Below are 113,137 nucleotides of genomic sequence, written 5' to 3'. Positions count from 1 at the left end.
GCGGTTGCGCCGTTGGTTTCCTGGGTGGAAAGTACGACGGCGGCAGCACCGTCCGAGACCGGCGAACAGTCAGTGCGTCGCAAGGGCTCGGCGACCATGGGGTTCTTGTCCGAAATGGTCCGGCAGAACTCTTCGCCGAAATCGCGGTGCATCTGGGCATAGGGGTTGTCCATGCCGTTGCGGTGGTTCTTGGCGGCAATGGAGCCGAGGACGTCACCCAGGCCTGCTTCGAAACCCGGGCCTGCGATGCTGCCGCCGTAGCGCTTTTCGTAATGCTTGGCTACTTCTGCGAAGAGACCCGTGAAGCCTGTGGTCGAGGGTTTCCCGGCCATCTCGTAGGAAGCGCCAAGGAGGGCTGCGCCCACAACGTCCGCACCGGCGTCGGTCATTTTCTCGGCACCGATCACCAGGACATTCCGCGCTGTTCCGGCAAGGACCGCCTTGACGCCCTGCTGGAAGGCTGCCGAACCGGAGGCGCACGCGTTCTCCGTACGCGTGGCTGGCACGTTGCCGAGGTCTGCGGACAGCTGCAATGCCAGCGAAGACGTGAAGCCCAGGGGCTGCATGCCGGAGTTGAACTGGCCCAGGTAGATTTCGTCAATGTCCTTCGGCTCGAGGCCGGAGTTCCGGATCGCTTCACCGGCAACCTGGACAATCAAGGTTTCCAAAGTTTCGTCGGTGAGCTTGCCGAACTTGCTGTGACCCCAGCCCGTGAGCAGGATGTCTTTGCCGAACTGGTCCTTGAGGCTCATGCGTTGGCTCCTTCGAGGGTCTCTTCGACAGATATGTGCGTCAGCGCGACCGTGAACTCCGCGTCGGTCTTGTCGCGCAGCTCTTCGACCGTGACGCCCGGGGCGAGCCGGGTCAGCAGCAGGCGAGTGCCGCCGTCGTGCGTTTCACCGGTTTCCGGGTCGGGCACTATGTCGAAAACGGCCAGGTCCGTGATGATCCGGTCCACGCACTTGAGCCCGGTGAGGGGGAGCGTGCACTCGGTGACGATCTTGGCGGAAGCGTCCTTGGCGTTGTGCTCGGTCAGGACCACCACGCGCGGAGTGCCGGCAACGAGATCCATGGCACCGCCCATGCCCTTGACCATCTTGCCGGGGATGGTCCAGTTGGCGAGGTCGCCGCTGCCGGATACCTGCATGGCACCGAGGATGGCGACCTTCACGTGGCCGCCGCGGATCATGCCGAAGGAGGTGGCGGAGTCGAAGATGCTGCCGCCGGGATTGATGGTGACGGTTTGCTTGCCTGCGTTGATGAGGTCGGCGTCTTCCTCGCCTTCGTACGGGATCGGGCCCATGCCGAGGAGGCCGTTTTCGCTCTGCAGGACCACCCGCACGCCGTCGGGCAGGTCGTTGGCAACCAGCGTGGGGATGCCGATGCCCAGGTTGACGTAGTCGCCGTCGTTGAGTTCTTCGGCCGCGATGGCGGCCATCTGGTCACGTGTCCATGCCATGGTGTGTGCTCCTTTGCTTAGGCCGGGACGGGTTCGGGGCGCTGCCGGACAGTGCGCTGTTCGATGTCCTTGACCCGGTCGCTTGCCTGGACCAGCCGCTGGACGTAGACACCCGGGCTGACAATATGGTTCGGATCCAGCTCGCCGAGTGGCACGATCACCTCCGCCTCCGCGATGGTCACCTTGCCGGCAGTGGCGACGACGGGGTTGAAGTTCCGCGCAGTGTAGCGGTACACGAGGTTGCCGTCGGTATCCGCCGTGTGGGCGTGGACCAAGGCGATATCCGCGGTGATGGCGCGCTCGCGGACGTACGTGACGCCGTCGAACTCTTCATGCGGCTTGCCCTCGGCCACCAAGGTGCCCACCCCCGTCCGCGTGTAGAACGCGGGAATGCCCGCGCCTCCGGCACGGAGCCGCTCGGCCAGGGTGCCCTGCGGGGTGAACTCGACTTCGAGTTTGCCAGCAAGGTACTGCTCGGCGAACAGCTTGTTCTCGCCGACGTACGACGCGATGACCTTCCGGACCTGCCCGGCCTCGATCAGGACGCCCAGGCCCTTGCCGTCCACGCCCATGTTGTTGGACACGATGGTGAGGTCCTTGGCGCCCGACTCGCGGACGGCGTCGATCAGGTCGGCGGGGATGCCGCTGAGGCCAAAGCCCCCGACGGCGATCGTCTGGCCGTCTGCCAAAAGGTCACGTAGCGCTTGGCCCGCGTTGGGATGCAGCTTCGACATGGGGCGGCTCCTCATTGAGTATCCACTTTGTGGACTTGGTGTTCTTGGGTACTGAGCCTAGGAGTGGTCGCTCTACTGGGCAAGGCCAGCCGGGCTTCCTGACTCATGCTGTGGACGATAGAGTGACAGGTGTCCATATTGTGGATGAATCTTCGGGAGTAACTATGGCTGACCAGAAAACAGGGCGCGCCAAAGCGGTGGCGCCCTCGGGAGCGGCGGCGCCCCCAAAGGCGGTGCCGTCGTCGAACCCGGTCCAGGGCGCCCAAGTGGTGGGCCGTGTCGCGGCGCTGCTTCGTTTGGTAGGGCGCAAGCCCGCCGGGATGTCCCTCGCTGGGGTTGTGCGGGAGTCCGGACTGACGCGGCCCACGGCCTATCGACTGCTCACGTCACTGGCGGCGGAGGGCTTGGTGGAACACGAGGAAGCCACGGGAAAGTGGGTCCTGGGGCCGGAGGTCTTCCTGCTCGGTTCAGTTGCGGCGGCCCGTTTCCCCATGGAGGACCTTGCCCGGCCTTCCCTGCGTCGACTGGCCGCTGAGACCGGGGAGAGCGCGTTCTTTTCCATCCGCCGCGGCAATGAAACAGTCTGCGTTTTGCGTGAAGAAGGGTCGTTCCCGGTCCGGTCCTTTGTGCTGCATGAGGGCGTTCGTTTCCCGTTGGGCGTGGCTTCGGCCGGAACCGCGATCATGGCTTTCATGCCTCCAGATGAGCAGGAGAGTCTTTTGGAGGACTGGGCCGCGCACGCCGGGGAATTCGCCGTCGGGCATCCCGCGGACGTGGTCCGGGACAACCTCGAACGGACCCGGTTGGCCGGCTATTCAGTGAATCCCGGGCTGGTCCTTGAAGGAAGCTGGGGGATGGGCGCCGCTGTCTTCGACCGGCACGGCCAACCGGCGTGGGCTTTGTCCTTGACGGGGATCGAGCCGCGTTTCCGTGGGGAACGGCAGGAGTTCCTGGGCAAGTTGCTCATGGCCGAAGCACACCGGATGACGGCGCGTTTGCAAGCGTCGTGACATCGGCACCGGTGAGCGCTGGGAGTTCGTTTTCGCTGGACCAGCCTGCGTAAGGTTGTCTGATACCAGTTATAGATGTCACTGTGCCGGCGACTCGGTGAGGAGCAGCGAGCTTGGATCTCTTCGAAGGACCTTTGTGGGTGCATTACGGGCAGGCGACCGTGGAGAGCGCCGGGGCGCAGCCCCGCGACTACGGCGACGCGTTCAGACAACAACACAATGGCATCTGTGGGGCGGCCAGCAGCGGGGTACTGGAATTGGTAACGGGTCTCCACACAGGGGACGTTGGTTTCACAGTTGAACTGTTCGAGAGCGAGCCGGACTACGAGGATTCCTGGGAGGAAATCGTTGAAGTGTCGTTCTTGGCGGAAGGAGCGGTCCGACTCATCGAGTGGGGCGATGCCGCGTCGTACCAATTGGAGTTACTGCCCGGTCCCTACCGTGTGAGGTACTGCGCTGCCGGCATGGATGCCGGACGTGAGGCGGACACGACCATGGATACGGACGGGATTTTAGACACCTACAAGCTGATCTTCTGGCCGAGCACGGCTCCCTCGGCTGACGTCGTGGTAAAGCAGACGAGCGGTAGTGCGCGGCAGGGCCACGAATGGGCCAGGTCTCTTCATTGAGCCAGTGACTGTTGATGCCAGTTGACCTCTGCCCCTGACTACAGCGCGATTTCTCAGGTGAGGTCCAGGCGCATCAGGACCCTCGGGAAGCCGTTGAGGACGGACGTGGTCTCGGCGACCTTCTTGAACCCGGCTTTTTCGAAGAGCCTGCGCGTGCCCACGTAGGCCATGGTGAGATCCACTTTGCCGCCCTTGTTGTCCACGGGGTATCCCTCGAGGACCGGTGCGCCGTGCGCCTTCGCGAAGTCGATGGCCCCCTGCAGGAGGTGGTGCGAGATCCCTTTGCCGCGGTGCCCTGGTTTCACGCGGATGCACCACACGGACCAGACCTCCGAGTCATCCACGTGGGGGATCTTCCGGTTCGTTGCGAAACTGGTGTCCGCACGCGGGTGGACGGCCGCCCACCCAACTACCTCGTCGCCGTCGTACGCCAAAACGCCGGGCGGCGGATCCTCGGCCACCAGCCCCTCGACGTACTTGCCGCGTTCCTGTTTCTGGAGGCTCTGGTTGAGCTTGGACGGGATGCGGTAGCTGAGGCACCAGCACACATTGGAGTCGGGTTTCTTGGGGCCCACCATGGTCTTGACGTCGTCGAACACCGTGGCGGGACGAACTTCGATAGCCATCCGCCCATCCTGACATCGTCGTGAGGGGTGGGCAACGCTCGCCGGGGAGCGTTGCCCGGGCGGCTACTCGCGGTTGCTGCCTGGTCCCGACAACGCCAGGGTCTCTTCGCAGGCCTGCCTGACCTTGGCCACAAGCGGTGACTCCACCATGTCGCTGCTGTAAATCAAGCTCACACGGGAGACTGCCGAGGTGCCCTGGATGTCCAGGTAGGCAAGGCCCGGAATGGCATACGCGCGCAGGGATTCCGGGACCACCGCGATGCCCAGATGGGCCGCCACCAAGCCAAGGATGGTGGGGAATTGGACGGCTTGCTGGGCAAGGTCGAACTCGACGTCGGCGGCGTGCAGCAGCGCGGCTATGTGATCGAAAAGCCTTGAGATGCGGTCCCGCGGGAACGCAATAAACCTCTCACCTTTCAACTCCTCAAGTCGGACTGAATTTCGTGTGGCCAATGGGTGGCCAGTCGGGACTGCCAGCACGAGGCGCTCGTTCTGCAAAAGCGTGGAGCTGATGCCTGGCACCGTCCTGACCTCCCGGGCGATTCCCGCGTCGAGGGCCCCGGAGGCGATGAGCTCAATCTGCGTGTCGGTGGTTTCCTCACGTAGTTCAAGGTCTATGCCCGGCCATTTCGCACGGAGATCCCGGACCACCGGTGGAAGGGTGGAGATAGCGGCGGATGAGACGAATCCGAGCCGCAGCCTGCCGACTTCACCGTCGCGTGCCTGTCTGAGGGCTGCGTTCAGGGTTCCGTACTGCGTGAGAAGCTTCCGGGCGTGCTTGAGGAGAACTTCACCATCCGCGGTGAGCTGTACGTTGCGCGAGTTGCGCACGAACAATTGGGTCTTGCATTCCTCCTCAAGCTTGCGAATCTGCTGGCTCAGGGGCGGCTGGGCCATGTGAAGCCTCTCGGCGGCCCGGTTGAAGTGAAGTTCTTCGGCGACAGCAACGAAAAGCTCCAAGCGACGAAGGTTCATGCAATCAAGACTAAACGCATATTGGTTAGAGCTAAATAGATACTTCATTGGTTGATGCTGCGGGTCTACCGTTGATCGTGAGAACAGTCACAGATCAACAATCAGAGGTTCGAGAATGCCCGTCACGACCAAGCCAGCCAGCAGCTTCATCAACGGAAGTTGGGTTGAGGGAGCCGGCGAAACCACAACCCGCTTCAACCCGGCAGCACCCGGAGAAGCGGTCACCACCTATCACCAAGCCGGCTCCCGGGAACTTGCCGAAGCCGTACAAGCGGCCGTCACGGCTTATCCGGCCTGGGACCGTCTGGGAATCCTGGCAAGGGGTCGGATCCTGGCGCTCGCAGCCTCCTTGATACGGGACCGGCGTGAGGAAATAGCGTCAGTGATGACCGCAGAACACGGTAAGACACTGGCGGAATCCCGGATGGAAGTTGACGCATCCGCAGACACCTTTGACTACCACGCTGCCTCGGCCAGAAACCCCGTGGGCACCGAGTACCCTTCAAGCCACCCTGATGAGCGGATCCTGACCGTACGGCGTCCGTTGGGCGTAGTAGGTGTCATCACGCCGTGGAACTTCCCGCTGCAAATCCCTGCCTGGAAAATCGCGCCGGCGCTGCTCCATGGCAATGCCGTGGTCTGGAAATCCGCAAGCCACACTCCCGGCGTCTCGGTTCTTTTGATGGAGATCCTGACAGCGGCGGGTGTGCCGGCCGGCGTCGCAAATTTGCTGCTCGGTCCGGGCCCACTGGGTTCCGAACTCGTCTCCCACCCCTCCGTCGCGGGCGTGACGTTTACGGGCTCGGTTGCTGTGGGGCACCACATCCGCGGGATCGTTTGCGGTCGCGGAGCGAAACTGCAGATGGAACTGGGTGGGCACAACGCCACACTTGTCCTCCCCGACGCCGACATCGAGCTGGCTGCATCCAGCGCTGTTAACGCGGCCATGGGCTCAACAGGCCAAAAATGCACAGCCACCCGGCGGATCATTCTTGCAGGTGACGGGCACGAGGCCTTCCTGGATGCGGTAAAAGAGAAAGTTTCCGCCTTGATCCTGGGCCCAGGCAACGACCCTGCCGTGCAAGTGGGACCCGTCGTTTCTGCATCAGCCCGGGACGAAATCAACGCCGCGATCGAGAAAGCTCTGAGCGAGGGTGGTCAAATCATGGCGCAGGCCCCTGCTCCGGCGGCCGAGGGATACTACGTTCGGCCAACTGTCTTGACCGGCCCACCGTCAATGACTATCTGCCACGAAGAAGTGTTCGGACCCGTGGTGACCGTCCTCCGGGTGGACACTCTTGACCAGGCCATTGCGTTGGCAAACGGCACTGACTTTGGCCTCACCGCCGCTGTGTTCACCAGCGATGAGAGGGCTGCGCGGCGTTGCGTGGACTCCCTGGACGCCGGCCTCGTGAAGGTCAATGCTCCCTCCACAGGGTCCGAACTTCACGTTCCCTTCGGCGGGATGAAGGATTCGACCTTCGCCGGTCCGCGGGAGCAGAACAGTACCGCCGCTGCGGCTTTCTTCACACACGAAAAGACCGCGTACCTGCGTCTGGCTCCCGAGAAGGCATGACAATGACACTCCAAGACGAAAGAGCGGCCGCCAAATTGCGGGCACCGAACGTAGTGCTTTCCGGCGCCGACATGAACGGTGCTTGGGCCACGCGGCACAGCTTTGCCCGCACCATGCTTCGCCGCGCCGCTGCCCGGCAATGGTCCGTAGCCCGGACGCGCGTCGAACTGGACGCGGACGCCAGGGGAACGGTTGTATACACCGTGGAGGCGGAAGGACAGACGCTGACGTTTATTGCCTTCTGCCGCACCCTGGAGGAAAACGAACGCACTGACAGGGTCATCGCCGAAGCATGGGACGTGACCGCAGCCCTCATTGAAGGCGGGCTCACGGCCGAGCGGGAAGACGAACTTCGGATCAACGTCCCCGTGCAGGAGCGTGGACGAGTCGATCCGGAGACCATCATCCTGACCAGGGCGAACCGGAGCGCGCGCTTCTTCGACTACGTGAGCGATTGCTTGGCCGCAGGGTCCCAGCCGGATGTGGACATCGTCGGCCCGAGCCCATACCTGATCCGCAGCACGGCGTTCTACGGCAACGGAAAGTTCGGCCTCAAGGAATTCACGGACATTCCCGCCGGCCACCCTTTGGCCGTTCCATACCGGTCCCAGATGTTGGCTGCCTGGCTGCTGCGTGAACTGAGCATGGACATGGTGGAGCACGTAGCCCGCGCCAAGGCGGCAGCTTCCGGCGGTTCGGCGGTTCCTTTAAATGCCGAATGGGGCCGATACCTTGGGTTGGGCAATGCCACTGGCCTGGGAATGGTGCCTTTCGTGATCAACCACCCGGACTACCTGGACGCATGGTGCCGGTTGCGCGAGATTCCGCTGGCTGCCGGACTCGTCCGTGACTATGAACCGGACCATCCGGACCTGTTCCGCGTGGCGGAGTTGCTGGCAAGGGCCGACCGGCACCTCGAGGAAAAACACGCACTCCAGACCTCGCCCTTCCTGGCCACGGATGCGATCCGGCCACAGCTCCAGCAACTCCTTGCTGCTTTGCGGTTTCACATTGACTCCGCAACGGCTCCGGCACCGGTCCTGGCGAACCTTCACGAGCTGGCGGCCAGCCTGAGCCCGGAGGCCAGGGGGATCTTCGGCTCGATCGTGATCGAACTCCGTGCCGATTTCGATGAAGACGCGGAGGCTTTGCTCAAAATCGGTCCCGCCGCTTCTTTCGAGCCGGCCATGTCCTGTGGTGAACTCAAACAGATCGTGGAGACAAACTACGCCTGGGTCCGCAGCTACGATTTCACGGACCCGGACAGGGCCCGGTACTTCTGGTTCTCGTCGGCCGCCAACGAAGAACCACGACGTGCCCTTCGCTCGAATCGTCCCGAGGGCGCTGCCGAACACTGCACGGACATTGCCCGTCGCGTCAACGCCCTCGTCGACGAATTGCAGAACTTTCCGCCCCAGAGCAGTGTTACTGCTTTCCTGATGGCCCACCCTCAGCAACGTTTCGCTGTCGCGAGGGTCCAGCAGACACGGGTCCTTCCCTACGGCGAGTTGCAGGACAGCCTGATCGACGCGGGATTTCTGCCTTTGAGCACACAGCGCTTCCAGCTGGCAACGTACGGGATGAACAATTTCAGCCCCCAGTCCACTGACTGGTTGCGAGTGACGTTGTTCAGCGGCGCGCCACGTGCCTTGGACATCAACAACGGAGCGGACGACGACGATTGGCTGTTCCCCACGGCGCCAAGGGAGGTCGAACAGTGAGCCTGCACCAGAACCTGACGGTCGTGGACGGACTACAGATAAGTAACTGGAGCCGGCCCGTCCTGGAAGAACTCCGGACCGGTGGCGTCAGCGCAGTGAACGCAACCTGCGCTGTCTGGGAAAACGCGGCAGATACGCTCCGTTCCATTGGCCAATGGCTGGAGCTCGTCAACCGAAACGAGGACCTGGTGTTCCTCGCTTCTTCCGGCAATGACATTGAGGCCGCCAAGGCACAGAACAGGATCGCGGTATTTCTTGGGTTCCAGAACGCCAGCCCCTTCGAAGACGACTACCGCTACGTTGAGGTCTTCCACCGGCTCGGCGTACGGATAGCCCAGCTGACCTACAACAACCAAAACCTCATTGGCAGCGGTTGCTTCGAAGCAGAAGATGCCGGGCTGAGCCGGTACGGGCGCGTGATCGTGGAAGAGATGAATCGCGTGGGCATGCTGATCGACCTTTCCCACGTCGGATACCGGACCAGCCGTGATGCCATTGAGGCCTCTTCGGTGCCGGTTGCCATCACCCACTCCAACCCGCTGTGGTTCTTCGACACGCCGCGCAACAAGCCCCATGACGTGATTCAACCGCTGGTGGACCGCGGCGGTGTCATCGGGTGCTGCCTTTATCCCACCGTCAGCGGTGGTGAACACGTGTCCATCGAGGATTTCTGCGCCATGGTTGCGCGGATGGTGGACCACTACGGACCTATGAGTGTCGGAATCGGGAGCGATTGCACTCGTGGCTGGGATCAGGAGTTTGTTGGCTGGCTTCGCAACGGGCGCTGGCAGCCGACCGATCCGGAGCATGCACCGACCTGGCCGCTGTGGCCGGCCTGGTTCGAGGGGCCCCTGGATTTTCCCCGGCTCACGGATGGCTTGGAGGCTACAGGTCTGGACGAGCACTCTATCGCGGCGGTCATGGGAGGCAACTGGGCCCGGCTGTTCACGGAAGCCATGGACACAACAAAGGAACACGCGCATGTCTGAAACCAGCACCCGGCCAGGCCGCCTTCTGGCCGTCCAACCCCGGGAAATCAAGGAAGCGGCCTTTCGGGCCCTTTGTGCGGCGGGAGCCGACCCCGTCGAGGCGCAGGAAGGAGCCCTGGCGGTCCTGCGTGCCCAAACCGAGTCACACGACGGACTGTCACTCCTGGAGGAATTGCTGGATGCAGACTGGTCAACGTCGGCACGTCCCGCTGCAGTCAGCCCCGCACTTTGGGCTGCTGGTTATCTGCACGAGTTCGACGGCGGTGGTCAGCCTGCCCTAAGGACCGCACTCCAGATCATGGACGTCGTTCAGGACGTTCCATATGGAAGCGTTTCGGTTGTCCGCACCGTGGACAGCCACATCCCGCTGCGTCTGTGGAACGACCTTGTCCGACGCAGGTCGGCCGCATGGGGCCGTCGAATCATCATGGCTGCCTCGGATGACCCGGGCCTGCCGCCACAGGTCCGCGCAGCCCTGCGGCCGACCGAAAAGGAGCCTTGCATGGTGGTAGTTGCCTTCCCGGAACCGGTTCATCGCGAACCTGAAAAGGCTGTGGGCGCCAGTACCGCACTGGAGATGCATGAAAAGGAATGGCAGATTATGTATGGGATTTCGCGGAATTACCTTGTGGACGCATGAACTTAGTAGCGCGAACCGACTTCACTGACGGCAAACCCCGTCCCTACACCGCATCAGCCGCGAGCGGTGGAATCCTCTTCTTGTGCGGGCAGGTTCCTGTTGGTGAAGACGGCGCCGTGGACGCCGATATCGCCGGACAGGTCAGGCAGGTCTTCGACAACATGGAAGCCGTCCTCAAGAATGCGGGATCCAGCCTCTCCCATTTGCTCAAACTCACGGTCTTCCTGGCCGACCTCGATGAATTTGATGCATACAACGCCGCCTACCTCACGAGGCTCAGCGGCCATCCATTGCCTCCGCGGACCACTGTGCAAGTGGCACGGTTCAGGGGCGAAAAGCGCATCGAGATCGATGCGGTCGCAGCCGTAGCAGCCTGACCTCACCCCTGGCCACGGATCTGTTGGGTTACCAACGTCGTTTTCCCTCTTCCCAGATCGGATTCACCATGCTCTCCCAAGCTCCAGCACCTGCAACACAAATGACCATAGATTCGGCTCCGCTGAACTCTTTCCATAAGAGGCTCACGCTCTTCAGCTCAGGGGGTCCGTTCCTAGACGGGTACATCCTTGCCATCATCGGAATTGCGCTGGTCCAGATCATCCCGGCCTGGCAAATGAATGACTGGTGGAACGGCCTCATCGGCGCATCCGCCTTGGTGGGTGTGTTCCTGGGCGGTCTGATTTTCGGCAACGTCACGGACAAGATTGGCCGCAAGCTCATGTACACGATCGACCTCGTGGCCATCATCGTGTTCTCCGTCGCGCAGTTCTTCGTGCAGGAACCATGGCAACTGTTCGTCCTGCGGCTTCTCATTGGAATCGCGGTGGGGGCCGATTACCCGATTGCGACGTCCCTGGTGGCCGAGTTCGTCCCAAAAAACTGGCGGGCAAGGCTCCTTGGAGGCCTGAACGCCATGTGGTTCGTCGGTGCCACAGTTGCCGCGTTCGTGGGCTATTGGCTGCTTTCGCTGGAAGACGGATGGCGTTGGATGTTGCTGTCCTCGGCTGTTCCGGCGGTACTGATCCTTATTGCCCGTGCCACGATTCCCGAATCCCCGCACTGGCTCGTTGGCAAGGGCCGCCATCAAGAGGCCTTGGAGATCTTGAAGAAGACCATCGGTGAATCCGCCACCCTGGACGGCATCACCGCGCATGACCCGAAGGCAGCCAAGCTCAGCACTGCGAGCGCCTTCAAACTGGTCCTTACCGGCGGGTATTTGAACCGCGTTGTCTTCATCTCCGTCTTCTGGACCTGCACGATCGTTACGCTGTTCTCCATCTATGCTTTTGGGCCGCAGATTCTGGCGTTGTTCAACCTTCAGTCCGGTGACGAAGCCAATATTGGCTACGGCTTGATCAACCTCTTCTTCCTTGTGGGGAATGTGGTGGCTCTCCTTGTGGTTGACAGGCTTGGCCGCAGGCCAGTCCTGATCTGGGGCTTTGTCCTCTCTGGCGTGGGCTTGATGTTCCTGGCGGTGTTCCCCAACGCACCACTGGCGCTGATCGCTCTGGCCTTCGCCTTCTACGCAATCTTCAACGGCGGCCCGTCAATCCTTGAGTGGATATACCCCAACGAACTCTTCCCCACCAAGGTCCGGGCCACCGCAGTCGGACTCTGCACCGGGACCAGCCGCATCGGTGCGGCTATCGGTACCTTCGCCACCCCGCTGGCCCTGACCCATCTGGGGCTCTCCGGCACCATGTGGATCGCAGCCGGTATCGCGCTGTTCGGAGCGGCCATCAGCTTCCTCATGGCGCCTGAGACCAAGGGCAAGGACCTGGAAAAGGCCGCCGCCCTCCACGGCTGATCAGCCAGCCAAGAAAAACAGCGCAGTTCGCCCTCGGGGTCCCGGGGGCGAACTGCGCCGTTCTTATCCAAACGTGAACGAGTACGCCTGGATTCCCTGCGGGACCCTCACCTCCAGTGACCCCTCACGGATCTCGGAATCATCCACGATCTTGTAAAGGGTGGGCGTCCCGGACACGGCCACGGTGCTGGCTTTGCCGTCCCGGATCACATCCAGCGAACCCTCGCCGCTGACCACGATGTACACCTGCTTGGCGTGGTAGTTCAGCGAGATGGACGAGCCCGCCGCGGTGGGCGCAATGGACTGGGTCCCCAGGTTCCAGGAACCGGTCAAGGCGAAGCTGTCCGCAGGCTGAGCCGAAGGGGCCGAATACACGCCGTCCCCCGCCCTGTATGGTTCCGTGCCCCCATAATTGACCTTCTTGGTGACGCCCAAGTACGTCTCGGGAGTGGTGGCACCTGCAATCGGGCCGTCGTCGGAGGCTTCGACAGGTGCCGGGAGTTGGACGGAGGGTTTGGCCTGTTGAAGCAGTTCACGGATCAGCTTTTCCGTGGTCTGGTAGCCGCCCTCGCCGAACTTGATGTGGCGGACGGTCCCGTCGGCGTCAATGAGGTAGTGCGCAGGCCAGTAGCGGTTGCGGTAGTTGGTCCACGTGGAGAGGTTGTTGTCGATGGCCACGGGGTACGTGATGCCGAGGTTCTGCGCGCCGGACATGACGTTCCGCGTTTCCTTTTCGAACGCGTACTCGGGGGAGTGCACGCCGATGATTTCCAGCCCGGAGTCCTTGTACTTGCTGTACCACTGGGTGAGGTGCGGCACTGAACGCTGGCAGTTGATGCAGGAGTAGGCCCAGAAGTCCACCAGCACCACCTTGCCCTTGAGGTCCTTCAGGTTCACGGCCTGGTTGCCGGGCGTGTTGAACCATTCTTGGATGCCCTTGATATCCGGCGCTGTCCCGCACGATTCCAGCGAGGTGCCGCCGTTGCTGCACTTGTCCAGGTCCTTATTCTGATCGTTCACCAGGCCGCCGAGGTCCAGGGCCTTCTTCACGGCGTCGTTGTCCTGGACCTGCTCCTGGAGTGAGGAGGTGTAGTCGGGGACGAGTTTCTGCAGCAGTTGCGGGAGGTTGAACACGAGTCCGATGGCCAGCGCAATCATCATGATCCCGCCCGCAATGCGGATCTTGCGCTGGTTCTTCCGGAACGCTTTGACCCGCTCGGCCACGCGGCGGCCCGCCAGGGCAAACACGAGCAACGGAATGGCGGCACCCAGCGCGAAAGTCAGCGTGAGCACGATGGTTTCCGGCCCCACCTGTCCGGTGGCACCCGCGACGGCGATCGCGGCCAGCACTGGTCCTGCACAGGGGACATAGACGACGCCGAGGGCCAGTCCCAGCACCAGCCCACCATTTTCGGTACCGACCCTGCGCTGCGGGATCCAGGAGAAGGGCTTTTCGAGGATGTGTTGGAAGCGGTCGAAAATCAGGCCAAGCCCGATCAGCACCAGGACCACCAGCCCGATCCAGCGCAGCAGGTCCTGCGGCAGGTTGACCAGCGTGAGCAGGAACGAGCCAACCAAGGTGAAGGTGCTGAAGCTGATCACCAGCCCGAGGATCACCAGGTAGGGACGCCATCCCGCCCGCCGCTTTGCTTTGGCTTCGGATTCACGCTCGACGGCGGTAGCGAGGTTTCCGCTGGCGGCGACCTCGCCGCCTGAGGTGCTGCCGCCGTCGGACGTTTTGTCCCTCGGGGCTCCACCGGACGCGGCCGATCCGGGCCGGGCACCCTGGACGCCGCCGGACAAGAAGATGACCGGGAGGACCGGAAGGATGCAGGGCGAGATCCCCGTAATGAGCCCACCGAGCAGGCCTATGAGTGCCAATTGCAGCATTTCTTTCTCCCTAACTTCGCCGGGCCGGCGGCTGGTGGTGCCCGCTCCGGATATCTGCGGGGAGTTCGGAGCCGGGACGGCGATGGCTTGGTGCGAGCTTGGAAAACGGGCCTATTCCCGTTTCCATAAAACTTTTTCAATCCGCACCCATCCGCGCGGCCACACCCTCCGAATAGCTGGTGAGACACAAACCGCAGGTGAGGCAAAAGCGTCGCAGGCAGGCCGTGTCCCACACCCACTGGATCCAACGCCCTGGTTCCACAAACAAGGAGAATGAGATGTTGTCCACAAAGCGCCCCGCCCTCGCCTTCGTTGGCCTCACTGCCGCCGCCCTTCTCGGACTCACGGCCTGTGGTGGTTCAGGTAGCTCCAGCTCTTCCGCGTCTTCGTCCGCCGCACCGTCGGCCTCGTCCATGGCGCCGTCGCCATCGGCTTCGTCCAGCTCGGCCATGGCCTCCAGCGCCGCCATGGATCCGGCCCGTGACCTGGTTGGCCCGGGTTGCGCCGGCTATGCTTCACAGGTTCCGGACGGCGCCGGTTCGGTTGTAGGCATGGCGCAGGATCCGGTAGCTGTTGCCGCTTCCAACAACCCGTTGCTCAAGACCCTCACCGCGGCTGTCTCGGGCAAGCTGAACCCGAAGGTGGACCTCGTCTCCACCCTGAACGGCAGCGAATTCACGGTCTTCGCTCCGGTTGACGACGCCTTCGCAAAGATCGACCCCGCCACGATCGAGGCGCTCAAGACGGACGACGCCACGTTGAGCAAGATCCTCACCTACCACGTAGTCCCCGGCCAGCTGACCCCGGACCAGATCGTTGGAACGCACAAGACGGTCCAGGGTGGCGAAGTGACCGTTGCCGGCTCCAAGGATGCCCTGACGGTTAACGGTGCCAACGTGATCTGCGGGGGCGTCCACACCGCCAACGCCACGGTCTACCTGATCGACACCGTGCTGATGCCCAAGTAGGCCTCTGGTCCATCAGTCCCAACACAACGCAGCAGGCGCCGGGATCCCGGCGCCTGCTTTGTTGTTTGTAAGGGTTCTTCAGAGGGTCAGGCCTGGCTTTGGAGGGCGGACGCCTCGCGGGCCAGTTCCGATATGGCGGTCCAATCCCCGGCTTCAACCAGGGAGCGCGGGGTGAGCCAACTGCCGCCTACACACGCCACGTTGGGCAGCTTGAGGTAGTCCGGTGCGGACGCCAGGCTGATGCCGCCGGTGGGACAGAACTGGACTTGCGGGATGGGTGCGCCGATCGCCGACAGGTAGGGAGGTCCTCCGGCCGGTCCCGCGGGGAAGAACTTCATGACCTTCAAGCCATGTTCCAGGACGGCCATGACTTCCCCAACCGTCGCGACGCCCGGAAGCAGCGGAACATCCAGCGTCAGCATGTGGCGCAACAAGCCGGGAGTGACGCCGGGGCTGACCAGGAAGCTTGCGCCTGCGGATACCGCGGTCTCGGCTTGGGCCGGGGTGAGGATGGTCCCTGCGCCCACCAGGATGTCCGGGACTTCGTCAGCGATCATACGCAGGGAATCCAGCGCTGTGCCGGTCCTCAGGGTCAGCTCGATGATGCGGATTCCACCGTCCACCAACGCGCGGGCCAGAGGTACAGCGTGTGACGGGTCTTCGATGGTCACCACCGGAATGACGGGGGAGACAGCCAGGATGGAGGCGGCGTCAGCCATGGGGGATCTCGTTTCCCAGGCCCGGAAGCCCGTGTTCGTCGATGACGGAGTACCAGTGTTCAAGCAGGGCGGCGAAACCGGCGTCAGTTGCCGTGGCTTCATCGAAAATGCTCCGCACGCCCAGCAGTGCGTTGACCACTGCCCGCGCGGACAACTCCCGCGGCAGCGCGTCCTTCAGTTCAGCCGCCAGGGGATCATTCAGGGCCTCAGCAGGCGTGACCGCGACGTGACGCATCCACGCTGCCACGGCGAGCGCCGCCCAGCGTGGTGGGCGGCCGGCGTCGAGGTTTGCCCGGACGGTACTGAGCAGCCGCAGCCCGATTTTCTGTGAACCGTCGCTGCCCACCTTCGCCGTGGTATGGCCCAGCGCCGGATTCGCAAAGCGGCCAAGCACCTGCTTGCAGTACGTTTCGCCGTCCAGGCCGTCCGGCAGGTGGAGGGTTGGCAGGACGTCGTCGAACATCATGCGTTCGCATGCGGCGCGGAAGGCGGGCACGGACACGGCCTCTGCAATGGTTGCGTTGCCGGCGGCCAGGCCGAGGTAGGCAAGCAGGGAGTGGCTCGCGTTCAGCAACCGGAGCTTCGCGGCTTCCCACCCGGGAACGTCGGTGCTGAAGACCGCGCCTGCGTCTTCCCACCGCGGGCGGGTACCGGCGAAGTTGTCTTCGATGACCCACTGCATGAAGGGTTCGGCGACTACGGCGGCTTCATCGCGAAGGCCCAGTTCATGCTCGACGGCGTCAAGGTCGCGTGCCGTCGTGGCGGGGACCATGCGGTCCACCATGGTGCTGGGGAAGCTGACGTTGGTGGCGATCCACGCCAGGAGGGGTGCACCTTCGGCAGCGGGGAGTGCTGCGACGAATGCCTGGACCAGCTGGCGCGTGAGTTCGCCGTTGCCGGGAAGGTTGTCGCAGGAAACCACGGTGATCGGCCCTGAGCCCAGCCGGGACCGTTCCTGCAGTCCGCGCGTGAGCTGTCCGATGGCCGTCTGTGGTGGATGTCCGGCGAGGTCGGCCTGGACCTGAGCATCGCCGAGGTTCAGCGAGCCGGTCTGGGGGTCCATCCGGTACCCCTTTTCCGTAATGGTCAGGGTGATCACCGAGACCGAGGGCAAGGCGATGCGCTCGACCACTGCGGCCGGGTTGTCCCGCCCGGAAATGGCCTCGATGACGCTGGATACCAGACGGGCGGGTGCAGCCCCATCTCCGCGCTCGGCCACGGTGAAGAGCCCGTCCTGGGGTGCGAGTTGCTGCACCACAGTGTCCGAACGCTGCGTCACGCCGATGATTCCCCACCCCGGTTCGCCGGAGGACCGCATCGCTCCCTCGGTGAAGACAGCCGTGTGGGCGCGGGCGAAGGCACCGAGGCCCAAGTGGACGATGCCGGGCGTGAGGGCCGTGAGGGCCGTGCGGTCGAGGCCAAGCGGCGTCTCGCCCAGGGAAGCGAGGCTCAGGCGCATACCGGTTGCCCTTCAGCGTGTGCGGTGGTCTGCTCAAAGGTGGGAATGAAGCCCGTGCCACCCTTGCCGCCGACCACCAGTGAGGCCGCAGCAGCACCGTAGCGCGTCGCTTGCGGAAGGGGGTCGCCCAATACCAAGCGGGCGGCCAGGGTGCCAACGAAGGCATCGCCGGCCCCGGTCTGGTCCACAACCGCAGGGGCCGGAACGGAGGGCACCCACTCGGAGAGTTCGGGGCTTTCAAGGTGGACACCCTCAGCGCCGCAGGTAACTGCAACACCGGCAGCACCCATGGCAAGGAGCTTTGCGGCAGCGGCCTCTGCTGATGACACTCCAAGCAGCGCGCTGGTTTCGCCGGGAAACGACGGCGTCACGAGGTAAGCCTGCGGGGCCAGCTCAGCCAAGGCTCCTGCGGCGGCGGATGCGGTGGTCAACCTTGGCCGGTAGTTGGGGTCGTAGATGAAGCGCTGGGCCAAGGACGCTGCCTTGAAGACAGCGGTCCGTGAGGACTCGGAGATGGCGCAGGCAATTCCACCGGCCAGCACGGCACCCGCGGAAGCGAAGACGGACTCGTCGATGTCCGACGGGCCCAGCGTGGATCCGACGCTCCCGGAACGGGCGTAGGAGAATTCACGCTGGCCCAGCGGATCGGAATGCACCAAGTACACGCCTTGCTGGCCCGGACGGAACGTCAGGAGATCCGTCGCGATGCCGAGTTCCGCGATCCTGGCCGCGATCGCTTTGCCGAGATCGTCGTCGGGCAGGATGGCGAGCAGCCCCGTGCGTGCCCCGGCGGCTGCGGCCGCAGCAGCGACATTGAGGGCGTCACCGGAGATGCCCAGTTGGGCCGGGACGCCGTGGCCGAACGGAATGTCGGTGGCGACTTCCACCAGGATTTCGCCCATGACGACGACGTCGAACGGCTTGCGCTGCAGGTCTTGGGTCACAGGATTCACCAATCGTGGATCGAACCGTCGAGGCGGCGGTTGATGGGCAGGTACTTGGGGTCGAACGGGAAGCGCGCTGCGGCGTCTTCGTTGAATTCGACGCCGATACCGGGAGCGTCGCCGGGGTGCATGTAGCCGTCGGTGAAGGTGTAAGTGGTCTTGAAGACTTCCCCGGCGGGATCGCGGTGGCCCATGTACTCCTGCACCCCAAAGTTGGGGATGCTGAGGTCCACGTGCAAGGCCGCCGCAAAGGAAACGGGTGAGAGATCGCCCGCACCATGGGACCCCGAGCGCACGCCGTAGAGGTCGGCGAGGGAGAAGATCCGGCGCAGGTGGGTGATGCCACCCGCATGCGAAACGGAGGTCCGGATGTAGTCGATCAGCCGTTCGGTGATCAGTTGCTGGCAATCCCAGATCGAGTTGAAGACCTCGCCCACGGCAATAGGCGTGGTGGTGTGCTGGCGGATCAGGCGGAAGGCCGACTGGTCCTCCGCCGGGGTGGGATCCTCGATCCAGAACGGCCGGTACTGCTCCAGCGACGCGCCCAGGCGCCCGGCCTCAATCGGGGTGAGCCGGTGATGGACGTCGTGCAGGACATGCACTCCGTAGCCGAACTGATCGCGGACGTGGGCCATCATTTTCGGTGCGAAGTCCAGGTACGCAGAGGTTTCCCACGTATCCTCCTGCGGCACGTTGCTGCTGGCGGGTTCGTACAATTTCCCGTCCACCGGCGCAATCCCGTAGGTCTTGTCCAGTCCGGGAACCGCGGCCTGCGCACGGATTGCCCTATAGCCCAGGTCCAGGTGGTGCTGGAAGTCGGCGCTGAGGTCATCCAGGGTGCTGCCGCTTGCGTGCCCGTAGACCATGACACCGTCGCGGGCTGCGCCGCCCAGGAGTTCGTAGACCGGCATGCCGGCGGCCTTGCCTTTGATGTCCCAGAGTGCGACGTCGATCGCGGCGATCGCTGTCATGGTCACCGGGCCCCGGCGCCAGTAGGCGCCCTTGTAGAAGTACTGCCAGGCATCTTCGATCCGGCGCGCGTCGCGTCCGATCAGCAGCGGGCACAGGTGCTCCGCAAGATAGGACGCGACGGCGAGTTCCCGCCCGTTGAGGGTGGCGTCACCGATGCCGGTGATTCCGTCCTCTGTTTCAATAACGAGCGTCACGTAGTTCCGTCCCGGGGACGACACCACTACCCGTGCATCGGTGATCTTCACTGGTTGTTCCTCTTGCTTCGTGGCTATTTGAGCGAGCTCGTGCTCGGGTTGGCGGCGGTGCCTGCTACGGGTTCCTGGGGGACAGCCCACTCGGCGTACTCCTTGCCGCCACGTTGGCTGGGGGCGGTTTCGGGAAGGAACGACAGGCAGACGACACTGACCAGGATCAGGGCTGAGACGTAGATGGCCACGCCTCCGATCGAACCGCCTCCGGCGACCAGCAACGCAGTCGCAATGACAGTGAACGGTCCGCTGGCGATCATGGCGCCAAACTGCCAGACGATGGAGACACCGGTGTAACGGCCACGGACAGGGAAGAGCTCGGGGTAGTACGAGGCCTGCGGTGCGTAGGTTCCTGCGTGTCCCAGGGCCAGGCCGGCGACGAGGATGGCAACGATCGGCAGGGTGTCGCCGCTCGCGATGGCGCCGAAGGCCGGCCAGATCAGCACCAGGTTGAGGATTGCTGCGCCGAGGAACACCTTCTTGCGGCCGATCTTGTCCGTGATCCAGCCCCACACCGGAATCATGATGAGTTCCACGACGATCGCGATGATGATGGCCTCCAGCACGAAAGCAGAATCGTTGCCAAGGTTCTTCGAGTAGGCCACCAGGAACACGGTGTAGAAGGGGAACACTGCGGCTTCAACGAACTTCGATCCCATGCCGAGGAAGACTTCCTTGCGGCTCTGTTGGAACACGAGCTTCATGGGGGCTTGCTGCTGCTTGGCGTTTTCCTTCGCGGCCTTGAAGGTTGCCGACTCATTCACCCGAAGCCGGATGTAGAGGCCGATGGCCACTACCACGATGCTGAGGAGGAACGGGACGCGCCAGCCCCAGGCGAGGAAGTCCTTCTCCGAGAGTTGGGTGGTGAGGAAGGCGAAGAGGGCGGACGGGACGAGGTAAGCGGCCGGGGACCCCATCTGGACCAGGCTGGCATAGAAGCCGCGCCGCTTCTGGGGTGCTGCTTCTGCGGTGAGGAGCACCGCGCCGCCCTGCTCGCCGCCCACGCCAAAGCCCTGGAGCAGGCGCACGAAGACCAGGATGACGGCAGCCCAGAGTCCGATGGTCTCGTAAGTGGGCATGAGGCCGATGGCGAAGGTGCCGAGTCCCGTGATGAGCAGGGTCCAGACGAGTACCTTCTTTCGCCCGATCCTGTCGCCGATGTGGCCCCAGACGATCCCACCGAGCGGGCGGGCGAAAAAGCCCACCGCCTAGGTGGAAAAGGCGGCCAGCGTGCCTACCAGCGGGTCGATGTCCGGGAAGAAGATCTTGTTGAAGACCAGCGCAGAAGCTGTTCCGTAGATAAAGAAGTCGTAGTACTCGGCCATGGTTCCGATGAAGGAGGCGCCCGCGGTTTTGCGGGCCTGCTTGGCATCGTGAACCGGCGGCGCAACGCTCTCGGTCATCATTTGCTCCTTTGCAGGCGATGAAGTCAGGGAGATTTTGTAAGGGGGAAAGAGTGGCGGGTTGACGGAGGAATCAGAGGCTTCCGAACCCGCAGTGATAACTACCATACAAGCACTACCATTCTAGTTTGTCAACGATGGCTTAGACTGGTGCTGTGGCTACCAAGAAACCGGAACCGGACCCCTCCGCCCCCCGACTTTCCGTGCGGGACCGGACCCTGGATGTGCTGCGCCGCCGGATTATCTCCCTGGAACTGCCACCTGGTTCGCCGCTGTCGGAAAACGAGTTGGCGCAGGAGCTGGGGGTCAGCCGCACGCCTGTCCGCGAAAGCCTGATCCTCCTTCGGGAAGAGGGGCTTGTTGAGGTCTTTCCGCAGATTGGTTCATTCGTTTCCTTGGTGGACCTGGCCCGGGTTGGGCAGGCGCAGTTCATCCGCGAAGCGATCGAATGCGCATCGTTGGCCGATGTTGTCGCCGAGCCTTCGGGGATCGCCGGCCTCCGCGAGATCCTGCAGGCCCAATGGGATGCCGAAGCAGCCGGCGACATCGACCGGTTCTTCCGCCTGGATGAGGACTTCCATCGGGAGTTGCTGCAGTTGGCAGGCCACGAAGCCGCCTGGAACGCGGTCAATTCGGCCAAAGCGCACCTCGACCGTGCCCGTCGCCTGAGCCTCATCGACGCCGGACATGTCGCCACGCTCATCAAGCAGCACACCGCCGTCGTGGACGGACTGGAGAACAGCGACCAAGCCGCCGCCGATGCCTCGCTCCGCCTCCACCTACGCGGTGTTTTCAAGGATATTGAACGAATCCAGGGGGCCACGCCTGAGCTGTTTTCCGATGGCTCCAAGCCGCGGGCATCCCGCAGGAGCGTCGCACGGCTTTCCTGAACTCCGGAAACAACAAAGCAGGCGCCGGATAAAACCGGCGCCTGTTTTGTGTGTTCTAGGGGTTCTTCAGAGGGTCAGCGGCCCAGGTCGCTGTCCACGTAGGAGCCCGTCTTCGTGTGCTCGGAGCCGCACGGGCAGCCGCCGATCAGTTCAATCCGGACGGTCACGGGGTTGGTGCCATCCACGGTGACGGACATCCGGTCCTTTGAATCGTTGATCACGCGGACGGCTGCCTCTACGGGGGTTTGGGTCATGGCGGTTCTACCTAACTGCTGGGTGGCTGGGGATCAGTTGTTGTCTGCCCGTGGGCTGTCGACTGTCGGAAGGCTGCCCGTGGGCGTGCCGCCGGGACAATCGGCGTCGGGGCATTTTTCGGCGCAGTCGTGCTTGGTCACGAGATCGAACTGGACTCCGCGGTGTTGTTCCACGCCGGTGCGGATGGCCCGTTCCACCACGGAAGTGGCAAGCCGCCGGCGCAGGGAGAGCGGATCGCGCCGCAGGTCCTTGGCCAGGGCGAAGCAGAGCAGCAGCATCACGATGATGAACGGCAGTGCCGCCACAATGGTGACCCGTTGCAGCCCGGACAGGGCCTCGGAAGGTTCGTCACCACCGGCCAGGAGCATGACGGCGGCAACGGCACCTGTGAGGCAACCCCAGAAGATGACCACTCCGCGGCGGGGATGTTCCGCACCATTGGAGCTCAGGGAGCCCATGACGATCGAGGCCGCGTCTGCGCCCGTGATGAAGAAGATGGCTACGAGCACCATGGCCAGGACAATGACGGCCCCAGTGAGCCAGTCCGGCATGTGGAGATTCTTGACGAGGTCGAAGAGGGCGCCGTCGAAGTTGATGGACGGTGCTCCGTCCACCATGGTCACGAGTCCCGGGGTTCCGGCCTTGTCTGCCTCTTGCTGGACGTTGAACGCGGCGCCGCCAAAGATGCAGAACCAGACCACGCTGACGATGCTCGGGACCAGCAGCACGCCGGTGACGAACTGGCGGATGGTGCGGCCGCGGCTGATGCGGGCAATGAACAGTCCGACGAAGGGCGTCCAGGAGATCCACCAAGCCCAGTAGAAGATGGTCCAGCTGGTCAGCCAGCTGCGCAGCGCGTCGTCGCCTACGGCTTCGGTCCGCGAGGACATTTCTGCGAGGTCGCGGGCGTAGTCGCCGATCGAGGACGGGATGAGGTTGAGGATGAACAACGTGGGTCCGGCGACGAACACGATGACGGCCAGCACCACTGCCAGGACCATATTGATGTTGGAGAGCCACTGGATGCCGCGGCTGATGCCGGACACGGCCGAGGCCACGAAGCAGAATGTCAGGACAGCGACGATGACCACCAGGATCGGCGTCCCCACTTCACCCATCCAGCCGTTGGACGTCATGCCGCTGCCGATTTGCAGGGCGCCGAGGCCCAACGACGCAGCGGTACCGAACAGGGTGGCGAAGATGGCCAGGATGTTGATGAACTTCCCTACCGGACCCTCCACCATGCGGATGCCGAACAGCGACGTGAAGGCCGCGGAGACCAGCTGCCGGCGTCCCAGCCGGTAGGTGCCGTAGGCCATGGCGATGCCCACCACGGCGTACATGGCCCACGGATGGAGTGTCCAGTGGAAGATCGAGGTGGCCATGGCTGTCTGGACGGCTGCCGGAGTACGGCCATCCACCGTTCCCGGCGGCGGGGAGATGTAGTGGTAGAGCGGTTCGGCCACGCCGTAGAACATGAGGCCGATGCCCATGCCGGCGGCGAACATCATGGCCACCCAGGACACGGTCTTGTACTCGGGCTTTTCGCCGTCCTTGCCCAGCGGGATGTTGCCGAACTTGCCCAGGGCAAGCCACAGCACGAAGATCACGAACAGCGAGGCGAGCACCATGAACAGCCAGCCGGTGTACTCCATGACCCAGCTGAGGGCTCCCTTGGAGGTATCGGACAGGCTGTCACGGCCAACGAAGCCCCAAACCACGAAGGCGACGGCGATGGCGCCCGTGATCCCGAAGGTGACTTTGTCGAGGGTAAGTTTGCGGTTCCGGCGGGCAGAGACGGCCTGCTCGGTTTTGGCGTGGCGCAGTTCTTCCAGGATCTGCTCGTACTCTTCCGAGTCGGGCAGGGGCTCCGCGCCTCCGTCCTCAACGTCGAGGACTGCGGGGTTGGTTTCGTTGGGGGAGACGCTAAGGGTGTCCTTGGGCGTTTCCGTGGTGCGGGTTTCGGTAGAGGGAGCGTCGGCCGGCTGGTCGCCGGCCGGTAACTCCTCTGGACTTAAGGGTTTGGTGCCACTGTTTATAGCCATGAGCGGGTCCTTTGCTCGGAATCATGGGCTTGCGTGTATGTGTGGATGCTTGCGCCTGGTTGGGGATCCGGGGCGTTCCGCAGTAATCAACAACATTCGCGGTAAGCAACAGAGTGCGCTGCCTCACACTCAAAGTCAAGAGGTAGCGGCTCTTTAACAGCACATTGATATATCAATTGGCTGCAAAGCGTATCGTTGCGTATGGTGAAGGACGTTGCGCCTTGGCCTGCCAGTGGGGCTGGCGGGCGAGTGCAGTTGGCGGCGGCCTTTAGCGGTGCCGATAGCCCATCTTGGCGCTGATGCTCAGGCCTGCTTCGCGGAGGCCGTCAATGAGGCCTGGCTGGTCCTCGGGCGTAAAGCGGAACGCCGGACCGGAAATGCTGACGGCCGCGATGACATTTCCCAAGTGGTTGAAAATGGGCACGGCAACGGCAGTGAGGCCGATCTCGAACTCTTCATGCACCACCGCGTACCCGTTCCGCGCGACGTCGTGCAATTGCTTTTCGAGCACCCCGCGGTTGGTGATGGTCCTCGGCGTTCGCGCGGGGAGCCCGACGGCCTTGAAGACCTGGCTCCGTTCGTCCGCAGTCAGGGCAGCCAGGAGCACCTTGCCGCTGGAAGTGGCATGCAGCGGCGTCAGGCTGCCCACCCAGTCGTACGTGGCCAAGGTGGAAGGACCCATGGCCTGGTCCACGTTGACTGCGTAATTGGAGCGCAGCACAGCCAGGTTGACGGTTTCCTTGTATTCGGAGGCCAGTGCTTCCAGGACTTCCCTGGCCTCGTGCACCACGCTCAGCCTGCCAGGGATGGAGGAAGCCAGGCGCAGGATTCCGAAGCCGAGCTGGTACTTGCCCCGCTCGCTGTTCTGCCGGACCAGTTCGCGCGTGACCAGGGAACCCACCAGCCGGGACACCGTGGACTTGTGCACGCCCATTTCCTCGGCGATCTCGCTGACGCCGGCGTCTCCCTCGCGGGCAAGGATTTCCAGAATCTGGAGGGCGCGGTCCACTGACTGGACGCCTCCGCCCTGGGCGTCTGCGTCCTTGTCGATGTCCGGGTTGCTGGGTACGGCCATGATTCTCATCCTAGACCGGCCCGGACCGCCCCTCGGGACGCTCAGCGGCTCATGCGGGCCTCCCGGCTCATGCGTGCCTCCTGCTGGGCGCAGTCCACGGCAGGGGCATGACGGGAACTCCCTGGCCGGCCTCGACGCCTTCGGGTGGAACAGCCATGAACCCATCCGCCCAAGCCAGTCCCCGCATCATTCCCGGGCCGGTGTGCGGTACGGGCAAGGCGAGTCCGTGCTCGATGGTGCAGGGAACCAGCCGTGTCCTGCCGGGGTCGGCGTCGATGTCCGCGCCGGAGGTCAAGTCCACGGCGGCGGGCAGGTCCCGGTTTCCGAGGGCGGCCAGCAGCGGTCCGCCAAGGGTGATGAGGGCGATCATGGCGGCCAGCGGATTTCCTGGGAGCCCGATCACGAACCGTCCGTCCGGAAGTTCCGCCAGGACCGCGGGGTGGCCTGGGCGCATGGCTATGCCGTCGAGCAGCAACCGTCCGCCCATCGCGGCAATTGCAGCGCGGAAGTGGTCGGTCCCGGATTTACCCGTGCCTCCGGTAGTGATGGTGACATCCGCCCACGGGCCGTCCGGGCCGGACAGGGCCCACAGCCATTCCTGGTAGGAGTCGCCAATCCTCAGCTGACCCCCGGGCAGGCCACCCAGTTGGGAAATGACAGTTCCGAGCTGCGGCCCGAAGGTATCGCGGACCTGCCCGGGGCCGGGTTCACCGGAGGTGACCACTTCCAATCCGGTCAGTACGACGGCGACCATCGGCTTGCGCCGAACCTCCACCTCGTCGTGGCCTGCTACGGCGGCGAGGGCAACGTGTGCCGGATTCAGGAGGGTCCCTGCGGGAATGAGGACATCGCCGGCGGCGGCTTCCTCTCCGGCAGGCCTGATGTGGCGGCCCGGGAGGGTTTCTCCGGGCTTCGCGTCGGGTTTGAGCCGAAGGTGTCCTGGCGCGTTGGCGGTCACGAGGCCGCTTTCCTTGCGGAGGATGCCTGAGGCTCCTGCGGGTACCAAGCCACCTGTGGCGATGATGCTTGCCTGGTGCGGTTCCAACGGCGTTCCCGGCGTGGTGAGCGTCCATGGCCCGCTGCCGCTGATGGCCCAGCCGTCCATGGCTGAGGAGGCATAGTGCGGGATGTCCCGGGTTGCTGCCACGGCGGAGGTCAGCTCGCGTCCTATCCCGTCCTGGAGTGGTACCAGAAGCGAGCCAAGGGGTGCGGCGCAGTCAAAGGCAAGCTGTCGCGCCTCGGCCCAACTGGGCGCGTGTTGATGACCGCAGGGCGGGCTGGCGGTGGGAGGGTCGGCGACGACCTGTGCGAGCATGGCGGCCCACTTCCTGGTGCGGGGGTGCTGTTAAGTGCAGATGCCGGGGGCGGCAGGGCCTTCCCATGGTGCTTACCCTGCCACTCCCGGTATCTGTGGTTCCGTACTAAGCCTTCACGTATCCGTTGGGGTTCAGTACGAACTTTGTTGCCGCTCCGGCGTCGAACTCCGCGTAGCCGCGGGGTGCGTCTTCGAGCGGGATGGCCTTGGCGTTCACGGCCTTGGCGATCTGGACCTTGTCATGGAGGATCGCCATCATGAGCTGGCGGTTGTACTTCATCACCGGGCACTGCCCGGTGGTGAAGGACAGGGATTTGGCCCAGCCGGTACCCAGGGACAGCGAAAGCGAGCCGTGCTGGGCTGCCTCGTCGATTCCGCCCGGATCACCGGTGACGTACAGGCCCGGGATACCCAGGGCGCCACCGGCGGCCGTGATATCCATGAGGGAGTTCAGCACCGTGGCCGGGGCCTCGTGGGAGGCGTCCTTGCCGTGGCCGCGGGCCTCGAAGCCCACGGCGTCGATGCCGGAATCGACTTCCGGAACGCCGAGGATCTGCTCGATTTGGTCCTTCGGGTCGCCCTTGGAGACATTGACGGTTTCGCAACCGAACGAACGTGCCTGGGCCAGGCGGTCCTCGTTCATGTCGCCCACAATCACGACGGCGGCCCCCAACAGTTGGGCGCCCACGGCCGCAGCGATACCCACGGGGCCGGCACCTGCCACGTACACCGTGGAGCCCACACCGACACCTGCGGTGACGGCGCCATGGAAGCCTGTGGGGAAAATGTCCGAGAGCATGGTCAGGTCCATGATCTTCTCGAGCGCCTGGTCACGGTCCGGGAAACGCAGCAGGTTCCAGTCGGCGTAGGGAACCAGGACATACTCGGCCTGGCCTCCCACCCAGCCGCCCATGTCCACGTAACCGTAGGCGCTGCCGGGACGGTCGGGGTTGACGTTGAGGCAGATGCCGGTCTTGCGTTCCTTGCAGTTCCGGCAGCGGCCACAGGAGATATTGAACGGCACCGAGACGATGTCGCCCACCTTGATGAATTCGACGTCGGGTCCAACCTCAACCACTTCGCCGGTGATTTCGTGGCCAAGGACCAAATTCTGCGGTGCCGTGGTCCGGCCGCGGACCATGTGCTGGTCCGAACCGCAGATGTTGGTGGTCACGGTGCGCAGGATGACGCCGTGGGGCACCTTCCTGCCAACATTTGCAGGGTTGACGCCCGGGCCGTCCTTGAGCTCGAACGTCGGATACTCGGTGTTGATGATCTCAACTACACCGGGTTCCTTGTAGGCGACTGCTCTGTTTCCTGACATGACACTCCTTTGGCCATTTGCTGATGGAAATGGGACTGGCCAGTTGCCCGAAAGCGGCGCTTCGGTGAGGAAATACCTCCCCAGGTTTCAGGCCACCGAAGCGCCGTTCACGGGCAACTGGACAACTTTTTGGCTCTAGGCGGCGTCCTGGAGTTGAACGGCCGCTCCTGCCGATGCCACCGTGTGGTCGTTCTCCACGGTGCTGCCGCTGACGCCGATCGCTCCGATTACGGTGCCGTTGCTGTCCTGGAGCGGAATGCCGCCGGGGAAGGTGATGAGCCCGCCGTTGGAGACTTCAATGTTGAAGAGCGGTCCGCCGGGCTGCGACAACCCACCAATGGATCCCGTTGGCATATCGAAATAGCGCGCCGTGCGGGCCTTCTTGATGGAAATATCGATGCTGCCCAGCCAGGCCCCGTCCATGCGGGTGAAGGCTTTGAGGTTGCCGCCGGTATCGACGACGGCGATGTTCATGGCCGTGCCGGTTTCGCGGGCTGATCCGAGGGCGGCGGCCAGGACGGCCTCCGCGTTGGCTTGGGTGATGTCAGACAATGCTTCTCCTTTGATTCATGTCTAGTCACTGGCGTTTTTCATGGGGAAGGCTGTGGGTGGCGAGAGGGGCCACTGATATCTTCCAAAGCATCTGAAAGATATATCAGTCACATACTATGGCACCGATCACACTCTGTACAGGTCCTAGGCGGCTTCCATGCGGATGATGACGGACTTCGATGTAGGCGTCCCGCTGGTGTCGGCCACCGAATCCAAGGGCACAAGGACGTTGGTTTCGGGGTAGTAGGCCGCAGCACAGCCCTTGGGGGTTGAATAGGCAACGATCCGGAAGTTTTCCGCGAGGCGCTCGACGCCCTGAAACTCCGAGACCAGATGTACCATCTGCCCGTCGGTGAAGCCGAGTTCGTCAATGTCGGCTTGGCTGACCAGGACCACGCGCCGGCCGCCGTGGATGCCGCGGTAGCGATCGTCCTTGCCGTAGATGGTGGTGTTGTACTGGTCGTGCGAGCGCAGGGTCTGCAGTACCAGGCGGCCCGGGGGGATCTTGATGTATTCCAGCTCGTTCCCGGTGAAGAGCGCCTTGCCGGTGGGGGTATCGAACGCCCGGGCGTCCCGTGGGGGATGCGGCAGCACGAAGCCGCCCGGATGGGCGATGCGTTCCTCGAAGTCTTCAAAGCCATCGATCACTGCCTGGATGTGCTTCCGCACCAAAGAGTAGTCGTCCCGCAGGGAGATCCAGGATGCCCGGGGAGTATTGGGCAACGGCCGGCCCTCGGCATCGGTGAAGAGCTTGTGCGCGAGGTTGCACACAATGGCCACCTCGGAGTGCAGGTGCTCGCTGGCGGGCTTGAGGCGGCCGCGGGAGGCATGGACGGCGCTCATGGAATCCTCCACGGTGACGCGTTGGTCGCCCGAGGCCTGGGCGTCCTTCTCCGTGCGGCCCAGGGTGGGCAGGATGAGGGCCCGGCGGCCAGTGGAGAGGTGGGAGTGGTTGAGCTTCGTGGAGATCTGCACGGTCAGGGCCGTGTTGGCCAGCGCGTCCTCGGTGACCAGGGAATCCGGGGCTGCCCGGACGAAGTTGCCGCCCATGCCCATGAAGAACCGGACCTTGCCGTCCCGCATGGCACGGATGGCCGCCACGGTGTCGTAGCCGTGCTCACGCGGTGAGAGGAACTCGAACTCGTGGTCCAGCCGGTCGTGGAACGTCGAAGGCATCTTCTCGAAGATGCCCATGGTGCGGTCGCCCTGCACGTTCGAGTGGCCGCGCACCGGGCACACGCCGGCCCCGGGCTTGCCGATGTTTCCTTGGAGCAGGAGGACGTTGACCACGTCGCGCAGGGTGGGCACGGAGTGTTTGTGCTGGGTCAGTCCCATGGCCCAGCACACGATGGTGGCGTTGGAGGCCAGGAGCCGTTCGCCGGTGGCGTGGATCTGTTCCAGGGTCAGGCCGGAGGCTTCAACAATGTCCTCCCACCCCACCTTCTCCAGGTGCCGCAGGTAGTCGTCCACGCCCACGGTGTGGTTGGTAATGAACGCGTGGTCCAGCACGGTGTCCAATCCCGGCGTGGAACGGCCTGCGGTTTCGGCCTCGAGCAGGTACTTCCCAAGGCCCTGGAAGAGTGCCTGGTCCCCGCCGGCGCGGATCTGCAGGAAGTCGTCGGTCAGCTCGGTGCCCACCAGCATGCCGGAGACGTTCTGCGGGTTCTCGAAGTGGAGGAGTCCGGCTTCGGGGAGCGGGTTGATGGAGACGATGATGGCGCCGTTTTTCTTGGCCTTCTCCAAGGCGCTCAGCATGCGGGGGTGGTTGGTCCCCGGGTTCTGTCCAGCCACGAAGATCAGCGATGCCGTCTCCAAGTCCGTCAGGCTGACTGAGCCCTTGCCGATCCCGATGGTCTGCACCAGGGCCGAGCCCGACGATTCGTGGCACATGTTGGAACAGTCCGGCAGGTTGTTGGTGCCGATCCCGCGGACCAGCAGCTGGTACACGAAGGCGGCCTCATTGGAGGTCCGGCCGGACGTGTAGAAAACAGCCTCGTCCGGCGACGCCAGGCCCCGGAGCTCCCCGGCCATCAGTTCGTAGGCCTCGTCCCAGTCGATGGGCACGTAATGGGTGGCACCCTCATCGAGGAACATCGGATGCGTCAGCCGTCCCTGCTGTCCCAGCCAGTAATCATCGCGGGTTTTCAGGTCCGCTACGGAATGCGCGGCAAAGAACTCCGGGGTGACCCGGCGCCGCGTGGCTTCCTCGGCGACTGCCTTGGCACCGTTCTCGCAGAATTCCGCGGCGTTGCGCTTCTCATGCTCCGGCCAGGCGCAACCCATGCAGTCGAACCCATCCAGCTGGTTCACGGCCATCAGCGTCTGCACGCTGCGCACCGCGCCCATCTGCTCGAACGAGATCTTCAAAGCATTGGCTACGGCAGGGATGCCTACGGCCTTGGTCTTGGGTTTGGTGACGGTCAGCTTCGACTCGTCGATGTTATGGCGTGGTGCTTTGGAAGCCATGGTGGTCTTCCCTCCAGATCAGGAACGGGCGGCGATGCCGCGGGTCAGGCGGCGCCGGCTGCCACGGGCTGTTCGGGGCGGATGCCGGAACCCCGGCCTGAAGCCGGGCGGCTTCTGTGGTGTGGAGCAGCAAGAGTGCGGTAGTCACTGAGCCTACGCCGCCGGGTACCGGCGTCAAGGCCGCCGCTCTTCCGGTGACGCTCGCTTCGTCGACGTCACCCACCAAGGTTCCGTCGGGCAGGACGTTGGTGCCGACGTCGATCACTACCGTCTTTTCGGTGACGTGCGCGCCCGTAAGGAGGCCGGTGCGGCCCGCGGCGACAACCACGACGTCGGCCGGCCGGGTATGCGTCTCCAGGGGACCTGACTTGGAATGGCAGACAGTAACGGTTGCGTCCCGTTCCAGCAGCAGCAGCGCCAACGGCTTGCCCACCACCGCGGAACGCCCGACGACGGTCACGTTGCGGCCCGCTACCGGCACCTCGAAGTGCTCAAGAAGCTCGACCACCGCGCGGGCCGTGGCCGGAGCGAAAGCGGGCCGCCCCACAGCCAAGCGGCCCAGGCTCAGGGGATTGGCGCCGTCGATGTCCTTTTCCGGAGCGATCAGCCCCACCAGGCTGTCAGCCGCAACGCCGGTTGGCAGGGGCGTCTGCAGGATGATGCCGTGCACCGAGGGCTCGGAGCTGAGGTCCTTCAAGACGCTCGCGAGGACCTGTTCCGTCGCATCGGGTCCAAGGTCCACGATCCGGCAGTCGATGCCTGCCCTGTCTGCCGCCCGTTCGATGGACCGGACGTACCAGTGGGTGGACTCGTCATCGGTGGCCACCACCACGGCGAGGGTGGGGTGGATGCCTTCGTGTTGGGCCAGCCGGGCCTGGTCCTGGGCGCGCTGCTGGATGAGGGAGGCCAGGCGCTTGCCGGAGAGGGTGGCGGTGTTCATGCGAGGATCCTTTCGCGGACCCGCTTCACCAGGGAATCGGCGGCGAGGACCACTTTGTCCTCGAGCCCGTCGGTCCGCCCCGCGAGTTCGGCCCGGATGGCCTGGTCCTTGATGGCCACAACGTTGATGTCGATGTTTACCCGGGCGGTGGTGGCTGCGGCCCGGGCGGCGTCCGCTGCAGCGGCGACGTCGCTGATGACGTTCATGTTGGCCACCTCGAAGAGCTCGGTGGCGAGGTCAACAATGCTGCCTGACAGTTTGATGAGCTGTGCGGGGGTTTGGGCGGCTTCCACCAGGGCTGCGTCGATGGCTGCCTTCCTGGCAACCTTGAGTTCGTCCGTGCCGGCCGGAAGTTTGTAGGAATCAATGACGCCTTGGAAGGCGGTTTCGTCGGCGTCGGCGAGGTCCAGGGCCTCGAGCCTGTACTGGTCGGCGTCGTTGGTGATGCGCTCCACGAGTCCTGCGTGGGCGGCATATTTCTCACCGGTGGTGTAGCGGGCCACCATGGCCACGAGGGCGGCGCCCTGTGCTGCGTGCAAGGCTGCTGCTGCACCACCGCCCGGAGTCGGCTGGCGCGCCGCGAGCCGGGCGAGGTAGTCGTTGATGGTTTCTGAGCTGATCATGTGTCTTCCTGGGCGGGCGTCCGGAGTGGGGTCATCCCGGGTGGCGAAAGTGCTGGCTGGAGAAAGAGCGAAGGCAGCGCCCGGACCCGGTTGCGGGGTGAATCGGGTCCGGGACGCTGCCTGTGGCGGCTGGAGGGCCGGGTTAGCCGCGGAGCCTGCTCATGGTGGGGTCGTACAGCGGATCCTCGGTGACGGTGGCCTGGATCCGGCGTCCGAAGTACTCGATTTCCACCGAGTCGCCCAAGGAGACGGCCGAGGGCAGGTAGGCGTAGGCGATCGGCTTCTTGACGGTGTAGCCGAAGGCTGCGCTGGTCACGTAACCAACGGCCTGGTCCTTATAGAACACCGGTTCCTTGCCGAGGACGAGGCTGCGGCCGTCGTCGACGGTCAGGCAGCGCAGGCGACGTGCGGAGCTTTCTTCGCTGCGGCCTTCCAAGGCGGCCTTGCCGACGAAGTTCTCCTTGGCCATCTTGACCGCGAAGCCGAGGCCCGCTTCGAAGGGGTCGTGCTCGGTGGTCATGTCCGTGCCCCAGGACCGGTAGCCCTTCTCGAGGCGGAGCGAGCTGAAGGCGGCGCGGCCGGCGGCGATGACACCGAACGGCTGGCCGGCCTTCCACAGTGCATCCCACAGGCGCTGGCCGTTGTCGGCGCTGGTGTAGAGCTCCCAGCCCAGTTCGCCAACGTAGGACAAACGCATTGCCGTGACGGGGATCCCGCCAATGACAACCTCCTTGGAGCGGAAGTACTTCAGGCCGTCGTTGCTGAAGTCGTCGTTGCTGATGGTTCCCACCAGGTCGCGGGCCAGCGGACCCCAGAGGCCGATGCAGCAGGTGCCGCCGGTGGTGTCGCGGACCTGGACCCAGTCTTCGGCTCCGCCGTTTTCGGTCTGGTGGCGTGCTGCGCGGTCAAAGTAGGCGGTGTCGATGTTGCCGTTGGCGCCGAGCTGGAAGGTGGTCTCGTCCAGTCGAGCCACGGTGATGTCGCTTCGGATGCCGCCGGCGTGGTCCAGCAGGAGGGTGTACGTCACGGCGCCGGGCTTCTTGGCCAGGTCTCCGGTGGTCAGTTCCTGGAGGAGCTTCAAGGCTCCGGGACCGGAGACTTCCAGGCGCTTGAGCGGTGTCATGTCGTACATGGCTACTGCGGTACGGGTCTTCCAGGCCTCGGCTGCGGCGATGGGGGAGCTGAACATGCCGGACCAGGCGTCACGTGCCGGGGGCTGCCACTCGTCCGGCATTTCCTTGAGCAGTTCGGCGTTGGCCTCGAACCAATACGGGCGCTCCCAGCCTGCGCCTTCGAGGAAGAAGCCACCCAACTGCTTGTGGCGGGCGTGGAACGGGCTGACGCGCAGGTTGCGCGGGGAGAGCTTGGGCTGGAGCGGGTGCAGGACGTCGTAGATCTCCACGAAGTTCTGCTGCGAGGTTTCGCTGACGTACTCCGGGGTGAGCTGTACTTCCTCGAAGCGGTGGATGTCGCAGTCGCCCAGGTCGATCGTGGACTTGCCGTCCACCAGGACCTCGGCCACGGCGCGGGCAACGCCGGCGGAGTGGGTGACCCACACGGCCTCAGCCACGAAGAAGCCGTCCACTTCCTTGGACTCGCCCACCAGGGAGCCGCCGTCCGGGGTGAAGGAGAAGATGCCGTTGAAGCCGTCTTCGATTTCGCTCTCGCGCAGGGCCGGAAGGATCTGCTTGGTGGCTTCCCAGGCCGGGAGGAAGTCCTCCAGGGTGAAGTCCAGGCGGGAGGGCATGTTGTGCTCGCTGATGCTTTCCGGGGTGTACTTGCCCAGTTCGTCCAGGTCCACGGGCATGGGGCGGTGGGCGTAGGAGCCGATGCCGTAGCGGTCGCCGTGCTCGCGGTAGTAGAGGTCCTGGTCCTGGTGGCGGAGGATGGGCAGCCGGGCGCCGTTGGGCAGCTCGTTCTTGCCTTGCTGTGCCGGGACCGGGGTGGTCTTGACGTACTGGTGGGCCAGCGGGAGCAGCGGCACGGACATGCCGATCATTTCGCCGATCTTGGCACCCCAGAAACCTGCGCAGGACACCACGATGTCAGCCGGGATCACGCCGTCGGCCGTCTGTACGCCGGTGACCCGGCGTCCGGACTGTTCAATCCCGGTGACTTCCGTGTTGCCCAGGTACTTGACCCCTGCGGCTTCGGTGCGCTTGATGAGGAGTTGCACGGCGCGGGCTGCCAGGGCCAGGCCATCCGAGGGGACGTGGAGGCCGCCCAGGATGTCTTCCTCGTTGATGAGCGGGTAGAGCTCCTTGCACTCTTCGCGGGTGAGGATCTTGCCGTCGATGCCCCAGGACTGTGCGTAGCCGAGCTTGCGCTTGAGGTCGGTGAGGCGGGTCTCCGTGGTGGCCACTTCAAGGCCGCCCACCTGGTTGAAGCAGCTCTGGCCGTCCTCGGTCAGGGAGAGCAGCTTCTCCACCGTGTACTTGGCAAACAGCGCCATGGTCTTGGACGGGTTCGTCTGGAACACCAGGCCCGGGGCGTGCGAGGTGGAGCCGCCCGGCATGTTCAGGGGGCCTTGGTCCAGGACGGTGATGTTGTTCCACCCGCGCTGAACGAGTTCGTCGGCGAGGTTGGTGCCGACGATGCCGGCTCCGATGATGACAATTCGGGGCGTCGATGCCATGAAAGATTCTCCTGCTAGTAAGTCGTGCGGGGCAAGGGCGGGCTGGTTACCGGAAAACGACCGTGCTGGTCTGGTCCAGCAGGACGCGGTGTTCGCAGTGCCAGCGGACGGCGCGGGACAGGGCGAGGGCTTCGGCGTCCTGGCCAACAGTGGAAAGGGCGGTGGGACCGTAGCTGTGGTCCACGCGGATCACTTCCTGCTCGATGATCGGTCCCTCGTCCAGGTCGGCGGTCACGTAGTGGGCCGTGGCACCTACCTGCTTCACGCCGCGGTCGTAGGCCTGGTGGTAGGGGCGGGCACCCTTGAAGCCAGGGAGGAACGAGTGGTGGATGTTGATGGCGCGGCCTTCGAGCTTGCGGCAAAGGTCGTCGGAGAGAACCTGCATGTAGCGGGCCAGGACCACCAGGTCCGCCTGGTATTCATCCACGAGGTCCAGGAGCTTTTGCTCCGCCTCGGCCTTGGTGTCCGGGGTTACCGGGACGTGGATGAAGGGCAGGCCTGCTGCTTCGGCCATGGCGCGGTGGGTCTCGTGGTTGGAAACAACGGCTACGATTTCGCCGCCGAGGCTGCCTCCGCGCCAGCGGAAGATGAGGTCGTTAAGGCAGTGGCCGAACTTGGAAACCATCACCAGGACGCGCTGCTTGGTCTGGTCGTGGAAGCTGAACTTCATGTCGAAGCGGTCCGCGATGGAACGGAATTCGTCCTCGAGTTGCTCCGGCGAGTAGCTCGACGGTCCGGAGAAGGCAGTGCGCAGGTGCAGGGTCTGGCGCAGGCTGTCATCGAACTGCTGGTGCTCTTCGATGTTGAATCCACGGTCGAAGAGAAAAGTGGTGACTGCCTGCATGATGCCGGGCTGTTCGACGCACGACAGTGTGAGTACGAACTTTTGGGCCTGCTCTTCCTTGAGCTGACCGCGTTCAGCCGGCAGGGTGCTGAGGTGTGAGTCTGAAGCCACGAGGGTCATGTGTCCTCCTTAGATGGGTTTCCTAGATATATTCCTGAAATGCGTACTGATATATTAGGATTGAGATCAGCGTATACTGGACCTTGGAACGGGGTCAATAGGTTTTTTCGTCACCGCGGAAGGGGCTCGGCATCATGGCACTCGAAACTCTGGCACCTGCTGCGGACGCCAGCAGGAAGTCCTTGGCGGACATCGCCTACGAGAGCGTGCGTGACCGGCTGCTGACACTCGACATCAAGCCGGGCGACCTCCTCAACGACGACCAGCTTGCCAAAGAGATCGGGATTGGGCGCACCCCCGTGCGGGAAGCACTCAAGCGGCTGGAATTGGATCGGCTGGTGGTGACCTATCCGCGCCGGGGCACCTTCGCTACCCGCGTGGAAGTGACAGACCTGGCCTTCATCTCCGAGATCAGGGTCCAACTGGAGCCGGTGGCGGCAGCCAGGGCAGCCCGGGTTGCGACCCCCGCCAGCCGGGAACACCTGCGGCGCGTAGCGGCCGAAGTCAAGGCGTTCGACCTCCGCGCGGCCACGGTGGTGGAAACGCTCAAGCTGGATGCGAGCGTCCACCAAGGCATCTACGCTGCCGCGGCAAACCCGCACCTGGAAGACGTCCTGATCCGCTATGACAACCTGGCAACCCGGATCTGGTGCATGGTGCTGGACCGGCTGCCCAACCTGGAGCACCACGTCCATGAGCACGTGGATCTCCTGCAGGCCGTTATTGACGGCGATGAGGCGAAAGCGGCCGAGTTGGCCCGCGTCCACGTCAGCGGCTTTGAGCAAGCGGTGCGCCAGGCATTGTTCGCCGCCTGAGAACTGTGTCCGTCGGACACTGATCCTCTGCGTGCTATTCCCCGCCCCCAGCTGCCGCCATTTTCGCGGCAGCTGGGGGCGGGGCCCCTTTTACGCACGCTGCCGGATCAGCGTCCGCCGGTGTTCGGGCGGGGGCGGGGCCCCTTTTACGCACGCTGCCGGATCGCCACTGCCCTCAGCATGAGGTGCTGGAGTTGATCTACGACGCCGGGTGATTGCCTTTCATGGAGACCGTCCGGCGTATCGTGGGTCTCGGCGGTGTGCGCGGATGGATGCGGCGCGCCAGGTTTACGCCTCGTTCTCGGGGCGGGCCGTCAGGATCCATTGCGCCCTCTTTTGCAGGACGTCCAGTGACTCCTTGATCAGCGGCGACGACATGCTGCCCCTTCGCGCTGCGGCGACGATGCGGCGCGCCGGCTTCCCCTTGCCCGTGATGCGCAGCCGGACCACGTTTTCGGCGTTGTTCAGGGGCGCCAGGCGTGGCAGCAGGCCCACGCCCAGGCCGGCGCCCACGAACGCGATCTGGGTTTCCCACTCAACCGCCTCATGCGCAATCCGTGGCGTCACCCCCACGGCCGTGAAAGCGGCAGTGAACAGTGCGTGATAGGTGGACCCTGCGGTCTCGGTGATCCACGGTTCCGATGCCAACTCCTCCAGCGTCACGGTTTCCCGCGATGCGAGTGGATGGTCCGCGGGAATGATCACGTCCAAGGGATCGTCCAGGAGGACCGTCTGCTCGAAGCGGGGATCGTCCTCGCCATAGTTGTCCGATTGCATGGCAACGATCACCGCCAGGTCAATGCGCTCTGCCACCAGCAGGTCGAAGCAGCGGGATGGGTTGGCCTCGAGGACCTGGACCTCCAGTTGTGGACGTGTGGCGCGCAGCGTGGCGGCGAGCGGCGCAAGCAACTGGGCTGCCGCCGTCGAGAATCCACCGAGACCGAAGCGGGACTGCACCTGGTCGCCGGCCTCCATGGCTGCGGCGCGGAGGCTCTCCCACTCGGCAATGAGGGCGTCCGAGCCCTCCACCAGGAAGCGGCCCGTGGCGGTCAACCGCACACCCCGTCCGTCCTTGGTGAGCAGCTGCAAACCGAGCACGCGTTGGAGCTCGCGCAGTTGCGCTGAGACGGCCGAGGGGGAGTAGCCGGTGAGCTCTGCCGTGGCCCCGACGGTGCCGCACCGGGCGAACACCCGGAGCGTAATGAGACGTGGATCGATCATGCACCTATTGTGCATGGTTATCTACTGAATCTTGCGCTTTTGTTGCAGTTCAAGAATCCCTAATCTCTTACTACGAAGACTTCGACAACGCCGGTCGCGACGACGCACCCGCGGTCCCACGAATCACCAGACACTGACCCAGCCTCCCGGGAGGAACCCATGACTGCTCCAGCGAACGCACCCCTCAACACCCGCGGAAAACTCGCCTCAACGCTGCCTGCCGAACAGCTGGCGGAAATCTCCGCGTTGTTCGAGTTCCGTCGCACGGGTTATTCCCTCGACGCCCCGTTCTACACCGACCCCACCCTTTTCAAGATCGACATGGAAGCGATCTTCGGCCAGCACTGGATCTTCGCCGGAAGCGTCGCGGAACTGCCGGAGCCGGGCGACTACATCACGGTGGACTACGGCCCCTACTCCCTCATCGTGCTGCGCACGGATGAAGGCGAAGTCAACGTCCTGCACAACGTCTGCCGCCACCGCGGTGCCCGCGTCCTCACCGACGCTGCCGGCTCCACGGGCAACCTGGTGTGCGGCTACCACTCCTGGACCTACTCCCCGGAGGGCAACCTGATCCACGCTTCGGCTCCCGGTGAGGCGAAGTTCGACAAGAATTGCTTTGCCCTCAAGCGCGCCCACAGCCGCGAGGTGGCCGGACTCATCTTCGTGTGCATCGCCAACGAACCGCCCACGGATTTCGACGAGACCTCCAAGATTTTCGAGCCCTACCTCGCACCGCACGATCTCTCCAAGACGAAGATTGCCTACCAGCAGAACATCATCGAAGAGGGTAACTGGAAGCTCGTCATGGAGAACAACCGTGAGTGCTACCACTGTGACGGACACCCGGAGCTTGCCTGCTCGCTCTTCCCGACCTGGGGCCTGACGGAGGGCTTGATCCCCACCCACCTCGAAGAAGTGTGGGAGCGCAACAAGGAAGCCCAGTCCTCCCTTGAAGAGCGGTGCCGCCGCTATGGCCTTCCTTACGAGGTGGTGGAAGAGCTGGACACGCGTATTGCGGGCATCCGCATTTCGCGGGAATCGCTCGACGGCGAGGGCGAATCGTTCTCGGCTGATGGCCGCAGGCTCTCCAAGAAGCTCCTCGGCGACCTGCGGGACTTCCGCTTGGGCCGCTGCTCCATGCACCTGCAGCCCAACAGCTGGTTCCACTTCCAGAGTGACCATGTGATCACGTTTGGTGTCTTCCCGATCAACGAACACCAGACCCTGGTCCGCACCACCTGGCTCGTTGCCGACGACGCCGTGGAGGGCGTCGACTACGACCGCGAGAAGCTCACCTACACCTGGGAGCAGACCAACATCCAGGACAAGGCGTTCGTGGAGCTGTGCCAGCAGGGCGCGGCCAGCCCCGCCTACGAACCCGGCCCGTACATGAAGAGCGAATACCAGGTAGAGGCCTTCATCAACTGGTACGTACAGCGCGTTCAGGAGCACTTGGCATGATCGAAGTCCTCACCGAAACGGCAATCCAGGAACCGCAGCGCATCCGCGGTCTTGAGATGCCGTGGAACCGGGTGATGGGCAGCACTGAGGCGCCCGCCCGCGCTGCCCGCGCCCTGGGTCCATGGCACCCGCAGGAGTTCATGGCCGAATGCGTCGAGACCGTTCCCGAGGCCGGCGGACTGATGACGTTCGTGTTCCGTCGCACTGACGGTGCACCGCTGGCGTTCCGCGCAGGCCAGTACGTCAATATCGCCTTTCCCGTGAATGGTGAAGACCAGGATCCGGTGGACCGCAGCTATTCGCTGTCCAGTTCGCCCACGGAACCGTGGACCTTCAACATCACCGTCAAGCTCGACCCTGCCGGTCTGGTTTCACCCTGGGTGCACCAGAACGTCAGGCCGGGAACCGTCCTTGAGATGCTCGGGCCGGTGGGTGCCTTCCACCTGCCCGACGCCGACCGCCGGGCACGGTATCTGTTCCTCGCCGCCGGCGCGGGCATCACGCCCATCATGTCCATGGTCCGCACCATCCACTCGCTGCCCGGGCATGCCGATGTAGTGGTGCTCTATCACGGCGCGGAAGCCGGGGGCTTCGCCTTCCACCGGGAGCTGGCCTACATCGCCTCCGTGGACTCGCGGATCAAGGTGTTCTACTCCCTGGGAGACCGCAACAAGCCCGAAGAGTGGGAGGGACTCAGCGGACGGCTGACAGCAGCCATGCTGGACGAGGTTGCCCCCGACGCCAACGGCCGCCAAGTGTATGCCTGCGGTCCCGAGGGTTACCTGAACACCGCCACCGAACTCCTGCAGAAGGTGGGCGTGGACGATACCTCCATTTACATGGAGTTCTTCTCGGGGGACCGCCAGACGCTCCTTGAATACGCGGCCGAACTGGCACTTGCCGTGGATATCGCGGAGGAAATCGCCGAGGAGATCTCGGATTCCGCCGAGGACTACTTCGAGAGCCAACCTGCGGCGTTCGGGATCTACGAGCCCGGATACGACGCCGAAGGTACTTTGGAGGCGACCGGCCTGCCGCTGGAAACCGTGGAACCGGAAACAACCGGCCCGGAGGCCCCTGAAGCCAGCCCGGAGCCGGAAGCGGCAACTCCGGATGCCTCGAATTTCGACACCGTGGGAACGGGCAGCCTCACCATGTCCTTCCTCCGTACGGGCATCAACGTGCGGATCGATCCTTCCGAGCACATCCTGGGGGTGGCCCAGCGTGCGGGTGTACGGATTGGTGCCAACTGCCAGGAGGGCATGTGTGGCTCCTGCAAGGTGGTCAAGCTGTCCGGCGACGTGGACATGAACCACCAGGGCGGAATCCGGAAACGGGAAATCGATGCCGGCAAGTTCCTGCCCTGCTGCTCCACGGCGCAGACCGACCTGGTGATCGACGCCTAGCCCTGCGGCTTTCCCTGGTGCGCCCACTCCACCAGCTCGGACATCCACGGACGTTGTCCGCGGTGGACCGTGAGGCCGTCGGGGATGCCGTGGACCGTGGCTTGGTCGCCTGAAGCGTCGATCGTGATCCGGGCATCCCCCATGGGGGCGTTGCTGATGTGGAGATCCCCGAATTCGCGTGGAAGAACGGGATCAAGCCAGATGCCGCCCAGGGAAATGTGCGTGTCATAGCGCATGAGCGAGGTGACCACGTGGATGGGTGTGGTGGCGGCCCACGCTTGCGGTGAACAGGCCGTGGGGTAGGGAACGGGTTCCGTGAACTGCCCCCGGTCGAAGCCGCAGAAGAGCTCGGGCAACCGTCCGCCGGAGTACTCGGCGGCTTCCAGGAGCGCAGTACCGATCCTCTGTGCCTCCTCCACGTACCCGTAGCGCAGGAGACCGGACATGATCAGGGCATTGTCGTGCGGCCAGACCGACCCGTTGTGGTAGCTGGCCGGGTTGTAGGCGGCCATGTCCGTGGCGAGGGTCCGGACGCCCCAGCCGCTGAACATCCTGGGCGACATCAAGTGCTCCACCACGGATGGAACCTTGTCCTCATCCATGAGCCCGAACCAGAGGCAGTGGCCCATGTTGGAGGCGCAGGCATCCACGGGCCGTTTGTCCCGGTCCAAGGCCACGGCGTAGTAGCCCTTGTCCGGCAGCCAGAAGTCTTCGTTGAATCTTTGCTTGAGGCGATCCGCGCGTTCCCGCAGCTCATTCGCCAACGCGAGGTCGCCGTCGTCGTAGGCCATCCAGGCGCGCGCCACATAGGCGCCGTGCACGTACGCCTGGACCTCGGCGAGCGCGATGGGCGCCTGCGCCAGCGTGCCGTCCGCAAAGTTGATGCCGTCCCAGGAGTCCTTCCAGCCCTGGTTGATGAGGCCGTGCTCGTTGGGCCGGCCGTACTCCACGAAACCGTCGCCGTCCCGGTCGCCGTAGTTCCGGATCCAATCGAGGGCGCGGTCCGCGTTGGGCAGGAGGGCGGTGATGGTGTCCTTGGAGAATCCCCAGCGGCTCACGGAACCGAGCACCACCACGAACAGGGGAGTGGCATCCACGCTGCCGTAATAGGCGGAGTTCCCTTGCAAGGCCTGCCCCGTGCTGACATCCAGGCGGACCTCGTGCAGGATCTTGCCCGGCTCTTCCTCGGTCTCGGTATTGACCTCGGTGCCTTGCCGGTCAGCGAGCGTCCGCAGCGTGCCCAACGCCAAGGACGGGTCAACCGGCAGGGCCATCTCCGAGGCCCACAGCGAGTCGCGCCCGAACAGCGTCATGAACCAAGGGGCGCCGGCAGCCACCACCACCCTGTCCGGATGGTCCGGATCCTGGATGCGCAGGGCGCCCAGGTCCTCGTAGCTGCGGCGCAGCGTGCGCTCAATGGACCGGTTGCCGATCTGCAGGGCGGGGATTTTCGCAACCCATTCCTGCCGGCGCCGGTCACTCGGTGACAGCTCGCCGCCGGCCGGATGGGTGAACGGGACCGAACTCCCCTCCAACGTGGGGGCGACGCTCACGTGCGTGCTCCATTTACCGAACGCCGGAACCGTCACCCTGAAGCCCAGGGCCTTGGCCCCGACGCCTGCGCCCTCGGCCCGGATGACCACCGACTTCCTGATGCCCTCCCAGACGCCCCGGATTTCCAGCGAGTCGTTCTCGATGCGCCGGGTCTCATGCCAGTCGCGCGTGATGCGGGCTTCCTTGACCTCGAACAGGTCCGCGAAGTCGGCCTCGACCACCAGGGTGATGCGGCATTCGGCGGGCTGCCTGGAGTAGTTGCGGACCGTGATTTCCTCGAGGATCCCGGCGCCCACCTCCCGCAGGCGTTCCACCAGCAGCGGGCTGTCGGCGTAGCCGTCGGCGCGTGGAACGCGGCAGGCGAAGAGCGCCCGGTAGGGTTCCTTGGTCTCCGCTGCCAGGGATTCCAGGGGCTGATCGTTGATGGTCAGTTCCCAACGGGAGAGGATCCGGGTATCCAGGTGGAACACGCCGTGCGGAAGCTCCGGCCGGATGTCCCCGTTGGAGGCAGAGATGCAAAAGGACGAGCCCTCAACCAGCGTGACGGTTCCGGAACCCAAGGGACCGGCGGCCGTGTCAGCATTCCATCCAGCCACGTGAAGCTCCTTATTAAGCGTCGGCAGGGACGTACTCGACGCTACGCCGGAGGACCCTCGGAAACCAGACCCGCCAGGCCCCGGAGGCGCCAAATTGCGGCGCGGACGGTCGCAACCGAGAGTTAACCTTCGCCCCGGCGTGTGGGCGGAGAATTGCGTCTATAGTGAGACTTGCAGTACTCGCTGATGCAGACCGGCGGCCCTTTTATGGCCGGAGGCCTATCCAATGACCGATACCCAAATTGGCGCATTCCTGCGGGAGTGCGTTGTGTACGAAGAAGACAGCGAAGAGGGCCTGGACCTCGATGCCCTGTACGGCCTTTACATCAGCTGGTGCGTCCTGGGGAACAAGATTCCCGTACCTGACAGCGCCTTCCGCACTTCCATCCGGCTCAACGGCGTCAAGCACCACAAGCGCGACGGCAACCGTTACTACCCGGGACTGCGCATGGTGGGTGCCGCCGCACGCGACTACGTCCTGAACAGCGTGCCCGCAGCCTACGAGGTCAGCGTTCCCCCTGTGCCGTTGACCGATGACGACGAGGCCCTCCCGGCTGCCGTCTGAGTGTTCGCACAGCAGGTGCCCCTAAGATGCCTTCTTAGGGGCATTTGCCGTTTCTAGACCCGGAAGTGGGACTCAAGTGAAGCCATCCATCGTCTGGTTCCGTGACGATCTCAGGGTCCGGGACCATCCCGCCCTGCGTGCCGCCGTCGACGATGGAGCGGCCGTGGCCCTCTTCGTCCTCGATGAAGAATCGCCGGGAATCCGCCCCCACGGCGGCGCCGCACGGTGGTGGCTGCACCACTCGTTGACGGCCCTGCGCGAGGACCTCGACGCGCTCGGCATTCCGCTGCTGCTGCGCCGCGGGCCCGCTGCGGAGATCGTCAGGAAGACCACGACGGCGGCAGGTGCCGGCGCGCTGTACTGGAACCGGCGCTACGGCGAAGTTGAACGGACCATCGACGCCGATATCAAGTCGTGGGCCGGCGATGAGGGGCTCCATGTGGAGAGCTTCCAGGCATCCCTGTTGCACGAACCGTGGAAGGTATCCACCAAGACCGGCGGCCAGTACAAGGTCTTCACCCCCTTCTGGAAGGCCATCTCCGGGCTGGACTTCCGCAAGCCGTTGGCCATCCCGGCCAAGGGGCACGGTTTCACTGGCGACCTTCCGGCCTACGAGGACCTGGAATCGTGGCACCTCCTGCCCGCCGGGCCGGACTGGGCGGGTGGCCTGCGGGAGCGCTGGACCCCTGGGTCGGCTGCGGGACACCAACGTTTGAAGGCATTCGTGGCACAGGGGCTGGACGAGTACAAGGAAGGCCGCAACCGACCGGACCAGGACGGGAGCAGCAGCCTGTCGCCGTATCTTCGCTGGGGCGAACTCAGTCCGTTCGAGGTGTGGCATGCGTTGGGGGCCAAACGCTCTGAAAGCGCCGGAATCTACGCTTCCGAACTGGGCTGGCGGGAATTCTGCTGGCACCAGTATTTCCACAATCCGAACCTGGCTACGGCCAACCTGCGCACCGAATTCGACCGGTTCCCTTGGGCCTGGCCAGGTGGCTCAGGCCACGCGGAAGGCGGCATGCACCCCGGCCACGAGTCGGCCGCGCAGGAACTCCGGGCCTGGCAGAAGGGGGAGACCGGCTTTCCCATGGTTGATGCCGGGCAGCGCCAATTGTGGCACACCGGTTGGATGCACAACCGGGTGCGCATGGTGGCCGCGAGCTTCCTGGTCAAGAACCTCGGCATCCATTGGCAAGTGGGCGAGCAGTGGTTCTGGGACACGCTGGTGGATGCCGATCCGGCCTCCAATCCGGCCAACTGGCAGTGGGTTGCCGGCTCGGGAGCGGATGCCTCCCCGTTTTTCAGGATCTTCAACCCGGAGGCGCAGCGGACCAGGTTCGATCCGCAGGGTAAGTACATCGCCCACTGGATTCCGGAGTTCGGGACACCGGACTATCCGGAGGAAATCGTTGATCTGAAGACCACCCGGCAAGAGGCCCTGGAGGCGTACAAGGAGCTGAAGGAGGTGAACTGACGCCCGCGTGGCTGCACGCATGGTGCCCTCTGGAAATTAGTAGGAAGTCCGAGTATATTCGGGTTCAGAGATGATCTGGATCACAGTTGGCGACGTCTTGCCGTGGTGCTCCAGCCAGGCGCCACAGCCGATCGGCACGGCGATCATTCACGAATGCAAAGGAGCATTTCCACCATGGTGCGCGAGCTTTCACACTATGTAGACGGGCAACGGATCGACGGCACATCCGGCCGCTTCAGCGACGTCTACGATCCCTGCACGGGCGAGGTCCAGGCCAGGCTCCCGTTGGCCGACGCGGAGGAGGTCCGCAACGCCATAGCCAATGCGGAGAAGGGCCAGCTCGAATGGGCCGCCATGAACCCGCAGCGGCGCGGTCGGATCCTGCTGAAGTTCGTGGACCTGGTCAACGAGAACATGGACGAGCTCGCCACACTCCTCTCCTCCGAACACGGCAAGACCTTCGCCGACGCCAAGGGCGACATCCAGCGCGGCATCGAAGTGGTGGAGTTCTCCGCGGGAGCGCCGCACCTGCTCAAAGGCGAGTTCTCGGACAGTGCGGGGCAGGGAATCGACGTCCACTCGCTGCGCCAGCCGCTGGGGGTGGTTGCCGGGATCACGCCGTTCAACTTCCCGGCCATGATCCCGTTGTGGAAGTCGGGCCCTGCGCTCGCCGCCGGCAACGCCTTCATCCTGAAACCGTCAGAACGCGACCCCTCCGTACCGTTGCGGCTTGCCGAGCTTTACAGCGAAGCAGGCGTCCCGAACGGCGTCTTCAACGTCATCAACGGCGACAAAGAAGCTGTAGACGCCCTGCTTGAAGACCCGCGGGTCAAGGCCATCGGGTTCGTGGGTTCCACTCCGATCGCCCAGTACATCTACGCGACGGCGGCGGCGCATGGGAAGCGCGCGCAATGCTTTGGCGGGGCGAAGAACCACATGGTGGTCATGCCCGACGCCGACCTGGACATGGCTGCCGACGCCCTGATCGGTGCCGGGTACGGTTCCGCGGGCGAACGCTGCATGGCCATCTCCGTGGCGGTTCCGGTGGGGCAGGAAACCGCAGACGCCCTGGTTGCCAAGCTGGCTGAACGGGTCAAGGACCTCCGTGTGGGGCACAGCATGGACAAGGACGTGGACTTCGGCCCGGTGGTGGCGGCCTCGGCGAAGGAACGGATCGAGGGCTACATCCAGTCCGGCGTCGACGAAGGCGCCACCCTGGTCACGGACGGCCGCGGCCTCACGGTGGACGGCTATGACGGCGGCTTCTGGGTTGGCCCCACGCTTTTCGACAACGTCACCAAGGACATGAAGATCTACAAGGAGGAGATCTTCGGTCCTGTCCTCAGCATCCTGCGCGCCGCCGACTACGACGAGGCGCTCCGGCTCTGCAGCGAACACGAGTTTGGCAACGGCGTCGCAATTTTCACCCGCGACGGCGACGCCGCCCGCGACTTCGCCAGCCGCGTCGAAGTGGGCATGGTGGGCATCAACGTTCCGATTCCGGTGCCGATCGCCTATTACACGTTCGGCGGCTGGAAGGCCTCCGGATTCGGCGACCTCAACCAGCACGGCGCCGATGCGTTCCGTTTCTACACCAAGACCAAGACCGTCACCTCGCGGTGGCCCTCAGGCATCCGCCAGGGCGCCAGCTTCGTGATGCCGGCAGGCAGTTGATGGGAGTGGCGGGCAAGGAAACAGAGCAGCAGGAGGAAGAAGTCCTTTTTGAGCGACGCGAGCACCTCGGCATCGTGACGCTCAACCGGCCCCGGGCAGTCAACGCCCTCAATGCGGGCATGGTGAAAGCCATGCTGCAGCAGTTGGCTGCCTGGGCTGATGACGATTCCGTCCGGACCGTCCTGGTGCGGGGCGCCGGTGACCGCGGTCTCTGTGCCGGCGGCGACATCGTGGCCATCTACAAGGACATGCTGCACGGCGGCACGGAAACGGCCGAATTCTGGGCGGACGAGTACCGGCTCAACGCCCTGATCGCCGGCTACCCCAAGCCGTACGTTGCGTTCATGGACGGGCTGGTCCTCGGCGGCGGCGTTGGTGTTTCGGCGCACGGTTCCGTCCGGGTGGTCACCGAGCGGACGCGTACCGGCATGCCGGAAACCACCATCGGGTTCGTGCCCGACGTCGGCGGCACCCTCTTGCTGTCCCGCGCACCCGGCGAGGCGGGAACCCACGCCGCGCTCACGGGGGCGCACCTGAGCGGCGCGGACGCCATTTTCCTCGGGCTTGCGGACTCGTTCGTGCCGTCCGAAAGCCTCCCGGCACTCGCCGAAGCGCTGGAAAGCTCGACGGCGGCAGACGCCGTCGGGCGTTTTGCCCACGCCGCGCCGGACTCGCCGCTGGCGGCCCAGCGGGAGTGGATCGATTCCTGTTACGCGGGCGATGACGCGGAGGAGATCGTCCGGCGTTTGCGTGGGACCGGCGGCGAGGCCTCTGCTGCCGCGGACACCATCGAGGGCAAATCGCCGACGTCGGTCAAGGTCACCTTGGAGTCGCTGCGGCGCGTGCGGGGGCTGTCCGTTGAACACGGTATGACCCTCGAAGAAGCGCTCGACCAGGAGTACCGCGTGGGACTTCGTTGCCTGTCCGGTCCGGATTTCCGGGAAGGCATTCGCGCTCAGGTAGTGGACAAGGACCGCAATCCGCAGTGGAAGCCGGCGTCGCTCGCGGAGGTCCACGCGTCCGACGTCGAGGCCTACTTCGCGCCGCTCGGCGAGCGGGAGTTGGGGCTGGCAGTCGGGCAGGTCCAAAGCAATTGAGCCAGTCCAAAGCAGTTGAGCCAGTCCAATCGGTGTGAGCCAGTCCAACCCAGTTGAGGAGACGAAATGACAGAGAACGCAGCATCAGCAACGGGACTCATCGCTTTCCTCGGCCTCGGCCATATGGGCGGTCCCATGGCGGCCAACCTGATCAAGGCCGGGCACGATGTGATCGGTTATGATCCCGTCCCGGCAGCTGTGGAAGCGGCGAAAGCGCACGGAGTGCCCATGGCGGATTCGGCAGCCGACGCCGTATCCGGGGCGGCCGTGGTCTTGACGATGCTCCCCAGCGGCAAGCACGTGCTGGACGCCTACCGCGGAGTAGGCGGGCCAGGGCTGCTCTCCGTTGCCGGGCCGGACACGCTGTTCCTGGACTGCTCCACCATCAACGTCGACGAGGCCCGGGAAGCTGCATCGCTGGCCGTGGACGCCGGCCACCGTTCGGTGGATGCTCCCGTGTCCGGTGGAGTGGTGGGTGCTGAGGCAGGGACCTTGACGTTCATGGTGGGGGCCTTGCCGGAGGACTTCGACACCGTGAAGCCCATCCTTGAACTCATGGGCAAGCGAATTGTCCACTGTGGCGACCACGGGGCGGGGCAGGCCGCCAAGGTGTGCAACAACATGATCCTTGGCGTGTCCATGATCGCCGTGTCCGAGGCGTTCGTGCTCGGTGAAAAGCTGGGGCTCACGCATCAGGCCCTGTTCGATGTTGCATCCAACGCCTCAGGGCAGTGCTGGGCGCTGACCACCAACTGCCCTGTTCCCGGTCCCGTGCCCACCAGCCCTGCCAACCGCGATTACCAGCCCGGGTTCGCCGGGGCCCTGATGGCCAAGGACCTGCGCCTGGCGGTGAATGCCCTGGAGAGTACGGGGGTCGCGGCTGAAATGGGTCCATTGGCCTCCCGGATTTACGATGCTTTTGCGGCAGGAGACGGTGCGGCACGGGATTTCTCCGGCATCATCACCGATATCCGTGAAAAGTCTGAGTGAGGATTTGTTGGTGACCATTGCTGTGGAGAGGGAGAGCATGACGTTCGAGAACATTCTGGTGGAACGCCGGGGCCGGGTTGGCCTGGTGACACTGAACCGGCCGTCGGCGCTGAATGCGTTGAACACGGCGCTCATGAATGAACTCGTTGCGGCGGTGACGGACATGGACCGGGATCCGGGCGTGGGCGCCGTGGTTGTCACCGGGTCCGCCAAGGCCTTCGCTGCCGGTGCCGACATCAAGGAAATGTCCTCCAACAGCTACATGGAGATGTACGCGGCCGACTGGTTCCGGCACTGGGAGGACCTCACGCGTTTGCGGATCCCGGTCATCGCTGCTGTTTCGGGGTTCGCCTTGGGTGGTGGCTGCGAACTGGCGATGATGGCAGATTTCATCATTGCCGGGGACAACGCCAAGTTCGGCCAGCCGGAGATCAACCTGGGCGTGATCCCGGGGATGGGCGGCTCCCAACGCCTCACCCGGGCCGTGGGCAAGGCGAAAGCGATGGACATGGTCCTCACGGGGCGCTTCATGGAAGCCGACGAGGCTGAGCGGTCCGGACTGGTCTCGCGCGTGGTGCCCGCCGCCGAGGTGGTGGACGAGGCGTTGAAAGCGGCCGAGGTCATCGCCTCAAAGTCCAAGCCGGCTGCGATGGTGGCCAAGGAGGCCGTCAATGCGGCGTTCGAGATGGGGCTCGCGCAGGGTGTGGTCTTCGAGCGCCGGGTGTTCCATTCGCTGTTCGCCACCGAGGACCAAAAAGAAGGCATGGCCGCGTTTGCCGAAAAGCGGCAACCGGAGTTCAAACACCGTTGAGTGGCCCGCTGTGCGCGTCATTTTTGGGTTGGGGCGCGCACAACAGGCCTTGCAACGCGGAATCGGCGAGTGCCCCGGTTAGACTCCTTGGCACGGACCAAATGGGGAGAGAAACATGTCAATGGAGAGTGTTCGCGCCGAATCGTCGGAAACCGGAGCCGAGCCCGCAGGGGAGAGCCAGCCGGTCAACAACCTCGCCATCGTCTCGGCGGCCATGGCGGCGCTGGCGGTCGTGGGGTTGTTCCTCGCCGGCATGGCCATCATCGCCGTGTTCGTAGTGGGCGCCGGGCATGTTGCGTTGAAGCAGATTGAGCAGCGCGGGGAGCGCGGACGTCCCTTCGCCATCTCGGCTTTGGTGGTCGGCTACGGAATCGCGGCCCTGTCCCTGGTCTCGGCGCTCATCTACACCTTTACCCGGTAGGGCGCAGCTCACTGGCCTTTCTGCGTCACTAATAGCCCATTCCGGCACTAATCGGGGGCGGGCCGTCATGAGGGCGGGCCCCATCGACCGTGAACGGGGATCTCCATGACGTGGCAATTCTGCGACAACCACCGCTGCCCGGACAGTTGGCATTGGACCGACCTCGCGGGGGTCCTGGAGCAGTGCCCCAGCCTGGACCATACCGAAGAGCCGGCCCCCATGGTCCATTGCTAAGTATGCTGATAATATAGGCGTGCCGAGACAGAAGACGTACAAGGACTGACCTGCCGGGGGGTGTCAGTAATGACGGAGCGGAAGGTTCCGGACGTGGTGAATCAGGAGAGTGTCCGGCGGGAGGCGACGGACATCCTCGCCGAAGGTGACCTGACCCTGACTGACCTGTGGATCGAGTTCTTTGCCCGCGGTGGCATGGCAGGCGCAGAAGAGTTTGAAGCCTTCATCCAAGGCATCATGCCGGTGGAAAGCACTGATCTGCAGATCCTCGACCTCACGTTGGTGGAGCTGCAGAGTCCCTGACTCAGTGGACGGGCGAGGACTCCAGCGCGGCGTCAAAGAATTCACGTTCCAGGCGTACCGCCTCGCGGAACGTCATGGCAACGCGCCCGCGCGCCTCGGCGGATACGGGCTCGACGGCGTCGAATTCCTCGCGCAGCCAGGTCACCCACGCGTTGTACCCGGGGTTGTTGTGCAGGCGGATCCAATCAGCATGCTTCGGCGCGGCCGGCCAGGTGGCGATGTCCCCGGCCCGCGCGGCCCAGTCGCCATACAGCCATTCGGCGACGAGCAGGACGGCAAGGACGTCCGGGTAGGAGCGGGTGTCCAGCGCGCTGCGCATCAGCGCGTCGAAGGAACGGGTGGTTGCTCCCAGTTCCGGTGCGAGCCTGTCCTCTTCCGGGACGCCGAGTTGGTCGAAGCTGTCGTGGAAATAGGTGTTCTCATCCGAGGCGAAGGCGCCCAGGACCTTGGCGAACACCAGCCGCGACGGGAGCGATGGCGCTGAGGCAACTGCCTGGCCCAGGAGTGCGGTGAAGGCATCGCAGAACTGGTAGTCCTGCACCAGGTACCGGCGGAGGTCCTCGTCCTCGAGGCTGCCGTCGATCAGCCGGTCAACGAAGGGATGGTTGACGGCCGCATCCCAATCGGCGGCGGAGGCGTCCTTCAGTTCGTCGGCAAAGCCCATGCGTGCGTGCTCCTCTTCTTGGGTGGTTGGCAACTGACTGGCATTTGTGGTGGTTTTCAGCGCTGGGAACAACCACAAGTGCCGGTCAGTTGGGTGGGGCTAGTAAACAGATCCCTGCAGGATTTCGGACAATCGGCCGGCCGCACGCTTGAGCTCGGGAACCCCGGCCTTGAGTGCTTCCTCCGTGGCGGTCTCCACGGGACTGGTCAGGGAGATGGATTCGCTGGGCCGCGCGGTGGGGTGTGGAACTGCGACGGCCACCGAGAGCACGCCGGTGGCCCGCTCGTCCTCCGAATAGGCGAAATCAACCCCGTCCTGGGGGAGGCGGCTGCGGAGTTCCTCCACCGTGAAGGTGTCCTTCTCGTGGCCTGCCGTGATCGCCGCTGCGGTCACTTGGTCCAGCTCGGCATCAGGTGCCGCCGCCAGCAGGATTTTGCCGGCGGCTCCAACGGTGAGGGGTAGCCGCTTGCCCAAGGGTAGGTCGTAGCGCAGCGGAGATTCGCCGTCGACGCGTGCCACCAGGATCCGTTCAAAGCCGAGGCGGGTGTACAGCGAGGCCGTAAGCCCGGTTTGGGTGGCCACCTGCTGCAGGATGGGCCGCGCGGCGACCACCAAAGGATCGTTCTCCAGGTAGCTCCGCGCTGCGGGCAGTACTGCCGGGCCAATGCGATAGGACTTGTCCGTTTGGCTGACCATGCCGAAGTCCTGCAGGACGCGCAGGATCCGCAATGTGGTGGGAAGGCTCATTCCGCACGTCCGGGCAAGGTCGCTCAGCCTCTGCGGGCGTTCGGCCCGCTGCAGCTCGGCAAAGACTTCCATGGCCCTGGAGAGGGAACGCATGTTGGCGGCCTTGGGGCCGTCCTCGGCTGCGCCGGCTGAGTGCGTGGAGCTCACGGTCATCCTTTCATTCTATGTAACTTCCTTGCGCTTGACATGCATTGTGGCTCCTGTCACTATTTCTTCATACGCAATGTTCTTTCATTCTATGAAATGAAGATCCGCACAATGTAAGCGTTGAAACGGACTCTGACGGTCTGCGGAATGCAAAGAACCACCAAACGTAAGAAGGAAACCATGACAACGGAGTCACTTATCGCCGAGCCCCGGGCCAAGGGGCGGGTGGCGAAATCCGTGCTCGCGGGGATTGGCGCTTTCGTCGCAGTCGGCGTCTATGTCCTCATCAGTTCCATCGGCCTCGGCCTCTGGACCACCCTTGGGCCCGGGCCGGGCTTGTTCCCCTTTGCCATGGGCGTCCTTCTGGTGGCCATGTCCGGCATCTGGCTCGTCCAGGAGCTCCGCAAACCCAGCGAAACGCCCGGGGGAGTGGACGGCGGGCTGGTGATTGCCGTCGTCGTAAGCCTGGCGGTACTGGCCGCCGTCCTTGACCTGCTCGGCTTCCAACTGGCCATGTTCCTGTTCCTGCTCTACCACCTCAAAGTGCGTGGGCGCCGGGGCTGGATCTCCTCGCTGATCATCGCGCTCGCGGGCAGCGTGGGGGCCTTCTACGCCTTCAACTACGGGCTCAACGTCGCCCTGCCCACGGCGGGCATCCCCTTCCTGAACTCGATCGGACTCTAGACGTGGACACACTCAACGAACTGCTTGGCGGCTTCGCTGCGGCGATGACCTGGCAGAACCTGATCTTCGCCTTCCTCGGTTGCCTGCTCGGCACCATCATCGGAGTGCTGCCGGGCATCGGTCCCGTGGCCGGCGTCGCGCTGCTCATCCCGCTCACCATGAACCTCGATGCCACCGGGGCGATCATCATGCTGTGCGCCATCTTCTACGGCACGGCCTACGGCGGAACCATCACCAGTGTCCTGCTGAATACCCCCGGCGAAGCAGCCTCGGCGATCACCACCATCGACGGCTATGCCATGACCAAGATCGGCAAGGCCGGAGCGGCCCTGACCATTGCCGCCGTCGGGTCCTTCGTGGGCGGAACCATCGCCACGCTGGGACTCGTGGCGGCCGCGAAGCCGCTGGGTGAGATGGGCCTGCTGGTTGGCCCGCCGGAATTCTTTGCCTTGATGGTGGTGGGCATCTCGCTGCTTGTTGCACTGGCCGGGAAGTCCATGGTCAAGGCGCTCATTTCCGGAGCCTTGGGCCTGCTGATCTCCATGGTGGGCATCGACCCCGTTGCCGGCGCTCCCCGGTTCACCTTCGGCTCGGACAACCTGCTGGACGGCGTCAGCTTCGTGGCGGTGATTGTGGGCGTATTCGGACTATCGGAGATCCTCTCCTACCGGAAGGGGGCCACGGCGGACACCGTCCACGCGCCCGGCTTGAAGTCGCTGCTGCCCAACCGTACGGAGTGGCGCCGCAGTGCTCCGTCCATGGCGCGCGGCACCGGCATCGGATTTGGCCTGGGACTCATCCCCGGCATGACGGGTTCGGTGTCCTCGCTGCTGGCGTACGGTGCCGAGAAGAAGTTCTCCAAGCACCGCAACGAGCTGGGACACGGAGCCATCGAGGGTGTCGCGGGACCGGAAACGGCCAACAACGCCCACGCCAACGCAGCCCTCATCCCGTTGTTTACGCTGGGCATTCCGGCCTCGCCCACCATCGCCGTGCTGATGGGCGCGTTCCTGCAGCAAGGGCTGACCCCGGGTCCCACCCTCTTCACCGAACACTCCGAGATCGCCTGGGCCATCATTGCCAGCCTGTTCATCGGCAATCTCCTGTTGCTGCTCCTGAATGTTCCGCTGGTGGGCCTCTGGACCTCCATCCTCCGTGTGCCGGCGTCCATCCTGACAGCCCTGATCCTGCTCTTCATGGTGATCGGTGCCTACACCATCAACTTCAATGTCTTCGATGTGTTCGTCATGATCGCGTTCGGACTGCTTGGCCTTGCCCTGCGGCACCTCGATATTCCGCTGGCCCCCATGGTGCTGACGCTCGTGCTCGGGCCGCTCATGGAGAGGTCCCTGCGCGAGTCGCTGGAGATCTCCCAGGGCGACTTCGGGATCTTCGTAAACCGGCCCATCTCCATGGTGCTGATCGGGGTGGGGCTCCTCATTGTCCTCAGCCCGCTGCTCAAGCTCCGTAAGCCCAAGGCGCTCACCGAAGACCCGGAAACGTAAACAACCCTTCATCGCCACGTTCTACCCGCAACACTTCAAAGGAGAAGACCCCCATGCCCCGTGTACGCATCGCTGCTGCCTTCGCAGCCGTAACCCTGATGGCCCTCACCGGCTGTGGCGCCAACGCCGGCGCAGCCAACAATGCCGCCGACGACTTTCCCAAGAAGGGCAAATCGATCGACTTGATCGTCTCCTTCTCGTCCGGCGGCGCCGTGGATACCGCGGCCCGGCTGGTCCAGCCCATCCTCGAAAAGGAGCTCGGCACCAACGTCGAGGTCATCAACAAGCCCGGTGCCGGCGGACAGATCGGCTACACGCAGCTCACCAGCGCCAAGCCGGACGGCTACACCATTGGCGCCACCGGTTCGCCGTCCGTCGTCGTTTCCCCGCTGGACCCGGCCCGCGGCGCCAAGTACACCCGCGACAGTTTCCAGCCACTGGGACGCCAGGTCATCGACCCCACGGTCATCGCGGTCCAGCCGGACAGCCCGTACAAGACGCTCAAGGAGCTCCTTGATGCGGCCAAGGCCAAGCCCAAGTCCATGACGGCCAGCACCACGGGGCTGCAGACCGGCGAACACTTCGCGCTGGCCCAGATGCAGGAAACCACCGGGGCGGAGTTCGCTCCCGTGCACTTTTCCGAAGGCGCCTCCCAGGCAACCACGGCCTTCCTCGGCAAGCATGTGGACATCCTGGTGGCCAACGTCAGCGACGTCACGGACCTGTCCAAGCAGGGCAAGGCACGTGTGTTGGGTGTCATGACGGCCGAGCGTGCGCCCTCGCTTCCGGACGTGCCCACGTTCAAGGAATCCGGCTACGAGCTCGAGGCCGGCACGGTCCGTGGGTACTCAGCGCCGGCAGGCTTGCCGGACGCCGTCGCCAAGAAGATCGAAGCAGCCCTGCAAAAGGCGATCGAAGATCCCACAGTGGTCCAGAAAATGAAGGACCTCGGCCTGCAGACGAGCTACCTGAACGGCTCCGACTACAAGCAGTTCTGGGCCTCCCAGGAAGAGGACTTCAAGAAGGTCCTGCCCTTGGTCCAGAAGAAGGACTAGTCCAGAAGAAGGACTAGTCCAGAAGAAGGACTAGCCCAGAAGAAGGACTGGCCCAGAAGAAGGACTGGCCCGGAAGAAGGACTGGCCCGGCCGGGCACAACCCTCCAGAAAGAAGAGACACCATGACATCTCCCGTCCTCGACCACATCGACGCCGACTTCCCCCGTCCCGACCGGGCAGTGCTGGATCGCCTGGCGAAGTTGCCTGCCGCCAACATCGGCGACGCGATGGACCGGCTTGGCGTGGCCGACTCGGCCATCCAGGCCATCTGGTCCGGCGCCCGCCTGGCCGGGCCGGCGTTCACTGTCTGGACCCGTCCGGGTGACAACCAGGGCATCCACCAGGCCCTTCAGGTGGCCAGGCCCGGGGACGTGATTGTGGTAGCCGGTGGCGCCGACGAATCGCGGGCTTTGCTGGGCGAACTGATTGGCGAAAAGGCCATCAACCTCGGCATCGCAGGCTTCGCCCTGGACGGGGCCGCCCGGGACGCGGAGGCCCTCGCCGAGATCGGAATGCCCGTCTTCGCACGCGCCATCACCCCCGCCGGACCGTATAAGAACGGTCCGTCCAGGTTGGGTGGCCCAGTAGCTTTCGGCGGCGTGCCCGTGATGCCCGGCGACATCATCATCGGCGACCCGGACGGCGTGGTGGTCATCCCGCGCGAGCAGGCTGCCGCCGTCGCCGACGCCGCCGAGGCGGTCTTCGCCGACGAAACCAGCCGGCGGGCAGCGATCATCGCCGACCGCCGAAAGTAAAACCAAAAAAGCAACTGCAACACGCCTGGACCTGCCGGAGCCAAGCAGCGGACCTCCGTTCCCGGTCCGGCAGGTCAGCACCGGCGTGCCCACTGAACCCCACAGAAAGACAAGATCATGACAGTTTGCACGGTCATCGGCCTCGGAGAAGCCGGAGCCACCTACGCCGCAGCGCTCGTTGCTGCCGGTCACCACGTCAAGGGGTTCGACCCCGTGGCACCGTCCACGCCGGCCGGGGTTGTCCGTGCTTCCACCGCAGCTGAAGCCTGCGACGGGGCGGACATCGTCCTGGTCCTGACAGGGGCGGCCGCTGCCCCCTTCGTCGCCGAAGAGTGCCTTCCCGTCCTTGCCGAGGGCAGTTGCTACGCAGACTTCACCTCTTCCGCTCCACAGGTGATGCAGGAACTCGGACGCATTCCGTCCGGGGCGCTTTTCGCGGACGTCGCCATCCTCGGCCCGGTGCCGACACAGGGTGCCCGGACACCCCTGATGGTCAGCGGTCCCGGTTCCGCGGCGGTTGCCGCGCTGCTCGCTCCCCTGGGTGCCGACGTCGAAATTGCCGACGGCGAACCGGGCGCTGCCATGGCGCACAAGCTCTTGCGGAGCGTCCTGATGAAAGGTTTGGCGTCGGTGGTTGTCGAGGCGGTCACGGCCGGGCGGGCAGCCGGGCTGGAGGAGTGGATCCGCGGCCAGATCGCCCGCCAGTTGGCCGGCGACGGACAGGCAGTGATCGACCGCTTCCTGGTGGGCACAGCCAAGCACGCGCAGCGCCGCTCGAAGGAAATGCAGGACACCGCGGGCTACCTCGCGGACGACCTGAAAGTGCCGGCAGAAATGACGACGGCGGCTGCCGCGGCCCTGGTGCGGATGGCTGCCGAACCAGCCCAGCCTGCGGCAGCCTTGCGCTAAGCGGCACAGCGGGAAGAATCGGGACAAGAGCAACAATGAAGTACGCAGCAGCTACGCCAACCCCGTCAGGAGCAACGCCATGATCGGCATCTGGGCCCTCGGAGCCTATCTTGCCGTGATCCTGCTTTGGACCACCCTGTTGAAGCGCAGTGTCGGGGAAGCGATGATCATCGGCTTCCTGGCCGTCCTCCCGTTCACCGGAGCCGCCGCAGCCCAGGTGGGTTGGGCGTCGCTGTACTCCGCAGTGACGGACGAGATCGTGTACGCCACCATGGCGTTCGTTTTCATGGGGTATCTCCTGGACAAGACGGGTGTGCTGGACAAACTGATCGACCTCTTGAACTCGATGATCGGCGGCGTGAAGGGTGGCCCGGCCTGGGTTTCCACCGTGGCATCCGCGGGCCTGGGAGGCGTGGTCCACAACCAGGCAGCCATCGCCGCGACCGTGGGTTCGGTGACCATCCCGTGGATGGAGAAATCCAAGCTGGACAAACCGGCCGCTGCCACGCTGGTGGCGGGAAACGCGGGCATGGGCATCACGTTCCCGTTCAGCGCCTCCATGTTCGTGCTCGTGGGATCTGCCACCGTCGGTCCGCTGCTGAACGTCAACGACCTCGTGCTGCCCTTGCTGGTGGGTGGCCTGTGGTGCTTCCTGCACCGGCTGGTGGTGACCTGGCTGTTGGTCCGCAGAAGCGGCATGACGCCCTTGGATCCAGCCCATCGTCTGGCCGTCAGGACGGCGTTTGGCCAAGGCTGGGCGACGCTGCTCCTCTTCGTGGTGGTGGCTGTTCCGCTGATTCTCACCTCGGGAGCCATCGCTTCGGCCCTGTCCGACTGGACCGGCGGGGACGTCGCCAAGTCCTTGAGCGTCATTGTGTGGATCCCCGTGGTCCTCATCATCACGGGCGCACTGCTGGGGTGGAAACTGCTGCCCCGGAACGGCAGGGCCTGGTGGGACCTGCTGCAGTCATCGGCTCCGCGCTTCGGGGTGGTGGGAATCACCGTGGTGTTTGCCTTCGCCGGGGCCAATGCGCTCGCCGCCACCGGGTTGCCGAAGCAGATGACCGCACTGCTGGGCCAGATGAACCTGCCGCTGTGGCTGCTCGCGATCCTGATCGGGCTGATCGTGATCGCCGTAGCCGCGCCGCTGTCCGCCACCGCCACCATGGCCGCCGTCGGAACCGTGGGCGTAGCCACCCTGGTGGCAGCCGGAGTTCCGGCGACCACCGCAGCCGTCGCCGTGCTGGTGTTTTCCTCCTGCGAGGCCGCGGTCCCGCCAGGCGGTGCCCCGCTGTACGTGGCGTGCGGGATCGCCGACGTCAACCCGATCAAGACCTTCTCCAGGCTCCTCACGCACTATGCCCTGCCACTGCTGGGCATTGGTGTGCTGATCATCCTGGGCATCCTCCCCATCTAAGGAACACCCCATGCAACAGATACGACGAGCCATCCAGGTAGTCTTCGTGATCACCCTCGCTTTGCTCCTGGCCGGGGGAGTGGTGTTCGTGGTGGGACAGGCCGCGGGATTGGCGGCCGGGCAGGGCGTTTGGCTGACGTTCCTCAACGAGTTCTTCAAGCCGGGGATGTGCGTCGCGGCCTCTGTGTGTGCCATGGCCGGGTTTCTGCTGAGCTACAAAAGCCGGCAGGGAGCGGAAACGAAACAGGAGGCAGGCACGCGATGAAGGAATCACCAGCCGACTATCCGAGCTACGCCCAGATGCTGCGGCGCGAAGGGCGGCTCGCCGGGACATCATGGGAGCTCTTCCCCGAGAAGGACCGCGGGACGCCGTCCTTCATTACCCCTGAAGCGGTCCTTGCGGCGAAGGAATGCATCCGAACCGGAACGGTTTTTGGCCTGGACTACGCAGCCGACGATTTCGACCCCGGGATGTCGCTCAAACGAGGTGCACCCCGGCATATCATCTATTCAGCCCACCCGGCACACCGCGACGACTACCTGGACGGTTACTACCTCCAAGGGTCCACGCAGATCGACGGGCTCCGCCACCGGCGGGCGGACGATGTGGGGTTCTACAACGGCACGCCGGACCATCTGGTGTGCGAAGGCACCCCGGAGCTCGGCATCCAGGAATGGGCGGAGCAACCTATCGTCGGGCGGGCTGTACTGGTTGACCTCGAAGGATGCCGTGCGGCGCAGGGATCCCCGATCGATCATCCGGCCGGCGAACCACTGGGACTGGGGCTGATCCAGGCCGCCATCGAAGCCCAGTCCCTTGAGATCCGGTCGGGAGACATCCTGCTGCTGCACACCGGCTGGTGCGAGTGGTTCCTCGGGCTTCCGTTGGAGGAGAAGCGTGAGGTCCGTTCCAGCCGCAAAGCAACCGGAGTGGAACAGTCCGGGGAATTCGTGGCCTGGGCTTGGGACAACCGGCTCGCGCTGCTGGCGGCCGACAACTTTGCTTTCGAATGCCTCCCGGCTGTTCCGGACAGCCCGTTCCTGGAGTCGGCTCCCAACGACAACGGGATGATGCACCAGCAACTCCTCGCCAAACTGGGCATGCCGCTCGGTGAACTGTGGCGGCTGGGTCCGCTGGCCAGGCACATGCGGACAACCGGTGCCTGGGAGGCGTTCGTCAGCGTCAAACCACTCAACATCGTGGGCGGAACCGGGTCGCCCGCCAACGCGACGGCGCTGACCTGAGTACTAATCGTCGGTGAAATCCCCGGCATCCCTGCGGAAGGTGCCCAGGACACGGATGAGGTGGTCGACGTCGTCGTCCTCGAAGCCCGACTTGCCGAAAACCTCGGCGTTGAGCGCCGCCGTCGCTTTTTTCGCGAGGGCGCGGCCCTCGGCGGTGAGCTCGATCAGCGTGGTCCTGCCGTCCGTGGGGTGCGGCGAACGGGCCACCAAGGCGGCCCGTTCCAAACGGTCGACGGCGTTGGTCACCGAGGTGGGATGCACCTGCAGGAGGGCGCTGGCTTTGTTCATGGGCAGCGCACCGCTGCGGGCGAAGCTGAGCAGGGCGAGGAGTTCGTAGCGCGCGAAGGTCAGGCCGAAGGGTTTGAGGACCGTTTCGATGCGGGCCAACAGGATCTGCTGCGTGCGCATGATCGCGGTGATGGCAGCCATGGGCGCGGCGACATCGCCCCAACCATGCCGTTCCCAGTTCCGTTGGGCGTCGGCAATGGGGTCTCGGGGGAGCGGGTTGCCCATGGGCCTCCTTGGTGGTGTGGGGGACTAGTCTTTCAGATTCGGGAACTCTTCTTCCGTGTATTCCACGCCCAACCCGGCGGGCAGCGGGCCGTCTCCATGCCGTTTGATCTCCGTGCCGCGCAGCTCAACCCGGCGGATCTTGCCGGAGATCGTCTTGGGCAGTTCGCCGAATTCGAGCCTGCGTATCCTCTTGAACGGGGCCAGGTGCTCCCGGGCGTAACGGAGGATGTCCTCTGCGACGGCGGGTCCGGGTTCGTAGCCGGCAGCGAGCACCACGAACGCTTTGGGCACCGAGAGCTTCAGCGCGTCGGGCGAAGGTACGACGGCGGCCTCCGCCACTGCGGGGTGTTCGATCAGGACGCTTTCGAGTTCGAAAGGCGACAAACGGTAGTCCGATGACTTGAAGACATCGTCGTCCCGGCCGACGTAGGTGATCACGCCATCAGCGTCCCGGCTGGCCATGTCTCCGGTGTGGTAGTAGCCGTCACGGAAGGCTTCCGCCGTTTTCGCCTCGTCGCCGAAGTAGCTTTTCATGAGTCCCACGGGCCGCGGGTCCAAGCGCAAGCAGAGCTCGCCGTCGTCGGCTTCTTCACCGGTGAGCGGGTCCACCAGGACGACGTCGTACCCGGGCAGCGGCCTTCCCATGGAGCCGATCTTCACCGGCTGTGCAGGAGTGTTGGCGATCTGGACGGTGGTCTCGGTCTGGCCGAAGCCATCCCGGATGGTCACGCCCCAGGCTTCCTCCACCTGGCCGATCACCTCCGCGTTGAGGGGTTCGCCTGCGGAAACAACCTTGTGGGGCGGGTTCTTCAGTTGGGTGAGGTCCGCCTGGATGAGCATGCGCCACACCGTGGGCGGGGCGCAGAAACTCGTGACACCCTCGCGGTCCATCTGTTCCATGAGGGCTGTGGCACTGAAGCGATCGTAGTTGTAGATGAAAACGGAGGCTTCGGCGATCCACGGGGTGAAGACGTTGGACCAGGCGTGCTTGGCCCAGCCGGGAGATGCAACGTTGAGGTGGATGTCGCCGGGTTCCACGCCGATCCAGTACATGGTGGACAAGTGACCCACGGGGTACGAGGTGTGGGTGTGCTCCACCAACTTGGCCCGCGACGTGGTGCCCGAGGTGAAGTACAGCAGCAGCGTCTCGTCCGCATGTGTGGGGGCGTCGGGAGTGAAGTCCGTGCCGGCGTCGTGGGAGTCTTCGTACTGTTTCGCGTCAGCGACGGTGCGTTCCCGGCCCACCTCTATGAGCGTGTAGTTTCCTGTGACCTCGGCGAACTTGCCGATGTTTCCGCTGCCGACAGCAACCCATGACGCCCCGCCGCGCTCCACCCGGTCCTGCAGGTCGCGGGCGCCCATGAGCGTGGTGGTGGGGATCAGGACGATGCCGAGCTTGATGCCCGCCAGCATCAGCTCCCAGAGTTCCACCTGGTTGCCAAGCATGACGATCATGTGCTCGCCGCGTTTGACTCCTTGTCCTCGCAGCCAGCTGGCAACTTGGGAAGACCTCTCCGACAACTCCTTGAACGTGCGCCGGGTGGAACTGCCGTCCTGCTCGACGATCACGAGTGCTGCTTGGTTTTGCCGCTCCGGGGTAGCGGCGATCTGGTCAAACCAATCCAAGGCGAAGTTGAAATGTTCGAAGCGGGGCCAATGGAACTCGCTGTGTGCCTGACCGTAATTCTCGCGAAGCCCAAGCAGGCGGTCGCGGGCCGCACGGAAGTCGTCGGTGACTGTCATAGTCCGCCTTTCGCTGGGGCATCGACGCCGGACCTGGCGTTTGTGGGCCGCTGAGCCGGCCTAGTGATCCACATCACCTTGCAATATACTAGGACATCCAAGGGTTTGGAAGAGCCTGCGCGGGACATGACGAAGGGGTCACATGCTCGACGAAAAAGCCGGCACGGCCACAAGCGGTGCGGCCAAGGAAAATGTCCTCCCTCCTTATCCGGAGGCGGACCTGATGTACGTGGTGGACCTGCTCCCCGACGGGGAACGCGCCCGCTACGCCGAGGTGCGCGAGTTCCTTCAGGGACAGGTGCGGGCCGCCAGCATCGACTACTGGAACCGGGAAGAGTTCCCCTTTGGCCTGCTGGCCGACATGGCCAAATTTGGGCTCGGGAGGCTGCAAACGGATGGCTCATCGAAGCTCTTCAAAGGGCTCATGTACGCCGAGATCGCCAGGGCCGACGTTTCGCTCTCCGCGTTGGTGGGGATCCACAACGAGCTCATCGTCGGAATGATCCACGAGTTGGGGTCCCCCGAGCAGAAACAGCGGTGGTTGCCGGGGCTCGAATCCTTCACGCAACTGGGCGCCTTCGCACTCACGGAACCTGACCACGGCTCGGACATCGCCGGAGGACTCTCGACGACGGCGCGGCGCGACGGCGGCGAATGGGTCATCAGCGGTGCCAAGCGCTGGATCGGCGCCGGTACCATCGCGGACTTCGCCCTGGTGTGGGCCCGCGATGAAGCCGACGGGCACGTCAAGGGGTTCATCGTGGAAACGGACCGGACCGGTTACTCGGCAACAAAGATCACGCACAAGATCGGCCTGCGCATCATGCAGAACGCGGACATCGTCCTGGACGAGGTCCGGGTGCCCTTGGACAATCTCCTTCCTGGAGCTACCGAGTTTTCCCGCGCCAACGATTTGCTGCGCGACTCCCGGGCGTGGGTCGGATGGCAGGCCGCGGGGATCCAGCTCGCGGCCTTCGATGTGGCCCGAAGCTACGCGTTGAGCCGGTTCCAATTCGGCCGGGAGTTGGCACGCTTCCAGCTTGTCCAGCAACAGCTCGCGGACATCCTGGGCAATGCCCACGCTTCGTTGTCCCTGATGGTGGAACTCGCCCGGATCCAGCAAGCGGGAAAGCTGGAGATGGTCCAGGCTGCCATGGCCAAGGCCACCACCACCCGTTTGGCCAGAGCCTCCGTGGCGATGGGGCGCTCGCTGCTGGGCGGCAATGGGATCACCACGGATTACGAGATGGGGAAACTCTTCGGAGACGCCGAGATCCTCTACACCTACGAAGGCAGCTACGAGATCAACTCGATGATCGTGGCCCGGGCTGTGACGGGCAAGTCGGCGTTCGTCTGAGGGGCACATGCCCTGCTCCTGTCCTTGATACCTTTGCGCGCTCTTGGTCCTGATGCCTCGGCGTGCGGCCGTCCGTGCTCTGGGTCCGTTCGCCGCGCTGGATGTGCCTGCGGCCGTAGTTGTACATCCGTAGTACTGGGCGAATCCACGCGCGCCGCAGCCTATCTCCGTAGCGGGGTGTGGTGGTGGTTTCGTCGTGGTGTTTGGGTGGGGTCGATGTGTGGTGGTGGGGTGAACCAGGGGATGCCGTTGTTGGTGGTGATTTTCCATTGTTCTTTGTGGATGAGGTGGTGGTGGTGACTGCAGAGCAGGACTCCGTTGTCGACGCTGGTGGGTCCGCCGTGTGACCAGTAGGTGATGTGGTGGGCTTCGCACCAGGGTGCGGGCATGGTGCAGTCGGGGAAGGCGCAGCCTTGGTCGCGGGCGTTGAGGGCTTTGCGGATTTCGGGTGGGAAGATCCGGGTGGTGCGGCCGATGTCCAGGATTTGTCCGTCGCTGCCGAGCAGGACGGGGAGGATGTCGGCGTCGCAGGCGATTTTGCGGAGGGTGCTGGGGTGGATCGGGCCGGCGAAGGTGGCTGATGCGCTGCTGAGTGCCCTGCCGGTGGTGCCGGTGGTGGTGCCTGGCCTGGTGACGGTGTTGCTGGTGGTGTCGGGCGCGGTGTGGTTGCTGGGTGCGCTTACCGGGCCGGTGCTGGTGTTGTCGGGTTCGTTGTTGGTGGGTTTGGTTTGGAGTTGGGGGAGGAGTTCGTGGGCGTTGATGTAGGCGGTGAGTTGGGGTTTGAGGCCGCCGTTGGCTGGGAGGCGGCCTGTTTTCAGGGCCAGTGCGCAGCCGCCGACGAGGCCGTCGAGGAGTTTCTGGGCTCGCGAGCGGCGGTCCAGTTCCAGGACCTGCCCGCCCTGCCCGCCCTGTCCGGGTTGTCCGGCCTGTCCGGGTTGTCCGGCGTGGTGGGTGGTGTGGGTGGTTGCGGGTGTTGTGGTGGTGGTTTCTTGGGGTGGGGCTGGGGTTGCTTGGGTGCTGTGATCCGTGGTGGTGGTGGTGGGGGTGAGGCGGGGGTTGGTGGCGGTGTTCATGAGGGTGGTGAGGGTTTCGTATTGTTCGGTGGTGGCGAAGATTTCGATGTGGTGGAGTCCGCGTCGGGGTTTGCGGATGAAGGCGCCTTGGAGGGTTCGGAGTTCTTCTTCGCTGGGTTCGGGGCCGTCTTGGTCGATCCGGTTGATCCAGCGGCGGGCGGTTTTGCTGACGAAGTCGGGGTCGGTTTCGATTCCGGTGCGGGTCAGGGCGTGTTCCATGGCGGTCAGGGTCTCGGGGTGGGCGATGAGTGCTGCCTGGTCCAGGGCGCCGGTGATGATGGTCGCGGTGCGGGAGGGGATGAGTGCCGTGGCCAGGGCTTGTGCCAGTTCGGTGTGTCGGGGTGGGAGGGGTTCGCCGGTGAGGGTGGTGGTGGGCAGGAGGGCAGCGGCTTGGGACAGGCGGCGTCGGGCTTCGCGGATCTCGATCCGCAACCTTGCGCGAAGGAACTCCGCGGCGTTGCGGTACCCGTCATCAAGAACAGAACCCTGGGCCGCGCTCCCGGCGGCCGGACGGCCGGGATCGGTGGGTGCGTCGTTCTCGGTCCATCCGGTCCGCCAGCCGGGGCTGCCGTCGGTGGACGCGGATGCGGGGCGGGCGTGTTTGGCTTCTTCGCGGGTTCGTTCCACGGCCTGGGCGGCGACGATTTGCAGGTACTCGAGGGTGCGGGCGAGGTCCTCGACGCGGCCGGCGAAATCCGCCGCTTCGCCGACATCGAACATCCGCGCTGCCGGCAGGGCCGTATCCCGCAGGGTCTCAAGGGCCGCAGCCCCATCATCCAAAGCATCACTCAAAGTGTCATCCAGGGCACCACCCACGGCCTCCTGGACAGGCTCAGGGCAGGCCCGTGCGGAGGGTGCCGGTATCCCCGGCCGATGCTGCTCCGGGTTACCCGGAATCTTTTCCGTCACACCCTTGGCATCAAGCAGCAGCCCGGCGACATCCGAGACGGCACCGGAACCCGGCTCCGCCACCTCTACCGCCTCAAACCCACCACCGATTCCCATAAACCAACCCTGACACCACCCCCACACCCACAGAACAACCCACAACGCCTATGTGGAAAACCAAGGTGGAAACCTTTCCAACAGACAGGTGTCCAACGAAAATGATGCCTCCGCTGGACCCAGCGGAGGCATCATCTGGTCTTACTCAGCTACAAAGCCCTACTCACACGCGACGCCGTCCTTGTCCCTGTCGAGTGCCGCGCGGTATCCAGGCTGTCCGGCGTAGAGCGGAGCGGCCCCAGCCGCCTTCGCGGCCGCGCAGTTGGCGTAGTAGGCAGGAGCAGGAGCAGGAGCAGGAGCAGGAGCGGGAGCAGGAGCTGGAGCCGGGGCCGGAACGACAGCCGGCGCGGCTGGTGCCGGGGCTGGAGCCGCCGGCGCAGGGGCTGCGGGTGCGGGCTCAGCTACCGTCGCGGGAACAGTTGCCGGAGTCGGCGTGGGCGCAGGTGCTGGGGCCTTTTCGTTGGTTGGCGCAGCCTGGTTCGGGCAATCCGCAAGGATCCGGGCCATGGCATCGTGCTCGGCCTGCGTTACCCAGAGGCTGTAGGTGGCCTTGACGGAGATCTGCCGCGCAACGTATTCACAGCGGAACGACGTGCTCGGCGGCAGCCAGGTGGCGGCGTCGCCGTCGCTCTTCTGTTGGTTGGTGGGACCATCGGTGGCCTGCAGGTTAAGGGGGTCGTTCGCCAGCGCGGTACGTTGTTCCAAGCTCAACTGCTGTGCGCCCTTCTGCCAGGCATCGCTGAGTGCTACCACATGGTCGATTTGCACGGCGGTGCTGGTGGTTGCACCACGAAGGAAGGCGATGGACTTGGCGGTGTAAGGGTCCGCGAGCATCCCACTCTGGATTTTGCAGGGGACGCTGTTGGTGTATGCCACTTGGGTGAGGTCGCGCTTGAGGATGTCATTGCGGGTATCGCATCCGTTGCGGTCAACGTCAGCCCATGCCTGGCCAAACTGTTCGCGTTCATATCCCGTCTTCGGGGCACGGCCCTTGACGGCAAGGGTTGCCAGGACGTCGAGGGCTTTGGAAGCGTAGGCCGGCTGGGCGTGCGGAGCTTTGTAAGTGGCGCTGGCAGCGAGTTCAGTCGTGGTCTCGGGGTCCATCGGTGCGACGGAATCAGACTCCGAGGGCGTTGGAGACGGAGTAGCGCTGGCGGAGGTGCTGGATTCCACCAACTTCTGGGCTTCGGCAGCAGCCGGTGATGCCTCAAGGTTCTCCTTGGGCTTGGCCGGGCTCAGGGCGGCCCCCACGACGAACAAGACCAATGCGCCGGTCAGCACGATTGCCCCGGAACGACGACCACCGGGCACCAGCGCCCACGAGCGTCGTCCGGTAGCGGCGACGTAGATACCGGTCACCAGGGCAAAGAGCCCCAACATGATGAGAACCCCACCGATGCCCGAGGCAACAGCGCCGATCACCAGCAAAAGTAAAGCAAGGATGCCCACGCAAATGGTGGAGGTGGGCAGCCGGAAAGAACCCGTATCGGGCGGAGTGTGATTAGACAAAAAATCCCCATTTCGAACATCGGACCGTGAGTCAACGGCCGATAGAAGAGCGCCTGTGGCTGGACGCCCTCGGGGATTCTAGTATCGAAATTACAAGATTGTGATTCGCCGCGGATTGTTACAAGAAACTGCAGGGGAGGTCAGGAGCGCGCGGGCAGCCTCGGAATCCAGCACTGGACGTTGGCCCGGTAACTACGGAAGTCTTCCCCGAACCGTCCCTCCAGATCGGCCTCCTCGAGTGGTCGGACAGCATAGTTCCACACCAGGGATCCCGCGGCCGCGTAAGTTACTACCATCCACGAGCCCAGCATCAGGCCGACGGCCACTCCCTGCCCGATCCCCGCTACGGCCATGGGGTTTCGCACCCATCGATACGGTCCGGCAATCACCAAGCGGTTGGGCATCGCCGAGGGCAGCGGAGTCCCGCGCCCCAGCGTCGACATCGTGATGGCAGAGGACACGCCGAGCGCACTCCCTAAAAGGAATACCGACGCCCCCACGGCCCCTACCCCTGCTGGAGGCACGGCAGCAACTCCCCACCGCTGTTCCAGAAAAGCCAGAATCCAGGGGATCAAGCCAAGGAACAACCCCCAAAAGAACAGCAGTTGCAGCATGGTCCTGGCCAAATGGGGCACCGCGGTGCCACTCTCGCGGCCGGCCCGGAAAGCAAACGGCCCTTTGAGGATCCACTCTGTGGGAACCCGCCCGAACATCATGAGGCACGCGGCCGCCAGCGACCCCGCGCTGGCGGCGCCCATGACCAGGACGCCCCACCCCGCCTGCGTCGTGATGGTCGCGTACAGTCCAAGTACGACGGCGACAGTTACGGTCCAGCTGGATGTCACCTTCGCGGCGGTCCTGCTTCCCAGCGCTGCCGCGGCGGAAGCGATGACGAACAGCGGCACGTCGAAGATGGCGACGAGTACCGGATCCAGCCCTCCCAGGGTGGTATCCCGAACCCAAGCGGACCCGAGGACCAAGATCCACCACGCCAAACCGGCCACGGATTGAAACGCGAAATAGCATCGGCCCCAGGAAGCGGGGGACGCAGGGACCGTGGTCGGCATGCAAGTGATGCTACTGCAGTGTCCGGGTCACCCGGTTCAGCGCGGGGCTCTACAGATTCGCCTCCGCGTAGGCCCGCAGCGCGTCCCGTACGAAGGTGGCTCCGGCTTCCCCGCCGTAGTTGGCTGCAAAACGTGGATCGGCAACGTACATCTCGCCCAGCCCTATGACGTAGCCCTTCACGTCACCGCCGGGCGCCGCCGAGGGCGTTCCCGGGATACCTCGCAGCCACTCGACGTGCCGCCGTGCGAGATCCTGTGCCTCGGCACTGTCCGGCGCAACGCCGGAACCAGCGGCGGCGATCCAGCCGCTGCCCAGCTGCTGGGCCCTGTCTTTCCAAGCCTGCTTTTCTTCGGAGCCCATTCCCCGCCACCACGCGTCACTCGCGGCGTAGGCGTCCTTGCCCCATCGCTCCTCCACCTCGTCCTTGTACTGAGTGTGGTCAAAGCCGTCAAACATGTCCTGTGCCATGTACTTTCCATCCCCTTTCAATGTCGCAATGGTTTGCTGCACGGACGCGATCTGCCGTGCGAGACGGTCCTGTTCCTGTCCGAGCCATTCCAGATGGCCGCTCAGGGCTTTGACGGTGTCCGTCTCCCGGGAAAGAACGTCCGATATCGCCGGCAAGCCCAGCCCGAGTTCCCGCAGGAGCAGGATGCGCTGGAGCTGGACCAGTGCCGGACCGTCGTAATAGCGGTAGCCATTGTGGGCGGTCCGGCTTGGCTTCAGCAGCCCGATGTCGTCGTAGTGACGCAGCGTGCGACTGGTGGTGCCTGCCATCTTGGCGATTTCCTGGATTGACCAGTCCATCCGTCCTCCGTCCTGTGCCTGTACTTCGACAGTAGAGGTTGACGTTAGGTCAAGGTCAAGGTCAAGGGGATGAATTCGAAACTAGTCAGCCAGGATCAGGTAGAGCGCGCGACGTGTCTCGTCGAGCTTCTCAATGGCGGCCTGGCGCTGCTCGTCGGTGGCGGCGGAACGGAACTGGTGGATGACGCCCATGAGCTTTCCAACGCTTTGGTGGAAGGCTGCGCCGGTGGAGTCGGCCTCCGTGTTCCAGGCGTTGGCCAGTTCTTCCTCGTGCTCGGCGATGTACGCGCGGCCGTCTTCTGTGAGGGTGAATTCTGTGCGGCGACCCTCACCGACGGCGACAATCAGTCCTTCATCGACCAACTGCTGCAGTGTGGGGTAGACCGAGCCGGGGCTGGGACGCCAGGCGCCGGAGGTCTTTTCGGCAATGGTCTTGATCAGTCCGTAGCCGTTCGAGGGAGCCTCTGCCAAGAGCGACAGAATTGCTGCCCGGACGTCGCCGCGGTTGCGACGCGGACCACCCGGGCCGAAGCCCCGTGGGCCGAACCCGCCGGGTCCGAAGCCTGGGCCAAATCCGGGACCGAAGCCCGGACCAAACCCGCCTCCGCCGTGGCCGCCCGGACCGCGCCGGCCCTTGCCCCGGTTGAATCGGCCGCGCCCGTGGGAGTCGTCGCCGTGCTCTGGGAAGGAATTTTCGTGGTGTTCGTGGATGCCTTTCATAACAGCATCGTCCTTTCGATAGGTATCACCGATCGAGTATCGGCGATAGTTAACGATATATCGGTAACTATCGCATCGTCAAGGGTGCTGAGAGAGAGTTTGTGGGAGAAGGGTGTTTGGTGGGAGAGGGTTTGTGGGAGAAGGGTGCTTGGTGGGAGAGGGTTGGCGGGAAGGGGGTGTTTGGTGAGAGAGGGTTGGCGGGAAGGGGGTGTTTGGTGAGAGAGGGTTGTTAAAGCCCGACGGCGGGTGCGGACTTCGCGTGAAGTCCGCACCCGCCGTCGTGGTTAAGCATGGTGCGTGAATAAGGCGTGGTTCCGTGAGGTGGCACCTAAGGGGTAGACGCTACTTCCACCAGGTATCGAAGATCGTGACCGGAACCGTGCGCTTGTGGCGGGTCCGGAGGTACTTCTGCTCGATGAGCCCAGCTGCGTCCTCGGCGATGTCGCGGCCCTCAAGGTAATCGTCGATCTGGTCGTAGGTGATGCCAAGCTCGTCCTCGTCGGTCCGGCCGGGCTTGTCATCCAGGAGGTCGGCGGTGGGGACCTTTTCCCACACGCGCGAGGGAGCGCCCAGTTCAGCCAGGAGCTCGCGGTTCTGGCGCTTGTTGAGGCCGAACAGCGGGAGGATGTCCGCACCGCCGTCGCCGAACTTGGTGAAGAAGCCCGTCACTGACTCGGCGCCGTGGTCGGTGCCGATCACCAGGTAGTTGTGTTCGCCGGCCAGTGCGTACTGGGCGATCATGCGGGCGCGGGCCTTGGTGTTGCCCTTGTGGAAATCCGAGATCGCGGCGCCGGTGGTCTTCTCGAACTCCTCCTCGAAGCCGTCCACGGCCTGGGAGATGTTGAACGTCCACTCGGTCTTGGCCTTGATGAAGTCCAGGGCTGCCTGGGCGTCGTCTTCGTCGTGCTGGATGCCGTAAGGCAAGCGGACGGCGACGAAGTTGGACTCAACGCCCTCGGCTTCAAGCTCCTCGACGGCCAACTGGGCAAGCCGTCCGGCGAGGGACGAGTCGATGCCGCCGGAGATGCCGAGTACAAAGCCCTTGGTGCCCGTGGCCTTCAAGTAGTCCTTCAGGAAGGCAACCCGTTTGCGAACCTCCTCTGCGGGATTGATCCGGGGCTGTACGCCCATTTCCTCGATGATCTTGGCCTGGAGTTCGCGCATGTGTTCAACACTAGCCAGCGCAGTTGTGACCGCTCAACCATATCGCCCCGCGCGGCCCAACTAAGTCGCAGTAGTGCGCGTTTTGAGCGCTCAAAACGCGCACAAATGCGACTTACTTGGGGGCGGGGCGGGTGGAGCTGGGTGCCGGGCCGGTGGAGCCGCGGACCGTGAGATGCGTGGGCATGACCGAACGGCTCCGGCTGCCCCCGCCGGCCAGGGGATTGAGCTGGGCCAACAGCATGGATACCGCCACCCGGCCGGCTTGTTCAATCGGTGAGCTCAACGTGGTCAGTGGCGGGTTGCAGAAGTCGGCACCGAAGATGTCGTCGCAGCCTACGATGCTCATGTCTTCCGGCACGCGGATGCCCCGTTCGCGCAGGCGTTGCAGCATCCCGATGGCAATGAGGTCATTGAAGACAATGCACGCCGTGACGCCGCTGTGGACGGCGGCATCTGCGGCCGCTGCTCCGGATTGGGTCTTCGGGGCGAACGGGCCAAGGAGGCGCAGGTCGATCCCGCGGTCCTCCGCTGCTGCGGACAGGACGGCCCAGCGGCGGGAGCCTGATTGGGAGACGACGGGGCCCGAAAGGTAGGCCACCGACGTGTGCCCAAGTGAGATGAGGTGGTCAAGCGCCTGCGTCATGGCCGACGGCGTATCGATGATGACTGCCGGCACGCCGTCCACGTCCCGGTTGACGGTGACCATGGGCATCCGCAGCGCCGCCTCGGAAAGCGAGGAGTCGTTGAGCCTGGACGCCGCAACAATGACCCCGTCGGCGCTCTTCCGGAGTTGCTCCAAGGTGCTGGCCTCAACCTCGTCCGACTCCTCGGTGTCCACCAGGAGCTGCGTGTAACCGGCGGCCTTGAGCTGGAGCTGCGTCCCGCGGATGAGGTCGAAGTAGAACGGGTTGGTGATATCCGGGACCAGGACGCCCACGGCTCCGGTCTTCCCGGAACTCAGCGCCTTCGCCTGGGAGTTCGGCGTGTAGTTAAGTTCGACGGCGGCTGCCTGGATCCGCTGCCGGGTGCGGATATTCACGCGGTCGGGATTGGTCAGTGCCCGTGAGACGGTTGACGCTGCGACGCCGCACAGCGCGGCAATGTCATGGATGGTGGCAGGACGGTCTGCTGCCACGGGTGGCGTCGCCATGGGCGTTCCTCTCTGAACAAAGGATTCCGTGAGCGTGGAATCCTGCTGTGACCACTGCCACAGTGTGGATCAACCGTGCCACACTTGCAAACTTTTGGCAATCGGTTGTCAATAACGTGCCAAGATAGCTAGACTCAAACGGACAAGACCCGCTGTGAACTGCATCACCGCGCGCATTCCGATCAGGTATCGCCGGTACATCAAGGAGATTTTGTGACTCAACCCAGCGCCGTGTGGAGCCTGTCAGGTTTCGGCGATGAAGTAGACCCCGACCCCACCATCCAGGCTGCGGTGCTCCTTGCACTCGGCGCGAGCCATATCGAAGTGCGCAGCGCCTGGGGGACCAACGTCTCGGAACTGGCGCCGGCCGACGTCGAGCGCCTCAAAGCCATCCTCGACGAAAAGGGCCTGAAAGTCTCGGCGGTGGCCAGCCCGATCGGAAAAGTCGACGTCAGCCTCCCCGTGGAACATGAAGTGGAACGGCTGCGGCAGATCATCTCCGTGGCCAAGGGCCTGGACACCACGTACGTCCGGATTTTCTCCTTCTACCGCGGCGAAGGCCAGACCCAGGAAGGCATCCGCGACGCCGTGATCGAGCGGATGGCGGCCCTGGCGCAGGTGGCCGAAAAGGAAGGCGTTGTCCTCCTCCACGAAAACGAAAAGGGTATCTACGGAGATACCCCGGAGCGTGTCCTGGACATCATGGAAGCCGTGAACTCGCCGGCGCTCCGGGTTGCCTGGGACAACGCCAACTTTGTCCAGGTGGGCGTCAAGCCCTACAGCCAGGGCTATGCCATCCTGCGCCCGTACCTCGAGTACTTCCAGGTGAAGGATGCGCTGGCATCCACGGGCGAGGTGGTGCCCTCCGGCGAGGGTGATGGCGAACTCGAAGAAACCATCGCCGCACTCGCCGCAGACGGGTTCGGCGGGTTCGCCTCGCTGGAGCCGCACCTGGCCCAGGCACACGAACTCGGCGGCTTCTCCGGGCCGGTAGCCTTCGGCGTCGCTGCCCGGGCGTTTGCCGGGCTGGCCGCCAAGAATGGCGTCAGTCTGGCCTGAGCCCAGGGGTCCGGCAACCGGCGCACTCGCCAGCCTTGGCGTCCGCCGGGCTTGAGCCCAGGGCGTCCGGCAACCGGCGCACTCGCCAGCCTTGGCGTCCGCCAACCTGGACCCTCTGGCCTGCGCGGCACATAACAGCGCCGCGCACACCAGGGAGGCCCAAAACCAACCCATTCCTTCGAAGGAGCAGGAACATGCCAACAGCGGCTGTCATCGGTTGCGGTGACGTATCGAGTGTCCATTTCGCGGCGCTGGCAACCTTGGCAGATGCCGAATTGGTTGCGGTCTGCGATACCAATCCCGAACGCCTGGAAGCGGCGGCAGCTGCCCACGGCGTCCCGGGGTACGCGAGCCACCTCGACCTGCTCGAAAAGGTGCGTCCCGACGTCGTGCATATCTGCACGCCGCACCACCTCCACGCCTCGATTGCCGCCGACTGCCTGGAGGCCGGCGTCAGCGTGATCGTCGAAAAGCCGCTTGCGCACACTCTTGAAGAGGGGCGTCGGCTGATCGAGGTGGCGGAACGGAGCACTGCGAAGATCGCCGTGTGTTTCCAGAACCGCTACAACGCGACGTCGCAAGCCATGCGGGAACTGCTCGACGGCGGCACGCTGGGCCGGGTGCTCGGGGCCTCGGCCACTGTGATGTGGCACCGTTCGGGTGACTACTACCGCGACCGGCCGTGGCGTGGCACGTGGGCCGGAGGTGGTGGCGGGCTGATGATGAACCAGGCCATCCACACCGTGGACCTGCTGCAGTGGCTCGTGGGTGACGTAGCGAAAGTTGAGGGCAGGGCTTCCACCCGGGCGCTTGCCGGCGTGATCGAGGTGGAGGACACCGCCGAGTTTGTTGCCGAGCACGAGAACGGAGCCCGCAGCGTCTTCTTCGCAACGCTGGCCAATGCCGTGAACGCACCCGTGACGCTGGACATCGTTACGGAGAACGCCACCCTCAGCCTCCGGGGCGAGCTGACCGTCACGTACGCCGACGGCAGAGTGGACGTGATTCCCGAGCGTGCCTTGGAGTCCGGAGGCCGGGCTTATTGGGGCGTTTCCCATGAGCTGCTGATCCGGGACTTCTATGCCAGGCTCAACCATCCGGAGCCGTTCTGGATCAGCCCGGCCGAGGCGGCGAAGTCGCTGCGGATCGTGAAGGACGTCTATGCCCAGAGCTACCCGGAAATGCTTGACCGGGTGGGCTGACTCTCCCGCCTGACGCACCCAAGTAGGTCGCATTTGTGCACGTTATGAGCCCTCAAAACGCGCACAACTGCGACCTACTTGGGTGTTCGCGCTTTGACTCCGGAAGCACGCATGGCAACAACTTTAGAAACTTTTGACAATCGGTTGCCAAAAGCGGCCAAAGACCGTACTGTAAATCCCACACCCCAGAAATATGTGGCCCAGGCCACACCTTCTAAGCTCTGATCCGATCCCGTTCGCATCAGGCAAGACTCTTTAGGAGCCGACAATGAAGTTAGGTCCCAAGGCGGCAGCAGCTGCCCTTGTACTGAGTGCCTCTCTCGCGCTCACGGCCTGCGGCGGCGGTGGAGCCGGCGCAGGTTCGAACGCCGGCGGAACCACCGTCACGGCACTCACGTTGGGAACCCTCCGCGACCTTACCTCGTGGGACCCGGCCCAGGCCCACGTGGGCCACGCGCTGCAGCCATACCAGGCAGCGTATGACTCCCTGATCCTTCGCGAACCGGACGGCAAGCTGAGCCCCATGCTGGCCACCGCGTGGAAGTACAACGACACCAACACCAAGCTCACCGTGGACCTCCGCACGGACGTCACGTTCAGCGACGGGGCCAAGTTCGACGCGGAAGCGGCCAAGGCCAACCTGGACCACTTCAAGAAGGCCAACGGTCCTCAGATGGCCCAACTCAGCTCGGTATCTGACGTTGCCGTGGTGGATGCTGACACCATCGACATCAACCTCACCGCTCCCGAACCGGCCCTCGAGTTCTTCCTCAGCCAGGCCACCGGCCTGATGGGCAGCCCCAAGGCACTGGGCACCGACGCCATCAAGACCGTCCCCGTCGGCTCCGGCCCGTACGTGATGGATAAGGCAGCTTCCGTCAAGGATTCCCAAACGGTCTTCACCGCCCGCGAAGGGTACTGGAACAAGGACCTGCAGAAGTACAAGAAGCTGACCCTCAAGGTCCTGCTGGATCCCACAGCCCGCACCAACGCGCTGGTCTCCGGCCAGATCGATGCCACGCTCCTTGACCCCAAGAACGGCAAGCAGGCCGAGGGCGCCAAGATGAAGCTCGAAACCAACCAGGTGGACTGGGCCGGATTGCTCCTTCTTGACCGCGACGGCACCAAGAACCCTGCGCTGGCCAACGTCAAGGTCCGTCAGGCCATCAACTACGCCTTCGACCGCAAGACCATCCTGGACCAAGTGATGCTCGGCCAGGGCACACCCACCTCCCAGCCGTTCGGCAAGGACAGCGGTGCCTGGAGCGAAGAGCTGGAGAACTACTACAGCTACGATCCCGCCAAGGCCAAGCAGCTCCTGAAGGAATCCGGCTTCGAAGGCAAGGTCAGCATCGACGTACCTACCCTTCCCGGTGCCGAGACCCTGATCTCCGTCCTCAAGCAGCAGCTCGCCGATGTGGGTATCACCCTGAACCCGGGTGCTGCCATCACCAACACCTTCACCGCCGATGTAGCTGCGCAGAAGTACAGCGCCCTCTACTTCAACCTGTTCCAGGGCGAGCCCACGGTTGCCATCGACCAGATCGTGTCCACCAAGGCCCTGTACAACCCGTTCAAGACCGCCACTCCCGAACTCGATGCCAAGATCCAGGCCGTGCGCACTGCCGGTGACGCAGCTGGCGAAAAGGCCAAGGAAGTCAACAAGTACGTGGTTGAGCAGGCCTGGTTCGCTCCGCTGTTCCGCGTGAACCAGATGTATTACCACAACGACAAGGTGAACGTGGTTCCGCAGGCCCAGCAGGCCGTTCCTTCCATCTACAACTACTCGCCTGCCAAGTAGGAACCCATGATCAAGTTCATTGCGAAGAGGCTGGGCAGCGGGGTGGTGGTGCTGCTGGTGGTTTCACTGCTCACCTTCACCCTCCTGTACACCGCCAGCGGAAGCATTGCGCAAAACATCCTGGGCGACCAGGCAACCCCTGAACAAGTCGCCGCGAAGGAACACGAACTGGGTCTGGACCAGCCCCTCTTCACCCGCTACTTCGCCTGGTTGGGTGATGCCTTGAACGGAAACCTCGGCGCCTCGTGGTTCACCTCGGAGCCGGTAGCCAACTCCCTGGCCACCCGGATTCCGGTAACCATGACCATGGTTTTCGCAGCAATGATCCTGATCGCCCTCTGCGCAGCACTGATTGGTGTTGCCGCAGCCGTGAAGCGCGGCTGGGTGGACAGGGTGGTCCAGATTGGCGCGATCATTGGTGACTCCATTCCGGGGTATGTGATCGGCGTGTTCCTGGTTACCATCCTGGCCATCCAGCTGGGCATGTTCCCCGCTACCAGCACCATCTCGCCCGAGGTAGGGCCTGAAGCGTGGATCGTCTCGATGACCTTGCCGGTCATCGCCCTCCTGATCAACGGCGTGACCGGCGGTGCCCAACAGATCCGCAGCGCCGTCATCAAGCAGCTTGAACGCGACTACGTCCGCACGCTTCGCAGCCGTGGCATCGGCGAGCGGGAGATCCTGTTCAAGCACGTCCTGCGCAGCGCTGCCCCCGCCGGTTTGACGGTCCTGAGCCTGCAGTTGATCGGCATGCTGGGCGGCGTGGTGATCATCGAGCAAATCTTCGCCCTTCCGGGCATGGGTCCGTTGGCCGTGGCAGCGACCGGCCAGACTGACCTTCCCGTCGTCATGGGAGTGGTGATGTACACCGTGGTGGTGGTCATCGTGGTGAACCTCCTGGTGGACATCCTCAATGGTTGGCTCAACCCGAAAGTGCGTGTGTCATGAGCGATTCCATAGATTCAACAGCAGACCTTGCGGCCAACCCCGCAACAGGCCAAAGCGGCACCGTGGTCCGTTCCACCGTGATGCGCCGGCTCATCAAGAACCCCCTGGGCATCGCGGCCCTCGTCATCCTGACAACCATCGCGTTGCTGGCTATCTTCGCTCCTGTGCTGGCTCCGTTCGAAGAGAATTTCGCCAACATCAGCAAGACCCTCGCGGCCCCGGACTCCACCAACATCCTGGGAACCGACAGCGCAGGACGGGATACCTGGAGCCGGTTGCTCTTCGGCGCCCAACTGACCCTGCTTTCGGCGCTGCTCTGTGCAGGTGTGGCCATCGCCATCGGCCTCCCGGCCGGACTCATCGCCGGCTACTACGCCGGCAAGTTCGAGGCCGTGTCCAACTGGGTGGTCAGCATCCTCATGAGCCTGCCCGGCCTGATCGTCCTGCTCACCATCCGTGCAGCGTTCGGCCCGTCGGTGTGGATCTCCATGATCGCTTTCGGCATCCTGATCAGCCCGTCCTACTTCAGGCTCACCCGTGCCGCTGTCCAGTCGGTGCGCAATGAGTTGTACGTCGACGCGGCCCGCGTTTCCGGCCTCTCCGACATCCGGATTGTTGCCCGCCACATCTTCTCCGTGGTGCGCGCGCCCATCATCATCCAGACAGCCGCAATCGCCGGTGTTGCCATCGCCATCCAATCCGGCATTGAATTCCTGGGCCTCGGCGATCCCACCAAGGCAACGTGGGGCGTCATGCTCTCCGAGGGCTTCAAGAACGTCTACCTGACGCCCACGCTCCTCCTGTGGCCGGCCCTCGCCATGGCCCTCACCATCGGCGGCCTCGTCCTGCTGGGCAACGCCATCCGCGACGCCCTGGAAGACGGCGAGAAGATCAAGCACCGCAAGAAGCGCACCCCTGCTTCGGGCACAGTCGGCGCCAGCACGACGGCGGAACCCGCCAAGGCGCGCCCGTCGCGTAAGTCGGTTGCCGCCGTCGAGCTTGGAACCGAACACCACCTGGTCAAGGTGACCAACCTCGGCGTCGGCTATCCGCAGGCGGATGGTTCCATTAAGAAAGTGGTGGACGACGTGTCCTTCCACGTGGACCGCGGCGAAATCCTGGGCATCGTGGGGGAGTCGGGTTCGGGCAAGTCCCAGACCGCCTTCTCCATCCTGGGCCTGCTGCCGGACAACGCACGGATCGTGGCCGGTTCCATCCAGTTCGACGGCAACTACACCGTGGCCCCGGGCGAGGACCGCGTCAGCCAGGAACGGCTGTCCAAGCTGCGCGGCAAGCGGATCTCCTACATTCCCCAGGAACCCATGAGCAACCTGGACCCGGCGTTCACCATCGGTTACCAGCTGGTCACGCCCATGGTCCGCGTCCTGGGCATCTCCAAAGCGGAGGCCCGGACCCGCGCGCTGAAGCTGCTGACCGACGTCGGGATCGTCAACCCGGAGCGGACGTTCGCCGCCTATCCGCACGAAGTTTCCGGCGGCATGGCCCAGCGGGTGCTGATCGCCGGAGCGATCAGCTGCGAGCCGGACCTGGTGATCGCCGACGAGCCCACCACAGCCCTGGACGTTACCGTGCAGGCCGACGTGCTGGACCTGCTGCGCGAGCTGCAGCAGCGCTTGAACATCGGCGTCATCCTGGTGACACACAACTTCGGTGTTGTCGCCGACCTCTGCGACCGCGTGGCCGTGATGCAGAACGGCCGGCTCGTGGAGGAAGGGACTGTCCGGGACATCCTCCGGAACCCGAAAGAGAAGTACACCCAGACCCTGCTGGGGTCCATGCTTGAAGGTAAGACGCCCATGACCATGCTTGTTTCCCCGCCGGAAGGGCCCGTTTCAGACGCAGATTCCGGTGCGGGCCGCGTAGCAGAGAAGGAGCCGGTGGCATGAGCACCGTTTCGCGTCAGGAAGCCCCGCTGCTGTCCGTGGAAAACCTGGTGGTGGAGTATCCCAGCAAGAGATTCCGTGCCAAGCCTTTCCGGGCGCTGACGGACATCAACATCACCATCGGCCAAGGGGAAACCCTGGGGCTGGTGGGGGAGTCCGGATCGGGCAAGACCACCCTTGGCCGGGCCGTGCTCGGCCTGGCTCCGGTGACGGCCGGGAAGGTCATTTTCGAGGGAAACGACATCAGCAACGCCTCCCGCAGGGAACGCCGCACGCTGAGCCGGGACCTGCAGGTGGTCTTCCAGGACCCGTATACCTCGCTCAACCCGGCCCTCGAGATCGGCGACATCCTGGCCGAGCCGCTCGGCGTGCAGGGCATGGCCGCGGGAGAAGCGAAGAAGCGCGTGCGCGAGCTGCTGGACCAAGTGGGCTTGCCCTCGGACGCGATCCACCGGCTCCCGCGGGAGTTCAGCGGCGGCCAGCGCCAGCGTGTGGCGATTGCCCGGGCTTTGGCGCTCTCTCCCAAGCTGATCGTCTGCGACGAGCCCGTCAGCGCACTGGACCTGTCCACGCAGGCCCGCGTGCTGGACCTGTTCCTGCAGATCCAGAAGGACACCGGGGTGTCCTACCTGTTCGTCTCCCACGACCTCGACGTGGTGCGGCACATCAGCCACCGCGTCGCCGTCATGTACCGCGGGGAAATCGTGGAGCAGGGACCTGCGGAGACCGTCACCCGGGACCCTGAACATCCCTATACACAACGGTTGTTGTTGGCTTCGCCGGTGCCCGACCCGGACCGCCAGGAACAACGCCGCGCAGACCGCCACCGCCTGCTCGAGCAGCAGCGCCAACAGACCGAACAGGCTGGCGCCGCGGCGTAGCTGCCGCGTCTTGCCAACACATCAACAGGGCCTTAGCGGGCCGGAGAACCACGGAGGAAAACAGTGGCCAAGATAGGCGTACAGGCGATGATGCTCAAGGAGAGCTTCGCCGAAGTGGGAGCGTTCGAGACCCTGCGCAAGGTCAGCGCAATCGGCTACAACGCGGTGGAGGTCTCCCAGATCCCCATGACCCCCGAGAACGTGGACGAACTGGGGCGTGCCCGGACTGAGTTGGGCATGGACATTGCTGCTTTGTCGGTAGCGGTGGAAGGCCGCAAGGGCTTCCCCGTTGAGTCCCTGGCGGACGACTTCGAGAAGATCGTGGACGACGCCAAGGGCCTGGACTCCAAGCTGCTGCGCATCGGCATGCTGCCCTTCCCCGCCATGAAGTCCCTGGACGCCGTGGTGGACTTCGCCAAGACAGCCAACGGCTACGCCGAGCGGCTGCAGGAGCACGGCATCAGCCTGTACTACCACAACCACCACGTGGAGTTCGCGAAGTTCGACGGCAAATACATGCTGGACATCATCGCCGACAATTCGCCGGCCATGGGCATGGAAATCGACGTGCACTGGGTCCAGCGCGGGGGTCTGGACCCGGTCCGGACGCTGCAAAAGTACGCGGGAAAGACTGCCATGGTGCACTTGAAGGACTACCGGATCGGGCAGATGCCCGAGTCGTCTTTCGGGCTCCTGGAACAGGGCGATTTTGCCGGGTTCATGGCCGAGTTCAAGAACGTCGTCCAGTTCGCCGAGGTGGGCGAAGGCAATCTCGACTTCCCGTCCATTGTGCCCGCCGCCATTGAGGCCGGGGCGCAGTACCTCCTCGTGGAGCAGGACGAACTCTACGGGCGCACGGTGTGGGACGCCCTCCAGACCTCCCACGACAACCTGGTGGCCATGGGCCACAGCGACCTTTTCTAGATTCTTCAACGGACGGAGATTGATTTCATGAGCAAGAAAGTACGCCTCGGCATCATCGGCCTGGGCCAGCAGGGCGGCGCCTACGCCAAGTTCATCAAGGACGGCATGGTCCCGAACATGGAAATCGGCGCCATCTGCGACACTGATCCGGCGAAGAAGGAACTGGCGGCTTCCCTCTACCCGGAGGCACCGTTCTTCGACGACTACATCGCCCTGCTGGAAAGCGGTTCCGTTGATGCCGCGGTCACGTGCGTTCCGCACTACCTCCACCCTGAGATGGGCATTGAGTCCCTGAAGCGGGACATTCACGCCCTCGTGGAGAAGCCTGCCGGCGTCTACACCAAGCAGGTCAAGGAACTCAACGAGTACGCTGCCACCAGGCCGGAGCTGACCTTCGGGATCATGTTCAACCAACGGAACAACCCGCTCTACAAGAAGCTCAAGGAAATCGTCGACGGCGGCGAGATCGGCAGCATCCGCCGCACCAACTGGATCATCACCAACTGGTGGCGGCCGCAGGGCTACTACAACTCCAGTGAATGGCGCGCCACGTGGGGCGGCGAAGGCGGCGGCGTCCTGGTCAACCAGGCACCGCACCAGCTGGACTTGTGGCAGTGGATCTGCGGTGTCCCCAAGTCTGTCTACTCGAAGGTGGCGTACGGCTTCCGCCGGGACATCGCCGTCGAAGACGAGGTCACCGCCGTCGTCGATTATGGCGACGGCGCCACGGGCGTTTTCGTAACCGCCACCCACGACATCGTGGGAACCGACAGGTTCGAAATCCTCGGCGACCAGGGCAAGATCGTGGTGGAAGGCAGCAAGGTGGCCACTGTGACGCGGCTGGTCAAGCCCGAGCGTGAGATCAGCGATTCCATGGGCATGGACGATGTCCGCAAGCTTTTCATGGGCCAGCTGAACCGGGAGGAGCTCTACTCCACCGAGGTCATCGAGTTCGAGTCCGTCTGGGGCGGCCAGCACGCGGGCGTCCTGGAGAACTTCGCCGCAAACATCCTGGATGGAACTCCGCTGCTGGCTCCGGGCTCCGACGGCATCAACGGCGTCCGCCTGGCCAATGCCATCCACCTCTCCAGCTGGACCGGCAAGGAAGTCTCCCTGGACTTCGACGAGGACGAGTTCCTGCAGGAACTGAACAAGCGCGTCGCGGAAGAAGGCAAGTTCCCCGAACGCGCCTAACCCACCCCTCTCCCGACACCCACCCCTCCGACGCTCTCTCACCAAATCGCCCTTCACGGCCGGCGCTCTCTCACTTTCCCTACGAAAGTGAGAGAGCGTTGGCGTTAGAGGGGGAATCCGTGAGAGAGCGTTGGCGTTAGAGGGGGAGTCCGTGAGAGAGCGTTTGGCAACCGTCCAGCTTTTTGTTGCCAAGCGGCACTACGATGGACCCGTGACTGAAGCGACGAACGCCGGAACCTCCACTGCCTCCTCCAAGCGCGGCCGGGGTGAGAAGTCTTCGCCCACCATTTACGACATCGCCAAGCTCGCGGGAGTCAACCCCTCCACAGTTTCCCGCGCCCTCAGCAAGCCGGGCAGGGTCAGCGCCAAGACGCAAAAGATCATCGAGGACGCGGCCGAACAGCTGAACTACCAGGTGAACCCCTTCGCCCGGGCGCTGCCAACCGGCCGTACGCAGACCATTGGCCTGATCGTCGCGGACATCACCAACCCCACGTTCTTCGACATCATCCGTGGCGCCGAAACCACGGGCGCGGCCCGGGATTACACGCTCGTCCTCGCGGAGTCGTCCGAGTCGCCCGAAACCGAAGTCACGGCGGCCAGGCGGCTGCTCGCTACCGTCGACGGGCTCATCCTGGCCAGCCCCCGCATGGACGACGACAACATCCGTTCGCTGGCCGGCGACAAGCCGGTCGTCGTGGTCAACCGCGACATCGAAGGCGTTCCCTGTGTGGTCCCCGACGTCAACAAGGGCATCAGCGAGGCAGTGCGGAGCCTCGCCGCGAACGGCCACGAGCAGCTTGCCTACGTTGCCGGCCCGCCCCAATCCTGGATGACGGCCCGGCGTTGGGAGGGCGTCAAGGCCGCAGCGGAATGGTCCAAACTGACGGCCGTCCGCCTGGAGTCGAGCAAACCAACGGTCGACGGCGGCAGGAAGGTTGCGCGCGACGTGCTGGACAGCGGGGCCACCGCCGTCATCACCTACAACGACCTCATTGCCATCGGCTTGATGCAGGAGTTGCAGGCAGGCGGGATGCAGGTTCCGGACCAGATCAGCATTGTTGGGTTCGACGACATTTTCGGGGCGGATTTCACCACCCCAGCACTGACCACGGTGCGTTCCCCGCTGCGGGAATGCGGTACCCGGGCAGTCACTATTCTCCTTGATCTGTTGCTTGGTCACGAGCCGCCTGCCGGGGCCGTCAGCGTTGAGACTGAACTGGTGGTCCGCGGTTCCAGTGGCAGGCTCCTGAGTTAGCCCCTCACTCCTCGTTGCAGTGCCCCTTGCAACGACTTGGCAATTTTTGGCAACCGGTTGACAAAATGGCAACGGGCACCGGAAGATTGATCTATGTCACAGTCCCTTGCAGCCCACCCTGACCGGCTCCTGCCCGCAGATCCCGGGACGCGCAGCATCGCGCGGTCCTTGCTGGAGCGCGTCCAGGACCTGCCCATCATCTCCCCGCACGGCCACGTTGACGCCGCGGTCATCGAGCAGAACACGCCGTTTCCGGATCCCGCCGCGCTGCTGGTCAGCCCGGACCATTACGTCACCCGCTTGATCCACGCCGACGGCGTCTCCATGGACCAGCTCCACGCGGGCGAGTCCCAGGATTCCCGAGAGGTCTGGCGGCGGTTCGTCGAGGCTTGGCCGCTCTTCGAGGGCACGGCCTCGGGCTACTGGCTCAGGACCCAGTTTGAGCAGGTGTTCAAACTCGGTGCGGACCTCTCCGGAATGTCCGCCGATGCCAGCTACGACGCCATTTCAGCGAAGCTCGTGGAGCCGGATTTCCGTCCCCGGCAGCTGTTCAAGGACTTCAACATCGAGGTGCTGGCCACCACGGATGATCCCTTGGACAACCTCGCGAGCCACAAGGCCCTCACCGAGGACCCCACCTTCAACGGCCGCGTCCTGCCCACGTTCCGCCCTGATGCGTACCTCAACGTCGCGCACCCTTCATGGGCCGCCAACGTGGAGCGGTTGATCGAAACCGCGGCCGACGGCGGCAGTGGCTACGCCGGCTACATCGCCGCCCTGGAAAACCGCCGTCGATATTTCGTGGAGCATGGCGCGGTGTCCGCGGACCACGGCGTCCGCACGCCGGCGACGCTCAAACTCGATGCCGCCGAAGCCGAGGCCCTGTTCGAGAAGGCCCGCGCCGGCAAGGCCACCGCCGCGGACCGGGACGCGTTCGAGGCCCACATGATGTACCAGATGGCGCGGATGTCCGTGGAAGACGGTCTGGTGATGACCATCCACCCGGGCTCCTACCGCAACCACCACGGACCCACGTTCGAGTCGTTCGGCGCAGACACCGGCCACGACATCCCGTTCGCCATCAACTACACCGAGGCAATCCGCCCCCTGCTGCAGGACTTCGGCACGGCCAAGGACTTCCACCTGGTCCTGTTCACCCTGGACGAGACCGTGTTTTCCCGCGAACTCGCACCCCTTGCCGGTTTCTACCCATCCGTGTACCTCGGTGCGCCGTGGTGGTTCCTTGATGCTCCGGATGCGATGCTGCGCTTCCGCTCGGCCGTCACCGAAACCGCCGGCTTCTCGCGCTCCTCCGGCTTCATCGACGACACCCGAGCATTCTGCTCCATCCCGGCCCGGCACGACGCGTCCCGCCGCATCGAAGCGTCCTTCCTCGCTCGTTTGGTTGCCGAGCACCGCGTCAGCGAGGACCGCGCGCACGAGCTGATTCTCGACATCGTCGATGGATCGCCGCGACGGGTGTTCAAGCTGTGAGCGGGCTGCTTCGCCGGACGGCTCCGGCGGCCCCGGTCCGCATCGTGCACCTGGGCCTTGGGGCGTTCCACCGCTCCCACCAAGCCTGGTACACCCAGCACGCCGGCGACGCGGGGGAGTGGGGCATCGCCTCCTTCACCGGCCGACGCCCGGACGCCGCAACGGTTTTGGCTGCCCAGGATGGCCTCTTCACCGTGGTGGAACGATCGGATTCCGGGGACTCCTTCGAAGTGGTGGGCAGCATCGTCGAGGCCGTTGACGGGGCCGATGTTGCCCGGTTCGTCGAGCTGCTCGCCGCTCCCTCCACTGCCGTAGTCACCCTCACCATCACGGAAGCGGCGTATGGTCTGGGCGCCGCCGACCTCTCGGTTCTGCTCGCCGGAGGGGAACCCACGACGCCGATGGGCCGCTTGGTCGCGGGCCTCGCCGCCCGCAGGGCCTCCGACGCCGGACCGCTCGCCGTCGTCAGTTGCGACAACCTCTCGGACAACGGAAACGTAGCCCGGAACGGGGTTCTCTCGTTGGCCCGGGAGTTTGACGCCGGGCTCGCAGCCTGGATTGAAGCGAAGGTCAGTTTCGTCAGCACCTCGGTGGACCGGATTACTCCGCGGACCACTGCCTCCGATATCTCTGCCGTGGCCGCTGCGTGCGGCTACCAGGACGAAGCTCCTGTGGTCACCGAGCCTTTCCATAACTGGGTGCTGAGCGGTGCGTTCCCCGCCGGGCGACCCCGGTGGGAAGACGCCGGCGCAGTCTTCGTGGACGACATTGAGCCGTACGAAAACCGCAAGCTCTGGCTCCTCAACGGCGCGCATTCCATCCTGGCCTACGCCGGACAACTCCGCGGGCACACTACAGTGGCCGAAGCTTTGGCCGACCCCGTATGCCGCGACGCCGTGGAGGAATTCTGGGACGAAGCCTCCAAGCACCTCCCCGGAGAAGAACTTCGCATCACCGAATACCGGGCTGCCTTGCTGGAGCGCTTCGGGAACTCCCGGATCGCCCACCACCTGGCCCAGATCGCCCTGGACGGCAGCACCAAGCTCCGGATGCGGGCCATTCCCGTCCTTCGCGCGGAGCGTGCGGACGGCCGAACCGGAGAGGCCGCGGCGCGGATGATCGCGGTGTGGTCTGCTTTCCTGGCCGTTCAACCTGGTTTGCAGGACCCCCTGTCCGACGCAGTGGCTCAAGCGTCCCTCCTGTCCGGACAAGCCCGAACGGCGGCATTACTGGCTCTGCTCGACGCGGAGTTGGCCAAGGACGCGGGCGTGGTGTCGTTGATCCATGAACTCGGCGAGGGCTTCGCAGCCGTGCCCGCCGAGGCAGGTTCGGGGACCGCCGCGTAGCCCTCCGGGCATATTCATCGCACCCTTTGATTGGCCCAGGCCGCCCGGTAGCCCCGGACTGGCCTGGGCCAATCTGTGCTTTAACAACCCGCTGCTATAGCAACCCCATTGCGTGGCCCGATCTGCCTGGCATTTCGGGGGTTCTGGGTGCAAAGCGGGACCCCCAAGGTGTTCGTGTGAACGGGTGGGTCTTGTTGTTGGGCCTGCGCTGCGTGGCATTCGTGAATCGTGGGGCGCAGGGCAGGCCCGGCAAGGCGTGTCCCCGGCGTCGGCAAGCAGGGACGGGTCGAATCGTTCTGAAGCAATTTGCGGCAACCGATTGCCAAACCTTTGCCAACGTGACTAGAATTACATCAGCTGCACAGGCCGGGCCCAAAGCTCCAGTGGCACAACAACTGTTGAGACGTCCGGCACGCAATGACGCAATGGGTAAAGGAGCCCGCATTGAACAAGCTCAGCAAACTCAGCATCCTCGGCTACGGAGCCGGTGATGCCGCCAACAACCTGGCCTTCACCACGGCCACCATGTTCCTCCTGGTCTATTACACCGACGTTGCCGGCATCTCGGCGGCGGCAGCGGGCACGCTGCTGCTGGTGGTTCGGGTGTTCGACGCCTTCGCCGATGTCTTCGCGGGCCGCCTCGTGGACCGCAGCTACAGCAAGCGCTTCGGCAAGTTCCGTCCCTTTATCATGTTCGGTTCCATCCCGCTGCTGCTCCTGAGCGTGGCAACGTTCTCCGTTCCGCAGATCGGCCAGACGGGCACCCTCCTGTACGCCTACGTCACCTATGCCGCACTCGGTCTTGCCTACTCCGTGGTCAACATTCCCTACGGCTCGCTCGCGGGGGCCATGACCCAAGACCCGGGAGATCGCGCCAAGCTCGGCTCAGCCCGCATGGTGGGCGCGCTGCTGGTGGGCTCGGGACTTGGCATTTTCGTTGCTCCGCTGATCAAGCCGGGCGCCAACCTGCAAGGGCTCTTCACCACCATCACGCTGGTGTTCGTGGTGATCGGCGCGGCCCTCTACTTCTTCACGTTCGTCACAGCCAAGGAGCGAGTGCACCGCTCGGTTCCCAAGGTTTCCTTCAAGCAGAGCATGGACACGTTGAAGACCAACCGCCCGCTGCTCATGCTGTGCCTGAGCTCGTTCCTGTTCCTCACCGGCTACATGGCCCTGTCCTCCGTGCAGCTCTACTACCTGCGCGACGTCCTGGGCCGCCTGGACCTGTATGCCGTGATGTCCATCGTCCAGCTCGTCATGACGTTCGTCCTGGCCGCCTTCATGCCGCGGCTTGTCCACAAGTTCGGCAAGAAGACCGTCTATGTTGCAGCCGGCGCCCTGAGCGCAGTCGGAGGGGTGATCATTTTCTTCACCCCGGCCACCATGACCTGGGTCGGCTTCTCCGGGCTGCTGGTCAGTATGCTCGGCGTGATGGCTGTGAGCATCGTGGTCTGGGCGCTCGAGGCCGACACCGTTGAATACGGCGAGTGGAAGACGGGCGTCCGGACAGAAGGCATCACCTATGCCCTGTTCTCCTTCACCCGTAAGACCGGGCAGGCCGTCGGCGGCGCCCTTGCTGCCTACGCCCTGGCGATGGGCGGTTACAAGTCCGGAGCCCCCCAGACTCCGGAGGCCGTGATGGGTATCCAGTTCGCCGCCGGCGCCCTGCCGGCCATCATGGTGGTCCTGGCCATCGCGGTCATGGCCAAGTACAAGCTCACCGATGCCATGCACGCCGAGATCGTCAATGAGATCAAGGCGCGTCGCACCGCTGAGGCGGGCAGCGCACCTCAAGGCAACGCCGCTGAGGCGGTCAACGCACGCCAGGGCAACGCAGCTGAGACGGCCAACGCACGCCAGGGCAACGCTGCTTTGGCGGACAGCGCACCCCAGGGCAACGCCGCTGAGGCGGGAGGTCGCCGCTGAGGCGGGGCACGCCGCCGTCGTAAATAACGACGGCGGGCTGCCGGGCTTGGTGGGTGAGCGCAGTGGGGTTGCGAGTAATCCCTCAGACGGCTTGGCGTCGCCGGGCCCATGACCCGAAGAGGCGCACTCGCCGGGGTCCGGTTCCCCGACCGTCACCCACGCATCCCGTAGACAGCACCAGTCATTCAGTCCAGCAGTTGGCAACCGATTGCCAAAATCTGCCAACCGCTTTACACTCAATTCCAATCAACCTCTCGCCGAGGGGCTTGCTCCCGGCTTCCACGCATTCGAAGTCTTTCAACCGTCAAAGAGCCGAGATCCCACCCTCGCGGCCCGAAAGGATCCTTGATCATGAAAATCATCGCCGCTGACGTCTTCGTGACCAGCCCGTCCCGTAACTTCGTTACCCTGCGGATCACCACCGAAGACGGTGTGACCGGCATCGGTGACGCGACCCTGAACGGCAGGGAGCTCGCCGTGGCTGCGTACCTGAAGGAGCACGTGGCCCAGCTGCTGATCGGCAAGGACCCGCACCGGATCGAGGACACCTGGCAGTTCCTTTACCGTTCCTCATACTGGCGCCGTGGCCCCGTGACCATGGCAGCGATTGCCGCCGTCGACATGGCGTTGTGGGATATCAAGGGCAAGATGGCCGGCATGCCGGTGTACCAGCTCCTGGGCGGTGCGTCCCGCAACGGGCTGCGCGCGTACGGGCATGCTTCGGGTTCGGACATCCCGTCGCTGTTCGATTCGGTCCGTGAGCACCTGGAACTGGGCTACAAGTCGATCCGGATCCAGACCGCGATCCCGGGCATTAAGGCCGTGTACGGTGTCGCCGCCCAGGCCCAGGCTTCCGGCGAACGGTACGACTACGAACCTGCCGGCCGTGGCGCGTTCCCGCAGGAAGAGGACTGGGACACCCGCGCGTACCTGCGCCACTTGCCCACCGTGTTCGAGGCCGTGCGCAACGAGTTCGGCCCGGAAATCCCGCTCCTCCACGACGGCCACCACCGCATGACCCCCATCCAGGCCGCCAAGCTCGGCAAGGCCCTGGAACCGTACGACCTCTTCTGGCTCGAAGACTGCACCCCGGCCGAGAACCAGGAGGGCCTCCGCCTGGTCCGCCAGCACACCACCACCCCGCTGGCCATCGGCGAAATCTTCAACACCGTGTACGACTACCAGACCCTCATCAAGGAACAGCTGATCGACTACGTCCGCGCCGCCTCTACGCACTTCGGCGGGATCAGCCCGTTGAAGAAGGTCATGGACTTCGCCGCGCAGTACCAGATCAAGTCCGGCTTCCACGGCCCCACGGACATTTCCCCGGTGGGCTTCGCCGCGCAGCTGCACGTGGGCCTGGCCATCCACAACTACGGCATCCAGGAGTACATGCAGCACTCGGACAAGACCAACGAGGTCTTCCAGCAGTCCATGACGTTCAAGGACGGCTACCTGCACCCCGGCGATGAGCCCGGCATCGGCGTCGAATTCAACGAAGAAGCAGCTGCGGCCTTCCCGTACCAACAGGCCTACCTGCCTTACAACCGCCTCGTGGACGGCACCGTTCATGACTGGTAAATCCCGCGCAATTAACGACGGCGGCACTTACGACGGCGGCACCCGCCCCGCTGCTTCCGGTCGCCACGTTGTGGTCATGGGCGTGGCCGGCTGCGGCAAAAGCACCGTCGGTGCCGCCCTGGCCGAACGCCTCGGTGCGGAATTCCTCGACGGCGATGCGCTGCACCCGCAGTCGAACATCGACAAGATGGCCTCCGGTACTCCGCTCAACGACGACGACCGGGCACCCTGGCTGGCCGAAATCGGCAGGCGATTCTCGGCGTCGGACGCTCCCTTGGTCATCGCGTGCAGCGCGCTCAAGCGCGCCTACCGGGACATCATCCGGTCCGGTGACCCGACCGTATCGTTCGTGCACCTGCACGGCACCCGCGAAATCCTGAACGAACGCATGAACTCCCGCCCGGGCCACTTCATGCCGGCCTCCCTGCTCGACTCGCAATTGGCTACTCTTGAACATCTCCAAGCCGACGAAGCAGGAGTGGTTGTGGACATCGAAACGCCCGTGCAGCAGATCGTTGACCGAGCCGCGGAGGAGTTGCTCGGCTCGCAGGATGATGCCGCCAGGTTCCTGGTGGACCTCAAGGCCGCGCCCTTCAACTTGGACGATTCCGCCGTGGAATGGGTTGAATCCACGTTGGCGTCCATGACGCTCGAAGAGAAGATCGGGCAACTCTTCATCAACCACAACAATGACTACTCGCCCGAATACCTTGACGGTGTCCTGGAGAACTTCCATGTGGGTGGGATGCGGTACCGGCCCGGTCCGTCCGCGGCGGTGCAGGAACACATCCGGTACGCGCAGTCCAAGACGCGGATTCCGTTGTTGGTGGCGTCGAACCCGGAAATGGGCGGCGCAGGAAGCTGCGATGATGGCACGTTCGTCTCCACGCACCTGCAGGCCGGTTCGCACCCGGACAAGTCGATCGCCCGGCGCATGGGCGAGGTGGCCGGCGTCGAAACCGCTGCCCTTGGCTGCAATTGGGCGTTCGCGCCGATCGTGGACATCCACTACAACTGGCGGAACACCGTCATCTCCACGCGCGCCTTCGGGAACACCCCGGAGATTGTGGTGGAGCGGGCCAAGGAGTACTTCGACGGCATCAGCGAGTCGCCCACGGTCTGTGCCATGAAGCACTTTCCCGGCGACGGGATCGACGAGCGCGACCAGCATGTGGTCACCTCCTACAACACCTTGGGCTACGAGGAATGGAACCGCACGTACGGGCACGTGTACCGCGAAATGATTGGGCACGGCGTGCAGTCGATCATGGTGGGACACATTGGTGCGCCCGAGGTTTCCCGGCATTTCCGCCCCGGGCTGGCGGACGCGGAGATCCGTCCCGCAACGCTCGCGCCTGAACTGCTGCAGGACCTCCTTCGTGGCGAACTGGGCTTCAACGGCCTGGTGCTCACGGACGCTTCGCTCATGGTGGGCCTGACCCAGGCCATGAAGCGGCGCGACCTGGTGCCTGCAACCATCGCTGCCGGTTGCGACATGTTCCTCTTCTTCCGTAATCCGGAGGAAGACTTCGGGTTCATGCTCGACGGGTACAAATCGGGCGTCATCTCCGATTCCCGCCTGGAAGATGCGCTGCGCAGGATCCTTGGGCTGAAGGCGAGCCTGGGGCTGCACGTTCGCACCCAGCTGGTTCCACCAGCGGAAGCGCTGGCTGTGATCGGCAGCCAAGCCCACAGAGCGATCGCCGCTGACATCGCGGACAAAACTGTCACCCTGGTCAAGGACACCGCCCACAACCTGCCCATCACGCCGGAAACCCACAAGCGCATCCGGCTTTACGGCATCTCGGGTGGGGCGGACTTTACCCGGGCCGATCCTCTGGCCTATCTGGACACGGTCAAGGAAGAGCTCGAAGCCGCGGGGTTTGCGGTTGACGTGTTCAAGACCGCCGAGCAGCGCGAAGCCGCGGGGGAGACGGGCATGAACTTCATGCGGGTCCTCTCAGAGGAAGCCACCGCCGACTACCCCGAGCGTTACGACGCGGCCCTCGTCTTCGCCAACGTGAAGGGTTTCGCGCAGGAAGCGGCCATCCGCATCAAGTGGTCCTCGCCGATGGCCGCCGAGATCCCCTGGTACGCCACGGAGGTGCCCACGGTGTTCGTTTCCTTGAACCAGCCGAACCACCTGATCGACGTGCCCATGGTCAAAACCGCCATTCACGCCCACGCTGGGACGCGCGAAGCAATCCGTGCCACCATCCAGAAAATCCAGGGGAAGTCCGAGTTCCAGGGAACGTTCAACGAGAACGTGTTCTGCGATTCGTTCGACACCCGCCTCTAGCTCCTGGCTCTCGGCCGGGAGGCTTTGATACAGGGGCGCGTCCTCCCCGCCATCACGGAGGACGCGCGGAATGCCCGGTACGGCCCACAAGGCCGTGCCGGGTTTTTCCATTCCGGCGTCACGATCCGGCGGGCCGCGTCTCTCACCTAAGTGAGGCCTTAGAGCCTGACGGAGCTTGATGGGAGTGTCGATCTGCAGTGCAGGAAAAAGGTAGGAGAGCGCAGCTGGGTTTGATCCTGCTGGGAAGTCATGTGTTTGTTGGATCGGCGACCGGCCTCATCGTCTCGGGGTGGATGGCTGATGACTACCACTTGCACACAGACCAGACCCTCCTGCATCCTTTGTGGCTTGGCCTTATGAGCGGTGCCCTTCTTGCTGTTGTCGGTGTGCTTTGGCGGGGCCTGCGGCGTCGGGCACTCGCCGGGGCTTTCGCGACGAGGGGCGTGGAGACCGCTCAAAACCGTTACCCACCTTCCGTAGAATAGGAGCCATGACTTCCTCGCCTGAGACCTCCGTTGCCCGCACCCGCCTTCTTGAACTCATCAAAGAATTGGCGGTGGTCCGCGGAAAGGTGATCCTCTCCAGTGGCAAGGAAGCCGACTACTACATTGACCTCCGCCGCATCACCCTCCACCACGAGGCCTCCAAGCTGGTGGGCCAGGTCATGCTGGCAATGATTGACGACGCCGGGATCCCGCTTGAGTGCGCCGGCGGACTCACCATGGGTGCTGACCCCGTCGGTACCGCCGTGATGCACGCTGCCGTTGACGCAGGCCGTGTGGTTGACGCATTCGTTGTCCGCAAGGCGCAGAAGTCGTACGGCATGGGTCGCCAGGTGGAAGGTCCTTCCGTTGAAGGCCGCAACGTGGTGGTCCTCGAGGACACCTCCACCACCGGCGGGTCCGCGCTGACCGCCGTCGAAGGTGTCCGCAAGGCGGGCGGCAACGTAGTGGCCGTCGCCGTGATCGTGGATCGCAACACTGGCGCCAAGGAAAAGATCGAAGCCGAAACCGGCGTTCCGTACCTCTTCGCGTTCGGCAAGGACGAACTCGGCCTCGACTAAGGAAAATGCGGCAGGTGGCGCCCTCAAGGGCGCATCCTACGGGCATCCGCGGTGCACTTTCCACGGGGCTGTAAGGCCGTGCTTTCGAAGCCTATGCTTGCTGCGTGGGCGTTCAGGTAGGGAAACTTCCGGCACCGCCGGAAGTAGAGGAAGACCTCCCGCTGCCCGCCACGCCTGCGCCGGGCCCTGAGCCCGGAGCGGGGACGGAGTCGGCGGAGGATCCGGGTTCATGGGCCCGGATCCTGCCTTATGCTGTCCGGTTGAAGAAGACGTCCCGACGTAACTTCCTCATCACCGCCGGCGCCTCGGCAGCGCTGGCGGGGGACATGCTCTTCACCCGACATGTGCAGGCCGAACGCCGCGCTCCGAAGATCCTCCGCGTTCCGGACTCCTTCGCGGACCTTTACTTCCCGAAGGCCAGTTGGATCCTCTTTCCGGGTTACAAAACCAGTTGGGAAGAGGCCCAATGGATCCTCAACTCATTGCGCCCTGCCCTGCACCAGCGGGGACGCCTGGCCGCCGTCGGATACTCCAACCTGGGGTTGGACGTTGACGAGGTTGTCCGCGAACTCGTCCTCCACGTCCGCGAGCTGGGCCTGGAGAAGCTGTATTTCTACGGCCACAGCTTCGGCGGGATGCTGGCCACACAGGTCGCGGCCCGCTTGCTGGAATTGCACGGTGTGGAAACCGAACTGATCGTCCTGGATTCCAGTCCCTTCAGCCGGGCCGATGTCTTGGATCAAAGCTGGTTCGACGGCGTGGTGTTCCTTTACGAGAACGGCTTCCGCATTCCGTCGGTCCTCCGCGGCGGCTATGAATTGGGGGAGCGGCTGGTCCATAAGGACGAGCGCTCCTGGCGGCAGATCCTGGACCAAACCGCCGAGCAACTCTCGCCGATCGCGCCGTCGAGTGTGCTGGTCCAGACTGAGTCCGCCTACATCTACCATTTCGATGGGCTGCGCTTCGTGGGCAAGCTGGGCCCGGCAAAGATGGCCTACATGGGCAACTCAGCCGATGCCACCGTGAACTACGTGACGGCCCGTGCCGGGTGGAGCAGGGTGTTCGCCGAGAACATGAAGCTGCCCATCCTCAGTACCGAGGGAGCACGGCCGGCCCACGCCAGCCCGCAATGGAACCCCGACGTGTACCGGCCGTTGCTGGAGCACGTGCAGAACCAGCTGGAGCCGTTGCCTGCCACCCCCGAAGAGCCGTCCTACAAGGAACCGAACGGTCGGATCATCCGCCCCGCGTAGCTTTCAGGAACCGAGCCGCAGGGTTTCAACCTCGACGGCGGTCAGGCCCGCCTGGCGCAGGAAGGCGCCGGCGTCGCCGAACTCGCGGGCAAAGCCAACCAGGAAATGCCGGATGGCAGCTTCCGGGCTTTGCAGGATCATGAGCTCGGGGCTGAAGTATTGTGCCGGAGTCGAAGGGACGTGCAGCCGCCACGTGGCAGCCATGGTCTCCAGAACGGTAGGCAGGTTGGCAGTGGTTGCCGTGTAGTCGTTCACCACAGCTTCGTCTGAAGCGCCGGAGGCCAGGAGCGCCAAGGCCGACACCACACCCGTCCGGTCCTTACCCAGAGAACAATGGATCAAGGTCCTTTTCCCCTGGGCCACAGGTCGCAGCGCATCCGCAGCCCATTCGGGCCGGATACGGAGCCAGCCCAGATAGAGATCCCCCAAATCCTCGGGAGTCTCCACGGCCTGCAGCGATCCGGCAACTGCGTTGGGATCCAGCGGGTTGTTGATCAGTTCCGGCGAGGTTTCGCTGACCAGCCACGGAACCATGGTCCGCTCGAGCTCGCTTCGGAGATCGACGATGGCCTGGATGCCGTGTTCCGTCAGGAATTCCGACGTCGACGCGGCATCCAGGCCAAACGGCTGGCTCCCCCTGAGAATCCGGCCGCCGGCCAGGGGACGCAGATTGAGCACAGCCATGGTGGAGTCCTTAGATCTGGCTCTTGAGGTCGGCTACGGAGTTCAGGACCTGGTTGGGCCGGAACGGGAAGGACACGATCTCGTCGCGCTGCGTGATGCCGCTGAGGACCAGCACGGTGTGGAGGCCGGCCTCCATGCCCGCGATGATGTCGGTGTCCATGCGGTCACCGATCATGGCGGTGGTTTCGGAGTGGGCATCGATCTGGTTCATGGCAGAGCGGAACATCATGGGGTTCGGTTTGCCCACGATGTACGGCTCGCGGCCGGTGGCCTTGGTGATCATTGCCGCGATGGCTCCGGTAGCGGGGAGCGGGCCGTCCTTGGAGGGGCCGGTGGCGTCAGGGTTGGTGGCGATGAAGCGGGCGCCGGCCAGGATGTGGCGGACGGCCGTGGTGATTGCCTCGAAGGAGTAGGTGCGGGTTTCGCCGAGGACCACGAAATCGGGATCGGTGTCCGTGAGGATGAATCCGGCCTCGTGGAGGGCAGTGGTGAGGCCTGCTTCGCCGATGGTGTAGGCGCGGTTTCCGGAGTCCGAGGACTTGACCTGGTCCTTGAGGAACTGCGCCGTGGCCAGGGCCGAGGTCCAGATGTTTTCTTCCGGGATCTCAAGTCCGGAGGCGCGCAGGCGTGCTGCGAGGTCCCTGGGGGTGAAGATGGAGTTGTTGGTCAGCACCAGGAAGCGCTTGGAGGTATCCACCCAGCGCTGGATGAGCTCGGCAGCTCCGGGGATTGCCTGGTTTTCGTGGACCAGTACGCCGTCCATGTCCGTCAGCCAACACTCGATTTCATGGCCGTTGCGGTACACGGAGTCGGACGTCTGGGGCGTGGATTCTTCTGCCATATTTGCCTCCGGCTGGGATTGTTCATGCACTGCGTCCCAGTCTTTCATTATTCGGACCTCCAGACACCCCGGGGTCTTGCTATGTGGATAGATCTCCCCATCCGGAAAGCGGAGTTTGACTTGCGGCCACCTCCCTTGGCTGCACTACCCTTGTGGCTGCGCAGGCGTCCCGCAACCGTGGATCGGGGGATCGACACGGTGACTTCAGAGGCGTCGGCGCGGACCAGGTCCCCTGTTCTGATCGCCATGCCGGCAACGCAAGACGCCGGTCTCCTGAAAGGGCCCTGACACATGAGCAACACCAACGGAGCGCCGCAGCCTCCCTACAACCCCGACGGCATTCCCCAGCCGCGCTACGACACCAGCCAAGGCCAGTATCAGCAGTACCAGTCAGGCCAGGCGCAGCCGATGTACAGGCCGGAGGAACAACACCAAGCCAGTCCGCAACAAGCAACAGGCAACCCACACGAGGCCCCTACGCAGGCGTTCCCGGCGCAACCAGGGATTCCCGGCCAGAACGAGGCCCCGACCCAGGCGTTCCCCACCCAGCCCGGAGGCCCAGGCCAGCCCTCCGGCGCAGGCCAGCCCGGCTACCCCGGAACCGCAGGCCAGCCCGGCCAGCCTGGGTACCCCGGCCAGCCCGCCGGCGCAGGCCAGCCCGGCTACCCCGGCCAGCCCGGCGGACCCAACCCCAACCCGGGCGACCACAACAAGAAGGCGCTGTTCCTGATCCTCGGCGGGATCGCCGTCGTCGTGGTTATTGCGCTGGTGGTGGTCTTCGCCTGGTTGATCCCTTCGGCCGCCAAGCCCGTGGCCGTGGACACGGCAGCCCCAAGCGCGCAAGCCAGCGATGCGGCCGCGGACCCCTCCGCGGAAGCGGACCCGTCGGGGGAGGCCGAGCCGTCGGCGGAAGCCGAACCGTCGGCGTCCTCGGACATCCCCGCCGGCGCCATCCCGCTCCCCGCGGGCTGGGACCAATTGGCAGGCCCCAGCAACGTGCCCGTCGACGGCGATCCGTTGTTCAGCAAGTGGGTGACGGGCGAATCCTCGTTCCAGTACCTGGCCGACTGGACGCACGACGAGTCGTTCGGCATCACCAAGGACCCCTCCACTGGCGAGGAAATCCAGAAGAAGGCCCAAGGCACCACGGAAACCGATGGCGACGGGATCGCAGTGGCCTACGCCTTCTTCGCCGAATCCGAGGAAGGGAAGTTCGGGAAGGATCCCGCGGATGTCAAGAAAGCCATCACGGACATTGAAGCCCGCTACAAGGGCATGACCGCCACGGAATTGCCGCAGAACCTGGTGGGCCATAAGTGCGCCTCGGACTTCAAGACCACCATGCCGGAGACCCGCGAATTCCGCCGCGGAGCTGCAGTGGTGGTCGGGTTCACGTGCACTAACGCACGCGGTAAAGATATTCAGGCCGTCAACCTGTTCTCCGTCACACCGTGGGGCACCCCGCAGATGCTGGGCGTGAGCGGACACAAGACGTACTGGGACGCGCACCCGGGCCTCATGCAGCAGTTGGCCAATTCCTACCGCATCAACAAGTGGAAGGTTGGCTAACCAGCCCGTTCGGCTGAGCGGGCACCGGGCACGGGGCACTTGGCACGCGGCTAAAGTTGAAGGGTGACTGACCTCCCCACTGATGCCTCCGGGCCCAACGCAGCCCTGCCCGCCCCCGACGCAACTCCTGCGGAAGGGGAGGCGGAAGCGAAGGCGGAGGTCGGCGTCGGGCCTTGGGAAGGTGAGTGGCCCGAAGGCGAGCACTGGGACCCGGACCTGCTGCGCGACGGCGACCGCCGGAACGTCGTGGACCAGTACCGCTACTGGAAGCACGAATCGATCGTGGCGGACCTGGATGCCAAGCGCCACGACTTCCATATCGCGATCGAGAACTGGCAGCACGACCTCAACATCGGCACCGTGGTGCGTACCGCGAATGCGTTCCTCGCCAAGGAAGTCCACATCATCGGACGACGGCGGTGGAACCGTCGCGGGGCCATGGTTACCGACCGCTACCAGCACGTCCGCCACCACCCGACTGTTGAGGATTTTGTGCAGTGGGCGGAGGAGGAAGGGCTCGCGGTGATCGGCATCGACATCTTCCCGGATTCGGTGCCGCTGGAAACCTACGACCTCCCCCGGAAGTGCGTGCTGGTGTTCGGGCAGGAAGGCCCGGGCCTCACCCCGGAGGTCCACGATGCCGCCGTTGTCACGCTGTCCATCGAGCAATTCGGCTCCACCCGCTCCATGAACGCAGCCTCCGCAGCAGCCATTGCCATGCACGCCTGGGTGCGCCGGCACGTGTTCAACCAGCCCGTGTAGCCCTCCCGCACCTTCGAAGCGGAAGTGTTACCAGCCCGAGTGACCGGAAACACGGGGGCCGGATGGTTGTCGCTAGGATGGTGCTAGCCGTAAGCGGTCTACTCCAGGGTCACCAACCCACAGACGAATTCAGCATAGGAGTCACCATGCCCATTGCAACCCCAGAGATTTACTCCGAGATGATCGACCGCGCAAAGGCTGGCGGCTTCGCCTTCCCCGCGGTCAACGTGACGTCGTCGCAGACTCTGAACGCTGCGATCCGCGGTTTCGCCGAGGCCGAATCCGACGGCATCATCCAGGTCTCCACCGGTGGCGCTGCCTACTGGTCCGGCGCCTCCGTCAAGGACATGGTGGCCGGTTCCCTCGGCTTCGCCGCGTTCGCCCGCGAGGTTGCCAAGAACTACAACGTCAACATCGCCCTGCACACGGACCACTGCCCGCAGGACAAGCTCGAGGGCTTTGTCCTCCCGCTGCTGGCCGCTTCCGAGGAAGCCGTCAAGGCCGGCAAGGACCCCATCTTCAACTCCCACATGTGGGACGGCTCGCACGAGACCCTGGAAGACAACCTGCGCATCGGCCGCGAACTGCTGCAGCGTGCGGCTGCCGCCAAGATCATCCTCGAGGTGGAAATCGGCACCGTCGGCGGTGAAGAAGACGGCGTGGAGAACGAGATCAACGACAAGCTCTACACCACCACCGAAGACGCCCTCGCCACCATCGAAGCCTTGGGTGCCGGTGAAAACGGCCGTTACCTGACCGCTCTGACCTTCGGCAACGTGCACGGCGTCTACAAGCCGGGCAACGTCAAGCTTCGCCCGGAACTGCTCAAGCAGATCCAGGCCGAGGTGGGCGCCAAGATCGGCAAGGAAAACCCCTTCGACCTCGTCTTCCACGGCGGTTCGGGTTCCACCGAGCAGGAAATCGCTGACGCTGTGTCCTTCGGTGTGATCAAGATGAACATCGACACCGACACGCAGTACGCGTTCACCCGCCCGGTGGCCGGCCACATGCTCGCCAACTACGACGGCGTCCTGAAGGTCGACGGCGGTTTGGGCAACAAGAAGACCTACGACCCCCGTGTCTGGGGTGCTTCGGCTGAAGCCGGCATGGCAGCACGCATTGTCGAGGCCGCCCAGCAGCTCGGATCGGCTGGCAAGACGTTCTAATGTCCGACGAATTCCGGAAGAACCTCATGGGGCCGGAGCCCACGCTCCTGCCCGCCGAAACCGATGTGTACCAGCACCTTGCCCTCGGCAAGGAAGCATTGGACCTTGTGGCGCAGAACCCCACGTCGTCCCTGCTGTGGGCCATCCTCGCGGAAGAAGCGTGGGCAGAGGGCCGGACCATCGAGTCCTACGCCTACGCCCGCGTTGGCTACCACCGCGGCCTGGATTCCCTGCGCCGGAACGGTTGGCGCGGCGTCGGGCCCATCCCGTGGGAGCACGAACCCAACCAGGGCTTCCTGCGTGCGCTCTACGCGCTGGGACGTGCCGCGGCTGCGATCGGCGAAGCCGATGAGCCCGAGCGGATCGAGCAGTTCCTGAACGACTCGGACCCGAAGGCCAAGGCAGCGATCGAAGCCCGGTAAGGCATCAAGCAGATAACGACGGCGACCCTCACCGAAAAGGCGAGGGTCGCCGTCGCGCGTTAACCCGCCCAACTGGGTCGCAGTTAAGCGCGTTTTGACCCGTCAAAACGCGCACAAATGCGACTCAGTTGGGTAAGCGCGGGCGGCCCAGCGGCACCACCAGCGGAGTGTGGGTGACGGGGTCATCAATGATCCGGCAGGCCATCCCGAACACTTCCTCCACCAAGGATTCAGTGATCACGGAAGCGGGCGCACCTTCAGCGACCACGACTCCGTCCTTCATGGCGATGATGTTGTCCGCGTAGCGGCTGGCGTGGTTGAGGTCGTGCAGCACGGCAACCAGCGTGTGGCCTTTGTCCAGGTTGAGCTCACGGCACAGTTCCAGCAGCTCGATCTGGTGGGCGATGTCCAGGAACGTGGTGGGCTCGTCCAGAAGCAGGAGCGGGGTCTGCTGGGCAAGCACCATGGCTACCCACACACGCTGGCGCTGGCCGCCGGAGAGCTCGTCCACCAAACGCCCGGACAACGCGGAAACACCGGTGGCCTCCATAGCGGAAACCACGGCGGCTTCGTCTTCCGGGCTCCACTGCCGCAGCAGCTTCTGGTGCGGGTACCGGCCACGGGCAACGAGGTCCGCCACGGTGATGCCGTCCGGTGCGATGGGCGATTGCGGCAGCAAGCCCAGGCGCCGCGCGAGTTCCTTTGCCGGCAAGGCGTGCACGGACTTGCCGTCCAGCAACACCAGCCCGTGGCGTGGCTTGATCAGCCGGGCGAGTGCCCTCAAAAGCGTGGACTTACCGCACGCGTTCGGACCAACAATCACCGTGAACGAGCCCTCGGGGATCCGGACGTTGAGGTTCTCGGAGATGATGCGTTGCTCGTAGCCGATGGTCAGGTCCTCGGCGCGAAGCTGAGGGGCGGAGGTTGTGATGGTCATGATTTCCTTGCTTCCCTGGCCAGCAGCCAAACGAGGTAGATACCGCCGATGCACACCGTCACCACGCCCACGGGCAGCTGGATCGGGGCGAACAGGCGTTGTGCTGCGAGGTCGCTCGCGGCCAGGAGGAACGCGCCCATGAAGGCCGACGGCAGCAAGGTGATGCCGGCGCTCCGGGTCAGCCGGCGGGCCAGTTGCGGTGCGGCGAGGGCTACGAAAGCGATGGGCCCGGCCACCGCGGTGACGGCGGCAGTCAGGGCTACGCCGAGGACCAGCAGCAGCAAACGGGTGGGTTCAGCCCGGACGCCCAAGGCGCGTGCGGCGTCGTCGCCCATTTCCAGCAACTGCATCCGCCGCGACACAACAAGCGTTGCCAAGCCAACCAGGACAACCACGACGGCGGCAGGCGCCGCTTGCTCCCACGTGATGCCGTTGAGGGACCCGGCTCCCCAGACGGCGGCGGCCAGGGCCGCTTCAAGCTCGGCCTGGAGGATGAGCCAATGGTTGAGGGCCGCGAGCATGGCGCTGATGCCGATGCCGACGATGATGAGCCGGAAGCCCTGCGACCCGCGGCGGAAGGCGAGCAGGTACACCGCGATCGCCGTGAGCACGCCGCCAACCAGCGCTCCGGCGGCCACTCCAAGGTAGCCCCCACCAAGTGTGAGCATCACGACGAGGGCCCCGGTGTACGCGCCGGTGTTGAAGCCGATGATGTCCGGGCTGCCCAGCGGGTTGCGGGTCATGGATTGGAAGACGCCGCCGCTCATCCCCAGGGCCGCACCGAAGACGAGCGCCGACAGGACCCTGGGGAGCCGCCACTCCATCACGATGGTCTGGGCGAACCCGGGAGCGTCGCCCGTGAACGCCTGCAGGACCTGCTGCATAGAGACCTTGTAGTCGCCGGTGGACAGGGAAACCACGGCAACGGCAAGCGTCGCAGCGAGCAGGGCGAAGCACACCAGGATGCTCCGGACATCGAACCGGACGCTGAGGGAACGCACGCGCAGCAAGACGGTGGAACGGCCAAAGTCGACCCCTTGCCGGGCGTCCAAACGCGTCACAGTCCGCTCACCTTCCGGCGCCGGGCCAGCGCGATCAGCACGGGCGCGCCAACAAACGCGGTGACCACACCTACCGGCAGTTCGCCGGGCGCGGCCACCCTGCCCACCACATCGGAAACCAGCAAGAGAGTAGGAGAGAGCAGCAACGTGGTGGCCAGGATCCAGCGCTGGTCCGGCCCGACGATCCATCGTGCGACGTGCGGGATCATGAGGCCGACGAAGCCGATGGCACCGGCTCCGGCTGTCGCGGCTCCGCTGAGCAGCGTGATGGCGACGACGCCCAGGATCCGCGTCCGGTTGACGTTCGCCCCGAGGGATGTGGCCAGGTCGTCGCCGAGGGCTACGGCGTTGAGCCCACGCACGCAGAACAGGGCGATCAGGAGTCCTGCGGCAATGAACGGGGCCACAGTGGTGACGGCTTCCATGCTGCGGGTGTCCAGGGAGCCGATGCTCCATGAGCGCAAATGGTCGAACGCCTTGGGGTTGAGCAGGGTCAGCCCGGAACCAATGCCTGTCAGTACGGCTCCCAGGGCTACGCCGGCCAGGGTGAGCCGGATGGGATTCACCACATTCCGGCCGGACGTCCCTATCAAGTACACGGCGGCGGTGGTCAGGATGGCTCCGAGGAACGCGAACCAGATGTAGCCGCCCAGCGAGCTGATCCCCAGGATGCCGATGGCCAGCACCATGGCAAACGAGGCGCCGGCATTGACCCCCAGGATGCCGGGGTCGGCCAGCGGGTTCCGCGTGATGGCCTGGATGAGCGCGCCGGATACACCGAGCGCGATCCCGGCCACGATCCCCATCAAGGTGCGGGGAAGGCGGCTTTGCAGGATGATCCCGTGGTCCGCGATGTTCTGTGGCTGGGTGAACGCGTCCAGGATGGTGGACGCGGGAATGAACTTGGCGCCCACGCCGAGGCTCAGGAGCGCGGCGCAGAGCAGGGCTCCGGCGGCCACGGCAAGGATCAGCACGCGCCACCGGTTGGTGCGTACGACGCCGGAACCCGCGGCCGCGTTGTTGCCCGCGGGGGCGGTGGCAGGCGGCTTGCCATCGCCTGCTTCGGTGGCCGGAGCCGTCACGTTGGACACAACAAACACCACTCCGGAGGGCTCGGCTGACGATCTGAGGGGCATCCGTGTGATGATGCTCACGCATTACGCAGGGTTGCCTTAATTAGGTTAGCCTTACTCCGTGAAAAATGACGATTCTGAAATGAAGCCGCGCAAAGCCGCAAGCATGCGCAGCCTCGCCGTGAAGGCAGGCGCAGCTGTGCTGGCCATGGCCCTGCTTGCCGGCTGCGGCGCCAGCGGTGGCTCCGGTTCCAGTGCCGGCAACGCCGATGTTGCTACCGGTGGCTCCAAATTCACCACCGCGGATCAGGAAACCGCCAAGCTCGGCACGGATGCTGCCCCGGGCGTCTTCCCCCGCACACTCACCCACGCCAACGGGGAAACCACACTGGACAAGAAGCCCAGCCGCGTGGTGGTCCTGGACACCGGTGAGTTGGACGATGTCGTCACCTTGGGCGTGACTCCGGTGGGCATGGCCACCACCGAAGGCGCCAACCCTGTCCCCACCTACCTGGCGGACAAGGTTAAGGACGTGCAGTCGGTTGGCACCATCCAGAACCTCAACCTGGAAGCCATCGCGGCCCTGAAACCGGACCTCATCCTGGGAAGCCAGCTCCGCGCGGACAAGCTCTACAAGCAGCTGTCCTCGATCGCCCCCACGGTGTTCAGCATCCGTCCCGGCTTCCCGTGGAAGGAAAACTTCCTCCTGGTGGGCAAGGCCCTCGGCGAGGAAGACAAGGCCGTCAAGGCCCTCAACGACTACCAGACTGAAGCCGACGCCCTGAAGAAGGACGTCACCGGCGATCCCAAGATCTCCCTGGTCCGGTTCCTTCCCGGCAAGATCCGGCTGTACGCCAACAAGTCCTTGATCGGCGTGATCCTGAAGGACGCCGGCCTGGCGCGCCCGGAGAACCAGAACATCGATGAACTGGCCGCCGAGGTCTCGGCAGAAAACATCGAGCAGGGCGACGCTGACTGGATTTTCTACAGCAGCTACGGCGATCCCTCGGCCACCGGCGAAAAGTCGGTTGTTGAAGGTGCCGTATGGCCCACGCTCGGCGCAGTCAAGGCCGGCCACGCCAAGCAAGTCAACGACGACGTTTGGTTCCTCGGCCTCGGCCCCACAGGCGCCCAGCTGATCCTCAAGGACCTCCGCACCATGCTGGTTGGCTAACTCCAGCACCCCCTCACAAGCACCCCAAACGACGGCGACCCCCACCGAAATGGTGAGGGTCGCCGTCGTCGTTAACCCGCTCAACTGACTGGCAGTAGTGGTTGCTATGAGCGCTCAAAGCAACAACAACTGCGAGCCAGTTGGGTGGGCAGGTGGCGGGTAGCTACGCCTTGCGCGGGATGCCCGTGCGTGCCATGGCTTCGGCGTAGGCCGCGTGGATGGCGTCAAGGTATTCCTGCTGGCGTTCGGGCGTTCCGGCGAAGGAGCGGCCACCGAGGGAGCGGACCTTGAACGTCTTGAAACCGCGGCGGGCGATGCTGGCCGGAGCGGCCTTCATGAGCTGGTCGGCCAGGCGGTGTGCCTCGTTGCCGTGTGCCACCAGGGCGGACGTGCGCGGCAGGAGCTGGAGCAGGCGCAGGAGCGGCTTGAGGCCCTCGGTGATGTTGGCGGGGGTGAGCTTGCCCGGTTCCTCGTTGGGTTCGATCCACGGGTAGGCGTTCCACGGAATGACGTATTCCGGACGCAGGCCCAGCTGCCACTGCATGCCGAGCATACGCGTGGTGGCCTCGTCATCGCCGGGCTTGATGAAGCCCTCGCCGGACGTGGTGCGCTGGTTGGAGAAAAGGCTGACGATACGGCAGTCGTCCATGCTGTGCGCGGGGTCGATGTAGAGGACCTCGCTGCCTGGCTTCTGTTCCTTGAGGGAATCGCACAGTCCGTTGACCTCGGCGATGTGGTCTTCGTAACGGCGGTTCCAGAGGAGTTGTTCGGGTGAGTCGATCGCCAGGTCTTGCATCAGAAGTTTGGTCTCCTAGGTGTCACAGCGCGCACCAATCGAACCGGCCGCGGACATGGCGCAGCGGACGCTCAAAGGGTGCTGTTGGGGGCTGGTTAACCTTACCGGACTGTGGAGGTGGTACTGTCCCGCCTCCGGCGTGCCGACCGAATAAGACGCGGCGTGTTGCGGCCCGGCGTGGCGGAGATCTCTCCTGCAGGGAGGCTCGACGGCGGGTGGCGGCTTCCGGCATGATGCCCGGTATGGAGAAACATGAGTCGTCCGCTGCCGCCGTGTCCGCTTTCGAGGACCTCGGTGCGGACCTCGCCGCGGCGGGAGTAGTGGTGGGCAAAATGTTCGGAGCCTCCTCGCTCATGCTGAACAAGAAAGCCCTCGCCTGCCTCAACGGCAATAAGGTGACCTTCAAGCTCGGCAGGAGCACCTCCGAACACGCCCGCGCGTTGGCCCTTCCAGGAGCGGCGCTGTTTGATCCTTCGGGTATGGACCGGCCCTTTAAGGATTGGGTGGAGGTGCCGTTCGAATCGCACGCGGAATGGCCTGCGTTCGCTGAAGCAGCGTTGGAGTTCGTGGCCGGCGAGAAGTGACCGCAGGAAGCGGCTGGGTAACATTTCCGCAGGTCAGCAACCTTACCGTTGACCTTGCCCCAGCCAAGTGATGGGTTGTTAGCAACGGTTTTGGGGGAAACCAGTACGGGACCCCCCACATCCCGGCTCCCTGGCCGGGCCGCCGCAAACATCTACCGTGGGGGTACAAAGTGGTTGCAACACATGAAGCGTCGGCGGACATCGACCAACGCCCAAGCAATGCTCCAAGAATCCGGGCCATTCTGGCTGGCGGCCTGGTCCTGGGAGTAGGTGCAGCCATCACCCTGGCTGCCTGGAACGACTCCGAATTCGCACAGGGCACCTTCACTGCAGGTGCCTTCAACCTCGAAGGAAGCACCGACGGCACCACCTTCGCGGAGCACCCCGTCGGCTCGCCGGCCACGCTGAGTTTCACAGCGAACCCGGGCAACCTCGCGCCCGGCGATGTGGTCACCGCGCCCTTCGCCGTCCGGCTTGACGACGGCACCACCAACGACGCTACCGTCACTGTTTCCACCGAGGCATCCACCGGTTCCCTGACCGGGCTCACGTATTCACTGACACGCTCGACGGCGTTCGGCTGCGGCGAGGCGGTTACCGGCACCTTGGTGACTGCCGGCCAGGCATTGGGCACGACGCCGGGGAGCGTCACCTTCGCGCTGACGCAGGGCGCAGGGACCGACCCGGGAGATGCGGTAAACCTCTGCTTCAGGATCACGGCAGATAGCAACCTGGTTCAATCCCAAACCGGGACCACCACCTGGGAGTTCGCGGCGGAATCCCAGTGATCCATGGGCATCCAACACTCAACGACGCGCCGCGGAAAGCGGCAGCGGCGCGAGGTGGTCCTGCGCCTCCGGGCACTCCTTGCCGGGGCCTTGGCGCTGGGAATTGGCGGCTCGGTCACCCTCGCTGCATGGACTGACAGCGACTACGCCACGGGGACCTTCGGGGCCAGCGTGTTCGTCACGGAATCCAACGTCACCAAGCCCTACAGCGCGGCCGGAACATGGAGCACCAATGACACGGCGCCTGGCGGGGCCCTGGTCTTCACCGCTACCGCGATGAGCCCCGGGACGGTGGCGTACGCACCTTTTGCCATCCGGACCAAGGCAAATTCCGTCGCGGGGGAAGTCGTGCTTGGCATTCCTGCCGTCACCAGCAGCGGAACAGGCACCTCGGACCTCGGCGCCGCGTTGCGGTACCGCGTGGTCCGCTCAGCCACGTGCGACGCTTCCGCCTTTACCGGGACACCCGCCTTCGTGGTGGGCAGCGACGGCGCCAAGCCTTTCACGCAGGGGCAAGCGGCCGGCGTCGTGAATCCGCTCGCTGCCGCCACCGCATCGTTGCCGGGGGCGCCCACGCAGTTCTGCTTCGAAGTGACGCTGCCCGTGGGGGCGAACAACGCCCTCCAGGGCCAGACGGCGACGGCCACCTGGCAGTTCACGGCTGCCTCGAGCTCATGAGCAGCAGTCCTTGGCCCCGCCGGCTCCGCGAAACTCTGTTGAACATCGCGGCCGCCGGTGGTGCCGTGTGCATCCTGGCCGTCCTCGCCGCCGTGGTTTTCAACATTTCCCTGGTCCTGTTCAAGACCGGCTCCATGTCCCCGGCGATTCCGGCAGGGTCGTTGGCGCTGGTCCGCGAGGTACCGGCCGCGGATGTCCGGGTGGGGGACGTCGTCACCGTTGACCGGGCCGGGAAGCTGCCCATCACGCACCGCGTGCAGACCATCCAGCCGGCGGAAGGGGAATCCCGGACCATCACCATGAAGGGCGACGCCAACGCCCAGCCCGACCCGGCGCCCTATGTCGTGGAACGGGTCCGCGTCGTCCTGTGGTCCGTGCCCGGGCTCGCCTACCCGCTCGCTGCCGCCGCAAATCCAGTGGTCCTTGGCGCCACCACGGTAGCCGTTGCAGCGCTGGTGACGTGGGTGCTGTGGCCGCGGTCCAGGCGCCGGACGCGTGCGGAACAGCACAGCGGGCGTAAGGGCGGACGGCATGCGGCTGCGTAGTTGGGGGTCCGGCGTGGCTGGGCTGGCGGTGCTGGCACAGCTCGAGAATCCAAGTCCCGTCAGCTCCACGAGCACGTACGTGCTGGTCACAGCCTCGCTCGCCAACGATGCCCCGCTGGAGGTCCAGGGAACGAAGACGCGGTTGGTCGTGGGTGTCCACGGCGCGGGCGACGATCCGGGCGGCGCACCGCCGTCGGGCTTTCTGTCCGATACCGGTGCCAAGCTGGCGGGCTTCGCACTCTTGGGCGCGCTCGCCGTCGGCGCAGGCTTCGCGTTGTCCGGGCTGCGGAGTGGGACAGGATTCCGGGGTGGGCGCGCATGAAGGCACGCGTGGTCCTGGCGGGACTTGCCCTGGCGCTCGGGATGGTGCTGACCGCAGCGAACCCTCCGGCGGTCACCCAGGCGGCGTGGGAGCGGAACGCCTATGCGACAGGCGGCTTTGGCACGGTCACCATTCCGGCGCCGACGCTGAACGGCCATTGCACGTACAACCCGGGGCCGCTGGGACTGAACTCGTATGTGCGGATCTTCTGGTTGCCGCCGGCGGGCTACACCCTGGCCCAGGCCGAAATGCAGGCGTCCACCAGTGGGCTGGGCTCCGCCCTGGCTCCCTTGACCGGATACAACCTGGCTACCAACACCACGGGCGACGCCACCACTGGGTACATCACGGACGTCCGGACCAACCTGTTGGGCGGACTCCTGGGCCTGGGGACAGAGCTTCAACTCGCGATCGTGATCAAGGATCCCACCACCGGCTGGATCTCAAAATCCGCCTCCGTTGCGTCCAACGCCGGCCTCATTGCCGGGCTCGGTGGAACCTGCCGGAATCTGCCCGCGGGAACCTGATCTGCGGGACGGGATCAGGAGCCACCCCGCCGCCATCAAAACTTCACGCGGCCGCCGTCGAACGCTCCTTGACACCAGACTTTCAGGGCTCATCGGCTAAACTTGGCTGGTAAGAGCCCCGAACCTCTTGCGTTGGCTGCCGTCCTGGTGGCCACACCGGTAACCTCGGGGCATTCTCATGTACGGCGCCCAGCCACAGCGGCTCGGCCCGAAAAGAATGGGGGAGGATCCCATGCCCGCAATCGTGATCGTCGGAGCCCAGTGGGGCGACGAAGGCAAAGGCAAAGCAACCGACCTGCTCGGTGGCCGCGTTGACTACGTGGTCAAGCCCAACGGCGGAAACAACGCCGGGCACACTGTGGTTGTTGGCGGTGAGAAGTACGAGCTCAAGCTCCTTCCCGCAGGCATCCTGAGCCCCAACGCCATTCCGATTATTGGCAACGGTTGCGTGGTGAACCTCGAGGCCCTCTTCCAGGAGATCGACGGCCTCGAAGCCCGTGGCGCGGACACCTCCCGACTGCGGGTATCCGCCAACGCCCACCTCGTTGCTCCTTACCACCAGGTGCTGGACAAGGTGACCGAACGCTTCCTCGGCAGCCGCGCCATCGGCACCACCGGCCGTGGCATCGGCCCCGCCTACATGGACAAGGTGGCCCGCCTGGGCATCCGCGTCCAGGACGTCTTCGACGAGTCCATCCTCCGCCAGAAGGTGGAAGGCTCGCTGCGCCAGAAGAACGAGCTCCTGGTCAAGGTGTACAACCGCCGGGACATCGAGACCGAAGAGATCGTGCAGTACTTCCTGTCCTTCGCCGAGCGACTGCGCCCGCTGGTCATCGACAGCACCTTGGAGCTGAACAACGCCCTGGACGAGGGCAAGGTGGTGCTCATGGAAGGCGGCCAGGCAACGTTCCTGGACGTGGACCACGGCACCTACCCGTTCGTCACTTCCTCCAACCCGACGGCCGGCGGCGCTTCCGTGGGTTCCGGCATCGGGCCTACCCGCATCTCCCGCTCCATCGGCATCATCAAGGCCTACACCACGCGCGTTGGCGCCGGCCCGTTCCCCACGGAACTTTTCGACGAGATGGGCGTGTACCTGCAGAAGACCGGCGGTGAGTTCGGCGTGAACACCGGGCGTCCCCGCCGCTGCGGTTGGTACGACGCCGTCCTGGCCCGCCACGCCTCCCGCGTCAACGGCTTCACGGACTACTTCGTCACCAAGCTGGACGTCCTCACCGGCATCGAGCAGATCCCCGTCTGCGTGGCCTACGACGTTGATGGCGTCCGCCACGACGAGATGCCCATGACGCAGACCGAGTTCCACCACGCCGTGCCCATCTTCGAGTACTTCGACGGCTGGACCGAGGACATCACCGGCGCCCGCACCCTGGAAGACCTCCCCGAGAACGCCCGCAACTACGTGCTGGCCCTCGAGAAGCTCTCCGGTACGCGCTTCTCCGCGATCGGCGTCGGCCCGGACCGCGACCAGACGATCGTGGTGCATGACCTGATCAACGACTAACTGCCAGTCACTGATTGACGACGGCGGCGGACCACCTCGGGCGGTCCGCCGCCCTTGTCGTTCCCGGGACTAATTCCGCAACCACCGCGGTTAGCACCTTGAGGGGACGGATACACGGTACGAACGCGACGGGATAAGACATACATGACTGCAGAAACTGCCGACGGAGTCGGGTTCCGTTCCAAGCGAGGGCCCATCCTCATTGCCCTGATGCTGTCCACCGGGCTCGTAGCCATTGATTCCACGATCGTGGCCACGGCCGTCCCGTCGATCGTTGGGGACATCGGCGGCTTCTCGTCCTTCCCCTGGCTTTTTTCGGCCTACCTGTTGGCGCAGGCGGTGTCCGTTCCCGTCTACGCGAAGCTCTCGGATGTCCTGGGCCGCAAACCGATCATCCTCAGCGGGATCGCGCTTTTCCTGCTCGGCTCCATCCTCTGTGGACTTGCTTGGAGCATGCCCGCCCTCATCGCCTTCCGTGTGCTGCAGGGTCTTGGCGCCGGCGCGGTGCAGCCGGTATCGATCACCATTGCCGGCGACATCTACACCCTCGCCGAACGCGCCAAAGTGCAGGGCTACCTGGCCAGCGTGTGGGCCATTTCCTCGGTGGTGGGTCCCACGCTGGGTGGCGTGTTCGCATCGTTGGGCATCTGGCGCTGGATCTTCCTGATCAACATCCCGCTATGCCTCCTGGCCGGCTGGATGCTGGCCCGCACCTTCCACGAAGACGTCAAGAAGACCACGCACCGCATCGACTACCTCGGCGCAGTCTTGTTGACCACCGCGCTGAGCCTCCTGATCCTCGGGGCGCTGGAAGGAGGCCAGGCCTGGGCGTGGAACTCGCCCGTCAGCATCGCGGTTTTCGCCGTCGGTGCAGTGCTGCTCGCCGCGTTCCTCCTGGTGGAGCGGAAAGCAGCCGAACCGGTCCTCCCACCGTGGGTGGTCTCCCGCAGGCTGCTGTCGACGACGGCCATGATCGCCTTCGGAATTGGCGCGGTGATGCTTGGCCTCACATCGTACGTGCCCACGTTCCTCGAAGGAGCACTGCAGACCTCGCCGCTCCTGGCCGGTCTCGCGTTGGCAGCGCTGACGCTTGGTTGGCCCATCAGTGCCTCCCAGGCAGGCCGTTTCTACCTCCGGATCGGCTTCAGGCGCACAGCCCTGATCGGCATTTCCATCACCGTGGTGGGCACTGGCATCCTGGCCCTCACGGCATCCGCGCCCAGCGTCTTGTTGGTCGCGGCCTCGTGCTTCGTTGTGGGCCTCGGCCTGGGTCTGGTAGCCACCCCAACGCTCATCGCCGCCCAGTCGAGCGTCGAATGGAACGAGCGCGGCGTGGTCACGGGCACCAACCTCTTCGCCCGGTCCATCGGCAGCTCCATCGGCGTGGCGGTGTTCGGCGCCGTTGCGAACGCGATCTACGCCAACAGTGGCGGGCCGAACCCGCAATCGACCATCCAGGCCTCAAATGCCGTGTTCCTCGCCGTCCTGGTCGGCGCCGTGCTCACCGTCGTCGCGGTCATCGCCATGCCGGAAGCCGGTGCCAAGAGTCCTGAGGCGGCCCCGGCTTCCAGTGGGGCCAAAGTACAGGACTAGGCTCTATGGCGGGGTCACAACGGAAGGGTCACTGCATGGAACTGATCACGGGCACGCTGGAAAAGGTCTTTGAGGGCACCATCTGGGCGGAGGGGCCTGTGTGGATTCCACAGTCCCAAACCGTCCGCTGGAGCGACATCCCCAATAACAGGATCCTTGAGTACAGCCCGGAGTCAGGCCAGACGCGGGAGTACGCCACCGCCGTCGAATTCACCAACGGCCGCACCCTGGACCGCGACGGCAGCGTAGTCCAGTGCAGCCACGGGCGGCGCCGCGTCGAGCGGGATCACGACGGCGTGGTGTCGGCAATCGTCGATTCGTTCGGCGGGCACCGGCTCAATTCGCCCAACGATGTTGTGGTGGCCAAGGACGGGACGGTGTGGTTCACGGATCCGCCCTACGGCATCCTGCCCGGGACCGTGGAGGGCCACGAGGGGGAGCAGGAATATGGCGGTTGCTACGTGTTCCGCTTCGACCCGGCCACCAAGGAACTGACGCCGGTGGTCACTGACCTGGTCCATCCCAACGGGCTGGCGTTCTCTCCGGACGAGTCCGTTCTGTACGTCGCGGACACCGCCGGCCCTGGGCGCGGTTCGCCGTTCCGGATCGCAGCCTACGCGGTTGTGAACGGGACGAGCGGAGCCGGGCAGACATTCGTGGAACTTGAGGAGGATAAGGTTTCGGACGGATTCCGGGTGGACGTCGAGGGCAGGGTCTGGACATCCGCCGGCGCTTCGGTGCGGGTTTACGCGCCCGACGGCGGCCTGCTGACCGCCGTCGATGTTCCCGAACGCGTTTCCAACCTGTGTTTCGGTGGGCCGGACAGCCAGGACCTGTACCTCACCGCGACCACTTCCCTGTATCGGCTGAGGACATCGACGCGGGATACCGTCCGCCCCTAGCGCTCGCCGTCCCGATGGACGATCATCGGGAGAAAAGCGGTTCAAGCCAAGGACAGGCCATGAAGGACACCAAGAACGTCGTGGGGGATCCAGTCCAAGCTACCGCCGCCTTCAAGCGGCGCTTCATGTACAGGATGGTCTTCGTCCTGGCCGGAGGCATGTTCCTGGACGGCTACATCCTGGGCATTTTTGGTCCGGTGACGGGGTCCATGACCGAAGACCTGGACTTGTCCACGTTCTGGGAAGGCCTGATCGCCGCCGGCCCGCTGTTCGGGATTCTCCTGGGCTCACCCATCGGCGGTTGGGCGGGGGACAAATTCGGCCGGAAGCCCCTGTTCCTGATCGACATGAGCCTCTTCGTGGTGGCCTCGGGCGTGCAGTTCTTCGTCGACTCTCCCGAGGTGCTCTTTGCTGTCCGCTTCGCCATGGGCGTGGCGATCGGCGTCGAGTATTCCGTTGGTTGGCCGCTGATGTCCGAGTTCGCTCCGGCGCGCCTGCGGGGGCGGCTTCTGGGATGGACGCTGGTGGCTTGGTATGCCGGGTTCATGCTCGCCTTCCTCTTTGGCTACCTGCTGGAGCAGTTCACCGCTGTGGACTGGCGCGTGATCCTGGGCAGCAGCACCATCATTGCCGTGGTGTTGTTCCTCTTCCGGATTGGCCTGCCGGAATCTCCCCGCTGGCTCTGGAACCAGGGGCGGCGTGATGAGGCCATGGCGGTGGCCCACAGGTACATGGAAAGCCCTGACGAAATGGCTGACGTGCAGCGGGAAGACACCAAGCACGGGACGTTCTCCATGCTCTTCTCGCGGCAATACTGGCGGTCCACGCTGTTCGTCTCCATGTTCTGGTTCTGCGGCGTGGCCCCGTACTTTGCCATCGCGACCTTCGCCGACAGCGTGCTGAGCGGATATGGACTCGGCGGAGGGTTGGCTGGCGGCGTCGGGCTCTCCGCAGTTGCGCTCGTCGCCGTGATCATCACGGTCCTCCTGGTCGACAAAGCAGGCCGGCGCGCCATGACCGTCCCGCCCCAGTGGGCTGCCGCCGTCGTGCTTGCCGTCATTGGACTATGGGGCGGTGCGCCGCCGCTGGCAGTGCTGATCCTGTTCCTGATGTTTTCCTTCGTCAACGCCATGTACAACACGCTGACCGGCATCTATCCGGGCGAGGTCTTCCCCACGGAGATCCGCGGCATCGGGACGGGCTTCGCGGCCGCGGTCAGCCGGGTGGGCGCGGGCCTGGGTACCTTCCTGCTGCCGTGGTCCATGGTGAACCTCGGCTCGGCCACCACCATGCTGATTGCCTCGGGCGTCGCGTTCGTCGGCGCTGGCCTCTCGCAATGGTTG

General features: G+C 64.6%; 102 protein-coding genes and 1 pseudogene (2 of these 103 cut by a window edge). 61 read left to right on the top strand and 42 right to left on the bottom strand.

The window, feature by feature from the left end; translation table 11 throughout:
* The 3 genes in view from ACIQTZ_RS05510 to ACIQTZ_RS05500 are tightly spaced (at most 17 nt apart) and all read right to left on the bottom strand, a layout consistent with a single transcriptional unit that may run on beyond the window.
* On the bottom strand, window positions 1–752 hold the 5' portion of the coding sequence (locus ACIQTZ_RS05510; RefSeq protein WP_402978317.1) for an acetyl-CoA acetyltransferase. It extends 463 nt beyond the left edge of the window; only the first 752 of its 1,215 coding nucleotides appear in the window; its start codon is at window positions 750–752; its stop codon lies beyond the left edge, outside the window.
* Complete coding sequence (locus ACIQTZ_RS05505; RefSeq protein WP_402978314.1) at window positions 749–1,459, bottom strand: CoA transferase subunit B; 711 nt, start codon at window positions 1,457–1,459, stop codon at window positions 749–751. Before ACIQTZ_RS05505 ends, ACIQTZ_RS05510 begins: the two co-directional genes overlap by 4 nt.
* 17 nt (window positions 1,460–1,476) lie before the next feature.
* Window positions 1,477–2,193, bottom strand: a complete 717-nt coding sequence (locus ACIQTZ_RS05500; protein ID WP_402978311.1) for a CoA transferase subunit A — start codon at window positions 2,191–2,193, stop codon at window positions 1,477–1,479.
* A 266-nt stretch (window positions 2,194–2,459) separates the two neighbouring features.
* Between ACIQTZ_RS05500 and ACIQTZ_RS05495 the strand changes: the two genes are divergently transcribed.
* On the top strand, window positions 2,460–3,203 hold the full coding sequence (locus tag ACIQTZ_RS05495; RefSeq protein WP_402978623.1) for an IclR family transcriptional regulator: 744 nt from the start codon (window positions 2,460–2,462) through the stop codon (window positions 3,201–3,203).
* Window positions 3,204–3,316: 113 nt separating this feature from the next.
* Window positions 3,317–3,832: a hypothetical protein gene (locus ACIQTZ_RS05490; RefSeq protein WP_402978309.1), complete on the top strand. Its 516-nt coding sequence runs from the start codon at window positions 3,317–3,319 to the stop codon at window positions 3,830–3,832.
* A gap of 53 nt (window positions 3,833–3,885) precedes the next feature.
* Here the strand turns inward: ACIQTZ_RS05490 and ACIQTZ_RS05485 are convergent, their stop codons facing one another.
* On the bottom strand, window positions 3,886–4,458 hold the full coding sequence (locus ACIQTZ_RS05485) for a GNAT family N-acetyltransferase (protein WP_400335464.1): 573 nt from the start codon (window positions 4,456–4,458) through the stop codon (window positions 3,886–3,888).
* A gap of 63 nt (window positions 4,459–4,521) precedes the next feature.
* Window positions 4,522–5,433, bottom strand: a complete 912-nt coding sequence (locus ACIQTZ_RS05480) for a LysR family transcriptional regulator (protein ID WP_402978306.1) — start codon at window positions 5,431–5,433, stop codon at window positions 4,522–4,524.
* Between the two features lie 115 nt (window positions 5,434–5,548).
* On the opposite strand from ACIQTZ_RS05480, the gene ACIQTZ_RS05475 reads away from it, so the two are divergent.
* The 6 genes from ACIQTZ_RS05475 (at window position 5,549) to ACIQTZ_RS05450 (ending at window position 12,166) form a co-directional block, all read left to right on the top strand.
* Window positions 5,549–7,009: an aldehyde dehydrogenase family protein gene (locus tag ACIQTZ_RS05475; protein ID WP_402978303.1), complete on the top strand. Its 1,461-nt coding sequence runs from the start codon at window positions 5,549–5,551 to the stop codon at window positions 7,007–7,009.
* 2 nt (window positions 7,010–7,011) lie between these two features.
* Window positions 7,012–8,730, top strand: a complete 1,719-nt coding sequence (locus ACIQTZ_RS05470) for a hypothetical protein (protein ID WP_402978300.1) — start codon at window positions 7,012–7,014, stop codon at window positions 8,728–8,730.
* A complete protein-coding gene (locus tag ACIQTZ_RS05465; RefSeq protein WP_402978297.1) occupies window positions 8,727–9,719 on the top strand; it encodes a membrane dipeptidase in 993 nt (330 codons plus the stop codon). Before ACIQTZ_RS05470 ends, ACIQTZ_RS05465 begins: the two co-directional genes overlap by 4 nt.
* Window positions 9,712–10,359 (top strand): hypothetical protein, encoded by a 648-nt coding sequence (locus tag ACIQTZ_RS05460; RefSeq protein WP_402978294.1) that lies wholly within the window; start codon window positions 9,712–9,714, stop codon window positions 10,357–10,359. The genes ACIQTZ_RS05465 and ACIQTZ_RS05460 overlap by 8 nt, the downstream gene beginning before the upstream one ends.
* Entirely contained in the window at window positions 10,356–10,736 is a 381-nt protein-coding gene (locus ACIQTZ_RS05455) for a RidA family protein (RefSeq protein WP_402978291.1), read from the top strand. Before ACIQTZ_RS05460 ends, ACIQTZ_RS05455 begins: the two co-directional genes overlap by 4 nt.
* A gap of 101 nt (window positions 10,737–10,837) precedes the next feature.
* On the top strand, window positions 10,838–12,166 hold the full coding sequence (locus ACIQTZ_RS05450; RefSeq protein ID WP_402978288.1) for an MFS transporter: 1,329 nt from the start codon (window positions 10,838–10,840) through the stop codon (window positions 12,164–12,166).
* A gap of 63 nt (window positions 12,167–12,229) precedes the next feature.
* Here the strand turns inward: ACIQTZ_RS05450 and ACIQTZ_RS05445 are convergent, their stop codons facing one another.
* Window positions 12,230–14,056: a cytochrome c biogenesis protein DipZ gene (locus ACIQTZ_RS05445; RefSeq protein ID WP_402978285.1), complete on the bottom strand. Its 1,827-nt coding sequence runs from the start codon at window positions 14,054–14,056 to the stop codon at window positions 12,230–12,232.
* Between the two features lie 278 nt (window positions 14,057–14,334).
* Here ACIQTZ_RS05445 and ACIQTZ_RS05440 point away from each other — a divergent pair, with 278 nt between their 5' ends.
* On the top strand, window positions 14,335–15,024 hold the full coding sequence (locus ACIQTZ_RS05440; protein WP_402978282.1) for a fasciclin domain-containing protein: 690 nt from the start codon (window positions 14,335–14,337) through the stop codon (window positions 15,022–15,024).
* An 86-nt stretch (window positions 15,025–15,110) separates the two neighbouring features.
* Here the strand turns inward: ACIQTZ_RS05440 and eda are convergent, their stop codons facing one another.
* From eda to ACIQTZ_RS05410, 6 genes are read right to left on the bottom strand one after another with little or no spacing between them, the layout of a single operon-like run.
* Window positions 15,111–15,743, bottom strand: coding sequence for a bifunctional 4-hydroxy-2-oxoglutarate aldolase/2-dehydro-3-deoxy-phosphogluconate aldolase (eda, locus tag ACIQTZ_RS05435; RefSeq protein WP_402978279.1), 633 nt, complete (start codon window positions 15,741–15,743; stop codon window positions 15,111–15,113).
* Window positions 15,736–17,202, bottom strand: coding sequence for a mannitol dehydrogenase family protein (locus ACIQTZ_RS05430; protein ID WP_402978276.1), 1,467 nt, complete (start codon window positions 17,200–17,202; stop codon window positions 15,736–15,738). The genes eda and ACIQTZ_RS05430 overlap by 8 nt, the downstream gene beginning before the upstream one ends.
* Entirely contained in the window at window positions 17,193–18,104 is a 912-nt protein-coding gene (locus ACIQTZ_RS05425) for a PfkB family carbohydrate kinase (RefSeq protein ID WP_402978620.1), read from the bottom strand. Before ACIQTZ_RS05425 ends, ACIQTZ_RS05430 begins: the two co-directional genes overlap by 10 nt.
* A gap of 47 nt (window positions 18,105–18,151) precedes the next feature.
* Window positions 18,152–19,363 carry a D-mannonate dehydratase ManD gene (gene manD / locus ACIQTZ_RS05420; protein WP_402978273.1) on the bottom strand — a complete coding sequence of 404 codons (1,212 nt, stop codon included), beginning with the start codon at window positions 19,361–19,363 and terminating at the stop codon, window positions 18,152–18,154.
* 23 nt (window positions 19,364–19,386) lie between these two features.
* Window positions 19,387–20,571: an MFS transporter gene (locus ACIQTZ_RS05415; RefSeq protein WP_402978270.1), complete on the bottom strand. Its 1,185-nt coding sequence runs from the start codon at window positions 20,569–20,571 to the stop codon at window positions 19,387–19,389.
* Between the two features lie 3 nt (window positions 20,572–20,574).
* Window positions 20,575–20,769 carry a hypothetical protein gene (locus ACIQTZ_RS05410; RefSeq protein ID WP_402978267.1) on the bottom strand — a complete coding sequence of 65 codons (195 nt, stop codon included), beginning with the start codon at window positions 20,767–20,769 and terminating at the stop codon, window positions 20,575–20,577.
* A 155-nt stretch (window positions 20,770–20,924) separates the two neighbouring features.
* Between ACIQTZ_RS05410 and ACIQTZ_RS05405 the strand changes: the two genes are divergently transcribed.
* Complete coding sequence (locus ACIQTZ_RS05405) at window positions 20,925–21,659, top strand: GntR family transcriptional regulator (protein ID WP_400270057.1); 735 nt, start codon at window positions 20,925–20,927, stop codon at window positions 21,657–21,659.
* A gap of 74 nt (window positions 21,660–21,733) precedes the next feature.
* Here ACIQTZ_RS05405 and ACIQTZ_RS05400 read toward each other — a convergent pair whose 3' ends face one another.
* The 11 genes and pseudogenes from ACIQTZ_RS05400 to purU all read right to left on the bottom strand — a co-directional run bounded on the left by ACIQTZ_RS05400 (window position 21,734) and on the right by purU (window position 35,853).
* Entirely contained in the window at window positions 21,734–21,913 is a 180-nt protein-coding gene (locus tag ACIQTZ_RS05400) for a hypothetical protein (RefSeq protein WP_400335451.1), read from the bottom strand.
* Window positions 21,914–21,946: 33 nt separating this feature from the next.
* Window positions 21,947–23,959: a BCCT family transporter gene (locus ACIQTZ_RS05395; RefSeq protein ID WP_402978264.1), complete on the bottom strand. Its 2,013-nt coding sequence runs from the start codon at window positions 23,957–23,959 to the stop codon at window positions 21,947–21,949.
* Between the two features lie 268 nt (window positions 23,960–24,227).
* The gene (locus ACIQTZ_RS05390) at window positions 24,228–25,034 is read right to left on the bottom strand and encodes an IclR family transcriptional regulator (protein ID WP_402978261.1); all 807 of its coding nucleotides are present in this window, start codon (window positions 25,032–25,034) and stop codon (window positions 24,228–24,230) included.
* A gap of 67 nt (window positions 25,035–25,101) precedes the next feature.
* The gene (locus ACIQTZ_RS05385) at window positions 25,102–26,349 is read right to left on the bottom strand and encodes a molybdopterin molybdotransferase MoeA (RefSeq protein ID WP_402978258.1); all 1,248 of its coding nucleotides are present in this window, start codon (window positions 26,347–26,349) and stop codon (window positions 25,102–25,104) included.
* A 106-nt stretch (window positions 26,350–26,455) separates the two neighbouring features.
* Complete coding sequence (fdhA, locus tag ACIQTZ_RS05380; RefSeq protein ID WP_402951153.1) at window positions 26,456–27,673, bottom strand: formaldehyde dehydrogenase, glutathione-independent; 1,218 nt, start codon at window positions 27,671–27,673, stop codon at window positions 26,456–26,458.
* A 135-nt stretch (window positions 27,674–27,808) separates the two neighbouring features.
* Window positions 27,809–28,225, bottom strand: a complete 417-nt coding sequence (locus tag ACIQTZ_RS05375) for a heme-binding protein (RefSeq protein WP_400270051.1) — start codon at window positions 28,223–28,225, stop codon at window positions 27,809–27,811.
* A gap of 144 nt (window positions 28,226–28,369) precedes the next feature.
* Window positions 28,370–30,691 (bottom strand): FdhF/YdeP family oxidoreductase, encoded by a 2,322-nt coding sequence (locus tag ACIQTZ_RS05370; RefSeq protein ID WP_402978255.1) that lies wholly within the window; start codon window positions 30,689–30,691, stop codon window positions 28,370–28,372.
* Between the two features lie 94 nt (window positions 30,692–30,785).
* Window positions 30,786–31,631: pseudogene (locus ACIQTZ_RS05365) on the bottom strand (bifunctional 5,10-methylenetetrahydrofolate dehydrogenase/5,10-methenyltetrahydrofolate cyclohydrolase); the annotation flags it as partial.
* Entirely contained in the window at window positions 31,628–32,254 is a 627-nt protein-coding gene (locus tag ACIQTZ_RS05360) for a cyclodeaminase/cyclohydrolase family protein (RefSeq protein WP_402978252.1), read from the bottom strand. The pseudogene ACIQTZ_RS05365 and the gene ACIQTZ_RS05360, both read right to left, overlap by 4 nt.
* A gap of 142 nt (window positions 32,255–32,396) precedes the next feature.
* Complete coding sequence (locus ACIQTZ_RS05355) at window positions 32,397–34,889, bottom strand: FAD-dependent oxidoreductase (protein ID WP_402978249.1); 2,493 nt, start codon at window positions 34,887–34,889, stop codon at window positions 32,397–32,399.
* Between the two features lie 46 nt (window positions 34,890–34,935).
* Entirely contained in the window at window positions 34,936–35,853 is a 918-nt protein-coding gene (gene purU, locus ACIQTZ_RS05350; RefSeq protein WP_402978246.1) for a formyltetrahydrofolate deformylase, read from the bottom strand.
* A gap of 134 nt (window positions 35,854–35,987) precedes the next feature.
* Between purU and ACIQTZ_RS05345 the strand changes: the two genes are divergently transcribed.
* Window positions 35,988–36,668 carry a GntR family transcriptional regulator gene (locus ACIQTZ_RS05345; protein WP_400335431.1) on the top strand — a complete coding sequence of 227 codons (681 nt, stop codon included), beginning with the start codon at window positions 35,988–35,990 and terminating at the stop codon, window positions 36,666–36,668.
* A gap of 288 nt (window positions 36,669–36,956) precedes the next feature.
* On the opposite strand, the gene ACIQTZ_RS05340 is transcribed toward ACIQTZ_RS05345, so the two are convergent.
* Entirely contained in the window at window positions 36,957–37,889 is a 933-nt protein-coding gene (locus tag ACIQTZ_RS05340; RefSeq protein WP_402978243.1) for a LysR family transcriptional regulator, read from the bottom strand.
* A gap of 159 nt (window positions 37,890–38,048) precedes the next feature.
* On the opposite strand from ACIQTZ_RS05340, the gene ACIQTZ_RS05335 reads away from it, so the two are divergent.
* Together ACIQTZ_RS05335 and ACIQTZ_RS05330 are read left to right on the top strand one after the other, a co-directional pair.
* Entirely contained in the window at window positions 38,049–39,353 is a 1,305-nt protein-coding gene (locus ACIQTZ_RS05335) for an SRPBCC family protein (protein ID WP_402978240.1), read from the top strand.
* Entirely contained in the window at window positions 39,350–40,759 is a 1,410-nt protein-coding gene (locus ACIQTZ_RS05330) for a ferredoxin reductase (protein ID WP_400335425.1), read from the top strand. Before ACIQTZ_RS05335 ends, ACIQTZ_RS05330 begins: the two co-directional genes overlap by 4 nt.
* On the opposite strand, the gene ACIQTZ_RS05325 is transcribed toward ACIQTZ_RS05330, so the two are convergent.
* Window positions 40,756–42,909, bottom strand: a complete 2,154-nt coding sequence (locus ACIQTZ_RS05325; RefSeq protein WP_402978237.1) for a glycogen debranching N-terminal domain-containing protein — start codon at window positions 42,907–42,909, stop codon at window positions 40,756–40,758. The genes ACIQTZ_RS05330 and ACIQTZ_RS05325 overlap by 4 nt on opposite strands.
* Window positions 42,910–43,135: 226 nt before the next feature.
* On the opposite strand from ACIQTZ_RS05325, the gene ACIQTZ_RS05320 reads away from it, so the two are divergent.
* The 8 genes from ACIQTZ_RS05320 (at window position 43,136) to ACIQTZ_RS05285 (ending at window position 50,478) form a co-directional block, all read left to right on the top strand.
* Window positions 43,136–43,474: a hypothetical protein gene (locus ACIQTZ_RS05320; protein ID WP_402978234.1), complete on the top strand. Its 339-nt coding sequence runs from the start codon at window positions 43,136–43,138 to the stop codon at window positions 43,472–43,474.
* A gap of 76 nt (window positions 43,475–43,550) precedes the next feature.
* The gene (locus tag ACIQTZ_RS05315; protein ID WP_402978231.1) at window positions 43,551–44,948 is read left to right on the top strand and encodes a cryptochrome/photolyase family protein; all 1,398 of its coding nucleotides are present in this window, start codon (window positions 43,551–43,553) and stop codon (window positions 44,946–44,948) included.
* Window positions 44,949–45,122: 174 nt separating this feature from the next.
* The gene (locus ACIQTZ_RS05310) at window positions 45,123–46,622 is read left to right on the top strand and encodes a CoA-acylating methylmalonate-semialdehyde dehydrogenase (RefSeq protein ID WP_402978617.1); all 1,500 of its coding nucleotides are present in this window, start codon (window positions 45,123–45,125) and stop codon (window positions 46,620–46,622) included.
* A 5-nt stretch (window positions 46,623–46,627) separates the two neighbouring features.
* Window positions 46,628–47,719, top strand: a complete 1,092-nt coding sequence (locus tag ACIQTZ_RS05305) for an enoyl-CoA hydratase/isomerase family protein (RefSeq protein ID WP_402978228.1) — start codon at window positions 46,628–46,630, stop codon at window positions 47,717–47,719.
* Between the two features lie 66 nt (window positions 47,720–47,785).
* On the top strand, window positions 47,786–48,709 hold the full coding sequence (gene mmsB / locus ACIQTZ_RS05300) for a 3-hydroxyisobutyrate dehydrogenase (protein ID WP_402978225.1): 924 nt from the start codon (window positions 47,786–47,788) through the stop codon (window positions 48,707–48,709).
* Window positions 48,710–48,746: 37 nt separating this feature from the next.
* Complete coding sequence (locus ACIQTZ_RS05295) at window positions 48,747–49,520, top strand: enoyl-CoA hydratase (protein WP_400270157.1); 774 nt, start codon at window positions 48,747–48,749, stop codon at window positions 49,518–49,520.
* Window positions 49,521–49,635: 115 nt separating this feature from the next.
* Window positions 49,636–49,941: a DUF4190 domain-containing protein gene (locus tag ACIQTZ_RS05290; RefSeq protein WP_397326590.1), complete on the top strand. Its 306-nt coding sequence runs from the start codon at window positions 49,636–49,638 to the stop codon at window positions 49,939–49,941.
* A 303-nt stretch (window positions 49,942–50,244) separates the two neighbouring features.
* Window positions 50,245–50,478 (top strand): hypothetical protein, encoded by a 234-nt coding sequence (locus ACIQTZ_RS05285; protein WP_402978223.1) that lies wholly within the window; start codon window positions 50,245–50,247, stop codon window positions 50,476–50,478.
* A gap of 1 nt (window position 50,479) precedes the next feature.
* Here the strand turns inward: ACIQTZ_RS05285 and ACIQTZ_RS05280 are convergent, their stop codons facing one another.
* Together ACIQTZ_RS05280 and ACIQTZ_RS05275 are read right to left on the bottom strand one after the other, a co-directional pair.
* Entirely contained in the window at window positions 50,480–51,175 is a 696-nt protein-coding gene (locus ACIQTZ_RS05280; protein WP_402978220.1) for a TenA family protein, read from the bottom strand.
* 66 nt (window positions 51,176–51,241) lie between these two features.
* Window positions 51,242–52,042: an IclR family transcriptional regulator gene (locus tag ACIQTZ_RS05275; RefSeq protein WP_400337352.1), complete on the bottom strand. Its 801-nt coding sequence runs from the start codon at window positions 52,040–52,042 to the stop codon at window positions 51,242–51,244.
* Window positions 52,043–52,216: 174 nt separating this feature from the next.
* Between ACIQTZ_RS05275 and ACIQTZ_RS05270 the strand changes: the two genes are divergently transcribed.
* The 8 genes from ACIQTZ_RS05270 to ACIQTZ_RS05235 all read left to right on the top strand — a co-directional run bounded on the left by ACIQTZ_RS05270 (window position 52,217) and on the right by ACIQTZ_RS05235 (window position 59,606).
* Window positions 52,217–52,720 (top strand): tripartite tricarboxylate transporter TctB family protein, encoded by a 504-nt coding sequence (locus ACIQTZ_RS05270; RefSeq protein ID WP_400337350.1) that lies wholly within the window; start codon window positions 52,217–52,219, stop codon window positions 52,718–52,720.
* A gap of 2 nt (window positions 52,721–52,722) precedes the next feature.
* Window positions 52,723–54,225, top strand: a complete 1,503-nt coding sequence (locus tag ACIQTZ_RS05265) for a tripartite tricarboxylate transporter permease (protein ID WP_400337348.1) — start codon at window positions 52,723–52,725, stop codon at window positions 54,223–54,225.
* 53 nt (window positions 54,226–54,278) lie between these two features.
* Entirely contained in the window at window positions 54,279–55,280 is a 1,002-nt protein-coding gene (locus ACIQTZ_RS05260) for a tripartite tricarboxylate transporter substrate binding protein (RefSeq protein ID WP_402951639.1), read from the top strand.
* Window positions 55,281–55,402: 122 nt separating this feature from the next.
* Window positions 55,403–56,035, top strand: a complete 633-nt coding sequence (locus ACIQTZ_RS05255) for a methyltransferase (protein WP_402978218.1) — start codon at window positions 55,403–55,405, stop codon at window positions 56,033–56,035.
* A 117-nt stretch (window positions 56,036–56,152) separates the two neighbouring features.
* Window positions 56,153–56,944: a DUF1932 domain-containing protein gene (locus ACIQTZ_RS05250; RefSeq protein ID WP_402978215.1), complete on the top strand. Its 792-nt coding sequence runs from the start codon at window positions 56,153–56,155 to the stop codon at window positions 56,942–56,944.
* Window positions 56,945–57,023: 79 nt separating this feature from the next.
* On the top strand, window positions 57,024–58,361 hold the full coding sequence (locus ACIQTZ_RS05245; RefSeq protein WP_402978212.1) for a TRAP transporter large permease subunit: 1,338 nt from the start codon (window positions 57,024–57,026) through the stop codon (window positions 58,359–58,361).
* 10 nt (window positions 58,362–58,371) lie between these two features.
* Window positions 58,372–58,626: a hypothetical protein gene (locus tag ACIQTZ_RS05240; RefSeq protein WP_402951650.1), complete on the top strand. Its 255-nt coding sequence runs from the start codon at window positions 58,372–58,374 to the stop codon at window positions 58,624–58,626.
* A complete protein-coding gene (locus ACIQTZ_RS05235; RefSeq protein ID WP_402978209.1) occupies window positions 58,623–59,606 on the top strand; it encodes a cyclase family protein in 984 nt (327 codons plus the stop codon). Before ACIQTZ_RS05240 ends, ACIQTZ_RS05235 begins: the two co-directional genes overlap by 4 nt.
* A 3-nt stretch (window positions 59,607–59,609) precedes the next feature.
* Here ACIQTZ_RS05235 and ACIQTZ_RS05230 read toward each other — a convergent pair whose 3' ends face one another.
* Both ACIQTZ_RS05230 and ACIQTZ_RS05225 read right to left on the bottom strand, forming a co-directional pair.
* Window positions 59,610–60,119: a MarR family winged helix-turn-helix transcriptional regulator gene (locus tag ACIQTZ_RS05230; RefSeq protein ID WP_400337334.1), complete on the bottom strand. Its 510-nt coding sequence runs from the start codon at window positions 60,117–60,119 to the stop codon at window positions 59,610–59,612.
* A 24-nt stretch (window positions 60,120–60,143) separates the two neighbouring features.
* Entirely contained in the window at window positions 60,144–61,862 is a 1,719-nt protein-coding gene (locus tag ACIQTZ_RS05225) for an AMP-binding protein (protein WP_402978206.1), read from the bottom strand.
* Between the two features lie 142 nt (window positions 61,863–62,004).
* Between ACIQTZ_RS05225 and ACIQTZ_RS05220 the strand changes: the two genes are divergently transcribed.
* The gene (locus tag ACIQTZ_RS05220; RefSeq protein WP_402978203.1) at window positions 62,005–63,219 is read left to right on the top strand and encodes an acyl-CoA dehydrogenase family protein; all 1,215 of its coding nucleotides are present in this window, start codon (window positions 62,005–62,007) and stop codon (window positions 63,217–63,219) included.
* 161 nt (window positions 63,220–63,380) lie between these two features.
* Here the strand turns inward: ACIQTZ_RS05220 and ACIQTZ_RS05215 are convergent, their stop codons facing one another.
* The 7 genes from ACIQTZ_RS05215 to ACIQTZ_RS05185 form a co-directional block, all read right to left on the bottom strand.
* Window positions 63,381–65,297 carry an HNH endonuclease signature motif containing protein gene (locus ACIQTZ_RS05215; RefSeq protein WP_402978200.1) on the bottom strand — a complete coding sequence of 639 codons (1,917 nt, stop codon included), beginning with the start codon at window positions 65,295–65,297 and terminating at the stop codon, window positions 63,381–63,383.
* Window positions 65,298–65,456: 159 nt separating this feature from the next.
* Window positions 65,457–66,806 (bottom strand): DUF1524 domain-containing protein, encoded by a 1,350-nt coding sequence (locus tag ACIQTZ_RS05210; protein WP_402978197.1) that lies wholly within the window; start codon window positions 66,804–66,806, stop codon window positions 65,457–65,459.
* A gap of 140 nt (window positions 66,807–66,946) precedes the next feature.
* Window positions 66,947–67,873, bottom strand: coding sequence for a methyltransferase family protein (locus tag ACIQTZ_RS05205; RefSeq protein WP_402978194.1), 927 nt, complete (start codon window positions 67,871–67,873; stop codon window positions 66,947–66,949).
* 49 nt (window positions 67,874–67,922) lie between these two features.
* Window positions 67,923–68,681 carry a MerR family transcriptional regulator gene (locus tag ACIQTZ_RS05200; protein ID WP_402978191.1) on the bottom strand — a complete coding sequence of 253 codons (759 nt, stop codon included), beginning with the start codon at window positions 68,679–68,681 and terminating at the stop codon, window positions 67,923–67,925.
* Between the two features lie 81 nt (window positions 68,682–68,762).
* Window positions 68,763–69,401 carry a PadR family transcriptional regulator gene (locus ACIQTZ_RS05195; RefSeq protein ID WP_400337319.1) on the bottom strand — a complete coding sequence of 213 codons (639 nt, stop codon included), beginning with the start codon at window positions 69,399–69,401 and terminating at the stop codon, window positions 68,763–68,765.
* A gap of 342 nt (window positions 69,402–69,743) precedes the next feature.
* Window positions 69,744–70,565, bottom strand: coding sequence for an ammonia-dependent NAD(+) synthetase (nadE, locus tag ACIQTZ_RS05190; protein WP_402978188.1), 822 nt, complete (start codon window positions 70,563–70,565; stop codon window positions 69,744–69,746).
* A gap of 112 nt (window positions 70,566–70,677) precedes the next feature.
* Window positions 70,678–71,715 carry a LacI family DNA-binding transcriptional regulator gene (locus tag ACIQTZ_RS05185; RefSeq protein WP_400337316.1) on the bottom strand — a complete coding sequence of 346 codons (1,038 nt, stop codon included), beginning with the start codon at window positions 71,713–71,715 and terminating at the stop codon, window positions 70,678–70,680.
* Window positions 71,716–71,928: 213 nt separating this feature from the next.
* Between ACIQTZ_RS05185 and ACIQTZ_RS05180 the strand changes: the two genes are divergently transcribed.
* The 16 genes from ACIQTZ_RS05180 (at window position 71,929) to ACIQTZ_RS05105 (ending at window position 93,848) form a co-directional block, all read left to right on the top strand.
* Complete coding sequence (locus ACIQTZ_RS05180; protein WP_402978185.1) at window positions 71,929–72,774, top strand: sugar phosphate isomerase/epimerase family protein; 846 nt, start codon at window positions 71,929–71,931, stop codon at window positions 72,772–72,774.
* 194 nt (window positions 72,775–72,968) lie between these two features.
* The gene (locus tag ACIQTZ_RS05175; RefSeq protein ID WP_402978182.1) at window positions 72,969–73,976 is read left to right on the top strand and encodes a Gfo/Idh/MocA family protein; all 1,008 of its coding nucleotides are present in this window, start codon (window positions 72,969–72,971) and stop codon (window positions 73,974–73,976) included.
* Window positions 73,977–74,244: 268 nt separating this feature from the next.
* Window positions 74,245–75,777, top strand: a complete 1,533-nt coding sequence (locus ACIQTZ_RS05170) for an ABC transporter substrate-binding protein (RefSeq protein ID WP_402978179.1) — start codon at window positions 74,245–74,247, stop codon at window positions 75,775–75,777.
* 6 nt (window positions 75,778–75,783) lie between these two features.
* Window positions 75,784–76,725, top strand: coding sequence for an ABC transporter permease (locus ACIQTZ_RS05165; RefSeq protein WP_400337308.1), 942 nt, complete (start codon window positions 75,784–75,786; stop codon window positions 76,723–76,725).
* Entirely contained in the window at window positions 76,722–78,632 is a 1,911-nt protein-coding gene (locus ACIQTZ_RS05160; RefSeq protein ID WP_402978176.1) for a dipeptide/oligopeptide/nickel ABC transporter permease/ATP-binding protein, read from the top strand. Before ACIQTZ_RS05165 ends, ACIQTZ_RS05160 begins: the two co-directional genes overlap by 4 nt.
* A complete protein-coding gene (locus ACIQTZ_RS05155; protein ID WP_402978173.1) occupies window positions 78,629–79,510 on the top strand; it encodes an ATP-binding cassette domain-containing protein in 882 nt (293 codons plus the stop codon). The genes ACIQTZ_RS05160 and ACIQTZ_RS05155 overlap by 4 nt, the downstream gene beginning before the upstream one ends.
* Before the next feature lie 63 nt (window positions 79,511–79,573).
* Window positions 79,574–80,434, top strand: a complete 861-nt coding sequence (locus ACIQTZ_RS05150) for a sugar phosphate isomerase/epimerase family protein (protein ID WP_402978170.1) — start codon at window positions 79,574–79,576, stop codon at window positions 80,432–80,434.
* 27 nt (window positions 80,435–80,461) lie between these two features.
* Window positions 80,462–81,628, top strand: a complete 1,167-nt coding sequence (locus ACIQTZ_RS05145; protein WP_402978167.1) for a Gfo/Idh/MocA family protein — start codon at window positions 80,462–80,464, stop codon at window positions 81,626–81,628.
* Between the two features lie 211 nt (window positions 81,629–81,839).
* Window positions 81,840–82,886 carry a LacI family DNA-binding transcriptional regulator gene (locus ACIQTZ_RS05140; protein WP_402978164.1) on the top strand — a complete coding sequence of 349 codons (1,047 nt, stop codon included), beginning with the start codon at window positions 81,840–81,842 and terminating at the stop codon, window positions 82,884–82,886.
* A gap of 93 nt (window positions 82,887–82,979) precedes the next feature.
* Window positions 82,980–84,380 (top strand): glucuronate isomerase, encoded by a 1,401-nt coding sequence (uxaC, locus tag ACIQTZ_RS05135; protein WP_402978161.1) that lies wholly within the window; start codon window positions 82,980–82,982, stop codon window positions 84,378–84,380.
* Entirely contained in the window at window positions 84,377–85,726 is a 1,350-nt protein-coding gene (locus ACIQTZ_RS05130; protein WP_402978158.1) for a mannitol dehydrogenase family protein, read from the top strand. Before uxaC ends, ACIQTZ_RS05130 begins: the two co-directional genes overlap by 4 nt.
* Before the next feature lie 444 nt (window positions 85,727–86,170).
* Entirely contained in the window at window positions 86,171–87,652 is a 1,482-nt protein-coding gene (gene uidB / locus ACIQTZ_RS05125) for a glucuronide transporter (RefSeq protein WP_402978155.1), read from the top strand.
* Between the two features lie 351 nt (window positions 87,653–88,003).
* Window positions 88,004–89,233 (top strand): D-mannonate dehydratase ManD, encoded by a 1,230-nt coding sequence (manD, locus tag ACIQTZ_RS05120; RefSeq protein WP_402978152.1) that lies wholly within the window; start codon window positions 88,004–88,006, stop codon window positions 89,231–89,233.
* Window positions 89,223–91,532, top strand: coding sequence for a gluconokinase, GntK/IdnK-type (locus ACIQTZ_RS05115; RefSeq protein WP_402978149.1), 2,310 nt, complete (start codon window positions 89,223–89,225; stop codon window positions 91,530–91,532). The genes manD (ACIQTZ_RS05120) and ACIQTZ_RS05115 overlap by 11 nt, the downstream gene beginning before the upstream one ends.
* A 490-nt stretch (window positions 91,533–92,022) precedes the next feature.
* Window positions 92,023–92,595: an orotate phosphoribosyltransferase gene (gene pyrE, locus ACIQTZ_RS05110; protein ID WP_402978146.1), complete on the top strand. Its 573-nt coding sequence runs from the start codon at window positions 92,023–92,025 to the stop codon at window positions 92,593–92,595.
* Between the two features lie 104 nt (window positions 92,596–92,699).
* Window positions 92,700–93,848: an alpha/beta fold hydrolase gene (locus tag ACIQTZ_RS05105; protein WP_402978143.1), complete on the top strand. Its 1,149-nt coding sequence runs from the start codon at window positions 92,700–92,702 to the stop codon at window positions 93,846–93,848.
* 3 nt (window positions 93,849–93,851) lie between these two features.
* Here the strand turns inward: ACIQTZ_RS05105 and ACIQTZ_RS05100 are convergent, their stop codons facing one another.
* Both ACIQTZ_RS05100 and ACIQTZ_RS05095 read right to left on the bottom strand, forming a co-directional pair.
* A complete protein-coding gene (locus ACIQTZ_RS05100; RefSeq protein WP_402946094.1) occupies window positions 93,852–94,532 on the bottom strand; it encodes a tyrosine-protein phosphatase in 681 nt (226 codons plus the stop codon).
* Window positions 94,533–94,542: 10 nt separating this feature from the next.
* Complete coding sequence (locus tag ACIQTZ_RS05095; RefSeq protein ID WP_400337286.1) at window positions 94,543–95,373, bottom strand: HAD-IIA family hydrolase; 831 nt, start codon at window positions 95,371–95,373, stop codon at window positions 94,543–94,545.
* 291 nt (window positions 95,374–95,664) lie between these two features.
* Here ACIQTZ_RS05095 and ACIQTZ_RS05090 point away from each other — a divergent pair, with 291 nt between their 5' ends.
* From ACIQTZ_RS05090 to ACIQTZ_RS05075, 4 genes are all read left to right on the top strand, one after another.
* Complete coding sequence (locus ACIQTZ_RS05090) at window positions 95,665–96,942, top strand: hypothetical protein (protein ID WP_402978140.1); 1,278 nt, start codon at window positions 95,665–95,667, stop codon at window positions 96,940–96,942.
* Between the two features lie 105 nt (window positions 96,943–97,047).
* Window positions 97,048–97,704 carry a TrmH family RNA methyltransferase gene (locus ACIQTZ_RS05085; RefSeq protein WP_402978614.1) on the top strand — a complete coding sequence of 219 codons (657 nt, stop codon included), beginning with the start codon at window positions 97,048–97,050 and terminating at the stop codon, window positions 97,702–97,704.
* A 146-nt stretch (window positions 97,705–97,850) separates the two neighbouring features.
* Entirely contained in the window at window positions 97,851–98,870 is a 1,020-nt protein-coding gene (gene fbaA, locus ACIQTZ_RS05080) for a class II fructose-bisphosphate aldolase (RefSeq protein ID WP_397326363.1), read from the top strand.
* Window positions 98,870–99,292, top strand: coding sequence for a DUF3151 domain-containing protein (locus ACIQTZ_RS05075; protein WP_402978137.1), 423 nt, complete (start codon window positions 98,870–98,872; stop codon window positions 99,290–99,292). Before fbaA ends, ACIQTZ_RS05075 begins: the two co-directional genes overlap by 1 nt.
* Before the next feature lie 124 nt (window positions 99,293–99,416).
* On the opposite strand, the gene ACIQTZ_RS05070 is transcribed toward ACIQTZ_RS05075, so the two are convergent.
* From ACIQTZ_RS05070 to ACIQTZ_RS05060, 3 genes are read right to left on the bottom strand one after another with little or no spacing between them, the layout of a single operon-like run.
* A complete protein-coding gene (locus ACIQTZ_RS05070) occupies window positions 99,417–100,229 on the bottom strand; it encodes an ABC transporter ATP-binding protein (protein ID WP_402978134.1) in 813 nt (270 codons plus the stop codon).
* Entirely contained in the window at window positions 100,226–101,290 is a 1,065-nt protein-coding gene (fepG, locus tag ACIQTZ_RS05065; RefSeq protein WP_402978131.1) for an iron-enterobactin ABC transporter permease, read from the bottom strand. The genes ACIQTZ_RS05070 and fepG overlap by 4 nt, the downstream gene beginning before the upstream one ends.
* Complete coding sequence (locus ACIQTZ_RS05060) at window positions 101,287–102,426, bottom strand: iron chelate uptake ABC transporter family permease subunit (protein ID WP_402978128.1); 1,140 nt, start codon at window positions 102,424–102,426, stop codon at window positions 101,287–101,289. The genes fepG and ACIQTZ_RS05060 overlap by 4 nt, the downstream gene beginning before the upstream one ends.
* Before the next feature lie 103 nt (window positions 102,427–102,529).
* Here ACIQTZ_RS05060 and ACIQTZ_RS05055 point away from each other — a divergent pair, with 103 nt between their 5' ends.
* On the top strand, window positions 102,530–103,537 hold the full coding sequence (locus ACIQTZ_RS05055; RefSeq protein ID WP_402978612.1) for an ABC transporter substrate-binding protein: 1,008 nt from the start codon (window positions 102,530–102,532) through the stop codon (window positions 103,535–103,537).
* A 163-nt stretch (window positions 103,538–103,700) separates the two neighbouring features.
* On the opposite strand, the gene ACIQTZ_RS05050 is transcribed toward ACIQTZ_RS05055, so the two are convergent.
* Window positions 103,701–104,333, bottom strand: coding sequence for a uracil-DNA glycosylase (locus tag ACIQTZ_RS05050; RefSeq protein WP_397326365.1), 633 nt, complete (start codon window positions 104,331–104,333; stop codon window positions 103,701–103,703).
* 242 nt (window positions 104,334–104,575) lie between these two features.
* On the opposite strand from ACIQTZ_RS05050, the gene ACIQTZ_RS05045 reads away from it, so the two are divergent.
* The 10 genes from ACIQTZ_RS05045 to ACIQTZ_RS05000 form a co-directional block, all read left to right on the top strand.
* Window positions 104,576–104,917 (top strand): hypothetical protein, encoded by a 342-nt coding sequence (locus ACIQTZ_RS05045; RefSeq protein ID WP_402978125.1) that lies wholly within the window; start codon window positions 104,576–104,578, stop codon window positions 104,915–104,917.
* 170 nt (window positions 104,918–105,087) lie between these two features.
* The gene (locus ACIQTZ_RS05040; protein WP_402978123.1) at window positions 105,088–105,705 is read left to right on the top strand and encodes a SipW-dependent-type signal peptide-containing protein; all 618 of its coding nucleotides are present in this window, start codon (window positions 105,088–105,090) and stop codon (window positions 105,703–105,705) included.
* A 3-nt stretch (window positions 105,706–105,708) separates the two neighbouring features.
* The gene (locus ACIQTZ_RS05035; RefSeq protein WP_402978120.1) at window positions 105,709–106,383 is read left to right on the top strand and encodes a SipW-dependent-type signal peptide-containing protein; all 675 of its coding nucleotides are present in this window, start codon (window positions 105,709–105,711) and stop codon (window positions 106,381–106,383) included.
* On the top strand, window positions 106,380–106,928 hold the full coding sequence (locus ACIQTZ_RS05030; protein WP_402978118.1) for a signal peptidase I: 549 nt from the start codon (window positions 106,380–106,382) through the stop codon (window positions 106,926–106,928). Before ACIQTZ_RS05035 ends, ACIQTZ_RS05030 begins: the two co-directional genes overlap by 4 nt.
* On the top strand, window positions 106,915–107,250 hold the full coding sequence (locus ACIQTZ_RS05025) for a hypothetical protein (protein WP_402978115.1): 336 nt from the start codon (window positions 106,915–106,917) through the stop codon (window positions 107,248–107,250). Before ACIQTZ_RS05030 ends, ACIQTZ_RS05025 begins: the two co-directional genes overlap by 14 nt.
* Window positions 107,247–107,777, top strand: coding sequence for a hypothetical protein (locus tag ACIQTZ_RS05020; RefSeq protein ID WP_402978112.1), 531 nt, complete (start codon window positions 107,247–107,249; stop codon window positions 107,775–107,777). Before ACIQTZ_RS05025 ends, ACIQTZ_RS05020 begins: the two co-directional genes overlap by 4 nt.
* A gap of 232 nt (window positions 107,778–108,009) precedes the next feature.
* On the top strand, window positions 108,010–109,299 hold the full coding sequence (locus ACIQTZ_RS05015) for an adenylosuccinate synthase (protein ID WP_400336712.1): 1,290 nt from the start codon (window positions 108,010–108,012) through the stop codon (window positions 109,297–109,299).
* Between the two features lie 144 nt (window positions 109,300–109,443).
* Window positions 109,444–110,892 carry an MFS transporter gene (locus tag ACIQTZ_RS05010; protein ID WP_402978109.1) on the top strand — a complete coding sequence of 483 codons (1,449 nt, stop codon included), beginning with the start codon at window positions 109,444–109,446 and terminating at the stop codon, window positions 110,890–110,892.
* A gap of 35 nt (window positions 110,893–110,927) precedes the next feature.
* Entirely contained in the window at window positions 110,928–111,794 is an 867-nt protein-coding gene (locus ACIQTZ_RS05005; RefSeq protein WP_402978106.1) for an SMP-30/gluconolactonase/LRE family protein, read from the top strand.
* Between the two features lie 59 nt (window positions 111,795–111,853).
* Window positions 111,854–113,137, top strand: partial view of an MFS transporter gene (locus ACIQTZ_RS05000; RefSeq protein WP_402978103.1) — the 5' portion only. Its footprint extends 57 nt past the window's final position; only the first 1,284 of its 1,341 coding nucleotides appear in the window; the start codon lies at window positions 111,854–111,856; its stop codon lies beyond the right edge, outside the window.

This window comes from Paenarthrobacter sp. NPDC090520, assembly GCF_044769205.1.
GTDB lineage: Bacteria > Actinomycetota > Actinomycetes > Actinomycetales > Micrococcaceae > Arthrobacter.
The sequence above is the reverse complement of the archived record's forward strand: the minus strand, read 5'-3'. Positions and strand labels throughout refer to the sequence as shown.

Bases quoted from the DNA above. Each gene is read 5' to 3' on its own strand.
- ACIQTZ_RS05165 (WP_400337308.1), top strand. From the start codon at position 75,784: ATGATCAAGTTCATTGCGAAGAGGCTGGGCAGCGGGGTGGTGGTGCTG.
- ACIQTZ_RS05275 (WP_400337352.1), bottom strand. From the start codon at position 52,042: ATGACCGTGAGCTCCACGCACTCAGCCGGCGCAGCCGAGGACGGCCCC.
- ACIQTZ_RS05030 (WP_402978118.1), top strand. From the start codon at position 106,380: ATGAGCAGCAGTCCTTGGCCCCGCCGGCTCCGCGAAACTCTGTTGAAC.
- ACIQTZ_RS05060 (WP_402978128.1), bottom strand. From the start codon at position 102,426: ATGCCCCTCAGATCGTCAGCCGAGCCCTCCGGAGTGGTGTTTGTTGTG.
- ACIQTZ_RS05145 (WP_402978167.1), top strand. From the start codon at position 80,462: ATGAGCAAGAAAGTACGCCTCGGCATCATCGGCCTGGGCCAGCAGGGC.
- ACIQTZ_RS05390 (WP_402978261.1), bottom strand. From the start codon at position 25,034: ATGGCCGTACCCAGCAACCCGGACATCGACAAGGACGCAGACGCCCAG.
- ACIQTZ_RS05470 (WP_402978300.1), top strand. From the start codon at position 7,012: ATGACACTCCAAGACGAAAGAGCGGCCGCCAAATTGCGGGCACCGAAC.
- ACIQTZ_RS05330 (WP_400335425.1), top strand. From the start codon at position 39,350: ATGATCGAAGTCCTCACCGAAACGGCAATCCAGGAACCGCAGCGCATC.
- ACIQTZ_RS05185 (WP_400337316.1), bottom strand. From the start codon at position 71,715: ATGGCGACGCCACCCGTGGCAGCAGACCGTCCTGCCACCATCCATGAC.
- ACIQTZ_RS05400 (WP_400335451.1), bottom strand. From the start codon at position 21,913: ATGACCCAAACCCCCGTAGAGGCAGCCGTCCGCGTGATCAACGATTCA.
- ACIQTZ_RS05295 (WP_400270157.1), top strand. From the start codon at position 48,747: ATGACGTTCGAGAACATTCTGGTGGAACGCCGGGGCCGGGTTGGCCTG.
- ACIQTZ_RS05230 (WP_400337334.1), bottom strand. From the start codon at position 60,119: ATGGGCAACCCGCTCCCCCGAGACCCCATTGCCGACGCCCAACGGAAC.
- ACIQTZ_RS05115 (WP_402978149.1), top strand. From the start codon at position 89,223: ATGACTGGTAAATCCCGCGCAATTAACGACGGCGGCACTTACGACGGC.
- ACIQTZ_RS05480 (WP_402978306.1), bottom strand. From the start codon at position 5,433: ATGAACCTTCGTCGCTTGGAGCTTTTCGTTGCTGTCGCCGAAGAACTT.
- ACIQTZ_RS05015 (WP_400336712.1), top strand. From the start codon at position 108,010: ATGCCCGCAATCGTGATCGTCGGAGCCCAGTGGGGCGACGAAGGCAAA.
- ACIQTZ_RS05395 (WP_402978264.1), bottom strand. From the start codon at position 23,959: ATGGCTATAAACAGTGGCACCAAACCCTTAAGTCCAGAGGAGTTACCG.
- ACIQTZ_RS05385 (WP_402978258.1), bottom strand. From the start codon at position 26,349: ATGCTCGCACAGGTCGTCGCCGACCCTCCCACCGCCAGCCCGCCCTGC.
- ACIQTZ_RS05485 (WP_400335464.1), bottom strand. From the start codon at position 4,458: ATGGCTATCGAAGTTCGTCCCGCCACGGTGTTCGACGACGTCAAGACC.
- ACIQTZ_RS05240 (WP_402951650.1), top strand. From the start codon at position 58,372: ATGCAACAGATACGACGAGCCATCCAGGTAGTCTTCGTGATCACCCTC.
- nadE (WP_402978188.1), bottom strand. From the start codon at position 70,565: ATGCGCGAACTCCAGGCCAAGATCATCGAGGAAATGGGCGTACAGCCC.
- ACIQTZ_RS05205 (WP_402978194.1), bottom strand. From the start codon at position 67,873: ATGCCGACCACGGTCCCTGCGTCCCCCGCTTCCTGGGGCCGATGCTAT.
- ACIQTZ_RS05255 (WP_402978218.1), top strand. From the start codon at position 55,403: ATGACATCTCCCGTCCTCGACCACATCGACGCCGACTTCCCCCGTCCC.
- ACIQTZ_RS05220 (WP_402978203.1), top strand. From the start codon at position 62,005: ATGCTCGACGAAAAAGCCGGCACGGCCACAAGCGGTGCGGCCAAGGAA.
- ACIQTZ_RS05050 (WP_397326365.1), bottom strand. From the start codon at position 104,333: ATGCAAGACCTGGCGATCGACTCACCCGAACAACTCCTCTGGAACCGC.
- ACIQTZ_RS05320 (WP_402978234.1), top strand. From the start codon at position 43,136: ATGACCGATACCCAAATTGGCGCATTCCTGCGGGAGTGCGTTGTGTAC.
- ACIQTZ_RS05260 (WP_402951639.1), top strand. From the start codon at position 54,279: ATGCCCCGTGTACGCATCGCTGCTGCCTTCGCAGCCGTAACCCTGATG.
- ACIQTZ_RS05445 (WP_402978285.1), bottom strand. From the start codon at position 14,056: ATGCTGCAATTGGCACTCATAGGCCTGCTCGGTGGGCTCATTACGGGG.
- ACIQTZ_RS05370 (WP_402978255.1), bottom strand. From the start codon at position 30,691: ATGGCTTCCAAAGCACCACGCCATAACATCGACGAGTCGAAGCTGACC.
- ACIQTZ_RS05160 (WP_402978176.1), top strand. From the start codon at position 76,722: ATGAGCGATTCCATAGATTCAACAGCAGACCTTGCGGCCAACCCCGCA.
- ACIQTZ_RS05045 (WP_402978125.1), top strand. From the start codon at position 104,576: ATGGAGAAACATGAGTCGTCCGCTGCCGCCGTGTCCGCTTTCGAGGAC.
- ACIQTZ_RS05500 (WP_402978311.1), bottom strand. From the start codon at position 2,193: ATGTCGAAGCTGCATCCCAACGCGGGCCAAGCGCTACGTGACCTTTTG.
- eda (WP_402978279.1), bottom strand. From the start codon at position 15,743: ATGGCTGACGCCGCCTCCATCCTGGCTGTCTCCCCCGTCATTCCGGTG.
- ACIQTZ_RS05475 (WP_402978303.1), top strand. From the start codon at position 5,549: ATGCCCGTCACGACCAAGCCAGCCAGCAGCTTCATCAACGGAAGTTGG.
- uxaC (WP_402978161.1), top strand. From the start codon at position 82,980: ATGTCACAGTCCCTTGCAGCCCACCCTGACCGGCTCCTGCCCGCAGAT.
- ACIQTZ_RS05340 (WP_402978243.1), bottom strand. From the start codon at position 37,889: ATGATCGATCCACGTCTCATTACGCTCCGGGTGTTCGCCCGGTGCGGC.
- ACIQTZ_RS05225 (WP_402978206.1), bottom strand. From the start codon at position 61,862: ATGACAGTCACCGACGACTTCCGTGCGGCCCGCGACCGCCTGCTTGGG.
- ACIQTZ_RS05250 (WP_402978215.1), top strand. From the start codon at position 56,153: ATGACAGTTTGCACGGTCATCGGCCTCGGAGAAGCCGGAGCCACCTAC.
- ACIQTZ_RS05195 (WP_400337319.1), bottom strand. From the start codon at position 69,401: ATGAAAGGCATCCACGAACACCACGAAAATTCCTTCCCAGAGCACGGC.
- ACIQTZ_RS05095 (WP_400337286.1), bottom strand. From the start codon at position 95,373: ATGGCAGAAGAATCCACGCCCCAGACGTCCGACTCCGTGTACCGCAAC.
- ACIQTZ_RS05070 (WP_402978134.1), bottom strand. From the start codon at position 100,229: ATGACCATCACAACCTCCGCCCCTCAGCTTCGCGCCGAGGACCTGACC.
- ACIQTZ_RS05450 (WP_402978288.1), top strand. From the start codon at position 10,838: ATGACCATAGATTCGGCTCCGCTGAACTCTTTCCATAAGAGGCTCACG.
- ACIQTZ_RS05170 (WP_402978179.1), top strand. From the start codon at position 74,245: ATGAAGTTAGGTCCCAAGGCGGCAGCAGCTGCCCTTGTACTGAGTGCC.
- ACIQTZ_RS05355 (WP_402978249.1), bottom strand. From the start codon at position 34,889: ATGGCATCGACGCCCCGAATTGTCATCATCGGAGCCGGCATCGTCGGC.
- ACIQTZ_RS05005 (WP_402978106.1), top strand. From the start codon at position 110,928: ATGGAACTGATCACGGGCACGCTGGAAAAGGTCTTTGAGGGCACCATC.
- ACIQTZ_RS05335 (WP_402978240.1), top strand. From the start codon at position 38,049: ATGACTGCTCCAGCGAACGCACCCCTCAACACCCGCGGAAAACTCGCC.
- ACIQTZ_RS05200 (WP_402978191.1), bottom strand. From the start codon at position 68,681: ATGGACTGGTCAATCCAGGAAATCGCCAAGATGGCAGGCACCACCAGT.
- ACIQTZ_RS05245 (WP_402978212.1), top strand. From the start codon at position 57,024: ATGATCGGCATCTGGGCCCTCGGAGCCTATCTTGCCGTGATCCTGCTT.
- purU (WP_402978246.1), bottom strand. From the start codon at position 35,853: ATGACCCTCGTGGCTTCAGACTCACACCTCAGCACCCTGCCGGCTGAA.
- ACIQTZ_RS05430 (WP_402978276.1), bottom strand. From the start codon at position 17,202: ATGCGCCTGAGCCTCGCTTCCCTGGGCGAGACGCCGCTTGGCCTCGAC.
- ACIQTZ_RS05215 (WP_402978200.1), bottom strand. From the start codon at position 65,297: ATGGGAATCGGTGGTGGGTTTGAGGCGGTAGAGGTGGCGGAGCCGGGT.
- ACIQTZ_RS05285 (WP_402978223.1), top strand. From the start codon at position 50,245: ATGACGGAGCGGAAGGTTCCGGACGTGGTGAATCAGGAGAGTGTCCGG.
- ACIQTZ_RS05310 (WP_402978617.1), top strand. From the start codon at position 45,123: ATGGTGCGCGAGCTTTCACACTATGTAGACGGGCAACGGATCGACGGC.
- ACIQTZ_RS05505 (WP_402978314.1), bottom strand. From the start codon at position 1,459: ATGGCATGGACACGTGACCAGATGGCCGCCATCGCGGCCGAAGAACTC.
- ACIQTZ_RS05270 (WP_400337350.1), top strand. From the start codon at position 52,217: ATGACAACGGAGTCACTTATCGCCGAGCCCCGGGCCAAGGGGCGGGTG.
- mmsB (WP_402978225.1), top strand. From the start codon at position 47,786: ATGACAGAGAACGCAGCATCAGCAACGGGACTCATCGCTTTCCTCGGC.
- ACIQTZ_RS05410 (WP_402978267.1), bottom strand. From the start codon at position 20,769: ATGACCGAGAGCGTTGCGCCGCCGGTTCACGATGCCAAGCAGGCCCGC.
- ACIQTZ_RS05455 (WP_402978291.1), top strand. From the start codon at position 10,356: ATGAACTTAGTAGCGCGAACCGACTTCACTGACGGCAAACCCCGTCCC.
- ACIQTZ_RS05025 (WP_402978115.1), top strand. From the start codon at position 106,915: ATGCGGCTGCGTAGTTGGGGGTCCGGCGTGGCTGGGCTGGCGGTGCTG.
- ACIQTZ_RS05425 (WP_402978620.1), bottom strand. From the start codon at position 18,104: ATGGGCGAAATCCTGGTGGAAGTCGCCACCGACATTCCGTTCGGCCAC.
- ACIQTZ_RS05010 (WP_402978109.1), top strand. From the start codon at position 109,444: ATGACTGCAGAAACTGCCGACGGAGTCGGGTTCCGTTCCAAGCGAGGG.
- fdhA (WP_402951153.1), bottom strand. From the start codon at position 27,673: ATGTCAGGAAACAGAGCAGTCGCCTACAAGGAACCCGGTGTAGTTGAG.
- fbaA (WP_397326363.1), top strand. From the start codon at position 97,851: ATGCCCATTGCAACCCCAGAGATTTACTCCGAGATGATCGACCGCGCA.
- ACIQTZ_RS05460 (WP_402978294.1), top strand. From the start codon at position 9,712: ATGTCTGAAACCAGCACCCGGCCAGGCCGCCTTCTGGCCGTCCAACCC.
- ACIQTZ_RS05020 (WP_402978112.1), top strand. From the start codon at position 107,247: ATGAAGGCACGCGTGGTCCTGGCGGGACTTGCCCTGGCGCTCGGGATG.
- ACIQTZ_RS05360 (WP_402978252.1), bottom strand. From the start codon at position 32,254: ATGATCAGCTCAGAAACCATCAACGACTACCTCGCCCGGCTCGCGGCG.
- ACIQTZ_RS05175 (WP_402978182.1), top strand. From the start codon at position 72,969: ATGCCAACAGCGGCTGTCATCGGTTGCGGTGACGTATCGAGTGTCCAT.
- ACIQTZ_RS05345 (WP_400335431.1), top strand. From the start codon at position 35,988: ATGGCACTCGAAACTCTGGCACCTGCTGCGGACGCCAGCAGGAAGTCC.
- ACIQTZ_RS05055 (WP_402978612.1), top strand. From the start codon at position 102,530: ATGCGCAGCCTCGCCGTGAAGGCAGGCGCAGCTGTGCTGGCCATGGCC.
- ACIQTZ_RS05075 (WP_402978137.1), top strand. From the start codon at position 98,870: ATGTCCGACGAATTCCGGAAGAACCTCATGGGGCCGGAGCCCACGCTC.
- ACIQTZ_RS05100 (WP_402946094.1), bottom strand. From the start codon at position 94,532: ATGGCTGTGCTCAATCTGCGTCCCCTGGCCGGCGGCCGGATTCTCAGG.
- manD (WP_402978152.1), top strand. From the start codon at position 88,004: ATGAAAATCATCGCCGCTGACGTCTTCGTGACCAGCCCGTCCCGTAAC.
- ACIQTZ_RS05235 (WP_402978209.1), top strand. From the start codon at position 58,623: ATGAAGGAATCACCAGCCGACTATCCGAGCTACGCCCAGATGCTGCGG.
- ACIQTZ_RS05290 (WP_397326590.1), top strand. From the start codon at position 49,636: ATGTCAATGGAGAGTGTTCGCGCCGAATCGTCGGAAACCGGAGCCGAG.
- pyrE (WP_402978146.1), top strand. From the start codon at position 92,023: ATGACTTCCTCGCCTGAGACCTCCGTTGCCCGCACCCGCCTTCTTGAA.
- ACIQTZ_RS05440 (WP_402978282.1), top strand. From the start codon at position 14,335: ATGTTGTCCACAAAGCGCCCCGCCCTCGCCTTCGTTGGCCTCACTGCC.
- ACIQTZ_RS05035 (WP_402978120.1), top strand. From the start codon at position 105,709: ATGGGCATCCAACACTCAACGACGCGCCGCGGAAAGCGGCAGCGGCGC.
- ACIQTZ_RS05155 (WP_402978173.1), top strand. From the start codon at position 78,629: ATGAGCACCGTTTCGCGTCAGGAAGCCCCGCTGCTGTCCGTGGAAAAC.
- ACIQTZ_RS05090 (WP_402978140.1), top strand. From the start codon at position 95,665: ATGAGCAACACCAACGGAGCGCCGCAGCCTCCCTACAACCCCGACGGC.